The following is a 101,905-nucleotide window of genomic DNA, read 5'->3' on the forward strand; positions in this document are numbered from 1 at the left end:
TACCTCACAGCACATGACTACCGGGACCGGCCCTCCGCAGGCAGGTGAACGCTACTGCTTCACCCATCCGAGCGACATCACGAGTTCAACTTCAGTACTTGTACCAGTAGCGGACGCCGTGGTGGCCGGAGCAGGTGCCGGAGAAGTGCTTACTGTAGGAGTAGGTGCCGTCCTAGTGTCCTGCGCCGGGAATTCGATCAAGATATGAGGCGAGGCGTTCGAGGATCTCGTCGGCGGTCTTCGTCCAGGCGAAGGGGCGGGGGTTCTCGTTCCAGGTCTTGATCCAGTTGCGGAAGTACGGGTGCGGACCGGTCGAGTGCCTGGATCCGGGACTTCCCGTCCACGCACAGCACCAGGGCCCGTTCCGGTGGGTCCAGGTACAGGGCCACCACGTCGCGCACCCAAGCACGATCCGGCACCGCTGGGCCAGCGCCTGCGAGGACTTCGCCCGCCGCGACCAACGCACCAGCGTCGCCCGCTCATCCTCGGACAACACCAACTGGGCCATCGGCCGCCCCATCGTCGCCATAGGGCCGGTCTAGTTATTCAACGAACTCCTGGCGCAAGACACTAGATGACCTGCTCCAAGGGGCTGGTCCGAGTTTGACGCCTGTCGTGGTTGGGCCGGGTGGATGCGTCAGGTGATGAGGGGGCGTAGGCCGGCCTGGGCGCGTTCGACGAGCTTCCTGGCGGTGTGGTCGGAGACTCCGAGGTGGCGGCCGATCTGGCGGAATGACCGTTCCGGTCGGTCGTCCAGGCCGTAGCGCAGGATCAGTGCCTCGGCCTCGCGCGGTTCGATGCGGGCCAGGCCGGTACGGACGGCTCTGGTGAAGTCCTGCGCGACAGCGGCAGGTTCGGGATCGGTCAGAACATAGCCGGGTGCTGGTAGTTCTTCGTACTCCTCGGGGCCGGTGATGCCAAGTTGTCGGTGGAGCGCAGCGACGATCGTCGGTGAGATGCCCAGCGCGGCCGCCGCCAGGTTCAGGCTGTCGGAGTTCTCGTCCAGGGCGCGGCGCAGGGCGACGGTGCGTCCGACGAGGCCGGCGGGCACGACGGCGGGGAACTCCTGTTGGGAGATGGCGCGCTGGATCTCCTTGCGTACCCAGGTGTGCGCGTATGCGCCGAAGGGCACGGCGCGCTCGGGCTCGAAGCGGCTGGCGGCGATCAGCAGCCCGAGGATGCCGGCCTGGCGCAGATCTGCCCGGTCGATGTGCCAGGTGCGGTAGCGGGCGGCCTCGCGCTCGACGAGATGTCCGTGCGTGGTCACGAGGCGCTCCCGCTCGCAGGCGTCGGGTCCGGCCTGCTGGCTGCTCACGGTGGTGGTCTCCTCGGGTTGGTCCCTGTGTTTGCCGCCTCTACGGATACCGGGCAGAGCGCGGAACGCGAGGTTCGCACTGCCGTCGGCTGCCGGTATCCCTTCTGGCGACCGAGCAACACCGTCCTGGAAAGGCCACCTCGTGCCTGATGTCAGCAATGCCGCCTGGCAAGCATTCAAGATCATCCCTTATGGGGCGGTCCTGCACGTGCCCGCGAGCTGGGAGGCGCTGCCCCCCGTCCCGGCGAACGGCCCGGAAATTCTGCGTGCCACCGGAGGACCGGGCCGGCACTTGATCGTGTTCAAGATGCCCGCCGGGGGACGCAGTGCCGTGCAGGTGGCCGCCGCCGCACAGGAGCGACTCGCTGCGCACGGCTTCGAGGACTTCACGCGCACCGAGGTCCGGTTTGCCGGTCTGCCGGGGGCGATGTTGGAGTTCGCCACCCGTAACAACGAGGGAACGGTCACCCGCCGGACGCGGGAGTACTTCGCCGTGCGCGGGAGCGCCGCCTTCGCGCTCGGGATGGGAAGCACAGCGTGGGAGGAGCACCTGCCGCTCATCGAGGAGATCGCCGGCCGGTTCGAACTCGCCGAATGACCTGACCCTGCTCCTCCTGCCCCCGGGGCTTCGCCCTGATGGTCCGTGCCCTGCAGGGAACTCGGGCGCTGACCGCCGCGATCTGGCACAACGAACGCACCGGCCAACCCGTCTGCGCTCACTTACCGCGTACGACTGGAATAGATCATCGAGGGTCTGTCCGAGGCGGCAGCGGTGGCAACCCGGGCGCCGCAGGGTCGAGCGCCGCAAGGCCGGGCGCTGGGAGATCAGCGGTGGATCAGGCGGTAGGGGGCTGCAGGGCGGGCGTGCCCAGCGCCACGGCGGTGGCCAGGCCGGCCATCACCAGGAGTGCTATCAGGAGCCCGCCGCACACGGCTTTCGCCGACCGTGGCTCGCGGTCCGGCGGGGAGATGTTGCTCCGGTGGCGCGCCGCCTCGGCGACGAACGCGAACGGAACGGACTGTGCTCCGTGGGCCATGCGGCTGCTCCTTCGGTCTGTGTGTCTGCCCGGCCCGGTTGGCCCGGTCGGGCCCGATGCGGGCCGCCCGGTTCGGATGGCCGGGTTCGACGCGGTGAGCTTGTCCGATTGGGTGAGTTTAAACCCGAAAAACTACTGAATGTCCGTCAGTGGGGCTCCACCCGCCTTCGTCACCCCTCCGCTTCGCCTCGGCGCCCCGCCGTACGGCAGGATGGCGGAGACAACATCAGGAGCTACCGCCAGGAGCGTCCATGGGCCAGACCGACCGGTCGGTCAACCGCTACCGCATCGGGGAGGCGGCGGCGATGCTCGGCGTGAGTGCCGACACCATGCGGCGCTGGGTCGACGCGGGCCGGCTCGAAGCCGAGCGGGACGAGCACGGGCACCGGATCATCGCCGGCGCGCGGTTGGCCGCGTTCGCCCGCGAGCTCGCCAGGCCCGAGAACGCCGAGGCCGAGGGCCGGCCCTCGTCCGCCCGCAACCGCTTCCCCGGCATCGTCACCAACGTGATCCTCGGGGACGTGGCCGCGCAGGTGGAGATCCAGGCCGGTCCCTTCCGGGTGGTCTCGCTGATCAGCCGGGACTCGGCGGAGGAACTGGGCCTGGTGCCCGGCGCTCCGGCCACCGCCGTCATCAAGTCGACCAACGTGGTGATCGAGCGGAGCTGAGGGCGCCTCCCTGCCCTCCGCCCCCTGCCCCCGCCCCTGCCTCTGTCCCTACCCCTGCACCGTCCGACACGCGGACGAGCGACGAGTGAGGATGCCAGTGCCCACGTCCGCCCTGCCCCGGCCGGTGTTCGATGCCCGGCCCGTGCTCGCGGTCGCCCACCGGGGTGACCCGTACCGCTTCCGGGAGAACACCCTCGCCTCGGTGGAGTCCGCCCTCGCGGCCGGTGCCGATGCCGTCGAGGTGGACGTCCAGCTGACCCGGGACGGCGTGCCCGTCCTGCTGCACGACCTGACGTTGGAACGCCTCTGGGGCGACCCCCGGGCGGTCGGCGCGGTCACCCTGGACCAGCTCGGCTCGCTGGGGAGCCCGGGCATCCGGGTGCCGACCCTGGCCGAGGGGCTCAAGGCGGTCGCCGCCACGCCCGCCGCCCGGCTGCTGATCGACCTGGACACCGCCGGCCCGGCCGCCGCCACCTGGCAGGCCGTCAGCGGTCTCGGGGCCGAGGACCGGGTGGCCTTCTGCGGCCCCGTCGGCGCGCTGCTCGCCGTCCGGGAGCTCGCGCCGGACGCTGAGCTGGCGCTCACCTGGAAGCTGCCCCAGCTGCCCGGCCGGGCGCTGCTGGCCGACCTCCGGCCGCGCTACCTGAACCCGCCGTTCGGCCTGGTGGACGAGGACTTCACCGCTGCCGCCCACGAGGCCGGACTCGCCGTCAGCACCTGGACGGTGGACCGCCGCCGCACCATGACCCGGCTGCTCCGGGCCGGTGTCGACTCGCTGACCAGCAACCGGGTCGCGCTGCTGCGCTCGGTCCTGGACGCCCACACCCGGGGAGCGAGGCGCTGACCGCCGCGCTGACCCGCCGCGCGCTCGGACGGGCCCTGCTGGCCCGCCAGCACCTGCTCGCCCGGACCACGGACACTGCGGAGGCGATGGTCGGGCACCTGGTCGGCCTCCAGGCCCAGGCCGTGCCGGAGCCGCCCTACTTCGGGCTCTGGTCGCGGCTCGACGGCTTCCGTCCCGAGGCGCTGACCGAGCTGATCGAGCGCCGCCGGGTGGTCCGGGTCGCACTTCAGCGCGGCACCATCCACCTGGTGACGGCGGCTGACTGCCGCACCCTGCGCCCGCTCGTCCAGCCGGTGCTGGACCGCGCGCTGCGCGGTGCGTACGGCAAGCGGCTGGCAGGCCTGGACCCGGCGGAGGTGGCGGCGCGCGGCCGGGGGCTGGTCGAGGCCGAGCCGCGTACCTTCCAGCAGCTCGGGCAGTTGCTGGGGCCGGCCTACCCGGACCGCGACCCGGCGGCGCTGGCGCAGGCCGTCCGGGCCGGCCTGGCGCTGGTGCAGGTCCCGCCGCGCGGTCTGTGGGGGCGCAGCGGGCCGGCCGCGCACACCACCGCCGAGCACTGGCTCGGGCAGCCACTGGACCCGGCGCCGTCGCTCGCGGCGATGGTGCGGCGCTATCTGACGGCGTTCGGCCCGGCCACCGCCGCCGACGTGCAGAAGTGGTGCGGCCTGACCGGGCTCGGCCCGGTCCTCGCGGGGCTGGCGCCCGAGCTGGTGCTGCTCCGGGACGAGCAGGGCCGGACGCTGTACGACCTCACGGACGCGCCGCGCCCCGGCGAGGACGTGCCGGCGCCCGTCCGGCTGCTCGCGCCGTTCGACAACCTGCTGCTCTCGCACGCCGACCGGAGCAGAGTCCTGCCCGAGGAGTACCGGACGCGGGTGATGACGCAGAACGGGATCGTGCTGGGCACTCTGCTGGTGGACGGGCTGGTGGCCGGGGTCTGGCGGATCGAGGCCGGGACCCTGCGGGTGCGGCCGTTCGCGCCGCTGCGCTCCTCGGAGCTGGCGGCGACCGAGGAGGAGGGCGCACTGCTGCTCGACTTCACGGGGGGCGAGCGGGTCGTGGTGGAGCCGGCCGACGGCTGAGCGGCGCCGAAGGCTCCGCCGTACCCGGGCCCGGGGGGCTCGGCTCCGCCGTGTGCGGCGGTGTCGCCTCCGGCTTCGCGCGGTCCGGCGTGCCTCTGGGGGTTTCCGAGGGACCTGCGGCCCGGGTGCGGCGGGCCCGTACCGGAGTCTGCGGGGAGCGGCGCCGGGTCGTGGTCCCCGTCCGTACGCCCCCGAATGGACCCGCGCGGGTCGCGGTCGCATCGTGGCATGGGGACTGTGGGGAGAGACGGCTCGGGAGTGGTCCCGGCCCTGGACCCCGGGTGGTCTCCTGTGAGCGGATGGTTTGTCGGGTCGGGCGCGGCGTCCGGCGGGCGGCGTGGGGCGCTGGTGCTGCTGGCGGTGGTGGCCGGGCTGTCGGCGTGCAGCAGTTCCTCCGGCGGATCCTCGCCCACGCCGTCCCCCGGGAGCACCAGCCCGTTCTCGCCGGCCACCTCCTCCTTCTCGGGTTCGCCGCCCTCCGCGCTCGCCTCGCTCGCCTCCTCGGCGCAGGCGGCCGTCTCCTCCGCCGCCGCGTCGGCCTCGGCCGCCGCCGCGTCCTTCGAGGCCTCGGTCTCCGCCGGGCGCGCGCAGGCCCAGGCCTCCGCCTCGGCCGCGCTGGCGGCGGTCGCCGGCGGAGGGAACGCGCTGGGCGAGGTGACGATCACCGGCGTGCCGATCGCGACCACCGGCGGACTGAACGCGGTGGTGGTGACGATCGCCAACTCGACGTTGAAGACCGCCTCCTACGCCGTGCAGGTCGACTTCACGGACACGACCGGCCACACCGTGGACAGCGCCGTGGTGGGAGCCGAGAACGTCGCGCCGGGCGAGAAGGCGATGCCGGTCGCCTTCAGCGCCAAGTCCCGGGGCGTCGCGCTGGTCCCCGTGGTGACCCGCGCGGTCCGCTACTGAGAGACGCCGTCCGGCCGTCGGCTCCCGTCCGGGTGGAGCGGACGGCCGCCGGTCCGTGCACCTCCCGGCCGTGGACTCCCCGCCGTGAATTCCTCGCTGCGGACTCCTGGCCATCGACTTCCAGAACAGGACGAAGGGAAACACATGTCCGAGCTCATCGTTATCGGGTACGAGGACCTGGCGGTCGCGAAGAACGCGTACGCCGAGGTCCAGGGCCTGCAGAAGGACCTCGTCGTCAATCTCACCGGGCTGGCCGTGGTCTCGGTGGACAAGGACGGCAAGAACCACGTCGAGACCCCCAGCGCGATCGTCGGGGCGTCGGCCGCCTCGGGCGCCCTGTGGGGCATGATCTTCGGGCTGCTGTTCCTGGTGCCCGGTATCGGGTTCCTGCTGGGCGGCGCCATCGGCGGGTTGCTGGGCAAGCTCGGCAAGTCGGGGATCAACGAGCAGTTCCGGGACCAGGTGCAGGCGCTGCTCAAGCCGGGTTCCGCCGCCGTCGTGATCATGGCTTCGAAGATCACCGAGGACAAGTTCGCCACGGCGATGCAGCCCTACGGCGGGACCGTGCTCAAGACCTCCCTCACCGACGAGGACGAGAAGGAGCTCGCCGAGCACCTGGCGGGATCCCAGTGAGCTAGACCCCGCCCGCGGGTGTGGTGCGGGCCGGCGTGAAGCGGAAGGCGCGGCCCGTGCCTTCCGCTTCACGCTGCCGGGGCGGGCGACGGCAGCCGGCAGTTGGCCTTCGACGGTTGGCCGTCGGAGCGAGCCCGGCAGACGGGGATCGATCGGATATCCGGTCAGGCGGTGTGCCGCGAGGTGTGCGGCCGGCCTGGTGGCAGGGCGGAGGCGGGCATGGCGCAGGAGTCCACCCACGGGGGCACGCCGGATGCGCGGTCGGGCGGGGGATCGGGCGGGGGGCCGGGCGGCAGCCGCAGGCCGTACCAGTCGTTGCCGCCCGGGGTGCGGGCTGCCGCCGCGTGGTCCGTCGCGGTGATCATCTTCATCTCGGTCGCCGCCCTGGTGGTCTACGCCTTCGTCGCCCTGCGCGCGGCCACCGTCCCGCTGATCCTGGCCCTGCTCGGCACGGCGTTGCTGTACCCCGTGATGCCGTGGCTGGTCGGGCACGGCCTGCGGCGCAGTCTGGCGGCCGCACTGACCTGTGTCGTCCTGGTCGCGGTGGTGTGCGGGGTGCTGGGCGTGCTCACCAACTCGCTGGTGCACAGCGCCCCGCAGATCGCCGAGTCGCTGAAACAGGCGGGCCATCAGCTGGCCGGCTGGCTGGGCCCGACCGGCGTCAAGCTCCAGCAGGGGCTCGCGGACGCGGCCGGCTCCGGCAGTTCGGCGGGAGGTTCGCTGGTCGGCTCGCTGGCCAGCGGCGTGCTCTCCGGCCTCGGCATCGCCACCGAGTTCCTCACCGGCGGCATCCTGGCCCTCGCGCTGGTCTTCTTCTTCCTGCGCGACGGCCACCGCAGCGGCGACCTCGTCCACTCGCTGCTGCCCGCCGAGCGGGCCGACCTGGTCGTCGCCTGCGGGCAGCGGGCGTTCGCCGCGATGGCCGGCTTCATGCGGGGCACCACCCTGATCGCCCTGATCGACGCCACCTTCATCACCGTCGGCCTGGTGATCCTCGGCGTACCGGGCGCGGCCGGACTGGGCGCGCTGGTGTTCCTCGGCGCCTTCATCCCCTTCATCGGGGCGTTCCTCTCCGGCACGGTCGCCGTGCTGGTGGCGCTCGCCGACGGCGGACTCGGCACCGCGCTGTGGACCCTCGGCGTGGTGCTCGCCGTACAGATGGTCGAGGGCAACATCCTGCAGCCCGTGATCCAGAGCCGCACCGTCGAACTCCACCCGGCCACCATCATGTTCGCGGTGGTCGCGGGCGCCGGCGTCGCCGGAATCCTCGGCGCCCTGCTGGCGGTCCCGCTCTGCGCGGCGGCGGTCGGCGTCGTCTCGGTGCTGCGCGGTACGAGCACCACGGCGGCCGAGCGGTAGAGCACCGGGCGGGCCCCGCAGCCGCCGGTGCCCGCGGGCTCAGGCGGTCGGCGCCGGGACGTACGTGCCGATCCAGCGGTCCAGTTCGGCGAAGACCCGGGTACGGGCCTGCTCGCCGGAGAGGACCAGGTCGTGCATGCCGCCGTCGATCCGGACGGTGGTGACGTGCCGGCCGAGCCGGGGGGCGAGCGCGGCGATGTCGTCGGCGCGCAGCACCGCGTCCGTGTGCAGCAGCGCCGGGTCCCACTTGCCGGTGACGGTGGAGGCGGTGGAGGCCATCAGCAGGACCGGGCAGTCGATGCCCAGGCCGCGCCGCACCTGGCGGTGCCCGCGCTGGATGGCGGCGAGCCAGCCGGCGTACAGCGGGAAGCCCTCGGCGGGCTTGAGGGCGAGGTCGAAGTCCCAGCTGCCCCGGTGGTCGCGGTGCAGGCTGTGCACGTAGTGCGGGTTCAGCGGTGCGGGCAGCTTGCTGGTGGCGGCGAACCGGCCGAGCGCCTGGACGGCGGGTGCGCCCAGGGTGCGCACGGCCGGGCTGGTGGGCATGGCGAGGAACGGGCTGTTGAGGAAGAGCGCGTCGACCGTGCCGCCGCCAGCCCGCCGCGCGGCCCACAGCGAGGCCACCAGGCCGCCGGTGGAGTGGCCGTTCACCAGCAGCTGGGTGTGGCCGTCCTGCTCGCGGATGACCCGGACCGCCTCGTCCAGCTCCTCGTCGTAGGCGGCCAGGTCGCGGACGAAGTTCGGCGACTGGTGCGGACGCAGGGAGCGGCCGTACTTGCGCAGGTCCAGGGCGTAGAAGGAGAAGCCTGCGGCGACGAAGTGCTCGGCGAGGTTGGTCTGGAAGAAGTAGTCGGTGTAGCCGTGCAGGTAGAGCACCGCCCGCCGGGAGCCCGGGGCCAGCCACCTGACCAGCGTCGCGCTGGCGGCGCCCTCCTCGTCGGGCGCCAGCGGCAGCTCCGCGGCCTCGTACGGGGCACCCAGGATGTCTTCTCGGAACTCCACGTCTGCCGCACCCGATCTCTGCTCTGGACCTGCCGCTTCGGCCTTCGCCGCTTACCGGAACACCGACCATACCGGCCGGTAGCCCGGCGCGTGCCGTCGGCTCCGCCGCAGGGGCCTATGCTGCCGTCATGCCGACAGACACCGCCGCCGTGAGGCACCCGGACCGCCCGTCCGCCGCGTACGCACAGGTGCCGGCGTGACCGGTGGGACCGGGGCGACCGGGGTGACCGCCGGGGCCGAGCAGGACGACCGGCTGCCGGTACTGCGCCCGGTCGCCCTCGGTACCGCGAAGCTGATGCCCGACATCGACCACGAGCAGGGCTGGCTGCTCACCCTGGACGGCACCCCGCAGTCGTACGTCGACCTCGCGGACCCGACGCACCTGGAGTTCGAGTACACCCGGCGGATCGCCCACCTGCTCGACGTGCTCGCCCCCGCCGGAGCACCGCTGGCCGCGCTGCACCTGGGCGGCGGCGCGCTCACCCTGCCGCGCTACCTCGCCGCCACCAGGCCCGGCTCCCGGCAGCACGTGGTGGAGGTCGACGGCCCGCTGGTGCGCCTGGTCGCCGACCACCTGCCCTGGCCGTCCGGCATCGACGTCACCGTCGGCGACGCCCGCGAAGCCCTCGGGACGACTGCGGCGGCCTCGGTGGACGTACTCGTCGCGGACGTGTTCCACGGCTCGCGCACCCCCGCCCACCTCACCTCCGTCGAGTTCCTGCGGGAGGCGGCGGCCGTGCTGCGCCCCGGCGGCTGCTACGCCGCGAACCTCGCGGACGGCCCGCCGCTGGCCTTCGCCAAGGCCCAGGCCGCCACGCTGCGCGAGGTGTTCCCGCAGGTCTGCCTGGCCGCCGAGCCCTCGGTGCTGCGCGGGCGCCGTTACGGCAACGTGCTGCTGGTCGGCTCCGACCGGCCGCTGCCGGTGGCCGAACTGGGCCGCCGCCTGGCCGGCGACGCCTTCCCAGCCCGGCTCTGCGACGCGGCCGAGCTGTCCGCACTGGTCCGGGGCACGGCGCCGGTGCCGGACGCGGCCGCCGAGGACTCACCGCCACCGCCGGACGGCGCGTTCAGCGTCGGCTGAACGCGGGGTCGACAGCGGGGGTCGCCGGGCGGGCGCCGGGCGGGTGCCGGGCCGGTGGCGGGCTGATCGGGCGTCAGCGCGGCGGCGGTGCCAGAATGCCAGCAACGGGCCACACGAGAGGGCCACACGAAGGGGAGCAGCCGGATGACGTCGCAGCAGCCCGAGCAGGTCAAGGCGGAGCTGGGGGTGATCCCGGAGACCGCGCTCTGGACGCTCTACCAGCGCGCCGCCGAAGCCCGTCGGCCCGACGCGATGCTGCACGATCCCAAGGCCGTCGAGCTGGTGGACCGGCTCGACCACCCGTTCGCGGAGCGGTTCGGCACCAGCCCCCTCCAGGCCCGGCTGCAGGCCATGCGGGTGGCCTGCTTCGACCGGGAGGTGGCCGACTTCCTGGAGCGGGAGCCGCGCGGCACGGTGGTCTGCCTGGGGGAGGGGCTGGAGACCCAGTTCTGGCGGATCGACAACGGGCGGGCCCACTGGCTCACCGTGGACCTGCCCGAATCGGTGGAGCTGCGTGAGCGGCTGCTGCCGCCCGGTCCGCGCCAGCGGTACCTGGCCGCCGACGCCACCGACCTCGGCTGGGCCGAGGAGGTGGACCGCAGTCACGGGGTGCTGCTCACCGCGCAGGGGTTGTTGATGTACCTGCGGCCGGCCCAGGTACGTGCCCTGATCGCGGGCTGCGCCGAGCTGTTCCCGGGCGGTTCGCTGGTGCTGGACGCGGTGCCGCACTGGTTCGCCCGGCTGACCCGCAGCGGCAGGATGCGCACCCACGGCTACCAGGTGCCGCCGATGCCCTGGTCGATGGACGCGGGGGAACGGGCCAAGCTCCGCAGCGCCGACCCGGCGGTGGCCGCCGTGCGGGACGTCCGGCCGAGCGGGCGTGGGCTCGCCGGTGCGTTGCTGCCGCTCGCCCTGACCGTCCCGCCGCTGTCCACCCGGCGCCCCTCGGTCACCGTCCTGGACTTCGCCGAGCGGCCCGGGCGGCCGTAGTACGAGCTGCCCGCGCCGGGGAGGCCGACGTCCTCGGGAGCGAGGCCGCCCCGGGAGTGCGGCCGCCCCGGCGCAGGTGGAAGGGTTACGGCGCGCCCAGCGACCACAGCCCGGTCTTGGCCCAGGCGCCGACGATGGCCACGTCGGGGTTCTGGTGGCGCAGCGCGGCCCAGTGGCCGGCCAGCAGTTGGAGCCGGACGGTCAGGGGCAGTTGGGCCAGTGCCGGGGGCAGCCCGGCGGCCGCGCCGGTGGCGGTCAGGGTGCCGACGGTGACACCCTCCTCCTCGGCGGCCTCACCCAGAGCGGCGACCAGGCCGTCCGGGTCGGCGTCGGGCTCCAGGAGCAGCAGGCCGTCCGCGGCGCCGAACGGCACCGCGGAGCCGTGCAGGTACAGCTCTGCCTCGAAGCCCTCGGCCAGGATCCGCGCCGCCTCGCGAACCTTCAGCGCGCCCTCGCGCGCGGTGACGCCCCAGGGCCCGGCGCCGATCACGGCCAGCGCCCGGGCGGGGAGCGCGACCTCGTCCAGGCCGGGGTCCTGGCAGACCTCGCGGATCGCCCCGGCGGCGCGGTGCAGCTGCTCGGGGCCGTAGTTCTCGGCGCCCAGCCGGTGTGCCAGCCCGGCCAGCACGGTGAGGGCGGCGGTGTAGCTGACGGTGTAGGTCTCGGACTGCTCCTTCGCCACCGTCCGGATCGCCTCGGGCCACTCGGTGCCGACGCCGGTGATCGTCACCGTGCGGGCGCCTGCGGCCAGAGCCTGCTCGCGGCAGCGGAGGGCGAAGGCCGTCTCGGCCGTGTGGGTGATCACCACCACGGCGTCGTCCGTGCGCAGCGGCGCCCCCCAGCGGGCGAACTGCGCCGCCGTGGACCAGCGGGCGTCCAGCCCGGCGTGGGTGAGCATCATGGCGCCGAGCTCGGCGGCGTGCTGGCTCGTCCCGGTGCCGAGCAGCAGCACCCGGCCGGCTCCGGCGAGGCGCTCGGCGGCCGCCGACAGGTCGGCCTCGGCCAGCCGGTCGACGGCCTCCGCCTGGGCGTGGATCATGCGGTGGAGGGCGGTCTCCTGGAAGGTGCGGGGCATGGGGGTCACTTCCTTGGGGCGGTGGCGCGGGTGGCCGTGCAGATGAGGTGCGGCGAGTGGATGTGGAACGGGGCGAGGTCGTAGTCGCCGTACAGCCCGGCCGTGGTGAAGCCCGCACGGGTGAGCAGGGCGGTGAGTTCGTGGGCGCTGTAGACGCGGTAGTCGGCGGTCACGCTCCGTCCGACCGTACCTGAGGTGGTGTCAAAAGCATCGATGTTCCACCTGATCCGGCTGGTGAGCGGGGTGAACCGCTCCTCGTACAGGTAGGTCGTGCCGGTGCCGGCGTCGAAGTTGCGGATGGCGAACTCGTCCGGGGCGGTGCCGAAGGACTCGCCGCTCCGGGTGAGGAACCGGTCCCGGTCCATCACGTCGATCAGCAGTCGGCCGCCCGGCGCCAAGGCGTCGTGCGCCTCGCGCAGGACGGCCAGGTTCTCCTCGTCCGTGTCGAAGAAGCCGAAGCTGGTGTGCAGGCTCACCACGGCGTCGAACGAGCCCTGCGGGAGGCGCTCAGGTCGCGCATGTCGGCCTGCACGAAGGAGGCCTGGTGCCCGGCCGCCGGTCCGCAGCGGCTGAACCTCCGGAACACGACCGGCACCGTCGACCTATGATCTGACGCTGCGTCAAACATCCGGCACGGGACCCACCGAGCACCTCGGGGCCCCGGCCGGCCCACACTCGGCGGTGTCCAAGAGCCGCCGAACCCTGCGACAACAGGAGAGGAACGCCAGACGAAGACCCCGGTTCCGGAAAAATTCTACGCGCATCTACTTGCTCACTGTCCGTTTCGCGGCAACCATACGGACCGTAGTCATCTGACCATGCACGATCATGTGTGGAGGGGTGTCGATGAGAAAGTGGAAGAAAAGATCGGCGGGCGCGGCCCTGCTCGCCGTCGTCACGTTGACGGGGGCCTCGCTGGCCACGGCCGAGGGAGCGGGTAAGCATCCCGCGACCGGCGTCGGCTCGTGCACGCTCAAGGGGTGGAACCCGGCCACCAGCCCGGCGAACGCCAAGAACCTCCCGGTGGGTCAGCGCCCGCAGACCTACAAGCCGGACGACTTCGACTGCACCGGCGCGGTGTTCGCCGCACCCGGCGTGGAGTTCGCGAAGTTCCCGCAGTCGAAGGACTTCAAGATCACCGACAAGAGCGTCGTACGGACGGCCGACGGCAAGCAGTCGGTCGTGGGGCAGCCCACCACGGCGGTGAACCCGCTCGCACCGTACTTCCCGGGGTTCCAGCACTTCGTGGTCATCTACCGGGAGAACCACACCTTCGACGACTATCTCGGCGACTGCGCCACCACGGTCGGCGCAGGCTGCAACGGCCAGGTGCAGAGCACCAACCACATCAGCTCCGTGCCCGCCCTGCACACGCTGGCCAAGAACTACGCGCTGTCCGACGCGTACAGCACCGGCACCCAGCCGCCGTCCGGACCCAACCACTGGTGGATGTTCTCGGCGCAGTCCTCGTCCAGCAGCCAGCAGCAGTCCTACCCGGCAGGCGGCACGCAGTTCGACCGCTTCCTGCAAGGCGGCTCGGGCCCCACGGACGAGGGCACCAACGCGTGCACGACTCCGACCGGCACCAGTAGCGGCACCAGCCCGTACACGTTCGTCATGAACGGCGACTTCTACTGGATGCTCAGCAGCGGCAGCGGCTACTGGAAGAACCCGGCCGACGGCAAGCTCGAAGTGCTGCCGCCCAACCGCCCGGGCACGAACATCCCCGAAGAGCTGCACTACAACGAGTACACCTGCCAGAACCAGAGCATCCCGGACAGCACGGTCGCCAACGACTACATCAACTTCATCAACACCAACGGGATGCCGGCCTACAACTACGTCGAGCTGTTCAACGACCACCCGGGCACCTACCAGGACGTCCCCGGCAACGACACCGCGACGAACAACATCGTCAACTCCATCGAGAGCAACCCGACGTACAAGGACAACACGCTGATCGTCGTCACCGAGGACGACACCCAGAACGGCAGCAACGGCGGGGACCACGTCAGCAACACCTACCGCGTGCCGCTGGTCGTCATCGGGCCGTCGGCCTACGTGAAGCAGCACTACATCTCGCACGTGGCGTACACGACGAGCAACGTGCTCGCGGCCATGGAGCGCACGATGGAGAACGTGCACTCCGGCGTCATCGACCCGAACGACAACCTGGGCCCGTCCACCTTCCCGATGACGACCGCGGACCAGGCCGCACTCGGCGACCCGCTCGAAGACTTCTGGGTCCAGGGCTCCACCCCGCTGTCCGCGAGCGCCAAGGGGTCCCCGACCACCGGCAACGCGCCGCTGACGGAGAACTTCACCGGCTCGGCCACCGGCGGCACGGCCCCGTACACGTACAGCTGGAACTTCGGTGACGGTACGACCGGTACGACGCAGAACCCGAGCCACACCTACAGCAGCGCCGGTACCTACACGGCGACGCTGACCGTCACCGACAGCGCCTCGCCGGCCAACACCGCGACCTCGCAGGTGACGACCACGGTCAACGCCGTCGGCAACCCGCTGGCGGCGACCGCCTCGGGCACCCCGACCTCCGGCCAGGTGCCGCTGACCGTCGCCTTCACCGGCACCGGCACCGGTGGCACCCCGGCGTACAGCTACAGCTGGAACTTCGGTGACGGGACCACCGGTACGACGCAGAACCCGAGCCACACCTACAGCACGCCGGGCACCTACACCGCGACGCTGACCGTCACCGACAGCGCCTCCCCGCCCAACACCGCGACCTCGACGGTGACCCTCACGGCCTCACCGATCGCCGCGACGGTCCCGGGCGCACCCACCGGCCTGACGGCGACGGCCGGCACCGGGCAGGCCGCGCTGAGCTGGACGCCGCCGTCCAACACCGGCGGCGAGAACATCACCTCGTACAAGGTGTACCGAGGCACCGCCAGCGGCGGCGAGACGCTGCTGACCGGCGGCGGCTGCAGCGGCCTGGGCGCGGTGACCTCGTGCACCGACACGGGGCTGACCGCCGGCCAGACCTACTACTACAAGGTCAGCGCGGTGAACGGCGTGGGCGAGGGGGCGCAGAGCAACGAGGCGTCCGCCACCCCCACCGGCTCCGGCTGCCAGGCACAACAGCTGCTCGGCAACCCGGGCTTCGAGAACGGCAGCACCAACCCTGCGCCGTGGACGGTGACTTCGACGCACAGCCCGGTCTCGGTGATCAACAAGAGCAGCACCGAACCGCCGCACGGCGGCACCTGGGACGCCTGGCTCGACGGCTGGGGCAAGGCCACCACCGACACCCTCGCCCAGACCGTCACGCTGCCCACCGGCTGCACCACCTACAACCTCAGCTTCTGGCTGCACGTCAACACGGCCGAGACCTCGACGACCAGCGCCTACGACACCCTCAAGGTCCAGGTGCTGAACAGCTCCGGCACCGTCCTGGGCACCCTGGCCACCTACTCCAACCTCAACCACAACACCGGGTACGCGCAGCACAGCTTCAACCTCGGCGCCTACGCCGGCCAGCAGGTGACGCTGAAGTTCACCGGTGCCGAGGACTTCGAGTACCAGACGTCGTTCGTGCTCGACGACACCGCGGTGAACGTCGGCTGAGCCCGACGATCAGCTGATCGCGGCTGATCCGGACACGAGAGGGGCGCCGGGTGGTGCACTGCGGTGCACCACCCGGCGCTGAACGCCGGCTGAGGGATGGATGACTGGATGGACACACCCGTCGCGGTGCGAGGCCGCGGCATCACCAAGGTCTTCGGTGATGTCGTCGCCCTCGACCACATCGATGTGAGCATGACGCAGGGTCAGATCCACGGCCTGGTCGGCCCGAACGGCGCCGGCAAGACCACGCTCCTCGGCCTGCTGCTGGGCCTGGCCGTCGCCGACGAAGGGAGTCTGGAGATCCTCGGCACTCCGGTGGGCCGCGCACCGGCCGCGCCCGACGGTGTCTCCGGGTTCGTCGACGGGCCCGGCCTCTACCCCACCCTCACCGCGAAGCAGAACCTCGCAGCGCTCCTCGTGCTGCGCCCTGACGACGCGCCCGCCACCGGTGTCGGCGAGGCGCTGGAGCAGGTCGGGCTCGCCCATGCCGCCGACGCCAAGGTCCGCGGCTTCTCGCTGGGCATGCGCCAGCGGCTGGGGCTGGCCGCGGCGCTGCTGACCAGGCCACGGCTGCTGGTGCTCGACGAGCCGTCCAACGGCCTGGACCCGGTCGGCAAGAAGCACGTGCACGGTGTGCTCAGCCGGCTGGCCGCCGAAGGCGTCACGGTCGTGATGTCCAGCCACCGGATGGACGACCTGGAGGCGCTGTGCTCCGAGGTCACCATCCTGGCCGCCGGGCGCGTGGTCTTCTCCGGACCGGTGTCGAAGCTCTCCGACGACAGCCGCGAACTCGACTACCGGCTGCGCGCCTCGGACCCGTCCGCCGCTCGCGCGGTCGCGGCCGCGATACCCGGGATGCGCATCATCGACGGCCACGACGCCCCCGTGCGACCGGACACCGACGTGATCGTCGTCCGCGCACGGGTGGCTGCCGTGGACGAACTCGTGGTCCGCATGGTCCGTGACGGCATCGCCGTACGTGAGTTGGCGCCCGTCGTCTCACCACTGGAAGCCGCGTTCCTCGCCCTGACCGACCAGGAGGCCGACCTGTGACCGCGACCGTCGCCGACGCCCCGGCCCCCGTCGGGGCCACGGCCGGGACGGCGGGCGTGCGCCCCGTCCCGGTGGCCCGCGTCCTGCGCTTCGAGCTGGTCAAGCAGTTCTCCGCCTGGCGGGTGCGCCTGCTGATCGGGCTGTGCTGGCTCGGTCCGGGCCTGCTGGTCTTCGCGATCGACCAGCAGAGCACGCTGCCGTCGGACACCCTGTTCGGCCGGTGGATGCACGCCACCGGCTGGGCCGGGTCGCTGGTGGTGCTCGGCGTCGCCGGCAGTTGGGCGCTGCCGCTGGTCACGTCCATGGTCGCCGGCGACGTGTTCGCCGCCGAGGACCGGCTGGGCACCTGGCGCCATCTGATCGTCGCGGTCCGCTCGCACCGGCGGATCTTCGCGGCCAAGGCGATCGCCAGCATCACCGTCATCGGGCTGCTGGTGGCAGGCCTGGCCGTCTCCAGCGTGTTCGGCGGACTGCTCGCGGAGGGGAACCAGCCGCTGGTCGGCCTGGACGGCCACCTGCTCTCCGGCCCGGCCGCTGCCGGAGACGTCCTGCTGGCCTGGGTCTGCGTGCTGGCGCCGACGCTCGCCCTGGCGGCCATCGGGCTGCTCGGGTCCGTCGCCCTGGGACGGTCCCCGATGGGCCTGCTGCTGCCCATGCTCGCCGCCCTCGGGATGCAGGTGGCGCAGTTGCTGCCGCTGCCGGTCCCGGTGCGCCTGGCCCTGCCCGGTTACGCCTTCATCTCCTGGAACGGCCTGTTCGCCGATCCCCGGCAACTCGGGCCCCTGCTGATCGGTGTCGTGGTCGGTCTGGTGTGGGCGGTCGTCGCGACGGCACTGGCCTACCTGCTCTTCCTGCGCCGGGACTTCACCGGTCTCCACACCGACGGCGCCGGCCGCAGGGCGGTGACCCTGGGAGTCCTCCCGCTGGCCGGCGTGCTGGCCGTGACGGCCGGTGCTCTCGCGGTGACGACCGGGGCGGGCGGTTCCGGCATCGGCCAGGCCAAGGTGCAGCGGTCGGTGGCCACGGCGTTCGCCCACCTCTACCGGTTCCAGCAGGCGCAGATGCGCCGGCCGGCGGTCTCCGAAGCGCAGTTGCAGACCTCGGCGGCCTGCGACAAGAGCGCAGGACTCGGCGCACAGGAGGGGCCGGGGAACGACTGGCGCTGCACGGTCACCTGGACCGTCCCCGGTTACAACTCCACCGCCCAGGCCATCTACCAGCTCGATGTCGGCGCGAACGGGCGGTACACCGCCGACGGGGACGGCCCGGTCGAGGTGAACGGCTACTTCCTGATCGTCAGTGGGGGACAGGCGGTGCCGAACCCGCTCTGGCAGTTCGACGGCAACGTCGATCTGCTCGCCGGGTGAACCCGGAGGAACCCGGATGAACATCGCGCGCGGCTGACGCGCAGGCGCAGCCCGGGACCGGAGCTCCGGTGCTCCGGCCGGCCGGGCGCGGCAGCCCGTCCGGGGCGCCTCCGGCCCGCCGCGCCGGTGTCCGGGGGCGATCTACCATGAGAGGCAAGGTCTTCTCGACCCCGCACCTGCCCGCAGTAGAACGGTAGGGAGGCCGGCATGGAGTTCGGCAACGGATCCGGGCACGTGGACGGCTCGCGCTATCTGCCGATCGCCGAGCACGGCCTGATCGGTGACCTCCGCACCGCCGCGCTGGTCGGGACCGACGGCACCATCGACTGGTACTGCTGCCCGCGCTTCGACGCACCGAGCGTGTTCGGGGCCATCCTGGACGCCGACCGTGGCGGGTCGTTCGAGCTGGCCGCCGACGTGCCCGCGCGCACCCGCCAGTTCTACTTCCCCGACACCAACGTGCTGATCACGCGGTTCTACGCCGCCGACGGGGTGGCCGAGATCCAGGACTTCATGCCGGTCGTCGACGAGTCACGCGAGGCGGCCCGGCACCGGCTGATCCGGCGGGTGCTGTGCGTGCGGGGGACTCTGCCGTTCGCCGCCCGGATAGCCCCGCGGTTCGGTTACGGCGCCGAACCGCACACCGTACGCGGCCAGGCCCACGAGGCCGTCTTCGAGTCCCCGTCGCTCTCGCTGGCGCTGACCTCCACCGCGCCGCTGGAGAGCGACGGCAGGGACGTGTGGTCGCACTTCAAACTCCTCGAAGGCGAGTCCGTGGTGTTCGCCCTCGACCAGATCGGCGACGACGTCCGCCCGCGGGCCTGCCCGCACGCCGAGGCGCAGGCGCAGGCCGAGGCGACGGTCCGGTTCTGGCGGCACTGGCTGGGCCAGTCGCGCTACCGGGGCCGGTGGCGGGAGGTGGTGCACCGCTCCGCGCTGGTGCTGAAACTGCTCACCTACGCGCCGACCGGCGCGATCGTGGCCGCGCCGACGACCAGCCTGCCCGAGTTGGTCGGCGGCGAGCGCAACTGGGACTACCGGTACGTGTGGGTCCGCGACGCCGCCTTCTGCGTCTACGCCATGCTCCGCCTGGGCTTCACCGCGGAGGCCGAGGCGTTCATGGGCTTCCTGTCCGACCGGGGCATCGCACCGGGCACCGGCGCGGCCGGCCCGTTGCAGATCATGTACGGCATCGACGGCCGCAGAGAGCTGCCCGAGACCGAACTGTCCCACCTGGAGGGGCACTTGGGATCCGCTCCGGTGCGGGTGGGGAACGCCGCGACCCAGCAGCTCCAACTGGACATCTACGGAGCGCTGATCGATTCGATCTACCTGTACGACAAGTGGGGTCAGCCGATCAGCAGTGACCGTTGGGACGAGGTCGGCGCCGTGGTCGACTGGCTCTGCGACCACTGGGACCAGCCCGACGAGGGCGTCTGGGAGACCCGGGGCGGCCGGCGGAACTTCGTCTACTCGCGGCTGATGTGCTGGGTGGCCCTCGAACGGGCCATCCGGATGGCCAACCGGCGCGGCCTGCCGGCCGATCTTCCGCGCTGGCGGCAGAACCGGGACGTGATCTACCGGCAGATCATGCGCCAGGGCTGGTCGCCCGAGCGCGGGGCGTTCACCCAGGGGCTCGGCGACGACGTCCTCGACGCCTCCGTGCTGATGATGCCGATGGCGAAGTTCATCTCGCCCACCGACCCCAAATGGCTCTCGACCCTGGACGCGCTCACCCAGGACCTGGTCTCCGACTCGCTGGTCTACCGCTACGACCCGGAGGCCAGCCCGGACGGCCTGCGCGGATCCGAGGGCACCTTCTCCATCTGCTCCTTCTGGTACGTCGAGGCGCTCACCCGCGCCGGGCGCCTGGAGGAGGCCCGGCTGGCCTTCGAGAAGATGCTCACCTACGCCAACCACCTCGGTCTCTACGCCGAGGAGATCGGCCGGACCGGTGAACAACTCGGCAACTTCCCGCAGGCGTTCACCCACCTCTCGCTGATCAGCGCCGCCTTCAACCTGGACCGCGCCCTCGGCTGAGCCCCACGGCGGGCCGCACCGAGAGCCCCGGCCGGCCCCGGCCGTACGGCTGCGGCGGACCGGCGACGGCGAGCCGCCGCGCGCGGCGACGAGCAGACTGGGAGGGGCCGTCCCCTCCGGCCCCGCGACGACCCCGGGTGGTGAACCATGGCAGAGACCTCCGATGCGCTGCGGACCGTGATCCTGACCGTGGACGACGATCCCGCCGTGTCCCGGGCGGTGGCCCGGGACCTCCGCCGCCGCTACGGGGACCGGTACCGGGTGGTCCGCGCCGAGTCCGGCGCGTCGGCGCTGGAGGCGCTGCGCGAGCTGAAGCTGCGGGGGGCGCCGGTCGCGGCGATCCTGGCCGACTACCGGATGCCGCAGATGAACGGCATCGAGTTCCTGGAGGAGGCGCTCGACCTGTACCCCGCGGCCCGGCGGGTGCTGCTCACCGCCTACGCCGACACCGACGCCGCCATCGACGCCATCAACGTCGTCGACCTCGACCACTACCTGCTCAAGCCGTGGGAGCCACCGGAGGAGAAGCTCTACCCGGTGGTGGACGACCTGCTGGAGTCGTGGTCGGCCACCGACGGCCGGGCGGTGGACACCACCAAGGTCGTCGGCCACCGCTGGTCGGCCCGGTCCTCGCAGATCCGCGAGTTCCTGGCCCGCAACCAGGTGCCGTACCGGTGGTACTCCAGCGACGAGCCGGAGGGCGGACGCCTGCTGGCCGCCGCCGGGCAGGACGGGCGCCGGCTGCCGCTCGTGGTGCCCCCGGACGGCGCCGTGCTCGTCGAGCCGACCGAACGGGACCTGGCCGCCCACGTGGGGCTGTCGACCACGCCCGCGGCGGACTTCTACGACCTGGTCGTCGTCGGCGGGGGCCCCGCCGGCCTCGGCGCGGCCGTCTACGGGGCCTCGGAGGGGCTGCGCACCGTCCTGGTGGAACGCGAGGCGACCGGCGGCCAGGCCGGCCAGAGCTCCCGCATCGAGAACTACCTCGGCTTCCCCGACGGGGTCTCCGGCGCTCAGCTCACCGAGCGGGCCCGCCGCCAGGCCGACAAGTTCGGGGCGGAGCTGCTCACGGCCTGCAAGGTCACCGGCCTGGAGGTGAACGGCGCCGCCCGCACGCTGCGCTTCGCCGACGGCGCCGCCGTGTCCGCGCAGGCCGTGATCCTCGCCACCGGCGTGTCGTACCGGCAGCTGGACGTGCCGGGAGCGGCCGGGCTGACCGGGCGCGGGGTCTACTACGGCTCGGTGCTGACCGAGGCGGCCGCCTGCCTGGGGCAGGACGTGTACATCGTCGGCGGGGCGAACTCCGCCGGCCAGGCCGCGATGTACCTCGCCCGCACGGCCCGGCGGGTCACGCTGCTGGTACGGGCGCCGCAGCTGGCCGCCTCCATGTCGTACTACCTGCTGCAACGGGTCGAGGAGGCCGCCGCCGTCACAGTGCGCACGGACACGGTCGTGGAGGCCGTCCACGGCACGGACCACCTGGAGGCGCTGACCCTGCGGGACCGGGCGACCGGGCGGGCCGAGACCGTCGACGCCCAGTGGCTGTACGTCTTCATCGGCGCCGCCCCGCTGACCGACTGGCTGGACGGCACGGTGCTCAGGGACGCGCACGGCTTCGTGCTGACCGGGCCCGACCTGAGCGCCGACGGGGGCCCGCCCGCCGGATGGGCGCTGGACCGGCCGCCCTACCACCTGGAGACCAGCGTGCCGGGCGTGTTCGCGGCCGGAGACGTACGCGCGGAGTCCGCCAAGCGGGTCGCCTCGGCCGTCGGCGAGGGCGCGATGGCCGTCATGCTCGCGCACCGCTACCTGGAGCAGTCGTGACCACCCGCCCGGACGGGTGCGAGGAGCAGGAACTCCGGACGCTGTTCCTGTTCGAGAAGCTGACCTCCGACCAGCTCGCCCAGCTGTGCCGGGACGGCCGCGCCCAGTGGTTCGACCCGGGCCCGGTGTACCGCGAGGGCGATCCGGCCGAGAGCTTCTACGTGCTCTTCCAGGGCGCCGTGGTGCTCTCGCGCCGCGTGGGCGGCCAGGAGGTGGACGTCACCCGCACGTCCGCGCCCGGGGTGTACGCCGGGGCCTTCCAGGCCTACCTCGGCGACCAGGTGCCGCAGGTGTACAACAACTCGCTGCGGGCGGCCGAACGGTCGAGGTTCTTCGTGCTGCCCGCCGAAGCCTTCGCGCGGATGATGCACGAGTGGTTCCCGATGGCCGTCCACCTGCTGGAGGGCCTGTTCTTCGGGTTCAAGAGCACCCAGGAGGCGATCGGCCAGCGGGAACGGCTGCTCGCCCTCGGCTCGGTGACCGCCGGACTCACGCACGAGCTCAACAACCCCGCCGCCGCCGCCATGCGCGCCACCTCCGCACTGCGCGAGCGCATCGCCCGGATGCGCCGCGAGTACGGCGCCCTCGCGGCCGCGCCGCACCGGGACGAGGACCTGGCCCGCCTGAGCGAGCTCCAGGACACGACCGTCGGCCGGATCGGGCAGGCCCCGCCGCCCGGCCCGTTGCAGGCCGCGGACCTGGAGGACGAGGCCGACGACTGGCTGGCGGAGCACGAGGCCGCCGACGGCCGGCAACTGGCACCGGTCCTGGTCCAGGCGGGCCTGGGCACCGACTGGCTGGACGACATCGCGGCCGCCGTCCCCGGACACCTGCTGGGCAGCGCACTGAACTGGCTCGGCTGCACCGTCGAGGCCGAACTGCTGCTGGGCGAGATCGAGGACGCCACCCACCGCATCGCCGCGCTGGTCGGCGCGGCGAAACAGTACTCGCAGCTGGACCGGGCCCCGTACCGGAACGCGGACGTCCACGAGCTGCTGGACAGCACCCTGCTGCTGCTCGCCGCGAAGCTCGGCCCGGGCATCACCGTCGTACGCGACTACGACCGCACCCTGCCCGCCGTCCCCGGCTACCCCGCCGAGCTGAACCAGGTGTGGACCAACCTGATCGACAACGCCGCCTGGGCCATGCACCGCAGCGCGGCCGGGGGCGGCACGCTCACGGTGCGCACCGCACGGGACGGGGACCGGGTGCTGGTCGAGTTCCGCGACACCGGACCCGGCGTGCCCGCCGACGTCCGGAGCCGGGTCTTCGACCCGTTCTTCACCACCAAACCCGTCGGCGAAGGCACCGGACTGGGCCTGGACATCTCCTGGCGCATCATCGTCAACCGGCACGGCGGCGACCTGCGCCTCACGTCCGCTCCCGGCGACACCCGCTTCCAGGTCCGACTTCCGATCGACCCCGCACCCCCCGACACCCCGCAGGAGTCGCCATGAGCACCGAGCCCCCGATCAACCCCACCGTGCCGCCGAGCGGCCCCGGCTGCGTCGAGTGCGACGCCGCGGGCGGCTGGTGGTTCCACCTGCGGCGCTGCGCGCGCTGCGGCCACATCGGCTGCTGCGACGACTCGGTGGCCAAGCACGCCACCGCGCACGCCAGGGCGACCGGCCACCCGGTGATCCGCAGCTTCGAACCGGGCGAGAGCTGGTTCTGGGACTACGACACCTCGGAGCTCTACGAATCGGGGCCCGAGCTGGCCGCGCCGGACAGCCACCCCGTGGACCAGCCCGTCCCCGGCCCGGCGGGCCGGGTGCCGGCCGACTGGACCGAGCGGATCGGCAACGGCCGGTAGGAACCCCAGGCGGCCGCTGCCCGTTACCGGTCCGGGCGGCCCGGCGGGTTAGGCTGCCCTTCCGGGGGAGGCCAAGCCCTGCCCGAGTCACCGCGCGTCCTGCCCCACGGAGGTATTCGGCCTTGCACATCGACCAGTGGATCGAGAGCGTCCCACCGATCGCGGTGTACGCGCTGGTGGGGCTGATCATCGGGGTGGAGAGCATCGGCATCCCGCTGCCGGGCGAGATCGCGCTGGTCACCGCCGCGCTGATGGCCGTCAAGGGCACGGTCGACCCCTGGGGCGTGGCGCTCTGCGCGATCGCGGGCGCGGTGATCGGCGACTCGATCGGCTACGCCATCGGCCGCAAGGGCGGAAAGCCGCTGTTCGAGAAGCTCGGCCGGAAGTTCCCGCAGCACTTCGGGCCGGACCATCTGGCGACCGCCGAGCGGTCGTTCCACAAGTGGGGGATGTGGGCGGTCTTCTTCGGCCGGTTCATCGCCCTGCTGCGGATCTTCGCCGGCCCGCTCGCGGGCGCGCTGCGGATGCCGTACTGGAAGTTCCTGACCGCCAACGTGCTCGGCGGCGTCTGCTGGGCCGGCGGTACGACCCTGCTGGTCTACAAGGTCGGCAAGGTGGCCGAGAAGTGGCTCGGCAGCTTCTCCTGGATCGGGCTCGTGCTCGCCGTGGTCGGCGGCATCGGGTCGGCGTTGGTGCTGAAGCGCCGGGCCGCCGCCAAGCACGAGGCGGAGCCCGAGCCGTCGGTCGCGGAGCCGGTCGCCGACTGAGGCCGACCCCCGGCTCCCCGGGGGTTCGGGCACTTCGGGCCTACGGGCGGAGTGGCTGGGTACGATCGGGAACGATCACCAGACACTCTCGGGAGGCCGGAATGAGCCAGCAGCAGTGGACGGCAGTGGACACCTACTTCAGCGACGTCCTGATCGGTGAGGACCCGGTGCTGGCGGCGGCGCTCGCCGCCGCCGACGCGGCCGGGCTGCCGCAGATCGCCGTCGCACCCAACCAGGGCAAGATGCTGCACCTGCTGGCCCTCACCCAGGGCGCCCGGCGGGTGCTGGAGGTGGGCACCCTCGGCGGCTACAGCGCGATCTGGCTGGCCCGCGCGCTGCCCGCCGACGGCCGGCTGATCACCCTGGAGATCGACCCCACCCACGCCGAGGTGGCCACCGCCAACCTCAAGCACGCCGGCTTCGCCGAGATCGCCGAAGTCCGGCTCGGCCGCGCGGCCGACACCCTGGCGCAGCTGGCGGCGGAGGGGGCCGAGCCGTTCGACTTCGTCTTCATCGACGCGGACAAGCCCGGCAACCCGGTGTACTTCGAGTGGGCGCTCAAGCTCTCCCGTCCCGGCACGGTGATCGTGGTCGACAACGTGGTCCGCAGCGGGGCCGTCGCCGACCCCGACTCCACCGACCCGAGCGTGCTCGGCGTCCGGCGGCTGCACGAGCTGCTCGCCGCCGAGCCGCGGGTCTCGGCGACCTCGGTGCAGACGGTCGGGGTCAAGGGGTACGACGGGTTCACCCTGATCCGGGTCGGGAGCTGACGGGTGCGGATCGGGCTGCTGGGCACCGGTCCGTGGGCCCGGCGGGTGCACGCACCGGCGCTGGCGGCGCACCCCGGGTTCGAGTTCGCGGGGCTCTGTGGGCGTAACGCCGAGGCGGCGTCCGCGCTGGCCGAGGCGCACGGCGTGCCCTCGTACCCGGACCCGGAGAAGCTGTTCGCCGACGTCGACGCCGTGTCGGTCGCGCTGCCGCCCTCGGTCCAGGCCGGGTTCGCCGTCCGGGCCGCCGAGGCGGGGTGCCACCTGCTGCTGGACAAACCCGTCGCGCTGACGGTGCCGGACGCCCGGGCGGTGCACGCCGCGGTGGAGCGGGCCGGTACCGCCTCGGTGGTGTTCTTCACCCTGCGGTTCGGCGCCGGCCAGGCGTCCTGGCTGGCCGAGCAGACGGCCCGGGGCGGCTGGTTCACGGCGCACTGCCAGTGGCTGGGCGCGGTCTTCACCGCCGCCGACAGCCCGTACGCGGCCTCGGCCTGGCGCCTGGAGAAGGGCGCGCTGTGGGACGTCGGCCCGCACGCGCTCTCGGTGCTGCTGCCCGTACTCGGCGCCGCCGTCCGGGTGACGGCCGTGGCGGGCCCGGGGGACACCGTGCACCTGGTGCTCGGCCACGCCTCGGGCGCCTCCAGCACGCTCACGCTGAGCCTCACGGCGCCGCCGGCCGCGGCGGCCGGCGGGGTCGGCCTGGAACTGCGCGGCGAGGCCGGGGCCGCCCGGCTGCCGGAGCGCAGCGAGAGCCCCGCGGCCGCCTTCGGCCGGGCACTGGACGCGTTGGCGCTCGCGGCGGGCGGCGGTGCGGCGCACCCGTGCGGGTCCGCCTTCGGCCTGGAGGTGGTGGAGGTGCTGGCGGCTGCGGAGGAGGCCCTGCGGACGGGGGCGGCCGTGCTGCTCTGAGGGTTGCACCCGTCCCGCCCCGGGTGGGCCCGTCGTGATCGCGGCGGGCCCCCGGGGCGGGACGGGTGCCGTCTCAGCGGCCGCCGGGGCGGCGGTCGGCCGGGCGGCGCGGGGGGATGGGGGTGGCGGGGAAGTCGCGGGGGCCGGTCCAGAGGGCGGGGACGGCGTCGCTGCGGCGGGCCAGTTCGTAGGCCAGGGCCTCGTAGTTGACCCGCCAGCCCTGGAACTGCGGCCAGGCCTCGGCGACCGGGCGCTCCTTGACCATGCCGCTGGCGGTGACCATCGCGACGGCCGCGTCGAACTCCTCGAAGGTGAGCCGGATCGGGCTGTCCGGCTCGGGGTCGGGGTCGAAGTCCACCCGCAGGGTCCGGGCGATGTCCCGCAGCGCGGTGAAGCCGGCCCGCAGTACGAGCCGGGCCTCGGGCGGGGCCGAGCGCGGGCAGATCGCGAGCTGGATGGCGGCGGCGTCCATCACCGCGAGCAGGCCGACCACCCAGCTGCGGTGCGGCCGGGGTGAGCGGAAGGAGAGCAGGACGGGGTAGTTGGAGTGCCCCTCGCCGATGTCGGCGGCTAGCCGCTCCCAGTCGCGGTACAGCTGCGGCAGCGCCGTCTCGGTGTCCACCAGGGACTGCCGGGCCAGCAGCTCCGGCCCCCAGGCCGGCTCGCCGGCCCGGGTCTGCAGGAGTGTCACCTCGACCTCGCGGCGGTTGTACGCGCCGTACAGGGTGGGCAGGTAGGCGATCAGCAGGGCGGTGATCAGCGGCCCGGTGGCGGCGGCCAGGAAGTCCAGTGCGGAGAGCCGCAGCCGGTCCCCGCTGGCGAAGCCGAGGGTGAACAGGCTGGAGCCGGCCTCCCGGAAGGAGACTCCGAAGGAGAGCCCGGCCGTGCCGAACAGCAGCAGGGTGTAGGCGGCCAGCATGCTGGCGAGCCAGGTCGCGAGCATGCAGAGCAGGATCAGCGGCGCGAGCCAGGTCAGCACCCGGTCCTGGGCGAGGTAGCCGCCGGAGGCCGGGGCGAGCCGGCGCAGGATGCCCCGCAGGACGACCCAGATCCGGAAGACCAGCGCGGAGTACAGTCCGCGCGGCACCACCAGGGTGCGCAGGATGCTGGCGATGGTGAAGACCAGCAGGAGCAGTCCGGCCAGCACGGAGATCAACTTCATGGCGCCATTGTGGCCCGGCGGCCCGCCCGTCCGGTCCGGCGGGCCACCAGGTGGTACGCGTGTCAGCCGTGCGCGAGCGCCTGGACGCGGTCGAGCGCGCCGTTGAAGAGGTTCTGGTCGCCGGGCAGCGTCCCGGAGCTGGCGTACTGCCAGATCGTCTGGTAGCCCCAGCCGGCCGGGAGGGCCCCGACGCTGCTCGCGTAGTGGGCGATCCAGAGCGGGTCGGTGCTGCCGAAGCCGCCGTTGTTGCCGGTGCAGGTGCTCCACCAGTCGGTGGTGGTATAGATGACGGGGTAGCGTCCCGTCCGGCTCAGCACGGTGTTGGCGAAGTCGTGGATCCAGCCGACCATCGCGCTCTGGCTGAGCCCGTAGCAGGTCGCGCCGTACGGGTTGTACTCGATGTCGAGGGCGGGCGGCAGGGTCTTGCCGTCGGCGGACCAGCCGCCGCCGTTGCCGACCAGGAAGTTGGCCTGGGTGGCTCCGCTGGAGCGGTCCGGCAGGGCGAAGTGGTAGGCGCCCCGGATCAGGCCCGCGTTGTAGCTGCCGTTGTACTGCTGGGCGAAGTACGGGTTGGTGTAGCCGGTGCCTTCGGTGGCCTTGACGTACGCGAACCGGGCGCCGTTGGCGTACGCCGTGCTCCAGGCGACGTTGCCCTGCCAGCTGGAGACGTCCGTGCCGGGGGTCTGGGAGGCCAGAGGGCTGAGGGTGCTGCTGGTGGATCTTCCCTCGTGCGCGGCGACGGTGGACCCGGCGAAGTCGCGCTCGGGGTGGTAGCCGGCGGGGGCGGCGGACCCGGCCGCGTCGGCGGGTACGGCGGCGCTCGCGGGTACGGCGCCGCCGCCGAGCAGGACGGCGCCCGCCGCCAGCGCGACGGCGGCGCGGCGGAGCAGTCTGCGGGTGGGACGGGTGGGGGAGGAGTGGAACGAAGGTGCGGTGCCTGGCATGAGCGCTCCTTGGTTCGGATGCGGCCGGCGCCGACCGGCGTGACCGCGCAGCAAGGAGGCTAGTCATGAACCCGACACCCCCGCCACGGTCCTGACCCCCCATCAATCGGCACCGCGAGGTGTGAGCTTCCGACATACTCGGGGCCCCTCGGACGGGTGATCGGGGTGTGGCACGATGCAGGACGGACGGGGACGAAATCCGCAGAGAACTGGAGTGGGCCAGATGGTGTCCGAGAGCTCGGAGCTGACCTTCCGCACGGCGGAGGCGGCCGACGTACCCGCGCTGGTGGCGCTGATCGAGTCCGCGTACCGGGGCGACGCCAGCCGGGCCGGCTGGACCACGGAAGCCGACCTGCTGGACGGCCGTCGTACGGACGAGGAGTCCGTCGGCGAGACGATCGCCCGGCCCGGCAGCGTGCTGCTGATGGCCGAGCGCGCGGGGGAGCTGCTCGGCTGCTGCCTGCTGGAGCGGCGCGAGACGGCGGCGTACTTCGGGATGTTCTCGGTCCGGCCGGAGCAGCAGGGCGGCGGCCTTGGGCGGGCGGTGCTGGCCCGGGCGGAGCAGCTCGCGCGCGAGGAGTGGGGCGTGCCGGAGGTGGAGATGACGGTGATCGTCCAGCGCGAGGACCTGATCGCCTGGTACGAGCGCCGGGGCTACCGGCGGACGGGCGAACTCTCCCCCTTCCCCTACGGCGACGAGCGCTTCGGCGTCCCGCGCCGTCCGGACCTGCGCTTCGAGAGGCTGACCAAGGCGCTCTGACCGCCCCGGCCCCCGGCATTTCCTCGGCTCCGGCCCCGATGTGGCCCCGGCTCAGCCGCCGTACAGGCCGTGGCAGATCTTCGCCTGCTCGGAGCCCGGGGCCCACTCGCCGAGCCGCTCGGCCTCGGCGCACACCTTGACCGAGGGGATCAGCTCCGTCGGCCCGCCGCCGGTCTGCGCCTGCGGGGCGGCGGGCGCCGTCCCCGGGGCCGGGCGGTGCGTCCGGGCGGGCCGGGGCCGGGCGCTCTGACGGGGCGTCGAGGCCCGGTCCGGTTCGCCGCCCTCCTCCGGGCCGGCGCCGGTGCCGCTGCCCGCGGGGGTCGAAGGCATGACCGGGACCGCAGGCGGGGCCGGCAGCGGCGCGGTGCTGTGCACAGTGGGGGAGGGCGAGGGCCCGGCGGAGACCGGGCTCGCGGACGGGTCGGGCGCCGGAGCACCGGCCTCCTCGCCGGAAGGGCCGCAGGTGGCCAGCAGCCCGCCCAGGACCAGGGCGCCGCCGAGCGCGGTCGCCGCCCAGGCCGCCCGGCGGGCCCGGGTGCGCCTCGGGCGCAGCGGCGTGACCGGCGGCTCCCACGGGGTCGGCGGTGGCGGCGGCTGCTCCCACCCGTACTGCCACGGTGCCTGCCACTGCTCGTTCACGGTCGTCCTCCCGCACACTCCGGGCCCGCGCGGGCGGCGGGCCGCCGTGCTCAACGAGTCACGGCACCGGAGCGGAACGCCTCCGCACGGCCGTCATGGCGTGCGCGCGCCCCGCTCGCGCCACATGCTGAGGGACATGCACACCAACAGAGACAGCAATGCGCCGGCCGGCCCGCTGGTCGAGGTCGCCGAGTTCCGTACCGACAGCCGCTACCGCCTGGCGCACTTCCACGGCGCGGGCTGGGAGCCGGTCGACCCGCAGGAGTTCGAGGCCCGGCTGAAGCAGTTCTTCCCCGACCTCGACCCGCACGACCCGGAACAGGTGCGCTGGGCCGACCGCCCGTGGGAGTGGCCCGCCTGGCACCCGGGCGAGGCCTGACGGAGCGTAAGACCGACCGGCACATGGTGGGCGGCGTCGCGACGCCCGGGCTGTCTCCCCCAGCCTTCGGCCGGGGGGACCCCCACGAACGGCTTCTCCTCAGTCGCCGCAGCTCCGCTGCTACTCCCTCGTCGGCACCGCCCAGACTCGGCCCGGACGCCGCTCCTTCCTCCACCCACCATGTGCCGGTCGGTCTTACGCCGCCGCGTCCGCCCGCGTCCGCCCGCGTTTCACCCACGTGCCGCCTGGCGGAACGTCAGACCGGCCGGGTCCAGATGTCGGTGGAGCGGACCCGGGCCGATGCGGCGGTGGCGGTCGCGGCCAGCAGGAGGCCCGCGATCAGCAGGGGCAGGGTGCGGGAGGCGTGCAGCGCGATCAGGCCGCCGGCCAGGGCTCCGGCGAACATGCCGGCGACGGCCAGCGCGCGGCGGACGAACCTGCCGTCGGCTTCGCCCGCCAGGGGGCTGTCGGAGGCCAGGCCGGTGAGGGTCTGGGTCAGCACGGTGGTGGTGAAGTCCGGGACGGCCAGCCGGCGGGCGGCCGCGTTCTGCGCCCCCATCGCCAGGGCCAGCAGCACGATGAGCAGATCGCGGCCGGTCCCGGTGAACGGATCCGCCAGTGTCTCGCTGCAGACGTACGCGACCAGGACGAGCGCGGTCTCCAGTACCGTCGCGCCCAGCAGCAGCCGGGCCCGGTGGTCCGGGAACCGGTTGCCGATCCGGCCGCCGAGCACGGCTCCCGCCGCGAACGCCAGCAGCGAGACCAGCGAGGAGCGGAGCGAGAAGGCGGTGGCCCCGGCGAGCGAGAAGGCCGTGAAGACCACGTTGCCGGTCATGTTGGCGACGAAGACGTTGCCCAGCACGAGGTAGCTGAAGGCGTCGACCACACCGGTGACGACGGTGAGGACCAGCAGCATCGGCTGCAACGGGCCGTGGCGGTGCTCCGGTCCGGGGGCCAGGACCGCCCGGAGGTCGCGCAGCGGTGTGATCACGGTGGTGCTCCGATCGGCGGGCGGCCGGGTGGGGTCCGGGGGCAGGGCCCCGGGCACAGGCCGAGGGTCAGGGCCAGAGCAGGCCGCGGTGCCAGCCGCCGTCCTCCCGGCGGCGGTACACCAGGCGGACGTGTCGGCGGTGCTGGTCACCCTGCCAGAACTCGACCTCCTCGGCGAGCACCGAGTACCGGGTGTGGCCCGGCGCGGCGGTGGCCGGGTCCCGCTCCCGCAGCGCCGCCGCCGCGTCCCAGGCCCGCTCGAACTCGGCCGGCCCGGAGAGCGGCAGGCTCTGCCGCCCGACCAGCGCCGCGACGTGCGCGGCCGGGCTCAGCCCGCGTACCTCCGGCACCGCGCGTTCCAGGCCCACCGCCTCCACCGGCCCGCGCAGCCGGATCTGCCGCCCGAGGGCCGGCCAGTACGAGGTGAGCGCCGCCCACGGGGCGGCGGCGAGCTGACGGCCCTTCGGGCTGCGGGCGTCGGCCTGGAAGGACCACGCGCCGTGCGCCACGTCGATGTCGCGCAGCACCAGCATGCGGGCGTCCGGGTGGTGGTCCTCGCCGACGGTGGAGACCGCCACCACCTGGGCGTCCGGCACCTCGGCCGCCATCGCCCCGAGCAGCCACTCCACGTGCAGGGAGGCGGGGTCGGGCGGTGCCGCCGCCGGATCGAAGACCGGCAGCTCACGGGCCATCGGCGGCCGCTCCCGGAGCAGCCGGCGGAGCTGCTCCACCGGGGGTCCGTCCGGCCCGGCACCTACTTCTGCACGCTGCGACACGCCTGCCTCCCACGGTTGGGGCCGAGGCTACCGGGTGGCGTCCGCGCGTCGCGTCCTCAGCCCTCCGGAGCCGCCCCCGAGCCGCCCCCGAGGCCACCGCGCACGCGCTGCCGTTCGGGGGCACGCGAGCGGGGCGGCCGGTGGGGTGCCCGGCGCGGGGCCGGGCCGGGCAGGTGGGGTCAGGCGGGGAGCAGCGCCTCGATGGCCGCGACGACCTCGTCGGCCTCGGGCTCGGTGCGCGGCCGGAAGCGGCCGGCCACCGTGCCGTCCGCGGCGATCAGGAACTTCTCGAAGTTCCACGTCACGTCGCCCGCCGCGCCCTCGGCGTCCGCCGTCTCGGTCAGCCGTGCGTAGAGCGGGTGCCGGTCGTCGCCGTTGACGTCGAGCTTCTCGAACAGCGGGAAGGAGACCCCGTACGTGGTCGAGCAGAAGGTCTGGATCTCCTCGGCGTTCCCGGGCTCCTGGCCCATGAACTGGTTGCACGGGAAGCCGAGGACGGTGAAGCCGCGCTCGGCGTAGCGCTGCTGCAGCCGCTCCAGCCCGGCGTACTGCGGGGTCAGGCCGCACTTCGAGGCGACGTTGACGATGAGCAGCGCCTTGCCCTTGTGGTCGGCCAGCGACGCGGGCTCGCCGGTCAGGGTGTGCAGGGGGATGTCGTACAGGCTCACGGGGAGTCCCTTCGGGGGAGAGGGCGGGCGGCAGGTTCCCGCCGGACCGGACAACGGTAGCCGGAGCCCAGGTGTTCCCGGGCGGCGCCCGCATCCCCGCCCCACTGCACGCCCGAGCGTTCGCCGGAGCGCGGCCGCACCGGCCGGGCGGATCTGGCGCTTCCTCACCAACCGCCCGCCCGCGCTGTTCCACCGGGCGTCGACACGGGCCGGTCGGTAGCCTGGGAGACTGCCGGACGAACGGCAGGAACCGGGCCCGCTCCTCCAGGAGCGGGCCCACCCCACAGGTGGTCCGGCGGCAGCCCACGCCCGGACGCACCCCGGAGGGAAGAGCGGACCGTGAGCACTGCTCCCAGCGGATCCTCGCGCTACCTGGTGCTGGCGGCGATGATCTTCGCTGTCGCGATGACGTTCATCGACCAGACCATCGTGTCGATCGCCGTACCGAACATCCAGCACGAGCTGAAACTGACCAGTACGGGAGTGCAGTGGGTGGTCAACGCCTACCTGCTCACCCTGGCGGCGTTCTTCGCCTACGGCGGCCGGCTCGCCGACACCGTCGGCCACCGCAGGGCGGTGGTGCTCGGGGTGCTGGTCTTCGCCGGCGCCTCGGCCTGTTGCGGCTTCACCCCCACCGGGAGCCCGGCCGAGGCGTGGCTGATCACCTTCCGTGCCGTCCAGGGCTTCGGCGGCGCCGTCATGTTCCCGGCGGCGCTGGCGATCGTGGTGCAGAACTTCGCCCTGCGCGAGCGGGGGCGGGCGCTGGCCCTGTTCTTCGGCATCGCGGGCGGCCTGACCGCGATCGGACCGGTCCTCGGCGGCTACCTGACCGCATGGACGTGGCGGGCCATCTTCTGGGTGAACCTGCCGGTGGCGGCGATCGCGCTGGTGCTGATCGCGATCTCCAAGCCGGTGACGGAGAGCCGGCCCGCGCCGATGGACTACCGGGGCCTGGCCCTGATCGCCGGCGGTGTCGCGTTGAGCGTCTTCGGCTTCCAGCAGTCGCAGGTCTGGGGCTGGTCGAACCCGGCGATCGGGCTCTGCATCGCGGCCGGTGTCCTGCTGCTGGTCGTCTTCGCGATCGTCGAGAAGCGCACCGCCTCGCCGCTGATCCAGGTGGACATCTTCCGCATCCGGGCGTTCTCCGTGCAGAACCTGGTGCTCGGCATCTCGATGCTGGTCTTCGTCCCGGTGTTCTTCTTCTCCAGCGAGTACGCCCAGATCGCGCTGGGCGACTCCTCCTCGAAAGCCGGCATCTTCCTGCTCTACTTCTTCATCGGGTTCGTGATCGCCTCGCAGATCGGCGGCCGGATGCTCGACCGGGACGGCGCGAAGCGGCCGGTGGTGACCGGGTGCGTCCTGGCCGCGGTCGGGTTCTACCTGTGGGCGGGCGACGCGACCACGCTGAGCTTCAGCGGCCAGCAGTGGGACGTCGTACTGGCCGGCGCGGGCATGGGCTTCATGCTCACGCCCTCCAGCACGGACGCGGTCAACCGTGCCTCCCGGCTGTCCTACGGCGAGGCGACCGGCATCACCCAGACGGTCCGCAACTACGCCGCGAGCCTCGGGCTGGCCGTGCTGGGCACCGTCCTGGTCACCGACCTGCGCTCCCGGCTGACCGACTCCCTGGTCGCCCGGGGCCTGTCACACGAGCAGGCGGTCACCGAGGCCGCCCACCTCTCCCAGGTCCAGGCGCAGAGCGGCGGGAGCGGGAGCACTGCGGACATCCCCCAGTTCTTCCGGGCCGACTTCGCCCATGCCACCCAGATGGTCCTCTACTGGATGGCGGCCGTCATGGCGGCGGCCGCCGTGGTGGCGATGGTCGGCCTGCGGCCGGGCAGGCAGGCCGAGACCGCCGCCGGGCACCAGGAGGCGCCGCCGACCGGACGCGAGCCGGGCCAGGCCTGAAGCCCCCGACCGCCCGTGAGCCGGGCCCCGTCCTCCGATCGGGGGACACCGTCGGCGAGCCGCCGGTCCCGCGGCCGTCCGACGACCCGTGGGGCGCACGGTGGACCCACGCACTACCCAACCAGAGGTGAGGGCAGATGACGACGAACCAGACGGGGCTGCGCATGCGGATGCTGGCAGCGGGGGCCGCCGCCGCTCTTGCGATGGGCATCGCCGCCGTGCCGGCCGCAGCCGCCGACCAACCCACCACCCAGCAGCTCATGGCGGACTGCGCCAGCGGCGTCGGGAAGTGCACCTTCAACGACCCGGTCGTCCGGAAGGCCTACCTCGGCAACTACCGCCAGGTGTCGCACACGCTCTTCAACTGCAGCACCTCGCCCGCCGTCCAGGGAATGGACTGGTCCGACTCGGTGGGCTCCTCCGACACCCTGGAGGTCTCCGTCACCGTCGGCGGCAAGATCGCGGGCATCGTCGATGCGAGCGTCACCGCCACCTACGGGCACACGTGGGAGGCCTCGCACAGCGAGGGCGGGTCGCTGAGCATGACCGTCCAGCCCGGCGAGGTGGGCTGGATCAGCCGTGCCCAGGTCATGCACCAGGTCTCGGGTACCTGGCAGACCCACTACGACAACCCGCACTGGGGCCACTACTACTGGTACTGGAAGGACACCGTCACCAGCCCCGCCCCCAGCGGGACGGACGGGGTCGGCAACTCCGTGGTCGTCAAGAGCCGGCCGATGACCGCCGCGGAGAAGGAGTCCTGCACCGCGACTGCCCGCGGCCCGCGCCCCGGGCCCGGCCTGCACCGGGACCAGCCCTCGGCCGCCCGTGACGCAGTGCCGAGCTGACTGCCGCGGACGGGCACGTCGTAGCCCCGGTACTCCCGGTCACGCCGTGCCCGTCCGCCGTCGACGCGCCGCGGATCACGCCCAGGACATGTCCGGGAGGAGCTCGCGTACCTGGGGCAGGTAGGAGGGATCGGCGTCTGCGAAGATCCGGAGGTCCTCCTTCGCGTCTTCGGTCCGCCCCAGTGCGATGAGGCTCCTGGCGCGTTGCAGCCGGGCGTCGAGGTCGTCCGTCTCGGCCAGGACGGAGTCGAGAAGCGTCACGGCCGGCTCGTGCCGGGCGTCGTCGTGGTAGGCGACCGCGAGGTTGAAGCGGACTCCGGGCGTGTCGGACAGCGTACGGGCCTGTTCGAGGTCGGCGATGGCCGAGGCCAGGTCGCCGCTCTGGTGAGCCAGCGCGCCGCGCAGGGCCCACGCCTCCGCGTACTCGGGGGACGCGGTCAGTGTCGCCGAGTACGCGGCGGCCGCTTCCTCGAACTCCGCTTCAAGCTCGTGCAGTTGGCCCTTGAGGCAGAGCAGTTCCGGGCTGTCGGCGGTGACCCCGAGCCCGGATTCGACGCTCGACCGGGCGAGTGGGACGGCGTCGGCGTCGTCCTGTGCCAGCTCGATCAGCAGCGCGCTGCGGTTGATGTGAGCGTCCGTCATGCGGGGGTCGAGCTCCAGGACGTACGCGTAGTCGGCCAGCGCGCCTTCGACGTCGCCGGTTTCGTTCCGCGCCTCGGCGCGGTTGTAGTAGGCCTCGGGGAAGGGCGGGGAGAGCTGGATGGCCTGGTCGTAGTCGGCCAGCGCCTCGCCCAGCCGCCCCTGCCGGTGCAGCAGGATTCCCCGGTCGAGGTGGTACTCGGCGTAGTTGGGGTCGCAGGCGATCACCGCGGTGAACTCGTCGAAGGCCTCGTCGGGGCGGCGAAGGGCCGAGAGGAGCTGGGCCCTGTTGTGCCGCAGCACCGACCGGTGCAGGGCCTGCTCGTCGGGATCCAGGGCGGCGTCGAGGCGGGCCAGGCAGGCGTCCACCAGGTCCAGGGCGGTCTCCGGGTTCCCGCGGTGCATCTCGATGAGGGCCAGGCCGTTGCGGTAGAACGCGGTGCGCATCTCCCGGTCCTTCGGATCCGGCAACTGGCCGGCGAAGGCGATTCCCTGGTTGATCCAGCGGCGGGCCTCTCCGTGGTCCCGGTCCTCGTCGGGGAGATGGCGGGTGTGGATCATCGCGGTGGCGTAGGCGGCTTGCATGTGCACCGACGGTGAGGTGCTGAGTTCCCGGGCCTCGTCGTACAACGGCAGTGCCTCCTCGGCGAGCGAGAGGGCGGCCAGCGAGGTGGTCATCTTGGTGGTGAAGGCCCACCAGTGTTCGGGGTTGCTCTCGTAGGTCACCAGGGCGCGTCCCCGCGTGCCGTAGTCCAGGACCGCGTGGTAGAAGCCGAGGTCCATGCAGTGGTCCAGCGCGTGCCGCAGGGCGTCCGCACCGGCTCCCGCCCGGTCGCCGCCGTTCTCCGCGTGCCAGGCGATCGCCCCGAGGCGCAGCGAGGGCTCGTCGGCCGCTTCCAGCGTCTTGCGGCGCAGGTCGTGCAGGGCCTCGCGGTCGGCGGACGGCAGTCGCAGGTAGGCCGCCAGCTCCGCCGGATCGTCGCCGGTGCCGTCGTTGTCGATGTAGCGGGAGGCGAGCGCGGGCTCGTCCGACCGGGTGGCCGCGGCGGACACGGGTGCGTCCGGGCGCGTGCAGTGCGCGGCCAGAGCGGCGCCGAGGGTCTCCGTCGCAGGACCCGCCGGATCGTCGAGGGGCTCCTTGGCGGTGGTCACCACCACGGTGAGGCGTTCGGGGGCGGTTCTGCGCAGGAGTACGGCCAGGAACTCGGCGTCGGTGGGGTCGGCCCGGTGGGCGTCGTCGACGATCAGCGACCGGGGCTGCCCGCCGAGCGCCCGCAGGTACGCGTTGAGGAAGTCGACGAGACCGTTGGCCACGCGGAGCGTGCGGACCCGGGAGTAGAAGCGGGTGCGCTCCCTGGGCACCGCCAGGGAGGTCAGCGTCTCCCTGGACGCCGGGACGAGGGACCGGAGTTCGGGCGTGGTGGAGAGGATCTCGACGTTGTGCCGGGCGACGGCCTCCGGGCAGCGCTCCAGCGCGTCCGGGACGATGGCGCGCAGCAGCGTGCCCACGGCGGTGTAGGGCCCGCGCAGCCGACGGTGGGCGCTGACCGCGGCGAGCTGCGGGGGCAGCTCCAGCCGTTCCAGGGCTGCGGTCCGGTCCGCCCGTGAGGAAGCGCTGATCCAGAGGTGGCGTGGAGCGGTCATGGCGGAGTCGCCTTTCTTGCGCGGGCGCGGGCTGGTACGGGCGCGGGTACGGGTACGGGCGCGAGGTTGCTGCGGGAGCTGGGAGGTCAGGCCGTGGCGGGGCTCTCGGGCCTGCTGTCGCGGACCTGCTGTCCCGCGCCGGACCGCCGCGCGCGGCGGTCCCTGAGGGCCATGTAGGCGACTGCGAGGAACTGGGCGAGCAGAAGGGCCAGCAGGATCGCCGAGTCGGCGATTCCGCTCAAGGGCGTGCCGGCCCTCAGGCGTCCGAACAGGCCGGTCAGCAGCCGGTAGGCCGACGGCACGACCACGGTGGCGAAGGAGCCGAGGGTGAGTGCGTAGCCCACGGGCAGGAGCCATGCGTACCAGCGGGCCGCCCGGAGGTCGGCCGGACCGTATGCGGACAGCTCCTGAGCGGCTCTTCCGGTCCATCGGCGTACGGCGTTGCGCAGGACGGCCGTGGCCGCGCCGTGCAGGTCCGTGCACCCCAGGACGGTGGTGAGCAGGATGTACACGTCGGTGCGCAGGTAGAAGAAGAGCTGCCAGAGCAGGCGCATCACGACCGCGAAGGCGAGGGCGAGGCAGACCCGGCCAGCCGGTGAGAGTGCGCCGCCCGGCTCGCGCACCACGGCCGCCACCAGGGTGAGTACGTCCACCGCGAGCACGTCGGCCACCATGCCGGCGAGGATCGGCAGATAGCGCTGCCGGCGCGGAACGGCGACCAGACCCGGCAGTGATGTCTCGAACACCACGTAGATCAGCCGCCGGCCCACCGAGAACGTGGAGTTCAGGCCCATCCGCCGCCCGGCCAGTGCGTGGAACGCCTCGTGCAGGGCGAGGAAGGGGATCTGGCCCAGGAAGAGCACCAGGCTGATCACGGTGTACGAGGAGCTGAAGAACAGGGCACCGCGGTGGGGTGCGAGCTCGGGGGCCCGGGCCATCGCCACGAGCGAGAGCGCGGTCAGCGTCGCGTAGCACACCCAGGCCGGCCGGCTGAACAGGGCGCGGCCCAGCCGCTGCCAGCGCACCGGTGCCGGTGCGGCAGTGCCGGTGCCGTCGTGGACGAAGCCGAGATCCTCCAGCACGGAGAGCAGATCGGGCATGTCGACGCTCTCGCCGTGCGCCTCCTCGTGGCGCTCGGCGGCCTCCCTGGGGGTGACGCCGTCGGCCAGCATGCGGACCAGTTCGGCGCCGTCGGCGGGGAAGACCGCATAGGAGTCCACGTCCGGGCTGCCGATGGTGACCTCGTCGCCCTCCTGCAGGTAGACCAGCGGACGCAGCACCAGCGGCCGGTCGAGGTCGGGGCGGGGGCCGGCCGGGGCGCTGTCGACGGGGGCGGACACGTGGACTCCTCGGGGAGGCAGGTTTCGCGGACCTGGTGGAGGCCCGGCCGGGATGCCCCGGCCGGGCTCACCTCAACTGCAGTACCGGTATTACCGGTTGTTCAGCCAACCGCAGAACGGGTCGCTGTAGAGAGCCGTGGCGGTGCTGGTCAGACGCACCGGGCCGGCCTTGCGGACGACGATCTTCTTCATGTGTGGTCACCTCCGTTCGTTCTGGATTTCGGTGCCTGCCCGATCTGTGTGGCAGGCACCGGCCACCGGTCCCGCCGAGCCGTATCGACAGGGCGGCGGGGGTGCAGTGCATGACCCCCGGCGGACCGGCATCCCGGCCTGTGCGGCCAGGACTCGTGTTGCTGCACCACAATCTGGTCGGTGCCGGTCCGAGATCGGTTTGGCAGCGGTAAAGGAATGGTCCGAGTGACCAGTGGTGCGGGTGTTCCCCCTGGGAACTTCGGGGCGGAGGCCACCCGGTGCCGGGGGCTCCGACGGCGCCGGCCGGGCAGCGCGGTCGTCACCCGCGGTGGCGGCCGTTGCCGGTCGTCGCGTCCGGGACGTCGTCGAGGAGGGGCTCCCACCGGCGATTGAGGACAAGAACTGACCTATACGGGCTCTAACGTGGTGACTGCCCGATGGAGCACGGCAAGGACACATGAGGAGCGGAACACCATGACCGACCACGCGCTGACGACCGGCCGGCAGATCGACGCCTCGGCCTCGGCGACCGCAGGAGAGCGTGACGACCTGTTGGCGATGCTGGCCAAGAACCGGCACTTCCTGCGCTTCACCACCCGTGACCTCACCGACGAGCAGGCGGGCCGGCGGACCACCGCCAGCGAGCTGTGCCTGGGCGGCCTGATCAAGCACGTCGCCTCGGTCGAGCGCGGCTGGGCGGACTTCATCGTGCAGGGCCCGTCGGCGATGTCCGACTTCAGCGCCATGACCGAGGCCGACTTCGCGCAGCGGGCCGACGAGTTCCGGCTGCTGCCCGGCGAGACGCTGGCCGGCGTGCTGGCCGACTACGCCGAGGTGGCCCGCCGCACCGACGAACTGGTGGCCACCCTGCCCGACCTGGGCCTTGCCCAGCCGCTGCCGAAGGCCCCGTGGTTCGAGCCCGACGCGCGGTGGTCGGCCCGCCGGGTGCTGATGCACATCATCGCCGAGACCGCTCAGCACGCCGGCCACGCCGACATCATCCGCGAGTGCCTGGACGGCGCCAAGAGCATGGGCTGACGGGCGGCAGGACCTGGCGGGCGCCCCAGGTCTCCACCCCACACGCAGGTTACCGGCGAGCGAACCTGTACATCCGTGATCGCGACCTACGGCGGAAGTACTAGGACTCTTGTCGGGAGTCGCGGGGAGTGGAAGCATATTGTACAGGGAATTTCATAGAGTCCTCGGCGCCCACGGGTGTGCACATCGCACGGCCGGGTGGCTGGGCAGGTGAGTCATGCCTTTGAATGACACCGAGTGGAGCACGGTGACCCGGTGGGTGGAACGTCACCTCCTGTATGGGAGCGAGCCCCGACAGGACCTGGTAGGGCACGGAATCGACGAGAAATTCGTATCACCCCTCCCTTTCACGAACATTCCCATGAGCAACGCGCGCACCCTGGTTTCGGCGGCGAGGCGGAGCTTCGAGCTGCAGATCGCCGTGATCACTGCCCTGCAGGGCACGGTGATCGGCTCTCAGGACCCTGAGGCGCACCAGCTTGCTGAATTCCGCGGAAAATTGCAGCGAGAACTCCATGTCCGTGATTCCGAGGACCACTTCCGATCGTGCGCCCTGAACGGCGGCCATACGGCCTTCATCGACCGTCAGGATCTCCGGAGGACACTCCAGCAGTTTGTCGACTCTACCGACAAGATCGTGCTGATCGTCGACGGCGAGCAGGACACCGGCCGATCGTATACCTATGAGCTGATTCGCTATCTCGGGCAATTCAAGGGGTTCAGGCCGGTCGTTGTCCCGCTGGGGGTGGCCACGACGGCCGAGAATGTGCTCCAACTTCTCTCCAGGCTTCTAAGGGCCGATCTGAACGGTATTCCCGGGCGGCACTCCGACTCGTTTCTGCTTGCTGGCGCGGTGGATGTCTTCAATCGCGCCGTCGCCTGCTCCGAGCGCCCGTGGCTGGTGTTCGACGACTGCGACAAGCTCGACCAGAACTCCGATGTCTGGGATTTCATCGGAAATCTCGCGGAAGTCATCTATCAGAACGTCAGCCCGTATTACGTGATCCCTCGTCTCGTTCTCCTCGGCTATCAGGGAGACGGTCGCTCGATGCCGTACCCACTCCGGCACAGCGTGCTCCACGACAAGGCGAGAGAGGCCGAGCGGGCGGATGTGAGGGCATTCTTCAATCAGCATTTCACGGTGGCAGTGCCCCGCCGGGAGAGTGGCGAACCGTATGCCGAAGCGGATATTCCGGGACTTGTCGACGTGACTGTCGAGGAGGTGATGAGGGCGGTCCGGCGGAAAGCCGGAAACGGTGAGAGCTATATGCGGAGGCTCTGCACGGCAGTGGAGGCGGTCATTCATGTCGACCAGTGAACCGTCGGACAAGGTCCGCGCCGAATTCGCCGACCGGTTGCGCCGGGAGCTGTCCCGGAAGGCGGCTCCGGCTGCCGAGGTCGGCGACGCCCGTCGGGAGTACCGCAAGGCGGCCTGCCTGCTCACCCAGTTCGATCCGGTGTGTCTACGGCGTCCCGGCGAGACCGAGCCGTCAGGCGGGGCGATGCTCGCACTGGTCGACGACTGCACGTCCGCGGGCCGCCTCGGGGACCGGGACCTCTGGACGCTGAAGGCAGAGGTCCGGGAGACGGCGCTGCGGGAGCTCGGGGGACCGGAGGAGGCCAGGGCGGCCCTGGAGCGCAACCTCGGCGAAGACCTCGTCACCGGACCGGAGAGGGCTGCGCTGCTCTACCTGAGCGGCCGCCCGCCGGACCTGGACGCACAGGACGTGCCGGAGCTGGCCGAGATCCTCCAGGCGCTCCTCTGGCTGAACGAAGTCCCCGGTATGACCCGGCTTCCGCGCGTCGAGGACCTGTGGAAGGTCCTTGAATGGGCCAGGCTGATGCGGCCGCTCGAAAGCCTGCTGAAGGACCCGTTCGTGGGGCGGGAGCGCGAACTGGCCCGTCTGTACGGTTTCGTCGGAGTCCCGCCGGCCTCGGCCCAGACCTGGTTGAGGTACGCGGCCGAGCGGGTCAGAACGTACGGGCACGTGCCGCAGGAGCCGCCCCTGGTGGTCCACGGACCGGGCGGCATCGGCAAGAGCACCCTGATCGCCAGGTTTCTCCTGGATGTGGTGCAGCACCGGCGTGTCAGGCTCCCCTTCGCCTATGTCGACTTCGCGCGTCCCACCATCTCGATCCACGAGCCGGTCACCCTCCTCGCCGAGGCCGCTCGCCAGCTCGGCATCGAATACCCCGCGTTGCGTGGCGAGTTGGACGAGGTCGCGCGTGACTGCGAACTGACGGCGCACCTCCAGCGAGCGGCGGAGGACCGGGCGATCGAACTGGGCGGGTTGTCGAGCACCCGGGGGACCCTGGGCCGCTCGTCCTCGCGGGAGTTCCAGCTGCGGGCCGCGAGCGACGAATCCACCCTGGTCCGCAGACTCGCAAGGCTGGTGCTGCGGGCGGTCGACACCCCGGAGGGAGAGGCGGCCCCGACGCTGCTGATCGTCGTGGACTCCTTCGAAGCGGCCCAGTACCGGGGATCGCCGGTGCTGGGCCGCCTCTGGACGATCTTCGACACGCTCCAGGCGGAGTACCCGCGGGTGCGGGTCGTCGCCTCGGGCAGGGCCCCGATCGACCATCCCGCCGCGAGCGCCCCGCCCCGGGCGATAGAGCTCACCGGCCTCGAACCCCGCGCCGCGACCGCGTTGCTGATGCTGAACGGCGTCCGCGACCCGGCCACCGCCCGGATGTTGGTCCGCAGGGTCGGCGGCCATCCACTCAGCCTCAAGCTGGCGGCGAGAGCGGTCGTGCTGGCGGAACAGGAGGGGGAACCGCCGCGCCGGACGCTCCGGAGCCTGCCCGGCCGCCGCTGGCAGCTCCTCAACGGCCGAGTGGACCAGATGCTCGTCCAGGGAGTGCTCTACGACCGGATTCTCGCGTACATCCCCGACCCGGACACACGAAAGCTCGCCCACCCGGGCCTCGTACTCCGCCGGATCACCCCGGACATCATCAAGAACGTGCTGGCCGAGCCGTGCGGTGTCGAGGTGGCCACCATCGACCGGGCCAGAGCCCTCTTCGACGAACTGGCCCGGCTCGACCTGGTCGAGCGGGCCGGACCGGAGGCCGTGTGCATCCGGCCGGACATCCGGGCGATCATGCTCCGGCTGGTCGAGAACGACCGGTCCGCCCTGGTACGGGACATAGAAGAGCGCGCGGTCTCGTACTACGCGGCGCGGGAGGGGCTGGAAGCCCGTGCCGAGGAGATCTACCACCGGCTCCGCCTGCAGCAGAGCCTGAGACTGGTCGAGGAGCGCTGGCTGCCCGGCGTCGAACGCTTCCTGGAAGGGGCGGAGGGCGACCTGGCACCCAAGGCAGTGGCGTTCCTGACCGTACGTCAGGGCGGCCAGCCCTCGGACGACGTCCTCGCCGACGCCGAGCAGGAGGACTGGGAGCGGCTCACCGCGCGCGAGGTCGAGGACCTGCTGTCCCAGGGCTTCACCGAGGAGGCCGCAGCCCGCCTGGAGCAGCGCAGGCCCTGGGCGCCCTGCAGTCCGCTCCACCCGTTGCTGGTCGAGACGCTGGCCGGGCAGGGCCTGCGGGAAGAGGCGCGAGCGACGGTCACGGAGGCCATAGACCGGGCGACGGAGGCCCGGTGCAGGGGCGAGCGTCTCCTGGAGTTGCTGCGTCAGTCCGCCGAACTGGCCATGGCGGACGGAGACCTGGCCGGCGCCGATGAGGATCTCCGGCAGGCGCAGCTGCTCGCCACCAGCCTCGGACTCGAACTCGAAGCCCTGGGAGTGCTGCTGGCCCGCGCCGGAATCGCCGACCGCCCCGGGGCCCGGCAGCCCGGGATCGAGGGCGAGCTGGTTGCCCGGCTCCGGGGCCTCTCCGACCCGGAGCTGCGGAACCAGCCGACCCTGGCCCGGGCGGCGGCCGCCGAGGTGGCCGAACGGGACCCGCAGGCACTCGACCGCGTCCTGAGGGCGGTCGGGCTCCCGGGCGACACGGATCAGGTGCTGCGCCCCATCGAGACCGCCATCGGCCGTGCGGCCACCCGCCGCCCGGAGCTGCTGGGCAGCCTCGCGACGCTCGCGGCGTCGCTCGGCGGCTTCGCGACGCCGGGTGCCGACGCGACGCTCGCCACCGTCATGGATCTGCTGCGATCCGCCCGCCGGCCCGTGCTCGACCAGTTCGCCCGGCGGCTCCTGGAGTTCGGGGACGAGAGCGGCGAGCTCGTCTCGGGCGTGGCGGAGGCGATCGGCACCGACAGCCCGGCGAAGCCCGCCGAAGGGAACAGGCCCGACAGGCCTGATGAGCCATGAACCAGTACTTCACGGCCGACGAGATACACGCGCTCCACCAAGCGGGCATCGAGGCCGGATACGCGGACAACAACCGGCGGACGCTCCTCCTGGACGGAATCCTCCCCCAGTACCAGGCGATGCTGCGCACCTGGCCGGAACCCTCGCTCCAGCTCAGGTCGGACCTTGTCGAGATGAACAAGGTCGAGCGCCTCATCGACGGCTCCGTCCCGCTCGAAGTCTGGCTGCGCAACGCCGTGGGCTTAACGACCGTCGCCGCCCCGGCGGCCGTCTTCCGGCAGGCCCTGGACGAGGTGACCAGGATCGCCGCCGGTGAGCCCGACGTCCTGGCCGGCGCCCCTCCCGACGAATTCAAGGAGGCGGTCATCCACCGCGACGACATGGTGCCCTTCGACTTCCTGAGGAGTGGCGACCGGGCCGGCCTGGCGGTGGCATGCGTCAAGGTCCGTCCCTACCAGAACGGTTCGCCCTACACCGGCCTGCAGGCATCCGACCGGTTCGCGGGCACGGGCTGGCTCATCGCGCCGCAACTGCTCATCACCAACCACCATGTGGTGACCGCGCGCAAGCTCGTCGAAGGGCGGCAACCAGAGGTCGGGCCGGACGACTTCGCACAGCAGGCGGCGTCGGTCCGCGCCCGGTTCGACTTCGAGGCCGAGGAGATCGAGACCGAGGTGGCTCAGGCCACCGGGCTCGTCGCGAACGATCCGACGCTCGACTACGCCATTCTGCGCCTCGCGGAGAAGTCGCTCAGGCCGGTGCTGCGGGTCGGCACCGAAGCGCTGACCGTCACCAGCGGCCGGCCGGTGGCCGTCAACATCATCCAGCACCCGGGCGGGCTGCCGAAGCAGGTGGCGCTGCGGAACAACCTGGTGTACGAGGCAGACGGACGCGATGTGCGCTACTTCACCGACACCCGGACGGGCTCCTCCGGTTCGCCGGTCTGCACCGACGACTGGACGGTGGTCGCGCTGCACCGAGGCGCGAGGCAGGTGACCAACGTGAATTTCCAGGGCAAAGGGACGGCTTTCATCAACGTCGGAACCCAGATGAGCTCCATCATGCGGCATCTGAAAGAGCACCAGCCGGAGATCCACGACGAGATCGCGGCGCAGCAGGGCTGAGGCGATGCGACCGTACCGGGGCACCGGGTCACCGAGGGACAGGAGAAAGCCATGCCGTACAGATCGCCGGTGGCGACCGGCCCGGAACAGATCTTCGGTGACCTGCGCGCGGTCGCCGAACGCGTACGGACACGCCTCGACGTCGAGTATCCCGAGTCGGTGGAGGAGATACCGGAGGTCAGCACCCCGGCCGACCAGATCGCCGCATTCGCCGCTCAGGAACGCTCCCGGGTGCTGATGGCGGGCGTCAGCGGACTCGAAAAGCTCGCCGTCGGCCGGACGGACGAGCTCGACGAGGACGAGTTGTTCGGGGTGGAGGCCATCGTCCTGCTGGAGGGGAGGCCCGCCCTCCGCATCCGGAACGGCGACTTCGACGGGCAGGACGGCGACTGGTCGGTCCTCGACGGTCAGCGGCCGCGCATCCGTGAGTCGATCTCGCGGGTCGGCCGGATCAACGTGTCGGGACACCTGCGGTTGAACTGGGTGGGAACGGCCTTCATGGTCGCTCCGGACGCCGTGCTGACCAACCGGCACGTGGCTGTCGAGTTCGCCCGTGCGGACGGTCCGGCCTGGACCTTCCAGCCGGGCATGGGTGCCGGGTTCGAACCGACCGACGAGCCGCAGGAGGGGCCGGCCCCGGCGAAGGGCGTCCAGGCGGTGACCGGGATCGTCGGCATTCATCCGGACGTCGACCTGGCAGTCCTCCGGGTGACGCCGACTGCGGACGCGGGGCCAACCGCCCGCACCCCGGTGGAGGTCGCGGCGGACCCGCCGGACGACGTCGTCGGGCGGCAGGTGTACGTGATCGGCTACCCGGCCTGGGACGGCCGTCGCAACGAGCCGGAGTCCATGCGAAGGATCTTCATGGACGTCTACAACGTCAAACGCCTGCAGCCCGGTCGGACCACGGACCTCATCCCCGACGACTTCACCGTGAAGCACGACTGCTCGACGCTGGGGGGCAACAGCGGCTCTCCGGTGTTCGACCTCGACGGCCACCGGGTCCTAGGGCTCCACTACGGCGGGCGCTACGGCATCGGGAACTACGCCGTGCCGCTGTGGCAGCTCGTGGACGATCCGCTGCTGCGTCGCGCCGGGGTGCGATTCGTCTGAGCCGTCCGTGATGCTGTCGGGTGCCGGGTGCCGGGGTCGCCGCGATTGCCCTCGCACCGTCCCGTGGTGCAGCGCCCCCTGGCCAGGGTGACCATGGGACCGGAGGCCGACCGCAGGTCCTGCCGAGAGAGGACGACCGATGAGCATCGCCGGAGACTGGTACAACGAGTTCGGATCACACATGCGGCTCACGGTGGATTCCGCCGGTGCCGTCGGTGGCGCCTACACCTCCGCCGCCGGCCACGCGACCGGTGCCCATGCGTTGGCCGGGCGCTACCACCCGCCCGGTGCGCCGGGGCGGGGAGCCGCGCTCGGTTGGACGGTCGCCTGGGACAACCAGCAGACCGACGAGGGATCCGTGACCAGCTGGAGCGGCCAGTACTTCGAACAGGAGGAGCGGATCTACGCCGGCTGGCTGCTCACCAGGGCGGCGAGCGCCGCGGACGCGTGGGAATCCACCGTCGTGGGTCAGGACGTGTTCACGAGGGAGCAGCCCGCTGCCGGGCCCGGCGAGGAGCGGCGCGCCGGCGTGTGAGGGCTGCCGGCCGGGCACGTCGTGGTGCCCGGCCTCCCTGTGGGCGGAGCGTTCCGGCCGGACGCCGGATCATGGCATCCGGTGGTCAGGCGCAGGGCACGGTGAACCAGACGGTCTTTCCGGAGTTGGTCGGCCGGGCGCCCCAGCTGTGGGCCAGGGCCTCGACGAGGAAGAGGCCGCGGCCGTCCTCGCTCGCGCTGTCGACCAGGCGCGGCGCCGGGAGCTGGGTGCTTCCGTCGGAGATCTCGACGGTGAGTTCACGGCGGGTGCGGTGCATCCGGAGCCCGATCGGGCCCTGGGCGTGCCGCACCGCGTTGGTGACGATCTCGGAGGCGAGCAGGCAGACGCTGTCGCAGAGGTCCGCACAGTCCCAGTCCCGCAGCGTCGTGCGCAGGAAACGGCGGGCCGCCGAGGGGGCCACGGGCTCGGCCCGGAACTCGGCCGCGGCGCTCGCGAGGGGTGTGGCGGGGAGATGGGCGAGCAGCAGGGTGACGTCGTCCGGACAGCCCTCCGAGCGGGGGAGCATCGCCTCCAGGACCTGGTCCGCGCACTGCTCCAGGACCGGGGTCCGGGTGAAAGCGGCGCGCAGCTCGACGGTCAGCTTGGCGATCTGCACGTCCAGGTCGCTCGCCGGGGTCTCCACCAGGCCGTCGGTGTACAGGACCAGGGTCGAACCGGGCGGTACGGGGAGCGTGGTCTGCCGGTGCGGGATCCCGCCGACACCCAGCGGGACGCTGACCGGGGCCGGGAGCCGGCGCACGTCGTTGTCCGGCGTGACGAGCAGCGCGGGCAGGTGCCCGGCGGAGCAGATCGTCACCTCGCCGGCGTCGGGGTCGACCACCAGGTAGCAGCAGGTCACCAGTTGGTCGGGCAGGTCGGCGACGACCGCGTCCAGGGCGTGCATGAGCCGGCTGGGCTGCATCCCGGTCTTGGCCAGCGCGTGTGCGGCCGAGCGGAGTTGTCCCATCACGGCCGCCGCCTCCAGCCCGCGGCCCATCACGTCGCCGACGATGACGCCGATCCGTCGGGCGCCGAGCGGGATCAGGTCGAACCAGTCGCCGCCGACACCCGCGCCCTGGGTCGAGGCGAGGTAGCGGCTGGCCGTCGGCATGCCCGGGACGTCGGGCGGTGAGCCCATCAGGCTGCGTTGCAGGGTGAGGGCGATGTGCCGTTGCTGCCTGTAGAGCCGGGTGAGTTCGAGTTCGGCGCGCTTGCGGTCGGCGACGTCGCGCACGATGGCGGAGGCCCCGGTGATCTCGTAGTCGTGGCCGCGGGTGGGCCAGAGCGTCGCGTCGACGTGCAGCAGGCGCCCGAGATCGGTCACCCGGAGGATCTCGCAGTGCTCGATCCGCTCGCCGCCGACCAGACGGTCGAGCAGGGCCGCCACGTCGTCCTTGTGCTCGGGGGGAGCCAGGGCAGAGAGGTGCAGGCCGATCGCCTCCGCCGCGCTGTGGCCGTAGAGGAGCTGGGCCGCGGTGTTCCAGTAGGTGATCCGGCCGTCCCTGGTCGTGGTGATGATGGCGTCCTGCGAGGACTCGACCAGAGCGGCCAGTTCGCTGATCCGCGCCTCGGCCGCCTTGCGGTCGCTGACGTCCCGGATGGCCGCCGAGACCAGCAGCCCTTCGGCCGTCTCCAGGGGGCTGAGGCTGATCTCGACCGGGAACTCCGTACCGTCCCTGCGCAGCCCGTACAGCTCCAGTCCGGAACCCATCGGGCGGGTGAGGCGGTTGGTGGTGTAGCCGGCGCGGTAGCGGGGGTGCCGGGCGCGGAACCGCTCGGGCAGCAGCACCTCCACCGGGCGGCCGAGCAGCTCGTCGCGGTCGTAGCCGAACAGGGCCTTGGTCTGGGCGTTGACCAGCTTGATGATCCCGGAGTCGTCCACGATCACCATGGCGTCGGGAGCGGACTCCAGCAGACCCCTGAAGCGCTGTTCGGCGGCGCGCAGCTCGCTCAGGTCCTGGACCGCGGGCCGCAGGGGCGGGGTGACCGGCTTCTCCCTGGACTCCGGTACGGACGCCGCGTCAGTCGAACCGCCTTGGGTGGCAACCATGCGGCGACGCTAGTGGGTGGCGGGCCGATGCGCAGTGGGTGCAACAAAACGCTCGGTTTCGTCCGTAATGGATCCAGTCGGGGAGGTTTCCGACCGTCGGGATCCGCCCGCGTGATCGCGCCGGCCGGACGGGTCGCTCCGTCGCCGCCGCAGGTGCGCGATCTTGGCGTTCGTCATCCTTATGCGGCAATCCGGGTGATTGTGCGTCACCGCCTTGCCTCTCCATGTCGTCGTCGGGTGTTTAATTCGTGCACGAATTCAAGATCGTGAGCGACGAAGCACGAGTACGAGGTGGCAGTGGATGACAGACACCGGCGCGGCCCTCGGCCGGACCCTGCTCGATCTGGCGGCGACGGCCGCTCAGCCGCCGGGCGCCCCGCCGGGTGAGCTCGCCGGGCCGGTCGCCGAGCAGTACTTCACCACCCTGGAGGCCTGCCGGGAGGAGGCCTACGACGCGGTCGTGGTCGGCGGGGGAGCGGTCGGCGGCACCATGGTCCGACGGCTCCTCGAACGCGGCTTCCGGGTCCTGCTGCTGGAGAAGGGTCCGTTCCTGCTCCCGGAGCACGTGCAGAACCTCGACCCGGTGTACCAGCCGTTGATGACCAACGCGGTGGCCACCCCCTGGGAGATCGTCCCGCCCGACGGCTACGGGCTGGCGCCGCAGATCCCCTACATCGGCGGCCGGGCGCTGTTCTGGAGCACCTGGATCCCGCAGCCCCGGCGCGAGCAGATGGCCGGCTGGCCGGAGCACCTCATCGACGGGCTGCGGCCCTACTGGCGGCCTGCCCGTGACGTCCTCGGCGCCGTTCAGCCGTCCGAGATGGGGCCGGAGTTCGACACCTTCCACCCCCGCCTGATGCGGGAGCTGTTCGACGGGCTGCCCGATCTCCCCGACTTCCAGGACTACTCCCGCGAGCGCGACCTGGAGACCCCGCTCGCCTCCCGTGCCACCAGCTCGACCCTCGGCTACCGCAAGTTCAGCCCGGTCCCGCTGATCCTCTCCGACGCCCGCCGCTACTCCCGGCCCTCCCACAACGGTGCCGCCCGCCTCTCGGTCGTCCCCGAGTGCCTGGTCCAGCGCATCGAGCACGCGGCCGGAGCCGGCGGCCGGCGGGTCGCGACGGCCCTGGTCACCTCCCAGGGCACGTACGACCTCAAGGGCGTCCCGCTGGTCCTGGCGAACGGTGTGATCGAGCCGACCGGCCTGCTGATGCACTCCTTCGGCGACGCGCTCAGCGAGCTGGCCGGAAAGAACCTCGGCGGCCACGTCGCCGACTGGTTCACGATGCGGGTCCCGCGCGACGCCTACCGGGGGCTGCCGCCGGACCTGCAGATCTCCTGCACCTACCTGGAGGGCACCCACCGCCCCAACGGCTCCTCCGCCGAGGCCCGCGACTTCCACGTCCACCTCATGGGCGCCTCCAACCCGCACCCCCACGACGCCGTCGCCGACCTCTACCGCCTGATCCCCGACTCCTTCGACCAGGACTTCCTGACCCAGCTCAGCGGGCCGGACCACATCGGCTTCCTGGTGCACTGCCTGGGCGAATGGCGCGGCGAGCGGTCGGTGCAGGCCGGCTCGTACGTCAGCGTCGGCCCGGACGGCGTACCCCAGGTCCGGATCAACCCCGGCAAGGCCGACAAGGCGCTGGCCGCCGGCATGGACCAGGCCGCCCAGGCACTGGCCGGCCTGCTCGCGAAGGGGCACACCCCGCAGTACTGGGACGCCGACCGGCAGGTCTGGACGGGGCAGCTCCCGCCCGGCCGCGAGAAGAAGCTGCTGGTCCACGAGTCCGGCACGCTCTGGACGGGCGACGGCCCCGAGGACTCCGTCACCGACGAGCTCGGCTGCCCGCACGGCGTCGACGGGGTGTACGTCGCGGGTGCGGCGACCTTCCCCAGCAGCGGCTCGTGGAACCCGACGCTCACCGCCGTCGCCCTCGGGCTGCGGCTGGCCGACCGGCTGCCGAAGGGAGCCTCCCGATGACGACCGGAGTACCGCTGACCGCCTCCGTGCTCGCGGACGCCGCCACCCCCGATCTCCCGCCGCCCGCCCCGCCCGCCGAGGACGTCGACCGGTTCGTGGCCCTGTCCGTCCCGCTGACCGGATTCGACACCTTCGAGCTGTACGGCACCGGCATGGCCGAGTGCTACCTGCGGGCCACCGTCGAGCAGCTCGGCGAGCAGGCCTACCGGCAGTTCCAGGGCGCCCTCGCGGCGGTGGGCCTCGACCCGGCGCAGCTGACGGACCCGGTCGACCGCGACATCGCCCGGGCCGTCACCCACCTGTGGTACCTGGGCATCTGGCCCCCGCTCTCGGCGGACGTCCATGCCGAGCTGCGCCGCCAGATGGCCAACACCGCGTTCACGGTGGCGCCCGAGGCGTACGTCCAGGGCCTGGTGTGGCAGACCTTCCACGGCCACCCGCAGGGCGCCAAGGCGCCCGGCTTCGGCACCTGGGCCGTGCCGCCGCCCGGTGAACCCGAACTTCCGCCGTCCGCCGCTCCCTCGGGCGGTCCGGGCCACCAGCCGGGAGGCGCCGCATGAGCCCCGCACGCGAAGTCGACGGCCACCGCTACGACGTGATCGTGGTGGGCGCGGGGCCGGCCGGCACCCTGGTCGCCAAGCGGCTCGGGGACCAGGGCTGGCGGGTGCTCGTCCTGGAGGCCGGCACCCGGACGCTGGACACCTGGCCCGGGCATCTCGACGCGATGAACACCTTCTACTCCTCGCTGATCAAGGTGCCCAACTCGCCCTACCGGGCCAACACCGCCGCGCCGTCGCCGAACGTCCTGGACACCGTCCCCGGCAAGGACGGCGGCTACCGGGCCGTCGGCTACCTGGTCCAGAACGGCGCGCTGCCCTACGGCACCGACTACGTGCGGGCCGACGGCGGCACCTTCCTACACTGGCTCGGCCTCACCCCGCGGATGCTCCCCGAGGACTTCAAGGTCCGGACGGACTACGGCTACGGCCGCGACTGGCCGCTGGGCTACGACGACCTCCAGCCGTACTACTGCGAGGCCGAACGCGAGATCGGGGTGGCGGGCGACGCCGCCGAACAGGCCGAGGCCATCGGGCTGCCCTTCCCCGAGGGCTACGTCTTCCCGATGCACGAGATCCCCAGCAGCTACGTCGACCGGGTGATGGCCCGTGAACTGAACGGGAAGAGCGTCACCGACCCCGTCGCCGGGCGGCAGGTGCCGCTGCGGGTGGTCAACACCCCGCACGGCCGCAACTCCACCCCCAACCCGGACTACGACCACGGCCGGGGCTACCGCCCGGTCGGCGCCGCCGGGCTGCCCAACTACGGGGAACGCTGTGTCGGCAACGCCTCCTGCACGCCGATCTGCCCCGTCCAGGCCAAGTACAACCCGCTGAAGACCCAGGCCCGGTGGAGCCCGAAGGTCACCCTGGTCGACCGGGCCGTGGTCAGCCGGGTGCTGGTCGGCGAGAACGGCCGGGTCACCGGCGTCGAGTACCAGGCGTACGACGACCCGGCCGCGCCGGTCGCCACCACCCACACCGTCGAGGCCAGGATCGTGGTGCTGGCCGCCCACGCCATCGAGAACGCCAGACTGCTGCTCGCCTCCGAGGCCGCCAACAGCAGCGACCAGGTCGGCCGCAACCTGATGGACCACCCGGTGATGCTCACCTGGGGCCTGATGCCCGGTCAGGTCGGTCCCTTCCGCGGGCCCGGCTCCACCTCGGCCTTCGAGAACTTCCGCAAGGGCGACAGCCGGAAGAAGCACGCCCCGTGGCGGCTGGTGATCGCCAACTGGGGCTGGACCTGGACCGCCGGCTCGCCGGGCAGCGACGTCGCCGCCAAGCTCGGCATCCCCGCGTCCGCCACCGATCCGCGCGGCGACGCGGTGTACGGCCAGCGGCTGCGCGAGGAGCTGGGCCACGACATCGGCCGCCAGATCGCCTTCCAGTTCGAGCTGGAGCAGGACGCCGAATCCCGCAACCAAGTCACCCTCGACCCCAAGTACCGCGACGGCCTCGGCAACTGCCGGCCCGTCCTCACCTACGACCTGTCCGACCACGTGAAGGAGGGCATGCGGGCGGCCACCGACGTGTCCCACCAGATCTTCGGCCTGCTCGGCGCCGACGAGCGCACCGCCTACTCGCCCGACACGCCCAGCTACTTCAGGTACCGCGACGAGCCGTTCACCTTCTTCGGCGCCGGACACGGCGCCGGGACGCACGTGATGGGTGACAACGCCCGGACCTCGGTGGTCGACCAGTGGCAGCGCTCCTGGGACCACGCCAACCTCTACCTGGTCGGCTGCGGGAGCATGCCCTCGATGGGCACCGCCAACCCCTCGCTCACCATGGCCGCGCTCGCCCTGCGCAGCGTGGACCAGATCCACCGCGACCTGATGGACCTGCACCGGCCGCTCGTCGTACGCCCCGTCCCGCTCGGCGGCGACACCCACCCGACGGAGGTACGCCCGTGACCGTCCGCGACCCGCTCACCGGGCTCACCGGCTTCACCGACATCATCGGCCCGCTCGGCACACTGGCCGAACCCCCGTTCAAGATCCCCGAGACGGTCGAGGAGCTGCGGTACTTCCTCCAGGCCGCGCTCGCCCTGGAGCACCTCACCATCCCGCCCTACCTGACCGCGATGTACACCCTCAAGCCCGGCGCCAACCAGGAGGCCCGGTACGCGATCCGCGCGGTCGTGCTGGAGGAGATGCTCCACATGACCCTGGTCGCCAACCTCCTCAACGCGGTCGGCGGCCAACCGGTCGTCGCCGATCCGGACTTCATGACCGACTACCCGGCCCGGCTCCCGTACGCCAAGGACCCGGTGCCGATCGCGCTGCGCCACTTCAGCAGGGAGGCGCTGAGGACCTTCCTGTGGATCGAACGGCCCGAGTACCTGGCGGACCTGCCCGGGCGCGGCGGGCCCGACCCGCGCGGCTGGTCGTCCATCGGCCAGTTCTACGCGACCGTCCGGCAGGGGGTGATCGACCTGGCAGGGCGTCATCCGGACCTGTTCAGCGGTGAGGCGAGCCGGCAGATCGGGCCGGAGGACTTCTACAACTCCGGCGGAATGGTCTTTCCCGTCACCGATCTGGATTCGGCGCTGAAGGCGATCGAGGTCATCGCCGAGCAGGGCGAGGGCGTCGCGGAGACGATCTACAACCCCGACGACCGGCTCTTCGGCCAGACCCGCGAGATCGCGCACTACTTCCGGTTCACGGAGATCTACGAGCAGCGCCGGTACGGCCCGCACGACACGCCGTTCTCCGGGCCGACGGGCCCCGCCATGCCGGTGTGCTGGGCGGACGCCTACCCGATCGACCCCACGGCCACCGCCGAGCAGTACCCGCCGGGCAGCCAGGTGCGGGTGGCGGCCGACCGGTTCAACACGGTCTACGCACGCCTGCTGTGGCTGCTGGAGCTGGCCTACAACGGTGAACCCAAGCGGCTCCAGGCGGCCGTCCCGGTGATGCTCGAACTCCGCGACCTGGCAGAGCAGCTGTACCGCAATCCGCATCCCGACCCGGAGAAGGCCGCCCGCGGCATCCACGCCAGTGCCACCTACGAGATCACCGGGGTCGAACTCACCCGGGCCAAGGCGGAGCTCGACGCCGGCATCGGATCCGCCGCCCTGCTGGCAGTCCTGTCCTGACCACCCACCCGAGGAGACCACGCCCATGAACGACCTCGCGCCGCCGCTGCCCCCGATCCCCGAGGGTTTCCGCCTGCCGTTCCACTACGGCGCACTGCACAACGTCGGCATCGACTACCTCGTCCCGCTGGAGCGGGTCAACGGCCACCTCGCCGGTACCGGCCTGTCCCCGGCCGTGCTGGACGGGAAGGCCTGCGTCTCGTTCAACTACCAGCTGTACTTCGCCCAGTTCGACTTCGGGCCGAGCGTGACCCAGGAGATCGAACTCAACATCATCGCCTTCCCCACCGCCTCCTCCAGCCTGCTGCCCGACCTGACCTACGAGCAGTTCGCCCACGGCGTGGACCAGACCAAACTCCGCGGCAACTGGCGCATCCAGGTGGCCTGCGACGCCCCCATCGCCATCAGGGCGGGCAAGATGCTCTTCAACGAGCCCAAGTTCCCCGCCTGGTTCAAGACCGTCATGCCCTCCCCGAACGCCGACCCCGGCGCCGTCTGGAAGGTCGAGTGCCTCGCCGCCGACCTCACCCCGGACGGCAACGACATCATCAGGCACGACAAACCGCTGTTCTCCTTCGAGGCCGACCTGCTGGGCCTGCTCCCCGCGCCGGTCAGCATCGCGCCCTTCACCGAGTACGGCACGGACCCGGCGCAGCGCACTCTCGCCGCCCCGCTGAACGTCTACCAGCCCTACCAGCACTACACGTTGGACGGCCGGGGGCGCGAGCGGGTCGGGCTCACCGTCGAGGACCCGTCCTCTCCCGTCGGCCGGGACCTCCTGGCGTTGACCGAGGGCGCGCACGCGGTGGGCGTCTGGTCCTACCAGTCGCCGACGGTCGCCGCCCAGAACCGGCCATACTACACGGCGACCAAACCCTGATCACGCCCACCGGGGGCCGGGCCCGAGCGGAAGCCTCCGCTCGGGCCCGGCCCACTGATCCGGGTGCCCGCCCGCCAGGCAGGTGTCGGCGGACCAGGTTCAGGACACCGCGTGCAGCTGTGGTGCCTCCGGCAGGCCCGCCCGGTGGGCGATCGCGGCCGCCTCGCCGCGCGAGCTGACGCCCAACTTGCCCAGGATGTTGGCCACGTGGAACTTCACCGTGGACTCGCTGATGTGCAACGCCGTGGCGATGTCCCGGTTGCGGCGGCCCCGGGCCAGCTGGTCGAGGACCTCCCGCTCGCGCGGCTGGAGGCCGTCCAGGGGGTCGGCGGTGAGGGCGGGTTCGGCCAGTGCGAGCGGCAGGTCGACGGTGACGGTGGTGCCCCAGCCGGGGACGGCCTCGACGGCGCCGCGGCCGCCGAGAGCGGCGATCCGGTCGGCGGTGCGGTGCACGGACAGGGCGTCGGCGGCGAGCAGCCCGAGGCCGTCGCCGCGCACCACGGCGCGCAGTGAGCCGTCGCCGGTGAACTCCCAACTCACGTGCAGCCGGGTCGGCTTGTCCTGTTCCAGCATCAGCAGGACGGCTACCCGGACGGCGTCCCTGGCGGTGTGCGCGGTGTCCGCGGGGACGGACCTGGCGGCCTGGGCCGACGGTGAGAGGTCCAGCCGGACTTTGGTGTGCCGCAGCAGCGGGCGCAGCTCGCGGGCCAGCCGGGCGAAGGCCGCGTCGGCGGGCTCCTCGCTGAGCGTCCGGTCCAGGTCGGCGCCCCGGCGCAGGTCCAGCAGGGCGGTGACGGCCAGTTCGGTGGCGGCGCGGCGGGCGACCGCGTCGTCCAGGTCGGCCGAGCGCAGCGGCGCGAGGATCGCGCCGAGGGCGGCACTGTGCGTACCGGTGAACTCGGCGATCGCGCGGGCGCGGGCGTTGGCGGCGGCCCGCGCCACCGCCGCCAGGCTCGGCGCGGCGTCGGTGGCGCGGTGGTCGGAGTGGGCGATCACCAGGTCGCACAGTTGCTGGAGGACGGCGAGCGCGCCCGGGGCCACCGGCTCGGCGGCCGCCCGGACGAGCACCAGGACCGCGCCCTTGCCGTTGCCCGGTGCGGCCCCGACCACCACCACCGGCCGGGTCCGGCCCGCGAGTTCGGCCTCGCCCTGCCAGGGCCGGCCGGCCGCGGTCGTCCCGGCCGCCCGGTCCGCCAGCCGGGCCAGCTCCAGGCCGCTGATGCCCTCGGTCAGCTCCGGCGGACCGTAGCTCTGGGTGGGGGAGTAGGTGCAGATGCCACTGAGGTGCGCGATCGCCGCGTGCGGGACGAGAGTCGCGACCGCCTCCGACAGGCGCACCAGCACGTCGGGCCGGGGCGCGCGCAGCACCTCGACGGCCCGCGCGAGCGCGTCCTCGGGGCGACTCCAGTGTTCCTGCCACGTCTCGTCCATACCGTCCACCCTAGTCCGGGGCCGAGGCCCCCCACCCATCCCTTCGGCCAGGTCGAACTGTCCGAACGGCCGGCCCGGTGCCCGCCGATCCCGTCGCAGGATGGAGCCGTCGCAAGAACCAACTCCCCGAAACCCCGAGGACATTCCATGACCAAGGCCATCGCCTTCTCGCAGTACGGCGGCGCGGACGTGCTGCACCCGATCGACATCGAGCTGCCCGCCCCCGGCCCCGGCCAGGTGCTGGTCGCCGTCCGCGCGGTGGGCGTCAACCCGCTGGACCACAAGCTGCGCAGCGGCGCGATGGACGGGATCTTCCCCGTCACCTTCCCGGCCGTGCCCGGCTACGAGCTGTCCGGCGTGGTGGAGGCGGTCGGCGCGGAGGTCACCGGCTTCGAGCCCGGCGACGAGGTGTTCGGTGCCGTGATGGGCGGCGGCTACGCCGAGCGGGCGCTGGTGCCCGCGGACCGGCTGGCGCCCAAGCCCGCCACGCTGAGCTGGGAGCAGGCCGCCTCCGTCCCGGTGGCGGCCGAGACCGCCGAGCGCGCCCTCGACCTCCTCGGTGTCCGGGCCGGCCACACCCTGCTGGTGCACGGCGCGGCCGGCGGGGTCGGCACCCTGCTGCTCCAGTTCGCCCGGGCGCGCGGGATCACCGTGGTCGGCACCGCGAGCGAGGCCAACCACGACCACCTGCGCGAACTCGGCGCGATCCCGGTGACGTACGGGGAGGGCCTGGCCGACCGGGTGAAGGCGGCCGCCCCGGGCGGGGTGGACCGGGTGCTGGACGCGGCCGGGCAGGGCGGGGTGCTGCCGCTGTCGGTCGAGTTGGCGGGCGGCGCCGACCGGGTGTTGACGATCGCCGACGTCCCGGGCGCGCAGGAGCACGGTGTCCGCTTCTCCGGCGGGGCCGAGGGCGTCGAGCCGTACCACGCACGCGCTTACGCGGCCGCGCTCGCACTGGAGGAGGCGGGCACCCTCCGGCTGCCGCTGCACCGGGTGCTCCCGTTGGCGGAGGCGGCCGAGGCGCAGCGGATCAGTGAGCACGGGCACCTGCGGGGCAAGATCGTCCTCACCGTCTGAACGGGCCGGAGCATCCGAACGGTCCGCCGGCCGGCCCCGGTGAAGGCCGGCACGTGCTCCCGCTACGCTCGGGGCTCTTCGACCAACCGATCAGGAGTCCTGCCGATGAGGATGGCCCGACTTCGTGGGCAGCGTGCTGCGGGGACGTTCCGGAGCAGAGCGTTCCGGCGAGGCGCGTTCCGGCGAGGCGCGTTCCGGCGAGGCGCGGGCCTCCTCGCGGTGACGGCCGTCATCGCGGGGAGTGCGGCCGGGTGCGGGCCGAACACGGACGCCTACGTCGACCTGCAGAACGCGATGAAGTCCCACCTGAGCACTGTGGACCACCGGCCGGTCGCCTCGGTGTCCTGCACCCCGCACGTGCACGGCACCGTGCGCGGTGACACCGCCCGGCTGCGCTGCTCGGTGGTCTTCCAGGACGGGACGTCCTACACGGCCGCCGCGCAGATCCAGAACCAGAACTCCGGCGGCAGGCACAACATGCCCGACCTCTACAGCTGGGACAGCCCGCCCTCGAAGTGAGCGGCTCCCGTCGCGGGAGGGCGTTCGTGCCGCCGCACCCGGGCCCGGGTCACGGCGGGGGCCGATCGCGTCCCGTCCGCCGCGCGACGACCGGGGCACGGAAAACCGGCCGACACCACCGGCCGGTGTCAGTAGCATGCGACGGCACCGCGCCGCACCGGCCCGGGCAGGATCCCGCGAGGAGCAGAGCGTGAGCACCCACCTGATCGGCGGCGGCTGGGACGAGGCAGCGGCCGGGCTGGTCTACGGCCCCTTTCTCAAGGCCGCCGGAGACGCCCCGACCGTTGCCGTTCTGCTCATGGACGAGGGCGACGGAGCCGAGTACTTCGCGCGTTTCGAACGGGTCCTGCGCAGGACCGCGCGGTGCACCCCGGTGCCCGTCCTGGTGCCCCTGGGCGGCGTGCCGGACCTCGGCGCGCTGGACGGTGCCGACGCCCTCCTGATCGGTGGCGGTCTGACGCCCGCCTACCAGGACGCGCTGGGCGGCCTCCGCACCGAGCTGCCCGCTCTGCTCGCCGCCCGCGGACTGCCGTACGCCGGCTTCTCGGCCGGTGCCGCGGTCGCTGCCGGTACCGCCGTGGTCGGCGGCTGGCGCTCCGCGGGCGTGCCGATCTGTCCGGAGGAGACGGGCGAGGACCTGGAGGAGATCGAACTGCGCCCGGGCCTCGGGCTGGTGCCGTTCACCGTGGACGTGCACGCCGCGCAGTGGGGGACCCTGCCGCGCCTGATCGAGGCCGTCGCCCGCGGCGGCGTCCGGCAGGGCGTCGCCATCGACGAGAACACCGTGCTGACGGTGGACGCGGGCACGGCCCGGGTCTCCGGTACGGGCCGGGTGCACCTGGTGCAGGCGGACGGATCCGGGGTGGGCCTGCGTGCGTACCGGGCCGGTGAGAGCTTCGCCTTCGACTAGGGATGCCGTTGCCGGCCGCGCGCGCGAAGTGGCCTTCAGCGGAGCGGCCTTCAGCCGGCGAGGGCGCCCCGGAGGAAGTCGATGATCTCCGCCCGCGCGGCCTCGGCCTGCGGCACCAGGCCCGGCATGCTGAGGAAGGCGTGCGGGGCCCCGGGATATTCGGTCAGCCGTGCGGGTGTGCCGGCCGCCCGCAGCCGTTCGGCGTAGCGACGGCCGTGATCGGCCAGCGGGTCGTCGGTCGGCACCACCGCCAGTGCAGGGGCGAGCCCGCCGAGATCGGCGGCGTGCAGCGGCGACAGCGCACGGGGGTCGGCTCCCGGAGGAACGGCGAGCCGGTGGAACAGTCGCAGTTGCGGCACGGTGAGGGTCGGGCTGGCGGGGTGCTCGGCGACCGAGGCGTGGTCGAGCATCGTCTCGGTCAGGTCCACGGCGGGGTTGACCAGGACCTGCGCCCGCAGGCGCGGGCCGGCCGCTCTGGCCCGGATGGCGGCCAGCGCGGTGATCAAGGCGCCGCAGCTCTCGCCGAAGACGGCGATGCGCGCCGGGTCGAAGCCCCAGTCGGCGGCGTTCCGCACCAGGTGGTGGAGCGCGTCCCAGCCGTCGTCGGCAGCGGCCGACAGCGGAGTGCCCGGGGCGAGGAGGCGGTGCTCGACCGATACGACGAGTGCAGGGAGCTCAGCAGCGAGGTGGCTGTTGACCCAGTCGCTCTGCACCGCCGTACCGACGAACCCTCCTCCGTGGACGTGGAGCACGAGCGGCAGGGCGGCCGGGTCGGCACCGCCGCCGTTGTGCTCGAACGCCGGCCGGTAGACCCGGACGGGGAGGATGCGCCCCGGCAGTCCCAGCTCCTGCCAGGCGATCGTGGCCCCGGGATGCGGTGTCCCGGTGACGGCCCGCGCGGCCGGCGATGCCCGCCTGCGGTTCTCCGCCTCGCTGAAGGCGGCCAGTTCCTCGGCGGTCATCGCCGACCAGTCCGGCTCTCCCTCTGCTGCCCGCTGTCGCAACCGGGCGTCCGCCGACTCCGGCTGCTCGACGCTCTCCTCGTTCATGTCTTCTCCTCGCACGACTGCTCCTCGGCTCGGTAGTTACGCTACCTCAGGTATCGATACCTAGGGTAGCGAAACTAGGTATCGTAGGGGAATGAGCCGAGCAACTCCTTCTCCCCGGTCACCCGGTCGTCCGCGCACCGGTGTCGACACCGAGGTCTTCGCCGCCGCCCTGCGTACGGTCCAGGAGCTCGGCTACGCGCGCGCCACGGTCGACCGCATCGCCGCCGCGGTCGGCGTCGCGAAGACGACGGTCTACCGTCGTTGGCCGTCCAAGGGCGAGCTGATCGTGGACTGCCTCCTCGACGCGTTCGGCCCGGTGCCGCTGGCGGAGGGCGCAAGCAGGGCCGAACTGATGTCCTCGGCCATCCGCTGGGTCGCGGCGAAGATCGGGGAGCCCGGGGTGGGCGACGCGTTCGCCGGCGTGTTCAGTGACGCGGTCAGCGACCCGGCCCTGCGCGAAATCCTGTCCGCACGTCTGCAGGACCCCTACCGGCTCGCCCTCCAGGGCGCGCTCGACGAGCCGGAGAACAGGGTGCTGTTCTTCATCGACGTCGTCGTCGGAACATTGCTGCACCGGATGGGCATGACCGGCGAACCGATGGCGGACGCCGACGTCGACGCCCTGGTCGAGATGGTGCTGCCGCACTTCACCGAGGGCGCCGGTACGGCCTGACGGTCGTGCGCCGCCCGGACGGCGTCGCACAGCCGCCGGGGCCGGGTAGGTTGGCCGCATGACTTTGTCGATACGCAGAGCGGTCGCCGCCGACCGCGCCGGAGTGCTCGCCCTGATCGACGGCGCCCGGGGTGACGGGTTGTCCGCTGCCGAGCGTGCGGAACGGGGTTTCGTGCAGGGCCACTTCGACGAGGCCAAGCTCGCCGCGATGGAAGCCACCACCGGCATCTACGTCGCCGAGGAGGACGGACGGATCGCCGGCGCCGCCCTCACCGGCGCCGCCTCGTCCGTGCAGGACGGAGGGCCGCCCCGGCTGACCGTGGACGCGGCCCAGCGGGCCGGCCTCGCGCCGGACCGCTGCTACCTCTACGGGCCGGTGGTCGTGGATCCGTCGTTCCGCGGACGCGGCGTCGTACGCAACCTGCTGCGGGCGGTGGACGCGCATCTCGGCGAACGCTTCGACCACGGTGTCCTGTTCGTCGAGCAGTCCAACCTGAAGTCGCTCGCGGTCCACCGGCACCTGGGAATGCACGAAGCGGCGGAGTTCGCCGTGGCGGACCGCAGGTACACGGTGTTCAGCTTCGCGTCCGGCACCTTCCGGGATCAACCTGCGGGTTCGTCCTCTCCCGCGTGATGCCGCCGGTGCGCCGGCCGTGAATTCGCCTCACGGCCACCGCGCTTCGGCGTCGGCGGGGGCGGCGTGCCGGCGCTGCCAGAACGGGCGGTCGGACCAGCGGCGTTCCGTCGCGTAGGCGGTGTGCAGGTTGCGGCGGTACGCCGCGAGCAGCGCCCGGAGGTTGGCGCGGTAGGCGTCGAGGGCGGTGCTGTCGCCGTCGAGGTCGGCGTGCAGGGCGCGGGCTCCGGCCATTCCGGTGTACAGGGCCGTGAGGATGCCCTGGGAGGAGATCGGGTCGAAGGCGGCCGCGGCGTCGCCGACCGCGATCCAGCCCGGTCCGGTCGGTGTGTCCAGGCAGGCGGAGTGGGCGGGTGCCCGCCGGGGGACCGCCTCGGCCGTCAGCGGGTGGTCGTCGGCGCGGGCGGCGACGTGCCGGGTCCGGTGCAGCAGCCGGGCGAAGGCCGCGGCGTCGGGCGGGCGGGGCGGGTCGAGGTCGGCGTCGGTGAAGTAGGCGACCAGGCGGCGGCCGCCGGGCAGCAGCGCGGTGTACCACCAGCCGTCCGGCGCCGACTCCACCAGCGACGAGCTCTCCGCCGCGCGGCCGTCCGGCGTGGCCGCCAGTTCGAGGCAGGTGGCGAGCAGCCGGTCGGTGCGCCGCCGGGCCGCGCCGCAGTGGGCGGCGACGGCCCGGCTGCGGCCGGTCGCGTCGACCAGCCGGCGGCAGTGCACCAGGCGGGTGGCCTCCCCGGTGCGCAGGGCGACCGTCCAGCCGCCGTCCGCTGTGCGGTGCCGCGGGCGGACGGTGGTGTGTTCGGCCAGATCGGCCCCGGCGGCGTGGGCGGCCGCGCGCAGGCAGTGGTCGAACCGGGCGCGGTCGAGGTGCCAGCCGGGCCCGTTCGGATCGTGGATGAAGTCGGTACGGCCGAGCGCGGCCGACCCCCAGGAGGAGAGGTTGGCGTAGCAGGTGAGGTGGCCCGCGGCGAGGGGCTGTTCGCCGGCTCCGAGATCGTGCAGCAGGAGGCGGGCGGCGGACGGCAGGGCCTCGCCGATCTTGGGCGGCCCGCTGCCGGAGTCCGCGAGCAGGACGGTCCGGCCCGCACGGGCGAGGGTGAGGGCGGCGGCGGTGCCGGCCGGTCCGCCGCCCGCGACGACGACGTCGTAGCGGGCGGCCGGCCTGCGCGGGTGGTGACGGGTCATCAGGCGTTGTCGCGGAACCGGGCGACCTTGTCGATGAAGCCGGCCGTCACCTCGTCGGCGGAGTAGCCGCTGACCGCGACGGCCTGGTCGACCGCCATGGCGGCGACGGCCGGGTCGGCGGCCTGCGGCACGTGGAGGGTCACCAGGTTGTGAGTGGGGGAGACTCCCGTCAGGTCGATGGAGGGTGTGGACTCCACCTGCATCACGTCGGGGAAGTCCCGGGCGCCGGAGCGGACTTCGACGATGCCGAGCCGGTACCAGTCGTCGATCATCTGCTTGAGCTGGTCGATGTTCTGCCCCTGGAGCCCGCGCAGCCACACCGCCCGCCGCTCGAAGGCCTCCTGGCGCTCCGCCGGCGGCCGGCTCTCGTCCGCCACGACCTGGTAGTCGTCCTCGGTGAGCACGTGGTTGGGGACGCGGGCCGGCCAGAACGTCGGCAGGTACGGGTCGTAACGGGGGCTCAGGGCCAGCTCGTAGCCGGACCGGCAGCTCGCCGTGTCGGTCTGCCACGGCACGGCCATCCACCGGGTGAGGTCGCCGGGGCCCTGCGCGTACAGCGGCCCGTCCACCGACAGTGCCGTCTCGGGGGTGAGGACCGTGCCGTAGGCGGGTTCGGGCCGGCCGGCCGGGCGGTGGCGGATCCGGAACGGCGCCATGAACATCGACGGGTGCCGGATCGGCCAGGTCACCTCGCAACCGGGGTGGAAGGCGTCGGCGAGGCAGAAGTCCAGCGCCGCCCGGTCCAGCAGCGCGGGCCGGTCGGCGAGGGGCGCCTCGTCCAGGCCGTGCACCGGCGGGACCTTGCCCCAGTCGTCCTCGAAGTCGCCGTCCGCCCAGTTCAGGAACATCTGGTACTGGGTCGGCGACAGTGCCAGATGCTGCAGCGGCGTGCGCGGCGGGACGGACATCCCGTCCCCGTACAGCCAGGGCCACGGCACGGGGGACCCGCCGTCCCGTCCGTAGTCGCGCAGGGCGTCGAACACCTGGCGGCGCAGGGCCCGGCGGCCGCGGGAGTTGCTGCTGAGCCGCGCCATGCCCTCCGGGGTGACGAAGGGGGCGAGTCCCTGGAACCCGTAGAACCCGGCGAAGCCGTGGTTGACCCACTGGTGGTCGCGCAGGCGCTCCAGCAGCGGCGCGATGTGCCGGCTGAAGGAGACCTTCTCCGGGAACGGCAGCGCGCCGGTGGTGACGAACACGTCGTACAACAGGTCGTGGATCGTGCGGATGCCCTTGACGGCCGGCGCGTAGTTCGGCGGCGCGACCACCACCCAGGCGGGGTCCACCGGCAGCTCGCGCCCGCCGACCGTGACGGTCGCGGTGACCGGTCCGTCGGCCGTGTCGTCGTGCCAGCCCTCGTTGTTGGCGAAGGTGGTGACCGGCTGCCCGTTGTACGAGGCGGACTGCCCGAAACCGCCGAACACCAGCAGCCGTCCGGCCTCGTCCGTGCGCAGCTCGCCGAGGTAGACCTCCTTCCCCATGAACGTGCCGCTCTGGAAGTGGAACTCCGGGCCGGAGACGTCCTTGCCCGAGATGCCGACCGGGCCGGCGTCGATCGCCAGGTCCTTGCGCCGCTCCCCGGTGACGTCCTTGTTGCGCAGTTCGGAGGGCTTGGCCATGGCGGCGTCCGGGATGTCCAGCGCCAGCTGGAACTGGTACCAGGCGGCCTTCTTGTTGGCCAGGTGCGCCGTCCACCGGATGTCGGCGTTGTCGGGTGTCAGCTCGACGACGGCCTCGCCCAGCGCGTTGTAGCCGTAGACCCGGAACCGCGCGGCCTCCCGCTTGATCGCGCCGGCGGCGTCCTTGTAGAAGCCCGGTTCGGCGGGCAGCGGGTCGGGTACCTCGGGCCCGATGTAGTAGCCCTCCGGTGAATTCCCCACCCGGGCGACTCCGATGGCGGGGTGAATAGCGGCGCGTACGACCTGGTCGAGCATGGAACGGTGCCTCCAACATCTGGGACGGGCGGACCGGGCAGGTGACTGTCCGTTCGTTGACGGATCGTAGGCGAAGGCCGGGTGGGGCGGTGCCGGGCCGATCGGATCGACACGGCCGGGCCACGCGAACGGGTGAACGTGTGACGGATGGCCGGTCGGCAGGTGGCAGGTGGGCCCGTGGGTCGGCTGCCGGCGGTACCCGCGCCGGCGGCGGGGCCGGAATTCAATGTCGCGGAAATACAAAATGCTGAAGCGATGACCAATGGTCGGACAGTCGGGGAAAGATAATTCCGGCCGCATGTGCCATGGCATATATGCCGTGAAATCAGAGGTACGCTGAATGACGGACGTTGACGAACTTTGCCGATCTCCGTCCGGTGAATCCGGCGTGCCCGGCCGTAGTCGAAGGCGAGCGAGCGCATTGACGAGCGCACTGAACTGCCCGGAGGCGGACCCCGCGCAGGCTGCTGCCACCGCCGCGGCCGCCCTCCGGGCGGCGTTCGCCCCCGGCGGCGCGGACCCCTACCCCGCGCTCGTGGCGCTGCGCGCCGCCGCGCCCGTTCATTACGACGAGGGTGTCGGCACCCGCTTCCTGACCCGCTTCGAAGACTGCCAGGCCGTGCTGGCCGACCCCGGGTTCGTGGTCCCGGACCGCAGCTGGCTCGTCCGGGAGCGGCCCGAGTGGCTGGGGTACCCGGCGGCGGACTTCTTCTACTCCTCACTGCTCGGCACGAACGCCGATGCCCATGCGCGGCTGCGGCGGCCGCTGGCGGGGGCGTTCGGCGTCCGCCGGGTGGCGGCCCTGACGGCCGGCGTGGAGAAGCTCGGCGAGGAACTGCTCGACCGGTTCGCCGACGCCACGTCGGACGGCGGCGCGGCCGACTTCCAGGAACTGGTCGGGTATCCGCTGCCCGTCGCCGTGGTCGGCGAGCTGATCGGCGTCCCCAGGGAGGAGCAGGGGCAGTTCCAGCGGCTCGGCCGGGGGGCCGCGCGCCTGCTGGAGCCGGTCCGCACCGAGGACGACTGGGCGCGCGCCGACGCAGCGGTGGCCGAGCTGCGCGAGTACTTCGCCGGCCTGCTGCGCGAGCGCCGGGCCCGGCCGGCCGAGGACCTCGCCTCGGCCCTGGCCGCCCGTCCCGGCGCCGCCGGACCGGCACTCACCGAGCGCGAGTCGGCCGACCTGCTGCTGCTGGTCCTGGTCGCCGGCTTCGAGACGACCGCCGGGCTGCTCGGCCTGTCGGTGTTCGCGCTGCTGACGCATCCGGAGCAGCTGGCACTGCTGCGGGCCGACCCGGCGCTGCTGCCCGGCGCGGTCGAGGAGTCGCTGCGCTGGGACGGGCCGGTGCTGATGACGGAGCGGTTGGCCGCCGAGCCGGTGCGGGTGGGCGGTGTGCCGGTGCCGGCGGGCGGCAGTGTCACCACCGTGCTCGGCGCCGGGAACCGCGATCCGCAGCGGTATCCGGACCCGGACGCGTTCCTGGTGCGGCGTCCGGACGTCCGGGTGCTGAGCTTCGGCGCGGGGCCCCACTACTGCCTCGGCGCGGCGCTGGCCCGGCTGGAGGGGGTGGTGCTGCTCGAACGGCTGCTCGCCCGGTTCCCGGCCCTCGGCCTGGCCGGGCCACCGGTGCGCCGCGACTCCGCCAGTCTGCGCTCCTTCGACCACCTCCCGCTGGTCACCACCGGCTAGGTCCGCCCCCGTTCGTCTCGCACAGCCACTCCTCGAAGGACTTGCCGTGAACTTCCTGCATCGCGAACGCGCCGCACTCGAAGCGTTCATGCCCGGGCTGGACCAGGCGCTCGCCCGTCACCCGCTGGCGGAGCTGGAGCAGTCGCCCAGTCCGGCGATCCGGGCGTTCCGGGACGCCGGCGGGCCCGGGCTGCTGGTGCCGACGGCCAATGCGGGCTCGGGGGCGAGTGCGCTGCAGGCCGTCCGGGTGCAGCGGGCGGTCGGGGCCCGGTGCCCCTCGCTCGCGGTGGCCACCACGATGCACCACTTCTCGATCGCCGGTCTGGTCGAGGCCGGGAAGTACAGCAGCGGCCTGGAGGGGCTGCTGCTGGAGGCGATCGCGAAGGACCGGATGCTGGTGGCCTCCGGGTTCGCCGAGGGGCGGTCCGGCCAGAACATCCTCAGCCCGCACATCACCGCCGAGCGGCGCGGCGACCGGATCGTGCTCAACGGCAGCAAGATGCCGTGCAGCCTGTCCCGCTCGATGGACCTGCTGACCGCCTCCGTCGCGCTGACCGGTGAGGACGGTGTGGAGCGCCTCGCCGTCGCCCTGATCCCCGCCAAGAGCCCCGGGATCGAGATCCGACCGTTCTGGGGGACGCCGATCCTGGCCGGCGCCGAGAGCGACGAAGTCGTACTCAAGGACGTCGAGTTGGACCCGCAGATGGTGGTGCCGACCGAGGTCACCTCGGATGCCGTGCCGGACGCGCTGAACGTCGCCGGCTTCCTCTGGTTCGAAGTGCTGCTGACCGCCGGCTACCTGGGGATGGCCAGTGCGCTGGTGGAGCGGACGCTGGCGCGCAAAGGCGGCGGCGAGGACGATCCGACGCCGTACCTGATCGCGGTCGAGGCGGCGATGCTCGCCGTCGAGGCGGTCGCCCGCGCGATGGCGGACGAGGAGTGGAACGACACCCTGCTCGTCCAGGCCCTGACCGCCCGGTACGCCGCGCAGGAGGCGATCGCCCGCACCACGAGGGCCTGCCTGGCGGCGCTCGGCGGCATGGCCTTCATCGGGTCCCCGGACGGCTCGTACCTGGCCTCGGCCGCCGTCGGCCTGACCTTCCATCCGCCGGCCCGAAGCCGGATGGCCCGCCCGCTGCGGGACTTCCTGGACGGCCGTCCGCTGCGGATCGGCTGAGCCGGTGAGTCCGACAAGCCCGACGGACCCGCCCGGTCCGCCGACTCCGCCCGGCCCGGCCGCCGACCGCGCGCAGCGCCCGTACGTCGAGGTGCTGCGCAGCATCGACGAGCTGCCGAGCGAGGCGTGGGACCGGCTCGCGCCCGCGGACGACCCGATGTGGTCCCGTGGTGTCTTCGCCGCGCTGGAGCGCAGCCGGGTCGGGCCGGACGGCTACGCCTATCTGACGATCCGTCAGGATCGGCGGGTGACAGCCGTGCTGCCGCTCTGCCTGTTCCGTGACCTGCGGCTGGACAGGATCGTCGGCCCACGCGAACGGCGCCTGCTCGCGCCCTTGCGCAGGCTCGCCCCCCGGCTGCTGCGGGTGCCGATGCTCTTCTGCGGCAACCTGCTGGGGCAGGGGCACGTGCTCGCGGCGGGCGCACTGACCGAGGAGACCGGACGGCTGCTGGTCGCGGCGGTGCTCGACTTCGCCCGTCGTGAGCGGCTGGGGACGGTCGTGTTCAAGGACTTCGCTCCGGCCGGGCTGGACCCGCTGCGCGCGGCGCTGGAGGCCGGCGGGTTCTTCTTCACGCCGAGTCTGCCCGACACCGAACTCGCGCTGAGGGAAGGGTCGTTCGAGGAGTACCTGGCCGCGCTCCCGGCCCGGCCGCGGCGCAACGCGCGCAGTAAGATCCGCAAGTTCGAGGCCCGGCCCGAACTGCGGATCGAGGTGCTCGACGAGTTCGGCCACCTGCTGCCCGAACTCCTCGCGCTCTACCGGCAGGTGATGGCCCGGGCCGACCAGACGCTCGACGTGCTGGACGCGCCGTTCCTGGCCGCCGTGCACGGCGGGGCCGGCCTGAGCCGACGACTGGTCGTCTGCTTCGAGGGCGAGCGGCCGGTCGCCTTCCTGCTCTGCCTCTTCGCCGGCTCGGGGGCGACCGGGGCCCGGATCGGCCTGGACTACCGTCTCGCGCACGAGGCCCGGCTCTACCACAACGTGCACTACGCGGCGATCCGGCTCGCGATGGCCGCCGGCTGCGGCCACATCCGGTTCGCGCAGACCGCGTACCGGCCGAAGCTCGAACTGGGCTGCGCACTGGTCGAGCAGTGGTACGCGATGACGCACGTCCGGCCGCTGCCGCGCGCCGTGCTGCGCCGGCTACTGCCGCGCGCGCTGGCCGCCGCGCTCGCCGAGGCGCTGGGCCCGCACGCTCCACGACCCGCTCCGGCCGGGCCTGCGCCCAACTCGCCCGCCGGACCCGCTGTTGCCACCGAACGCTGCGAGGAGAGGAACCGTCATGCCACGAGTTGAGGTGGATCTGCGCATCGCCGTGCCGCCCGACGACGCCTGGGCGGCGGTGGTCGACGTGCTCGGCTACCCGGACTGCATGGAGAGCGTCGACTCGGTCGAGATCGTCCGGCAGGACGACGACCGCCACCGGACCACCGCCTGGTCGGTCCGCCTCAAGGGATCGGTCCTGCAGTGGACCGAGACCGAACTGATCGACCACGCGGCGCGCCGCTTCGACTTCGAGCAGATCAGCGGCGACCTGGGCGAGTTCGTCGGCCACTGGGCCGTGCGGCCCGCACCGGAGGGCGGCAGCACGGTCTCGCTGCACGTGGACTTCGACATCGGCATCCCACTGCTCGCCGAGATGCTCAACCCGGTCGCGGCGGACGCGCTCCGGGAGAGCGCCGCGCAGATGCTCATGTCCCTCGAACGCCGGCTCCTCACGCAGGGGGCCGCCCGGTGAGCACACCGTCGACGGTGACCGGTGCCTCTGCGGCGCCCGCCGAGGTCTTCGAGCGGCTGCGCCGCCACTTCTCCCCGAAGCTCGCCCTGACCGGCGGCTTCGCCGGGCGTGGCGCGGTCGAGCAGCGCGCCGAGGGGTGCCGGGTGACGCTCTCGGACGGCCGTACCGTGCTCGACTTCGGCTCGTACGCGGTCACCCTGCTCGGGCACCGCCACCCGGCCGCGGTCGCGGCGGTCAGGCGGCAGCTCGACGCGATGCCGGCCTCGACCCGCAGCCTGGCCAACCCGGTCGCGGCCGAGGCCGCCGCCTGCCTCTCCGGCTACCTGGGCGACGTGCTGCCGAAGGTCTACTTCGGGCTGAACGGAGCCGACGTGGTCGAAGTCGCGGTCAAGCTGGCCCGGCTGGCGACCGGCCGCGGGCGGGTGGTCGCCGTGCGCGGCGGCTTCCACGGCAAGTCGCTCGGCGCGCTGGCGCTGACCCACAGTCCGCTCTACCGGGCCGGCCTGCTCGGCTGCGTGCCGGACGTCGTCCACGTCGCCCCCGACGACCCGGACGCGGTGCTGCGCGAGGTCGTGGGCGGTGAGGTGGCCGCCGTCGTCCTCGAACCGGTGCAGGGCGAGAACGGCGCCGTCCCGCTGCCGACCGCCGTGCTGCGGCAGTGGTGCGCGGACGCCGCCCGGCACGGCAGCCTGGTGATCGCCGACGAGATCCAGTGCGGGCTGCGCCGGTGCGGCGAGCGCTCGGTCGCGCTCGCCGACGGCCTGCCGGTGGACGCCGTGCTGTTCGGCAAGCCGCTCGGCGGCGGCGTGGTCCCGCTGTCGGCGCTGCTCTGCTCGGAGCGGCTGTACGCGCCGCTGGCCGCCGACCCGTTCCTGCACTCGGCCACCTTCGGCGGCCACCCGCTGAGCTGCGCGGTGCTGCCCGCGGTGCTGCCGGTGATCGAGGACCTCGCCGAGCACGGGAAGGCGCTCGCCGTCCTGCTGGACGAGGCGCTGGACCGGCTCCGGGAGCGCCATCCGGGTGTGGTGACCGAGGTGCGCGGTCGCGGCCTGCTGCGCGGGATCGACTTCAGCTCGCCGCAGGCCGCCGGTTCGGTCGTGGTCGAGCTGGCCGCCGCCGGGCTGCTGGTCTCGCCGTGCCTGAGCAGCCCCACCACCGTGCGGCTGCTGCCGCCGCTGGTCAGTACGGCAGCCGATGTGGCGGAGGCGGCCGAGATCCTGGACGCCGCGATCGCGGTCGCCGAGCGGACCGTGCCGACCGGAAGAGCCGGTTGACCGTACCCGGCAGCCACCGGACACACCCTCCACCGTTACCCCCACCCCCACCCCCACCCACTCGGCCAGTCGACTCGCCTCAACCGGCCGATGCCACCGGCCGGTCGAGGCGACCGAGCCGACTGACGCCGCCCGGCGCAGCCGTCGCCGAGCGCAGCGGAAGGAACGACGACATGCCCACTCGCGAGGAAATCGCCGTGATGGTCCGAACGGTCATCTCGGATGTGCTCGGCACGGAGCCGGGCGAGGTGCACGAGAGGACCAGCCTGGCAGTGGACTACGGCATCGACAGTCTCGAACTCATGGAGATCGGAGCACGGTTGGAGAGAACACTGCAGCTGCGGATCGAACTCCGGGATCTGACGGAGGCCCAGGACGTCGGCCACGCGATCGACCTGCTGGAGACCCGCCTGGCCGGTGTGCGGTGACCGGCGGTCACGGCCCGGCGGTGGGCCCCCGGCCCGCCGACCGGCACCCGTCGGGTGGCCGGCGGGTCGCCGTCACCGGGATCGGCGTGAAGTCCCCGGCGGGCAACGGGCTCGAAACGGCGTTCGCGGCGCTGCTGGCGGCCGGCTCCACCGCGACCCGGGTCGACCGGCTCGTCGAGGTCGACCTGCCGGTCCACTTCGCCTGTCTGGTACCGCCGTTCGACCTCGACGCCTACCTGACCCGGCGCGAGTCGCGGCAGATCGACCGCACCACCCAACTGCTGCTCTGCGCGGCCGCGGACGCCGTGGCCGACGCGCAACTGCCCGCCGACCAGCGGCCGGACCGGGTAGGGGTGCAGATCGGCACCGGGATCGGCGGGCTGCCGAGCATGGAGGCCGTGACGCTGAGCCACGGCGACCGGCCCAGAGACATGCCCGTGCACACCGTGCCGCGGACCATGGCCAACTCGCCCGCCTGCCGACTGGCCATGCGCTACGGCTTCCAGGGGTCCTGCACGACGTATTCCAGCGCTTGCGCGAGCGGCACCACCGCCCTCGGCGAGGCCGCGCGGAAGATCCGCTACGGCGAACTCGACGTGGCCGTGGCGGGCGGCTGCGACTCGGCGGTCAGCACGGTGGTGATGGGCGCGTTCGCCCGGATGCGGGCGATGTCCACCAGGAACGGCGAACCCGCCCTGGCCAGCCGCCCGTTCGACGCGGACCGCGACGGCTTCGTGATGGGGGAGGGGGCCGCCGTACTGGTCCTCGAACGCTGGGACACGGCCCGCGCCCGTGGTGCCGTGATCCACGGCGAGATCGCCGGATACGCCGACAACTGCGACGCGTTCCACATCGTCGCCCCGCACGAGGACGGCGAGGTGGCCGGCCGCTGCATGCAACTCGCGATCGCCGACGCCGGGTTGTCCACCGCGGACATCGGCCACGTCAACGCGCACGGGACGTCCACGCTGCTCAACGACCGCGCGGAGGCGCGGGCGATCGCCCGTTGTTTCGGGCGTCGGCCGCCGCCGGTCACCGCCGTCAAGGGCGTCACCGGTCATCTGATCGGCGGATCGGGCGCACTGGAGGCCGCGTTCGCGCTGCTCTGCGCCACGCGCGGCGTGGTACCGCCGGTCGCCAACCTCGGCAGCAGCCCGGAGGCCGACCTGGTGGACCTGGTCAGTGGCACACCGCGTGCCGTGGCGCCGGCCCACGTGCTCTCCAACTCCTTCGGATTCGGCGGCCAGAACGCCTGTCTGGTGCTCGCCCCCGCGTCGTGAACCCGGAGCACTTCGCAGCACGTTCCGGCGCCTTCCGCCACCTTTCAGCAGTTTCCACCAGCGACAGAGACGAACAGACGAAGCCATGCGAGTCCTTCTCACCGGCGCGACCGGAGTGGTCGGCACCGAGCTCGGCGACCGGTTGCGCACCGCCGCGCCTGACGGCGGCCACGATCTCACCCTCGTCCGGGTCGCCCGGCGTCCCGAGGGCGACGCACTGGTGAGCTGGCGGATCGGCGCCGAACCGCCGCCCGCCGCGCTGGACGGCCACTGGGACGTGATCGTGCACGCGGCGGCCAGTACCCGCTGGACGCTCCGGCGGGACGAGGCGGTCGCCGCGAACCTCGAACCGCTGCGGGCCGTCCTGCGCCTCGCCGACCGCGACACGCATCTGGTGCACGTCTCCACCGCCTATGTCGGTGGCGTCCGCAACCCCGAGGACCTGCGCGGCGCCGAGTTCGAGGGCTACCGCAACGGCTACGAGTGGTCCAAGGCGAGGTGCGAGGAACTCGCGCGTGAGCACCCGGGACCGCTGACGCTCGTCCGCCCGCCGCTGGTGGTCGGCCGGCGCGGCAGCGGCGAGATCGCCCGCTTCTCCGGCCCCTACACGATGGTCCAGGCGCTGGTCTCCGGTCTGGCCGCCGTGGTGGTCGGCGACCCGGCGGGCTATGCCGAGATCAGCCCGGTGGACGAGGTCGCGGCCGTGATCGCCGCCGCCGTGCTCGCCGCGCCGCCGCCGCGCCCGCGTACCGAGGTGCTGGCCGCCGGCCGCAACTGCCTGACCCTCGGCGCGCTGCTCGACGTCGTGGTCGGGACGCTCAACGAGTGCCGGGCCGAGCACGGCGTGGCACCCGTCGAGCGGCCCCCGCTGGTCTCCGGCGACAGCTGGGACCGGTTCTTCCGCCCGCTCGCCGACCAGCACCTCTCGCCGTTCCAGGGCGAGGCCGTGAAGCTGCTCGCGATGTTCCAGAGCTACACCAGCATGGGCGAGCCCTTCGAACCCACCTGGACGGTCGAGGACCCGGCGGCCGTGATGGCTGCCTCGGTGCGCTACTGGGCCGGGCGCAAGCCCCGCCTCGCGCTGGCCCGTCCCGAGCCGTGGACCCTGCTCGCCAAGGCCGTCTGACCGTTGGAGGCCCTATGCGGGCCGCCGACCCGGCCCGCCGCGCCGGTGGCGGGCCGTGGGAGGTGCCGCCGACCGGCGCTCCTCCCACGGCCCGCGCTCACCGGCTACGTCAGCAGGTCACCGGCACGTCGACGGTGACCGGGGTGTTGAACCGCCCGAACGAGGCGACCGAGAGCGAGCCGTGCACGGTCGCGCCGCACGGCACGCTCCCGCCCACGCCGCCGACCTGCAGCGTCTGGCTCTGGAAGTGCAGCGACCGCTGAACCGTCCCGAGGGTGTCCCCGCCGACCACGTTGCCGGTCAGGGTCACCTGGATGTCCTCCTGCAGCGGGGCCGGCCCGGCCAGGCCGATCTGGCCCGTGAGCTGGACGGTGCCGTCGGTGACGGTGGCGCACAGCTTGGTGCCCAGACCCGCCTGGAGGCCGTAGGCGCCGCAGGTCGTGGTGGCGGCGGTGGACGCCGTCGCCGCACCGGCCGGAACCGCGAAGACCAGGGAGATGCACACGGCGCCCAGCGCGCCGGCCGCCTTGAGGATCGAGCGAGTCATGAGGGTTCTCCTTGTTTCGCAAAGGGCCGCTGGACCGTCCAGAAGCAGTTGCAATGTGATATTTCACTGAGACCCTGAATCTGAGGCGTCGTCAACTTGAACGATCCCTGGCCAGTTGGAGTGGATCTCGCTACGACGTGGGGTTGCCCGGCGTCGGTCCCGGGCGGGCGGCCCGGAGCGATGGCACGGCTTCGCCGGGGGGCACCCTTGCCCGGCCGGGCCGCACCCTGGTCAGTGGTCCAGACCTATTGACGGGCCCGGGTGCCCCTCCTACGATCCGGAGCGGCACAGCCCCCACATGTCCCCACCTCACCCGTAGCCGGGCGTCACGCCCCCACGCGCTGGTCCTTGCCAGGGCGCTCGGCGGGAAGGGAGTTCAGCATGTTCCGTCGGAGGTCGCGTACCCCACGCCCGTCGGGCGACTTGCGCCCCTGTCCGGAACCCGGCCGCCTCGAAGGCGGTCAGGCCGGGAGCGAGCCGATCCGGGCTCCGCGCCCGCAGCGGCCGACCGTGGAACGCGCGGCGCAGCCGCACCGGACCGGCCGCGCCGAGCACGGACCGGCCGTCCTGAGGCGGTCCCTCGCCGGGGTGAGCGCCGCCGCCGTCATCGCCGCCGGAATCGCCGTGGCCGGCTCCGTCTCGGCCGGGGCCGCGACCACCAACCTGGTGGCCGACCCCGGATTCGAGAGCGGGCTCTCCGGCTGGACCTGCTCCGGCGGCTCCGGTGTGGTGGTCGGCAGCCCGGTCCACTCCGGCGCCTCCGCGCTCCAGGCCACGCCGGCCGGCCAGGACGACGCCCAGTGCACCCAGACCATCAGCGTGCAGCCCAACTCCCAGTACACGCTGAGTGCCTACGTCCAGGGCAGCTACGTCTACCTCGGCGCCACCGGCACCGGCCTCACCGGCACCACCTCCACCTGGACACCGAACAGCCCCTCGTACAGCCAACTCGGCGTCGCCTTCGGCACCGGGCCGAACACCGCCTCGGTGACCGTCTACCTGCACGGTTGGTACGGGCAGCCCGCGTACTACGCGGACGACGTGTCGCTCACCGGCCCCGGCGGCAGCAGCAGCCCCACGCCGACGACCGCCCCGCCGAGCAGCGCGCCCCCGACGACCGCTCCGCCGAGCAGCGCGCCGCCGAGCACCGCTCCGCCCACCACGACCCCGCCCAGCACCACCCCGCCGGGTGACAGCTGCCCCACGAAGCCCAGGCCGTCGGGCAAGGTCCTGCAGGGGTACTGGGAGAACTGGGACGGCGCGGCGAACGGCGTCCACCCCGGCATGGGGTGGATACCCGTCACGGACAGCCGGATCGCCGCGCACGGCTACAACGTCATCAACGCCGCCTTCCCGGTGATCCTCTCGGACGGCACCGTCGAGTGGCAGGACGGCATGGACTCGGGCGTCAAGGTCGCGACCCCTGCCGAGATGTGCCAGGCCAAGGCGGCCGGGGCGACGATCCTGATGTCGATCGGCGGTGCCGCCGCGGGCATCGACCTCAGCTCCAGCACCGTCGCCGACCGGTTCGTGGCGACCGTCGTCCCGATCCTCAAGAAGTACAACTTCGACGGAATCGACATCGACATCGAGACCGGCCTCACCGGAAGCGGCAGCATCGGCACCCTGTCCGTCTCCCAGGCCAACCTGGAGCGCATCATCGACGGAGTGCTGTCGCAGATGCCCGCCGGCTTCGGCCTGACGATGGCCCCCGAAACCGCGTACGTCACCGGCGGAAGCGTCACCTACGGGTCGATCTGGGGCGCCTACCTGCCGATCGTCAAGAAGTACGCCGACAACGGGCAGCTGTGGTGGCTGAACATGCAGTACTACAACGGCAGCATGTACGGCTGCTCCGGTGACTCCTACCAGGCCGGTACCGTCCAGGGCTTCACCGCACAGACCACCTGCCTGAACAACGGCCTGACCATCCAGGGCACCACCGTGAAGGTGCCCTACGACAAGCAGGTGCCCGGCCTGCCGGCCCAGTCCGGTGCGGGTGGCGGCTACCTGGATCCGAGCCTGGTCGGCCAGTCGTGGAACGCCTTCGGCGGCTCGCTGAAGGGGCTGATGACGTGGTCGGTCAACTGGGACGGCTCGAAGGGCTGGAGCTTCGGCGACAACGTCAAGTCCCTCCAGGGTCGTTGACGGCCCGCCGGCTTCCGCGTCCTGCCCGGTGCACTGTGCCGGGCAGGCTCACGATGGCCGGTCGGCCGACGTCTGGTTGACTACGCCGCATGGACCTCACGCGAGCGTTCCCGCCCTGCACGGCCGGTCCGGCCGGCCGGTGTTCCGCCGCCGCCCGACCGGACCGCCCGTCGTGAGTGCCGGCGACACGGCGTCGCGACCCGGCCCCGTCCCGGCGGTCCGGGCCGAGCCTCCCTTCGATCCGGAGCTGAGTGCGGCGCTGGCGGCTTCGGTGAACCGGGCCGGGGGACCGCTCACCCCGGAGAACCTTGCGGCCGTGCAGGAGCGGGACGCCACGGCCCGGCCGAGGCCCACGGCCCGGGAGCTCCGGGCCGACGGGCGGTTCGAGGTGGCCGAGCTGCGCGTGCCGGGGGCGCCGGGCGGGCCGGACGTCACGCTGGTGAGCGCACGGCCCGCCGGGACGGCCGGGCCGCTGCCGCTGCTGTACTACATGCACGGCGGCGGAATGGTCATGGGCAACGCGTGGTCCGTACTCCCGAAGCTGCTGCGGGAATGGGCCCTCCCCCTGGAGCTGGCCGTCATCTCCGTCGAGTACCGGCTGGCACCGCAGACCCGCTACCCCGGACCGCTGGAGGACTGCTACGCCGGATTCGTCCGGGCCGCCTCGCACGCGGCCGCACTGGGCATCGACGCCGACCGCATCATCCTCGGCGGCAGGAGCGCCGGGGGCGGACTCGCCGCCGCACTCGCCCTGCTCGCCCGCGACCGTGGCGGGCCCGTCCCGATCGGGCAGCTGCTGCTCTGCCCGATGCTCGACGACCGCGACGGCACCTTCTCCGGCCGCCAGATGGCCGGTGTCGACACCTGGGACCGGACGTCCAACACCACCGCCTGGCAGGCGCTGCTGGGTGACCGGTACGGCGCCGCGGACCTGCCGCCCTACGCGGCTCCGGCCCGTGCCACGGACCTGTCCGGGCTGCCCCCGGCCTACCTGGAGGTCGGGTCGGCCGAGACCCTCCGGGACGAGACCGTCGCCTACGCCGACGCGATCTGGCAGGCCGGCGGCCGAGCCGAACTGCACGTCTGGCCCGGCGCGTTCCACGGCTTCGACAGTCTGGCGCCGGAGGCGGCCCTCAGCCGGGACGCCCGCCACGCCCGTACCCGCTGGCTCCGGCGCATCCTCGCCCAAGGCGGTGCGGGCGGCTGACCCGCCTGCTGAGCAGGCCGGTACGCATCCGGACGCCCTTCGGCCCGCAGTCCCCGCTCGTTCGGGTGACCCGGCCGCGGCCGCGGCCGCGCCGCCGGAGGGGCTGCCCGTTGGTCCGGCCGGGTGGGGTGCGCCGCCGTCCGGCGTAGCGGTGGTTGGATCCCCGGCCCGGGACTGCTAGCTTCTGCCGTCTGCAAGTGACAGAGAGTCATAGTCCGACCCCTGGAGAGCAGATGCGGATCGTTTGCGTCGGAGGCGGCCCGGCCGGCCTCTACTTCTCGATTCTGATGAAGCTGCGGAATCCGCACCATGACATCACGGTCCTGGAGCGCGACGCCCGGGGCGCCACCTACGGATGGGGGGTGACGTACTGGGCCGGCCTGCTCGACCACCTGGACCGCAACGACGCCCGGACCGCGGACGCGATCCGCGCGCACTCGGTGCGCTGGGACGAGGGCGTCGCCCACCTCAGGGGCACCACGACGAGGCAGCAGTCCGAGGAGGCCTTCGGCATCGGCCGCCGCCAACTGCTGGAGGTCCTGGCGGAGCGCGCCACCGGCCTCGGGGTCCGGATCGAGTTCGAGCACGGCGTCGAGAGCCTGCGCCAGCTCCCGGAGGCCGACCTCGTGGTCGTCGGTGACGGGGTGAACAGCCGGGTCCGCCAGCTGTACGCGCAGCACTTCGAACCCACCGTCACGGAGGGGCGCAACAGGTACCTCTGGCTGGGTACCGACAAGGTGTTCGACAGCTTCACCTTCTCCTTCGTCGACACCCCGCACGGCTGGATCTGGTTCTACGGCTACCGCTTCAGCGGCGGGCTGAGCACCTGCGTCGTCGAGTGCCCGCCCGAGACCTGGACCGGTCTCGGCCTCGACAAGCTCGGGCGGGAGGCCGGCACCGCCCTGTTGGAGCGGCTCTTCGCCGAGCAGCTGGACGGCCACCGGCTGATCACCCAGGCCCAGGGCGCCGACCTGCCCTGGCTGACCTTCCGCACGCTGACCAACAGGACCTGGCACCACGAGAACGTGGTGCTGATCGGGGACGCGGCCCACACCACGCACTACTCCATCGGCGCCGGCACCACCCTGGCACTGGAGGACGCCATCGGCCTGGCCGACGCCCTGCAAGGCCACGGGGAACTGCACCCCGCCCTCACCGCCTACGAGCGCGAGCGCCGCTCCGCCATCCTCTCCACCCAGAGCGCGGCCCGCTACAGCGCCCGCTGGTACGAGAACATCGACCGCTACGCCCAGCTGCCGGCCGAGCAGTTGTTCGCGCTGCTCGGCCAGCGCCACTCCCCGCTCCAGCCTTACGTGCCACCGCAGTTGTACTACTGGGTCAACCGGGCGGTGGAGGACTCCACCGCCCTGCGGCGGTGCCGCGGCTGGGTCGGGCACCGGGTCGCCCGGGTCCTGCACGCCCGCCACCGCCCCGAGCCGGCGCAGGAGGCAGCCCGCTAGGCCCCGGGGCCTACTCCAGGACGAGCTGCCCGAGGAACCACTCCTCCAGCACGCGCAGGCGGCTCTCGCACTGGGCCCGGTCCCGGCCGGAGACCAGGGCGGTGAGCAGGAAGTCGGAGGAGTAGGCGGCGGCGCCCATGGTCTGCCCGGGGGTGACGAACAGCTGGTACTTCTCGACCCAGGGGAAGGCCGGCGGCTCCTGCGGCGCCGACACCACCCGGCCGGGCCGCTTCATCAGCACCAGCTGACCCGACATCTGACGGGGCGTCACTTTCTCGGACCCGATCCACTCGGGCAGCGGCAGCCCCAGCTGGGCCCGGACCCAGGACTCGCTGGGGTCGACGCCGAACATCGTCCGCACGATGTCGCGGATGGCCGCGCCGCCCGTGCGGCAGGCGATCTCGCACAGCACCAACCCGTCCTCGGGGGTGTGGAAGGCCTCCAGGTGGAACGCGAAGTTCTCCGGCCCGCGCAGCGCCTGGAGGGTGCGGTCGGTGAACTCCAGCAGGCGGTGGGCGAGCGGGTCGTCGGTGTCCAGGGTGAGGTCGAGCCGGGGGCCGGTGTCGGTGGCGAACGAGGAGAGCGTGTACTGGTACTGCGAGGGCCAGGCCAGTGCCACCCGGCCGTCCACCACCAGCCCGTCCACGTGGCACATCGAGCCGTGCACGAACGCCTCGGCGATCAGGTTCGGCTGGTACGGCCCGTAGAGGTCGAAGCCGTCGGCGAGGTAGCCGTCCAGGTCCTCGGGCGAGTCGAGGATCCGCAGGCCCACCGAGCCCGCGCTGTCCCGGGGCTTGAGCACCAGCGGGAAGCCGAACTCCTCGGCGGACGCGATCACGTCCGCCGCGCACTCGACCTCCCGGTAAGGGGCGACGGCCAGCCCGGCCGCCGACGCCCGGCGCTTCATCACCACCTTGTCGCGGAACGGCAGGACGGTGTCCATCCGCTGGCCCGGAAGGCCGAGGACGTCGCGCAGCTCGGCCGCCCGCTCCAAGTCCCGCTCCTGGCAGGCGACGATGTGCCGGACCCCGTGCTCGGCTGCCAACTCCAGTGCCAGCTGCTCCAGTTCACCGCTGGTCTCGTAGCCGTCCACGGCCGCCGTGCGGCGGTAGTGGACGCCCTCGGCGGGCAACTCCTCGGCCACCAGGGCCAGGTGCTCGCGGGAGGCGATCAGCAGGACGTCGCCGTCGTAGTCGGCGAGCCACTCGTGGTAGGGGGCGCCGGCCAGCGAACCACGGTGGTGCAGGACAAGTACGGTCATCTCAGGCCACCTCGGTGCTGTCCGGGTCGGTCGGTTCGGGGGCCAGGCCCGCCTGGGCCCGCACCAGGGCGCGGGCCGGCCGGGCGTCGGGCCGGTAGCCGACGCCGAGGACCAGCCATCGGCCGTCCGCCTCCCGGACGGCCTCCACCGCGCGTGGATGCCCCGGGTGGCGGGGCAGGGCCGCCAGGGCGGCGTCGGTGACCGGAAGGCCGGGCCCGTGGTGGCGTTCACCGTCCGTGCGCGGCTCGACTGTCAGGCTGGGCACCACCGACGGGTCGGCCGGCATCCGGTCGCGGACGAAGGCCCGCAGGCCGGCCTCGTCCGCGAGTTCGGCCGGCGCCTGCCCGGCGTGGCCGCGGCGCGGGCGCACCACGAGCGGGTAACCCCACTGGTGCGCCCACCAGTACAGGTCGGCCACCCGCCGGACCTCCTCGCGGCGCACCACCCCGACGCCCGCGCGGGCGAGCACGGCCCGCGCCTCGACCGAGTCGGCCAGGGCCAGCGCCGCGTCGCGGCCCTGGCCGGGCAGGCCGAGGAAGTCCCGCAGGCCGCCGGCCCGGATCTGGTCGGCCGGGTCGAGCGCGACGACCGCCGACACCCCGCCGCCGCGGGCCAGGGCGAGCACGCCGGTCTCGACGGCCGCCGACAGTGCGTACCGCGGCACGACGCGGACCTCGGCGAAGCCGGCGTACTCACCGGCGCGTCCGGTCAGCAGCCGCAGCTCGCGGCCCGAGTCCGCCAGCCAGCCCGGGTAGTCGGGGGCGTGCCGGCCGTCCGGGTCGAGGATGACGATGCTCACCGCTCCTCGCCCTCCATCCGCACGGTCAGCACGGTGGCGAGCAGTTCCTCGCAGAGCCGGACGGCCGCGTCGGTGTCCGGCGCGGTGACGGCGAGCAGGCCGAGCCGGTCCCAGTTGTCCTGCACCGGCCGGATCACCGAGCCGGCCGAGGCCGCCAGGTCCAGGGCCAGCACGGACGGGTGGGCGCGCAGCTCCTCCACTCCGCCGATCTCCGCCACCTGGCCGGGCCGGCCGATCACGCCCCGGACACAGCCGGCCGCGACCGGCTTCGGACGTTCCAGGAGCGGCTCGACCAGACGGAACGGCCAGGCGAGGGAGTAGCGGGTCAGGTCGATGCCGTACGCCGCCTGGACGAGTTCGGGGATCCGGCCGCCGCCGAGGCGGTTGTGGCCCTCGATGACCAGCGGCCCCCGGGCGCCGACGCGCAGTTCGGTGTGGCCGGGCCCGTCCTTGATGCCGATCGCGTCCAGGAAGGCGGACACCGCGGCGACGATCCGCTCCTCGCCGTCCGGGTCCAGCCGGGCGGGCTGCGCGTGGCCGAGCTCCGCGAAGTGCGCCTCGTCGACCAGCTTCTCGGTGATGGCGACGACGACGTGGCGCCCCGCGAAACTGAAGGACTCGACGCTGTACTCGGGCCCGTCGATGTACTCCTCCATGAGGAAGCCGGCGACGGTGTACAGGGTGCTGCCCCGGTTCATGCCGTGGCGGCGGACGGTGACGATCCGCTGCCAGACGGCGTCGACCTCCTCGGGACCGGAGACCTTGAAGATCCCGAAGCCCGCGGTGAGGTCGGTCGGCTTGACCACGATCGGGTAGCCGTGCGCCGCGCCGAAGGCCGTCATGCTCTCCCGGCCGGTCAGCGGCTCGGCGGCCACCGTGGGTGAGCCGACCGCGGCGAGGTGGCGCCGCATGGCGAGCTTGTCGCGCAGCAGCCGGGCCGGCTCGTAGCCGGTGCCGTCCAGGCCGAACAGGTCGTTGACCCGGCCGGAGATCTCCAGCCCGGGCTCGGTCAGGGAGAGTGCGGCGGAGAAGTTCCAGATGCTGTGCGCGGCCCGCACGAGGGGTTCCATCACCGACCAGTCGGTGTAGTCGGCGATCAGCGTGACGTCGGCGAGCTCGGCCTGCTCGGGCTGGAACTTCTCCTTGTGCTGCACCAGGATCACGTTCAGCCCGAGCTGCTTGGCGATCCGCACCGGCTCGGTGAGATGGCCGATCAGCAGCAGCGTCCGCTCGGGCACCATCGGCTGCGGCGGGGCCGCGGTGACGGCGTTCAGCAGCTCGGCCCCGGTCTCCACCCGCACCAGCGCCTTCGCCTCGGCGGCCAGCCGGTCCGCCGCCGCCGCGGATTCCGCCTCGACCATCACCCAGCCGTGCCGGCTGGCCGAGTCCCGGATCGGCGCCAGCACGTCCCCCACGGCGTGCGGGAAGAGCACGCCGTGCACGCCGGGCAGCGCCGCGGCCCGCTCCAGGCCCTCGGCCCGGGTGATCGCGCCGGGCCGGAAGTCGAAGAAGGAGATGGCGGCGACCCGGGTCGCCGCCGGGGGCGTCACCGTCCGCCCGGCGAGCAGCTCGAAGACCGCGCCCTCGATGTCGAAGCCGGTGGCGATCCGGATCAGTGCCGGGATCCGGTCGCCGCCGAACCGGGCCTGCGACTCCACGATCCGGGGGCCCGCCCCCGTCAGGACGACCTCGGTGTGCGCGGGGCCGAAGCGGTAGCCGGCCGCGTCCAGCACTGCGGTGACCAGCTCGCCGACGGCCGCCGCGTCCCCTCCGGGCAGCTGCGCGGGGAAGAGCTGGCCGGTCTCCACGAAGGCCGGCGCGGGCGTCTTGCGCTTCTCGGTGATGCCGACGACCTGGTGGCGCCCGTCGAAGCTGAGCGTCTCGACGCTGAACTCGGGGCCCTCCAGGTACTCCTCCACCAGCACCGGGCCGTTGTAACCCAGCCGTTCGACCTCCGCCCGCCAGTCCGCCAGCCGCTGCGGGTCCTGGACCAGGCGCACCGCGCTGCTGCCCGCCAGCCGGGTCGGCTTCACCACGGCCGGGTAGCCGAACCCCGCCAGGACGTCCGCGACCTGCCGCGGCCCGGCCGCCACCGCCGAGCGCACCGGGGAGAGTCCGTGCCCGGCCAGCAGCTCGCGCAGCGCCGCCTTGTCGTTGAGCCGGTGGACCGCCTCGGGCGGATTGACGGCCACGCCGAGCGCCTGGGCCTCCTCGGCGACCGGCACCATGGTGGCCTCCTCGCCCAGGTGCAGCACGTACCCGACGTCGTGGGCGACGGCCGTCTCGCGGACGAGGCGCCGCAGCGCCCGCTCGTCGGAGAAGTCGACCAGCAGCATCTCCTCCACGTGCTTGGCCACCTGGTCCAGGTACGAGGCGGGCTGCAGCGTCGGATCCCAGATCGACCAGACCCGGAAGCCCAGGGCCGCGGCCCGCTCCACGAACTGGCTGTACGGCTGGACCATCAGGATCCGGTTGTTGTCCGGCACGTGGGTGCCGGTCACGTTGTCGCGAGTCACTGCACGCCATCCCTTTCCAAGGTGGGCATCGGGTCGTTGACGAGGGCTTGCGGCGCCAGCGCCCGTGCGCCCTTGGGCACGTCGGTCATGACCAGGGCGGTCGCACCGATCAGGGCGTCGTCGCCGATGGTGATCGGTCCGAGCAGGGTGGCGGCGGCTCCCACCGTGACGCCGTTGCCGAGCCGGGGGTGGCGGCGCTCGCCCGCCTCCGTCCGGTCCCGGTCCTTCCACCAGCCGAGCGAGCCCAGGGTGACCTGGTGGAACAGCGAGACGTCGTCGCCGATCACCGCCGTCTCGCCGATCACCGTCCCGCTGCCGTGGTCGATGAAGAAGCGCCGGCCGATCCGGGCGCCCGGGTGGATCTCGATCCCCCCGGTGAGGAGTTTGGCCAGGGTGGACACCGCGCGGGCGCAGCGGTGGTGCCCGGCGCGGTACAGGGCGTTGCCCACCCGGTGGCCCGCCACCGCCAGCGCGGTCGGGTGCAGCAGGGCCTCGCTGCGCCGGTGCACCGACGGGTCGCGGGCGACGATGACGTCCAGCGTCTCCAGCGCGCCGCGCCGTGCGTCCCGTAGGCCGTCCCGCAGGCCGGTGCGCCGGCGGGCCGGCGGCCGTCGAGCCGTCATACCGGGACCTCGGTCCGGCGGGCGGCGACGGCCCGGGCCTCCCGCATCCGGAACAGGTACCGGTACAGGTGGATCGCCATGGCCCCGAAGAGCACGTACAGCAGGCCCATCACCCAGGTGGGCGCGACCGAGCCGAGGATGACGGACAGCGACCCGACCATCTGCCCGGTCCGGACGTGCAGCCCGTACGCGGCCAGGTACTTGGTGCGCGCGTCGGTGGGCACCAGGTCGGCGAGCAGCGCCTGCTTGACGGGGAGGGACATGATCTCGCCGAGGGTGACCACGAAGGTCGCGAGGATCAGTACCCAGGCGTTGCTGCCGACCGCCCACACCACGTAGCCGAGAGTGAAGAGCGCGACACCGAGGATCAGCCGGGCCTGCTCGGAGTACTTGCCGAGCAGCTTGCCGACCCACAGCGCGAAGCAGACCACGAGCAGGGTGTCGACGGCGCGCAGGATGCCCAGCAGGTTCACCCCGTCGACGGTCAGGCTCCAGGAGCCGAAGGACAGCAGCCGCTGCGGGGCGAAGCCCGTGCCGAAGCGCACCGCGAGGTAGGAGGAGATCTGGACCCCGATGGACCAGACCAGCAGGGCCGCCAGCACCAGCCGCAGGAAGACCCGGTCGCGGCTCACCGACAGGTAGCCGACCAGGGCCGACTTCACGCCGCGCGGGTTCTGCGCGGCCTCGGCCGGGCGGGTCTCGGAGAGGGCGAAGAAGGTGACCAGGGAGATGCCGAGGGTGGCGGCCGAGGCCGCCGCCAGCAGCTGGAAGAAGTAGCCGCCGTAGAGGAAGCCGCCGACCAGCGAGCCGAGCATGAAGGCCAGGTTCACCACCCAGTAGTTGATCGTGTAGACGGCCGCCCGCGACTCCGGGGTGGAGACGTCCACGATCATCGCCTCGTTGGCGGGGATGGCCAGCCCGCCCATGGCGGCGGCGCACAGGTACAGCAGGTACGTCGCCGGACCGGAGTGCAGCAGCGGCGAGTTGGCGAGGGCCAGGCCGGCGAAGGACAGGCAGCTGCCGATCTCGCCGAGCAGCAGCACCCGGCGGCGGCCGTACACGTCGGAGAGGTGCCCGCCGACCAGGTTGCAGGTGACGGCGACGAACGCCACCACGAGCGTCATCAGGCCCGCGGTCGCCGCGCCGTACAGGTGGGAGAAGTGGATGACCATCAGCGGGACGAGCATGATGTCGAAGAACCGCTGGAAGAAGCCGACGCCGATGCGCAGCTTGAGGTTGTGGTGCAGATCGCGGAAGTTCACGCGCCCTCCTCCTCGGCCGGCCACCAGCTGAGGTAGCGCTCGCCGCTGTCCGGGAAGACGGTCGCGACGGTGAGGCCGGTCAGGTCCCGGCGCCTGGCCAGCTCGATGCACCCGTACGCGGCGGCGCCGGCGGAGATCCCGACCAGCAGGCCCGTCCGGGCGGCCAGGGCGCGGGTGGTCGCGGCGGCGTCCGCGTCGGACACCGCGATCACCTCGTCGATGCAGTCGAGGTCGGTGACCGGGCTGATGAAGCCGCCGTTCAGCCCGGGGATCCGGTGCGGTCCGGGAGCGCCGCCGGACAGCAGCGCCGAACCCTCGGGCTCGACCGCGACGACGTGCAGCGCCGGGTTGCGCTCGCGCAGGTAGTGGGCGGTGCCGGTGAGGGTGCCGCCGGTGCCTACGCCGCAGACCAGCACGTCCACCCGGCCCCCGGTGTCCCGCCAGATCTCCGGGCCGGTGGACTCGTAGTGCGCCCGGACGTTGGCCGGGTTCTCGTGCTGGCGTGCCCACCACGAGCCCGGCAGCTCGGCGTGCAGCTTCCCGGCCCGCTCGACGCAGCCGGCGAAGCAGAGCGCGGGGTCGGTGAACTCCAGCTCGGCGCCGAGCATGCGCAGCGTCAGGATCCGCTCCCGGGAGGCGTTCTCGGGCAGCACGATCAGGCACGGGTAGCCGCGTGCGGCCGCCAGCGCCGCGAGGGCGATGCCGGTGTTGCCGGAGGTGGCCTCGATGACGGTGGCCCCCGGCGTCAGCTCGCCGGACTCCTCGGCCGCCCGGAGCATGCTGAGGGCGACCCGGTCCTTGATGCTGGAGAGCGGGTTGGCGGCCTCCAGCTTCGCCAGGACCGTGGCGGCCGGTGGCAGGCCGTCGAGCTGCAGGCGGAGCAGCGGGGTGTTGCCGACCAGATCCTCGAACGAGGTGGCCACGGCCAATTGGTTAGTCATCGCTCTTCCCTTGGGGCTGAGTTCTGCTCGACGGTGGTGCAGCGCGGCGCTGGTCCGTTTCGATCCGGCAGAGCTGCCATATCCGCGATCCGGGCACGCGTCCGACAATGGGCGGCGCTTTTCCGGGCACGCATTCCAATCCCCTTCGGAAAGCGCTGGAAAGCTCCGGGAATCTGCGGCAATCGGGGCCCTGCTCGTGTCAGTACCTTGCCGCCAGTGCGCGCAGAATTCCATCGGCGCGATGGTTCGGGTCAGCGCAGTGCGCAGAATTCGGGGGTTCATACTCGGTCAAAAGGTGCATTAGGCGGCGGTTCGAGCCCGCCGGCCGACGTTCCGGCTCCGCAGACGAACGGTTGTGGCCACGCCCCGAGTGGCCGGATACAGTCCTTTCGGGTGCCCCGCCGGCCCGGTGCTGTCCTTTTTGCGGAGGAAGCGGGCGACTTGCCGACGGAGGAATCGAGCCATGCATCGGAAATCTCTTGCCAAAACCCCGGCCGAAACCCATAGTTTCCACCGAAGTGGCCAATGGGGCTCCATTTGAAGGGGGGGCGCAGTGGAAAGCTGGGTCGCCGGGAAATCGGGCGCTGCGGGGCAGGGGACACCCGGGGGAACACGCCTCACGGATCTGCTGGCGGACCAGGTGCGCAGCCGCCCGGACGACGTCGCGGTGGAGTCCGGGAAGGAGATCCTGACCTTCCGCGAACTCATGGACGGGGCCGCCGGACTCGCCGCCGGGCTGCGCGGCCTCGGAGTGCGGCCCGACGACTGCGTGGGCGTCTTCCTGCACCCCTCACTCGCCCTGCCGGTCGGCACCTGGGGGGTCCTGCTCTCCGGCGGCGCCTACCTCCCGCTGGCACCGGACTACCCCGACGAACGCCTGCGCTACATGGTCGAGGACTCCCGCACCACGGTGATCCTGACCGAGGAACCGCTCCGCGCCCGGCTGGCCGGGCTCGTTCCGGCGGGCACCCGGATCCTCACCCCGGCGGACGCCGCCGGATACGCCGCCCCGGAGGACCACGGCGACGGGCCGGGCGGCCCCGGCGACCTCGCGTACGTCATCTACACCTCGGGCAGTACCGGCCGGCCCAAGGGCGTGATGATCGAGCAGCGCAGCATCGTCCACCAGATGCGCTGGTTCGGCCGCACCTACGGCCTCGGGCCGGGCTCCGCCGTGCTGCAGAAGACGCCGATGAGCTTCGACGCGGCGCAGTGGGAGATCCTCGCGCCCTGTCTCGGCGCCCGGACCGTGATGGGCGAACCCGGCGTCCACCGGGATCCGGACGGCCTGGTCGACGCGGTCGTCCGGCACGGTGTGACCACCCTGCAGTGCGTCCCGACGCTGCTCCAGGCCGTGCTGGACACCGACCGGCTGCCCGAGTGCACCTCGCTCACCCAGGTGTTCTGCGGCGGCGAGGCCCTCCCCAGGCAGCTGGCGGCACGGTTCCTGGAGACCCTGCCGGGGTGCGGGCTCGTCAACCTCTACGGGCCGACCGAGACCACCATCAACGCCTCGGCCTTCACCGTCGCCCCCGGGGCCCCGGCCGACGGGCCGCAGGCCGTCCCCATCGGCACGCCCGTGGACGGCCTCGCCTTCCACATCCTGGACGCCGGGTCGAACCCGGTGGGCCCCGGCGAGACCGGCGAGCTCCACATCAGCGGCATCCAGGTCTCCCGCGGCTACCTGCACCGGCTGGACCTCACCGCCGAGCGGTTCACCACCAACCCGTTCACCGCCGACCCGGAGCACGCCGGCCTCTACCGGACGGGGGACCTGGCCTTCCGGGACCCGGAGGGCCGGGTGCACTTCGCCGGCCGGGTGGACCGGCAGGTGAAACTGCGCGGGTACCGGGTCGAGCTGGACGAGATCAGACTGGCGATCGAGAGCCACGACTGGGTCAGGAACGCTGCCGTTCTCGTCAAGGACGACCCGGCCACCGGCCACCAGAACCTCATCGCCTGCCTCGAACTGAGCCCGCGCGAAGCCGCGTTGATGGACCAGGGCGCGCACGGCGCGCACCACGTGTCGAAGGCGAGCCGGCTGCAGGTGCGGGCCCAGCTGGCCGGCGGCGGCTGCCGGGAGCCGGCCGACCTGCTCGGCCGCCGGGCGGTCAACCTGCCCGGCCTGGTGCCGGCCGCCGGGCAGCGGCGCCGGGTCTTCGCCCGCAAGACCTACCGGTTCTACGAGGGCGGCGAGGTGCGGCGGGCCGACCTCCTGGACCTGCTCGGCCGCCGGACCATGGGGGAGGGCTCCCGCAACCCGGACAGCCTGGGCCTCGGCGACCTGGGGCGGATCCTGCGGTGGTTCGGCCAGTACCCGAGCGAGGAGCGGCTGCTGCCCAAGTACGGCTACGCATCGCCGGGTTCGCTGTACGCGACGCAGCTCTACCTGGAGACGGACGGGCTCGACGGCCTGGCCCCCGGCTACTACTACTACAACCCGGTCTGCCACCGGCTCATCCTGATGACGGCGAAGGACGGCCCCGGGCGGGCCGGCACCCGCTTCCACTTCGTGGGCAAGCGGCGGGCGATCGAGCCGGTCTACCGCAACAACATCCGGGAGGTGCTGGAGATCGAGGCCGGCCACATGGTCGGCCTGCTGGAGGAGGTGCTCCCCGCCCACGGGCTGGACGTCGCCGCGAGCCGGTACGAGCCGGACCGGAAGGACCACCTGGACTGCGCCGACGAGGACCACTACCTCGGCGCCTTCGATCTCGTCCCGTACCGGGAGGACCGGCCCGACGTCCCGGTCGACGTGTACGTGCAGGTCCACCCCGGCGGGGTGACCGGCCTCGCCGCCGGCCAGTACCGGTACACGGACGGCGCGTTGGAGCGGATCTCGGACGAGCTGGTGCTCAAACGGCATGTCATCGCCATCAACCAGCAGGTGTACGAGCGCGCGCCGCTCGGCATCACGGTGGTCAGCCGGGCAGCCGAGGACTGGCGGGCCTACCTGGACCTCGGGCGGGAGCTCCAGCGCCTCCAGATGAACGACACCCGCTTCGGGTTCATGGCCGCGGGCTACAGCTCCAAGACCGGCAACGACCTGCCCGCCGCCAAGCGGATGGCGGACGTGCTGCGGGCCGGCGGGCACCGGACCGGCCCCTCGTACTTCTTCGTCGGCGGCCGGGTCAGCAAGGAGCAGCTCGTCCACGAGGGCATGTACGAGGACACCGTCCACATGCAGGGCCCGGCGGAGCTGGTCAAGGCCGACCTGGTCGGCCTGCTGCCCGACTACATGGTGCCCAACCGCATCGTGGTGATGGAACGGCTGCCGCTCACCGCCAACGGGAAGATCGACCTCAAGGCGCTGGAGGCGTCCCCCGAGACGGACGTGCTGCCCCCCGACCGGCCGTTCACCGCCCCCAGGACGACCACCGAGCGCCGGATCCGCGCACTGTGGAAGGCCGCGATGAAGCAGCAGAGCGCCGTCTCGGTGCGGGACGACTTCTTCGAGTCCGGCGGCAACTCGCTGATCGCGGTCGGGCTGGTCAACCGGCTGAACCGGGAGTTCGGCTGGTCCCTGCCGCTCCAGGTCCTGTTCGAGTCCCCGACCATCGAGGAACTGGCCCGCCGGATCGACGGCGACCGGGCCGGCACCCCTTCGTCCCGGCTGGTACCGCTCGGCGCCGCGACGGCCGGAAGGCCGGTCCACTGCTGGCCCGGCCTCGGCGGCTACTCGATGAACCTGCGGCCGCTGGCCCGGCGGCTGGACGACGGCCGGCCCTTCTACGGCGTGCAGGCACACGGGATCAACGAGGGGGAGAAGCCCTACGCCACCATCGCGGAGATGGCCGAGGCGGACGTACGGGCCATCAGGGAGGTGCAGCCCGAGGGCCCCTACACGCTCTGGGGCTACTCGTTCGGCGCCCGGGTGGCCTTCGCGGCGGCCGGTCTGCTGGAGCGGGCGGGCGAGACGGTGGACCAGCTGGTCCTGATCGCCCCCGGTTCGCCGAAGCTGCGCGGGGCGGCCGCCGCGAAGGCCACCGGCCGGGCCTCCTTCGCCGACCCGGCGTACGTGACGATCCTGTTCTCGGTCTTCGCGGGGACGGTGACCGGCCCCGCGCTGTACGAGTGCCTGCGGGTGGCCAGGGACGAGGAGAGCTTCGTCGGCTACATCACCGAGAGCTTCGACGGCCTCGACGCCGACCTGGTCGCCAGGATCATCGAGGTGGTCCGGCGGACGTACGAGTTCACCTACAGCTTCACCGAGTTGAGAGCCGGGCGGGTCCGGGCGCCGGTCACGGTGCTCAAGGCCGCCGGGGACGACTACTCGTTCATCGAGAACAGCAGCGGCTACTCCGTCGAGGAGCCGCGGATCGTCGACCTCGACACCGACCACTACAGCCTGCTGCGGGAGCCGGACGTCGGCCTGACGGTGGACACCATCCGCCGGCGCCTCGACCCCGGACGCCGCGCGGCCGAGGCCCCCGGACCCGGCGCCCTGGTACCCCCGGCAACCCCGGCAACCCCGGCAACCCCAGCACCCCGAGTACCCCGCACCCGAGAAGCAGGAGAGCAGGTCACCGCGATGCCCCACGTGAACATCAAGTACTTCCCGACCCCGATCAGCGACGAGCAGGAGGCCCGGCTGGTGGCGGCGCTCACCGAGGCGCTGCGGGAGAACCTCGGCTGCGACGAGGGCGCGGTCTCCATCGCGCTGGAGCCGATCGAGCCCGCCGACTGGCACGAGAAGGTCTACGCCCCGGAGATCCTGGACCGCCGCGAGTTGCTGCGCAAACTGCCGAGCTACTGACCGCCCGTGCGGCGGCGTGTCCGCGCCCGCCGCGTTGCCGCCACCTCGTGCGGCGCGTACCCGACGATCGTCCGATTTTATCGACATGGAAGGAACGGTGATCCTGATGGCGGTTGCCAGCTGGTTGGTCATGGGGGCCGACGACCCCGAGCACGGCTTCCCCGAAGCGGCCGGTCAGGCCGGGCTGGTGAGCCAGCTGCGTCCGCTGATCGTCGAGCTGAGCAAGCCCGGTGACCTGGTGTTCGACCCGTTCGCCGGGTGGGGCACGACGCTCGTGGCGGCCTCGGTCGAGGGCCGGCGCGGATTCGGGATCGAGGTGAACCCGGACCGTGCGGACGAGGCCCGGCGGTGGCTGAAGGCGTACCCCGGCCAGGAGATCTTCACCGGCGACGCCCGGAAGCCGCCGCTGGAGCCCGGCTCGGTGGACCTGGTCATGTGCGACCTGCCGTACTTCGGCACCAACCTGGACACCGACGCGACCGACGAGGGCCAGTTCTACGCCCTGCGGGAGTACGACGACTACCTGGCAGCACTGGACGAGGCGTTCGCCGCCGTCGCGAACGTGATGCGGCCGGGCGCCCACGCGGTGATCGCCGTCCAGAACCGTCGCATCGCCGACCGGTTCGTCCCGCTCGCCTGGGACGCCGCGCGCGTACTCGGCCGTCATCTCACGCTGGGTGACGAGCGCGTCCACCTCTACAACCGCCGGACGAGCGACGGCGACCCGATGCGGACCAACCGCTCGCACGAGTACCTGCTGATGGCGAGCAAGTAGCGCCCGCTCCACCGGCCGCCGCCCTGTGCGGCGGCGGCCGGTGCCGTCCGGGCTCTTTCGGGCAGGGCCGCATCCTCCGCGCATGGCCGCCGGCAACCGGGGCAGGCGAACCCCGAACCGCGTGGAGAGGAGCGCACACCGATGAGTGACATATCCCGCCTTCCCGGAGCCTTCGAGCAGTACTGGGCCTGGCAGTTGAAAGGTGCCTGCCGGGGAGTGGACAGCAGCCTGTTCTTCCACCCGCCGGGCGAACGCGGACCGGTCCACGACGAGCGCGAGGACGTCGCCAAGGAGATCTGCTTCCACTGCCCGGTGCGGCGCGAGTGCGCGCAGTACGCGTTGGCCGCCCGGGAGCGCTACGGCGTCTGGGGCGGCCTGACGGAGGACGAGCGCCAGGACCTGGTCAGGCGGTCCCGGACGGCGGCCCGCGAGCGGGCCCGGCGCTGACCGCCGTCGGCGCCCGGGACACGCGCCGCCGCGCTGCGGCCGGTGGCCGGGGATCCACGCTCACCCGTCCGGATCCGCCGTCGCGCGGGGCCGGACCATCGGTGATCGGGTGAAGCAGGCGGGGGACCCGACTCCCGCCCGCGCTCCGATCCGAGCGCCCGATCCCGGAGGACCGTATGGCCGACTTCCTGACCGACGTCCAGGCGCTGCGGGCGAAGGCCCGCACCCAGATCATGAAGGGACCGGTCACCGAGGCCTACCGGGCGGACCTGCCCCGGGTGGTCGAACTGCTCAACACCGCCCTGGCCACCGAGATCGTCTGCACGCTCCGCTACCGGCAGCACCACTTCATGGCGAAGGGGCTCAACTCCGAGCCGATCGCCCAGGAGTTCCTGGTGCACTCCAACGAGGAGCAGGGGCACGCCGACCTGCTCGCGGCCCGGATCGCCCAGCTCGGCGGCACACCGGACCTGGACCCGGGCCGGGCGGTCGGGCGGTCGCACTCGGAGTACGTGCCCGCCGTGGACCTCCAGCAGATGATCCGGGAGAACCTGGTCGCGGAGCGGATCGCCATCGCCTCCTACACCGAGATGATCGGCTGGCTCGGGGACGGCGACCCCACCACCAGGCGGATCCTGGAGGAGATCCTCGCGCGCGAGGAGGAGCACGCGGACGACATGCTGACCTTCCTCGAAGCCGACGTCTGAGCCTCGCGGGCCGGGCCCTCAGGCATCACGTCACAACGGCGTCCGGCGTCGCTCCGTCCGGAGCGACGCCGGACGCCGTTGTGACGGCCTGTGGGGGCGCCGTGGGATCCCGCGTACCACGGGTGCCCGGTGGTGGGGGGCCGTTTCCCGGTGGGACCCCTCGCATGAGCGAAATCGGCCCGGGAAGCCGGTAGGACGGGCCCGGACGGGGCAAGCCTGGTGCCAGCTCCACCCTCGGCGGACGAAGCGAGGGAGCCCCCGTCGGATGCCTCCCACTGGTGTTCGAAATGGTCGGTCCATTAGGCGGAAAACCTCCAAATCAGTTGGCAGGTAATGTTTTTGAGGGTTCGTCGGAAATTTTCTGAAACCGGCTATGCTGCTTCCGGTCCAGCCCACCGCACCCCCCGTCGCGCCAGGTCGCGACGGCCGGCGCGGCGCGGCGGGCCGCCTGCCGGACGCAGCCGCCACGCAGCCGAAGCCGGTACCACCCGTCCGTTCCCGTGCTCTTTCGACCGTTTGAGGATGCTGATGCTTCGTGCCGGAACGTCACCCGGGAGGCCGGGCCCCGCGCCCGTCCTGGTGTGGCTCCTTCCCGCGCTCGTGACGGCCGCCGCGGCCGTCGTCGCCGCGTCGGCCGTCACCGGCGCCCGCGCGGGCGTCGTCCGGGGCTGCGGGGTGGTGGCGGTCGTGGCGGTGGCCGTGGTCGCCGTCGAGGCGGCGCGCCGCGGGCAGGCGCTGGCGGCCCTGCGCGAGCAGTCCGCCCGGCAGGAGGCCGAGCTGTGCGGCCGGCTGGCCCGGCAGGAGGCCGAGATGGTCCACCTGGCGAAGGCCGCGCTGCCCGAGGCGGTCGCCCGGCTCCAGCGCGGAGAGTTCGCCGAGGACGTGGTGAAGACGTACGAGTCCCACGACGCCGTCGTGGGGCAGGAGTTCCGGGCCGCCCGGCAGGCCGTGCTGCGTACCGTCCTGGAGGCCGTCGACAACGAGGAGGGCCTGCGCGAGTCCGCGCAGCGCGCCTTCGTCAACATCGCGCGCCGGGTGCAGGCGATCGTCCACCGGCAGGCGCAGGACCTGCGCGAGATGGAGGACCGGCACGGCAACGACCCGGCGGTCTTCGACGACCTGCTCTGCCTGGACCACGGGAACGCGCTGGTCGGCCGCCTCGCGGACAGCATCGCCGTCCTCGGCGGCGCGCGCCCCGGCCGCCAGTGGAGCCGGGCGGTCCCGCTGTACAGCGTGCTGCGCGGCGGCATCTCGCGGATCCTCGACTACCAGCGGGTCGAGCTCCACCCGGTCTCCGAGGTGGCCGTGGTCGGACCCGCCGCCGAGCCGCTGATCCACGTGCTGGCCGAACTGCTCGACAACGCCACCCGCTACTCGCCGCCGCAGACCCGGGTGCACCTGACCGCGGTGGAGGTGCAGACCGGCATCGCGATCGAGATCGAGGACGGCGGTCTGAGCCTGAGCGAGGAGGGCCGGGCCCGTGCCGAGCGGATGCTCAAGGAGGCGCAGGCCGGGATCGACCTGAACGACCTCGGCGAGACCCCCCGGCTCGGCCTGGCCGTGGTCGGCCGGCTGGCGCAGGCGTACGGGTTCCAGGTCTCACTGCGGCCCTCCGCCTACGGCGGCGTGCGCGCGGTGCTGATCGTGCCGCAGGAGCTGATCACCACGGTGCCGGCCGGCCGGACCCACGGCATCGGCGTGACCCCCGGCCCCCGGCCGTCGGTCGCGGCCCGGTCGCAGGCGACCGTGCTGTCCTCCGCCTACGCCGCCGACTCCTCCTTCGACTTCTCCTTCGAGTCCTCCTTCGGCTCCTCCTTCGAGGCGTCCACGGAGGCCCTCCCGGGCTCCGGCCCCGAGGACGCCGAGAGCCTGCTGGTGAGCGAACGGGCTCCGAACGGCCTGCCGCAGCGCCGCCGTTACGCCGCGGCGGCCCGCAAGGGCGCGCACGACGGATCCAGGCCCCCGGAGCCGAGAGCGGCCGAGCCGGCCCGGACACCGGTGCAGCCCGGCATGTGGCTGGCCGCGTTCCACGAGGGAGTGAACGGCGAGGCGCCGTCCGGCGGTGCGGCCGGCCACAACAGCGAAGAGTCGGCCGGGAAGGGCGAGCAGTGATTCAGCAGCGGACCAACATGGACTGGATGCTCAAGGAACTGGCGGACGGCGTCCCGCACGCCCGGCACGTCATCGTGCTCTCCGCCGACGGCCTGCGGATGGCCCAGTACGGCACCGACACCGACAGCGCCGACCGCCTCGCGGCCGCCTGCGCCGGTCTGCAGAGCCTGGCCGCCGCGGTGGGCCACGAGTTCCCGCACGGCGACGGCCGGATGCGGCTGGTCGTGATCGAGGTGGGCGGCGGCTTCTTCTACCTGATGGCGGCCGGGTCCCGGGCCTACCTCGCGGTGCTGGCCGACGAGGGCGTCGACGCCGGGCTGGTGGGCCAGCGGATGCGGGACCTGGTCGCACGGATCGGCGAGCACCTCAGCACCCCCGCGCGCACCAGCGGGCATGTCGCGTGAGCGCTGCCGGCCAGGACTGGGACGAGGGCAGCCCCGAACGCCTGTACGTGATCACCCGCGGCCGCAGCGGCACGGCCGGGCAGAGCACGTTCGACCTGGTCACCCTGATCGTCTCCCGGTCCGAGCCCACCCCCACGATGCAGCCCGAGCACGCGGCGATCCTGCGCATCTGCGGCTCCCCGCTGTCGGTGGCCGAGATCTCCGCCTACCTGCGGCTGCCGGTGAGCGTGGTCACCGTCCTGCTGGCGGACCTCCGCGCGGAGGGCCGGATCGAGGCCCGCGCCTGCGTGCCGCCGGCGATCCTTCCCGACCGTGCCCTGTTGGAGGCGGTGATCCGTGGACTTCAGAAGCTCTGAGACCGTGCTCGGCCCGCAGGCCGTGGACCTGCTCCCGGCCTCCGCCGCGATGGCGGTGAAGGTGGTGATCGTCGGTGGTTTCGGCGTCGGCAAGACCACCCTGGTCGGCGCCGTGAGCGAGATCCGCCCGCTCACCACCGAGGAGACGATGACCCAGGCCGGTGCGGGAGTCGACGACACCGCCGGGGTCGAACGCAAGACCTGCACCACCGTCGCGATGGACTTCGGCCGGATCAGCATCAGCGAGGAACTGGTGCTCTACGTGTTCGGCACACCCGGGCAGGAGCGGTTCTGGTTCCTCTGGAACGGCCTGTTCGAGGGCGCGCTCGGCGCCGTCGTGCTGGTCGACACCCGGCGGCTGGAAGTCAGCTTCGACGTGATCGGGCGGCTGGAGGACCGCGGTGTCCCCTTCGTCGTCGCCGCCAACACCTTCCCCGAGTCCCCGACCTACCGGATCGAGGAACTGCGGACCGCCCTGGACCTGCCCCCGGAGGTGCCGATCGTCACCTGCGACGCCCGGACCCGCGAGTCCGGCCGGGACGTCCTGCTGGCCCTGATGCGCTACCTGTACCACCACGCGGCCCCGCCCGCGGGGTGACCGCGCCACCCGCCGGCGCCCCTGACCACCACCGTTCCGCGGCGGTTCCCCCTGTACCGCCGCCCCGCTGACCCCGACCCCCGACGACCACCGCTCACGACGGCTTCCCCCACGATGACCGCCTCGCGCCGACCCCGGAGAAACCGTGACCACCCACTTCCCTGACGACCTCTCCCACACCCCGCCCCCCGGCTGCCCCGCCCACGGGCTCGCCGCCCCCGGCCTGCGGCGGCTCTACGGCCCGGAGGCCGAGGCCGACCCCGCGGGCCTGTACGAGAAGCTGCGCGCCGAGCACGGCGAGGTGGCGCCGGTGCTGCTGCACGGCGACATCCCGGCCTGGCTGATCCTCGGCCACTCCGCGAACCTCAGCGCCATGCGCACGCCCTCGCGGTTCTCGCGGGACTCCCGCCGCTGGACGGCGTTCCAGGAGGGCCGGGTCACCGCCGACTCCCCGCTGATGCCGGTGATCGCCTGGCAGCCGCTGTGCGTGTTCGCGGACGGCGAGGAGCACAAGCGCCTGCGCGGAGCGGTCACCGACAGCCTGAACCGCTTCGACGGCCGCGGGATCCGCCGCTACGTCACCCGCTACGCCGACCAGCTGATCCAGGAGTTCGGGCCCACCGGCCGGGCCGAACTGGTGGCTCAGTTCGCCGAGCACCTGCCGATGCTCGTGCTGACGCAACTGCTCGGGATGCCCGAGGAGTACGGTCCGCGACTGGTCGACGCGGCCCGCGACCTGATGAAGGGCACCGAGACGGCCATCGCGAGCAACGACTACGTCGTCGCGACACTGCGCCGGATGATGGACCGCAAGCGGGTGACGCCCGGCCCCGACCTGGTGTCCTGGCTGATGCAGCACGACGCCGGGCTGAGCGACGACGAGGTGCTGGAGCACCTGCGGGTGGTGCTGCTCGCCGCGAACGAGACGACCGTCAACCTGATCGCGGACACGCTGAAGCTCACCTTCACCGACCGGCGGTTCCGCGCCCACCTGTCCGGCGGCCACATGACGCTGCCGGACGCCCTGGACCAGGTCCTCTGGGACTCCCCGCCGATGTCGCTGGTCGCCGGCCGCTGGGCCACCGGCGACACCGAACTCGGCGGCCGGCAGATCAAGGCCGGCGACATGCTGCTGCTCGGCCTCGCGGCCGGCAACGTCGACCCGGCCGTCCGCCCCGACCTGACGAAGCCGCTGCACGGCAACCGCTCCCACCTGTCCTTCGGCGGCGGCCCGCACGAGTGCCCCGGCCAGGACATCGGCCGGGCCATCGCGGAGACCGGCATCGACATCCTGCTGACCCGGCTGCCGGACCTCCAGCTCACCATCGAGGAGGACGAGTTGACCTGGACGGCCGCCTGGCTGTCCCGGCACCTGGTCGAGCTGCCGGTGCGGTTCACCGCGCGGCCGGCCACCGGGGCCGCTCCGGGAGCGGCGGCGCGGACGCCTGCGGGGGAGACGGCGGGTGGGACGACGGCAGCCGGACCGGCCGTGCCCGCGACGCCGCCTGTGCCGATGCCTGCGCCGATGCCCGTGGCGACCGCCGGCCCGCCGGTCGCGCCGCCCGCCGGCCCGCCCGCCGCCGTTCCCCGGCAGCGACGCCGGCGCGGCTGGTGGAGCGCGCTGACCGGGAGGCTGTGGCGCTGACGGCGGCAGCCGGCCGGGCGGCCCGTTCCGCCCGGCCGGTGTCGGCTGTCCCGGCCCGTTGCCGATCCGCCCCCGGGCACAGGGCTCGGCAGATGCCGGGACCTGTGGAACCCTGGTGGTGGACGGTTCTCCGCGGCGTTCGCGCACTCCCGCGGCCCGGAGGAGTCCGGGCAGGCGGTACGGGCCGGTCGGAGACCGTCGCTCGTACGTACGTACGTGTGCGTGCCGGACGGAGGCTGCCGATGTCGTGCTACCACGAACCCGGTGCGCACAGGACCGTCCTGTCCGTCTACGACGAGGTCGTGGGGGAGCTCGACCGGCTCGTCGCCCTGGTGTCCGTCGCGGGCTGGGGCGCCCCCACGCCCTGCGCCGACTGGAGCATCCGTGACCTGGTGAACCACGCCACCGCGCAGCTGCTCTGGGTGTCGCCCCTGGTCAACGGCGGCACCATCGCCTCCACGGGTCGCCGGTTCGACGGCGACGTGCTGGGCGTCAACCCGGTCGGGATGTGGAGCATGGGCCGCACCAACGCCTCCGGCGCCTTCCACACCCCGGACGCGCTCGACCGGCAGGTCCGGCTCTCCTACGGGCCGCGCGACGGCCTCGGCTACTGCGTCGAACTCACCACGGAGCTCACCCTGCACACCTGGGACCTGGCGAAGGCGCTCGGCGGATCCGGACGGCTGTCCGAGACGATCGTCCGGTTCGCCTGGGAGGAGTTCCGCACCTACCAGGACCTCCCCGCCACCGGCCAGTTCGCCCCGGCGCTCCCGGTCGGGCCGGACAGCGGCCCGCTGACCGTCCTGCTGGCCAGGGCGGGACGGGACGCGAACTGGACACCGTCCTCCCCGCGCCGGGACCACGGGACCTGACCCCGGACGTCCGCCGGGGCCTCGGAGTGCGCGGTGGATTCAGAGTGCGAGGTACATGATGTGCAGCCCGACGTAGCCCTCCGTGGGGTGCCGGAAACCCTCCGGGAGGGTGCCCAGCACCTCGAAGCCGAGGGACCGGTAGAGCTTCACCGCGTGCACGTTCGTCTCGACGACCGCGTTGAACTGCATCGCCCGGTAGCCCGCCGCACGGGCCCACGCCACGCTGTACTCGCACAGCGCCCGGCCCACGCCGCGTCCGGAGTGCGCCGGATCGACCATGTAGCTGGCACCCGCGATGTGCGAGCCGTTGCCCAGGTGGTTGGTGTTCATCTTCGCCGTGCCCAGGACGGTGCCGCTCTCGTCCACCGCGACGACCGTACGGTTCGGGGCCGCCAGGAGCCACCAGTCGCGGGCCTGGTCCGCGGTGAGGTCGAGCGGGTAGGTGAAGGTCTCGCCCGCGGCGACGATCCGGTGGAAGAAGGGCCAGATGGCGGGCCAGTCCTCGGGTGTGGCTTCCCTGATCAGCATGCGGACAGGATGGCGGTCCGGGCGCCGCCTCCGCCACCGCTTTACCCCCTCCGGGGTGCGCCCGGCGGGCTCGGCGGCCGTCCGCTCAGATCCGGCGCGCGAGCGTGACGATCTCCTGGCTCGCGCCGGTGACGGGACCCCGGTGCCAGTCGCCGTACTGGGCCTCGACCGCGAAGCCGGCTCCTGCCAGGAACCCCGCCAGCGCCGGCACGTCCAGGAAGCGCAGGCTCGCGCGGTCGACGCGCAGGACGGTGCCGTCCGGGTCACCGGTCGTCTCGGTGAGCGTCACGACATCGCCGACGACCGACTCGACGTGGTGCGACACCCGCAGCCTGCGGCCGGCCGGGTCCGTGATCTCGGAGGCGTTCGACGGGTTCCAGTCCTCCCACGCGCGGGCCTGCGGGTGGCGGGTCTCGAACGCGAACCGGCCCCCGTAGCCGAGTGCGGTGCGGATCGCCGCCAGCGACGCGCGCAGCTCGTCGTCGCCGATGAGGCTCTGGAACGCGTGGCCGGTCATCGTCGCGAGCTCGAACTCGCCGTCCCAGGCGGCTTCGGCCGCCACCCCGGCCACCCACTCGACATCGGCGCTCCGGCGGGCCCGGTCGAGCGCCGCGAGGTCGGGGTCGAGCCCGACCAGCCGGCCGCGGTGTCCGGCCGCGCGGGCCTGGCGCAGCATGCCGCCCGTCCCGCAGCCCACGTCCAGGACGGTGTCGGCGGCCAGCACCAGGCCGCTGTAGAACGCGTCACAGGGGGAGCGGGCCGGGTCCCACGGGTTCAGGACGTCGTACAGGGCGGCGTTGTCGGCATCCGAGAGCATCGCACAACAGTATGCGGTCGGTCTGCGGGCCTCAACAGAGTTCGAGGCGAGAGAAGTTGGCACCGGTGAAGGAATTCGGACGTGTTACTGTCGCGCCATGTCCAAGATCGAGCTTGATGAGCTGACGGCCGAGTTCTTCGGCGCCTTCGACAACCGGGGCGGCAAGACCGCCGATGTGGCCCGGATCCGCCGGCTGGTACTCCCGGGCGGTGTGATCACCATGACCGGCCCGCAGTTCACGGCCTACACCGTGGAGGGGTTCATCGAGCCCCGCGAGCGGCTGCTGGCGGACGGCCGGCTGGTCGAGTTCTCCGAGTGGGAGACCTCCGAGCGGACCGAGATCGTGGGCGACATCGCGTCGCGGTTCGGCGAGTACCGCAAGTCCGGGGTGCTGGACGGCGAGCCGTTCGAGGGTGGCGGGACCAAGGCGTTCCAGTTCGTCCGCACCCCGGACGGCTGGCGGATCGCGGCGTTCGCCTGGATCGACCAGCCCTGACCGCGACTGCGGGCGCCCGTGGTCCGGGAGGCCGCAGGCTGAAGGGCGTTCGGCCGCGCGGTCCGCAGGCCGGTGGCGCGCGGAGGCGGTAGGAACCGGGGCGTCGCCGATCCTGGTGGACGGCGACGCGCACGACCCGTCGGGAGGAGTGCTGCTCTCCTCCTCCTGACGAGTCGGTAGGAGGAGGAGAGCAGCCGCAGGATGCGGCAGGCGGGGCGGATCGCCCAACTCCGTTGGACAGCAGGGGCTTTGCAGCTTGCGCAGACCGGTGGAGCGGCCCGGTCCGGCGTGGAACTCGCCGCGGGCCGGGCCGTCGTCGTGCGCCCGACGGACCGACAGCGGTCCCCGCCGGGAGGCGCTTTCCGCAGGGACACCAGTGCCGTGGGGGGAATCCGTGGCCTGGCGAAGTCCGGCGTTCGCCGGTTGTTCATAACGCTGCTGCCCAATCCGCCACCTGAGGTGAAACAGGTTGGGGAAGATCGTTGCTGCGGTCGCTTTCCTGCTTCGTGCGGTCGCGGGGGCCGGTACCCGCTCCCGGTGCCGCGCGCACGGGAACGGCGGCCAGGAGGGCACGACCGGCAAGCGTGCTGAACCAGAGCGGAAGGCGCTGACCCGATGGCTGTCGAACTCCCCGAGCCTCTGCAGTGGGTCCTATTGCTTCTCGCCGGTACCCGTTGGCCGGAGGCCGACGAGGGCCAGTTGCGGGAGATGGCCGACCACTGGCGGAAGGTGGGCGCGGGCCTTCAGGATGCCGCGCACGCCTCGGACGCCGCGATGAAGCAGGCCCTGGAGGGTCAGCAGGGCGCTGCGGCCGATGCGTTGGCCAAGCACTGGGCCGACTACACGG

90 protein-coding genes and 3 pseudogenes are annotated in these 101,905 nt (G+C 72.7%); 63 read left to right on the plus strand and 30 right to left on the minus strand.

Annotation, left to right across the window (positions count from 1 at the left end):
- Positions 1-91: 91 nt before the first annotated feature.
- The 3 genes and pseudogenes from ABD330_RS20430 to ABD330_RS20440 all read right to left on the minus strand — a co-directional run.
- Positions 92-163, minus strand: a pseudogene (locus tag ABD330_RS20430) (DUF3761 domain-containing protein); the annotation flags it as partial.
- 127 nt (positions 164-290) lie between these two features.
- Positions 291-401, minus strand: a pseudogene (locus tag ABD330_RS20435) (IS630 family transposase); the annotation flags it as partial.
- 236 nt (positions 402-637) lie between these two features.
- Positions 638-1,315, minus strand: coding sequence for a sigma-70 family RNA polymerase sigma factor (locus tag ABD330_RS20440; RefSeq protein ID WP_344467169.1), 678 nt, complete (start codon positions 1,313-1,315; stop codon positions 638-640).
- 142 nt (positions 1,316-1,457) lie between these two features.
- Between ABD330_RS20440 and ABD330_RS20445 the strand changes: the two genes are divergently transcribed.
- Complete coding sequence (locus ABD330_RS20445) at positions 1,458-1,913, plus strand: hypothetical protein (RefSeq protein ID WP_344467171.1); 456 nt, start codon at positions 1,458-1,460, stop codon at positions 1,911-1,913.
- Positions 1,914-1,954: 41 nt separating this feature from the next.
- Positions 1,955-2,049: pseudogene (locus ABD330_RS32510) on the plus strand (IS982 family transposase); the annotation flags it as partial.
- A 102-nt stretch (positions 2,050-2,151) separates the two neighbouring features.
- On the opposite strand, the gene ABD330_RS20450 reads toward ABD330_RS32510, so the two are convergent.
- Positions 2,152-2,352, minus strand: a complete 201-nt coding sequence (locus ABD330_RS20450; protein ID WP_344467173.1) for a hypothetical protein — start codon at positions 2,350-2,352, stop codon at positions 2,152-2,154.
- A 251-nt stretch (positions 2,353-2,603) separates the two neighbouring features.
- Between ABD330_RS20450 and ABD330_RS20455 the strand changes: the two genes are divergently transcribed.
- From ABD330_RS20455 to ABD330_RS20475, 5 genes are all read left to right on the plus strand, one after another.
- Positions 2,604-3,020: a TOBE domain-containing protein gene (locus ABD330_RS20455; protein ID WP_344467174.1), complete on the plus strand. Its 417-nt coding sequence runs from the start codon at positions 2,604-2,606 to the stop codon at positions 3,018-3,020.
- A gap of 91 nt (positions 3,021-3,111) precedes the next feature.
- A complete protein-coding gene (locus ABD330_RS20460) occupies positions 3,112-3,864 on the plus strand; it encodes a glycerophosphodiester phosphodiesterase (RefSeq protein ID WP_425555593.1) in 753 nt (250 codons plus the stop codon).
- Positions 3,865-3,950: 86 nt separating this feature from the next.
- Complete coding sequence (locus tag ABD330_RS20465; protein WP_344467178.1) at positions 3,951-4,946, plus strand: winged helix DNA-binding domain-containing protein; 996 nt, start codon at positions 3,951-3,953, stop codon at positions 4,944-4,946.
- Between the two features lie 291 nt (positions 4,947-5,237).
- Positions 5,238-5,858, plus strand: a complete 621-nt coding sequence (locus ABD330_RS20470) for a hypothetical protein (RefSeq protein WP_344467180.1) — start codon at positions 5,238-5,240, stop codon at positions 5,856-5,858.
- Between the two features lie 144 nt (positions 5,859-6,002).
- Positions 6,003-6,491 carry a DUF1269 domain-containing protein gene (locus ABD330_RS20475; RefSeq protein ID WP_344467182.1) on the plus strand — a complete coding sequence of 163 codons (489 nt, stop codon included), beginning with the start codon at positions 6,003-6,005 and terminating at the stop codon, positions 6,489-6,491.
- Between the two features lie 164 nt (positions 6,492-6,655).
- On the opposite strand, the gene ABD330_RS20480 is transcribed toward ABD330_RS20475, so the two are convergent.
- The gene (locus ABD330_RS20480) at positions 6,656-6,856 is read right to left on the minus strand and encodes a hypothetical protein (protein WP_344467184.1); all 201 of its coding nucleotides are present in this window, start codon (positions 6,854-6,856) and stop codon (positions 6,656-6,658) included.
- Here ABD330_RS20480 and ABD330_RS20485 point away from each other — a divergent pair.
- Positions 6,849-7,850: an AI-2E family transporter gene (locus ABD330_RS20485; protein WP_344467186.1), complete on the plus strand. Its 1,002-nt coding sequence runs from the start codon at positions 6,849-6,851 to the stop codon at positions 7,848-7,850. The two genes, ABD330_RS20480 and ABD330_RS20485, sit on opposite strands and share 8 nt — an antisense overlap.
- Before the next feature lie 39 nt (positions 7,851-7,889).
- Here the strand turns inward: ABD330_RS20485 and ABD330_RS20490 are convergent, their stop codons facing one another.
- Entirely contained in the window at positions 7,890-8,849 is a 960-nt protein-coding gene (locus ABD330_RS20490; RefSeq protein WP_344467188.1) for an alpha/beta hydrolase, read from the minus strand.
- A gap of 295 nt (positions 8,850-9,144) precedes the next feature.
- Here ABD330_RS20490 and ABD330_RS20495 point away from each other — a divergent pair, with 295 nt between their 5' ends.
- On the plus strand, positions 9,145-9,930 hold the full coding sequence (locus tag ABD330_RS20495) for a spermidine synthase (protein WP_344467335.1): 786 nt from the start codon (positions 9,145-9,147) through the stop codon (positions 9,928-9,930).
- Positions 9,931-10,074: 144 nt separating this feature from the next.
- A complete protein-coding gene (locus tag ABD330_RS20500) occupies positions 10,075-10,920 on the plus strand; it encodes a class I SAM-dependent methyltransferase (RefSeq protein ID WP_344467190.1) in 846 nt (281 codons plus the stop codon).
- Positions 10,921-11,005: 85 nt separating this feature from the next.
- Here the strand turns inward: ABD330_RS20500 and ABD330_RS20505 are convergent, their stop codons facing one another.
- Entirely contained in the window at positions 11,006-11,995 is a 990-nt protein-coding gene (locus ABD330_RS20505) for an SIS domain-containing protein (protein WP_344467192.1), read from the minus strand.
- Between the two features lie 5 nt (positions 11,996-12,000).
- A complete protein-coding gene (locus ABD330_RS20510; RefSeq protein ID WP_344467337.1) occupies positions 12,001-12,561 on the minus strand; it encodes a methyltransferase domain-containing protein in 561 nt (186 codons plus the stop codon).
- A gap of 280 nt (positions 12,562-12,841) precedes the next feature.
- Here ABD330_RS20510 and ABD330_RS20515 point away from each other — a divergent pair, with 280 nt between their 5' ends.
- From ABD330_RS20515 to ABD330_RS20560, 10 genes are all read left to right on the plus strand, one after another.
- Positions 12,842-15,586: a PKD domain-containing protein gene (locus ABD330_RS20515; protein WP_344467194.1), complete on the plus strand. Its 2,745-nt coding sequence runs from the start codon at positions 12,842-12,844 to the stop codon at positions 15,584-15,586.
- 108 nt (positions 15,587-15,694) lie between these two features.
- The gene (locus tag ABD330_RS20520) at positions 15,695-16,639 is read left to right on the plus strand and encodes an ABC transporter ATP-binding protein (RefSeq protein WP_344467196.1); all 945 of its coding nucleotides are present in this window, start codon (positions 15,695-15,697) and stop codon (positions 16,637-16,639) included.
- Positions 16,636-18,006: an ABC transporter permease gene (locus ABD330_RS20525; RefSeq protein ID WP_425555594.1), complete on the plus strand. Its 1,371-nt coding sequence runs from the start codon at positions 16,636-16,638 to the stop codon at positions 18,004-18,006. The genes ABD330_RS20520 and ABD330_RS20525 overlap by 4 nt, the downstream gene beginning before the upstream one ends.
- 207 nt (positions 18,007-18,213) lie before the next feature.
- Complete coding sequence (locus tag ABD330_RS20530) at positions 18,214-20,046, plus strand: glycoside hydrolase family 15 protein (RefSeq protein WP_344467198.1); 1,833 nt, start codon at positions 18,214-18,216, stop codon at positions 20,044-20,046.
- A gap of 147 nt (positions 20,047-20,193) precedes the next feature.
- Positions 20,194-21,870, plus strand: coding sequence for an NAD(P)/FAD-dependent oxidoreductase (locus ABD330_RS20535; protein WP_344467200.1), 1,677 nt, complete (start codon positions 20,194-20,196; stop codon positions 21,868-21,870).
- Positions 21,867-23,327, plus strand: a complete 1,461-nt coding sequence (locus tag ABD330_RS20540; RefSeq protein ID WP_344467202.1) for an ATP-binding protein — start codon at positions 21,867-21,869, stop codon at positions 23,325-23,327. Before ABD330_RS20535 ends, ABD330_RS20540 begins: the two co-directional genes overlap by 4 nt.
- Positions 23,324-23,683 carry a UBP-type zinc finger domain-containing protein gene (locus ABD330_RS20545; protein ID WP_344467204.1) on the plus strand — a complete coding sequence of 120 codons (360 nt, stop codon included), beginning with the start codon at positions 23,324-23,326 and terminating at the stop codon, positions 23,681-23,683. The genes ABD330_RS20540 and ABD330_RS20545 overlap by 4 nt, the downstream gene beginning before the upstream one ends.
- Positions 23,684-23,805: 122 nt before the next feature.
- Positions 23,806-24,450: a DedA family protein gene (locus ABD330_RS20550; RefSeq protein WP_344467206.1), complete on the plus strand. Its 645-nt coding sequence runs from the start codon at positions 23,806-23,808 to the stop codon at positions 24,448-24,450.
- Between the two features lie 101 nt (positions 24,451-24,551).
- On the plus strand, positions 24,552-25,220 hold the full coding sequence (locus ABD330_RS20555; protein ID WP_344467208.1) for an O-methyltransferase: 669 nt from the start codon (positions 24,552-24,554) through the stop codon (positions 25,218-25,220).
- Between the two features lie 3 nt (positions 25,221-25,223).
- Positions 25,224-26,126 (plus strand): Gfo/Idh/MocA family protein, encoded by a 903-nt coding sequence (locus ABD330_RS20560; protein ID WP_344467210.1) that lies wholly within the window; start codon positions 25,224-25,226, stop codon positions 26,124-26,126.
- A 73-nt stretch (positions 26,127-26,199) separates the two neighbouring features.
- Here ABD330_RS20560 and ABD330_RS20565 read toward each other — a convergent pair whose 3' ends face one another.
- Together ABD330_RS20565 and ABD330_RS20570 are read right to left on the minus strand one after the other, a co-directional pair.
- Positions 26,200-27,288: a hypothetical protein gene (locus tag ABD330_RS20565; protein ID WP_344467212.1), complete on the minus strand. Its 1,089-nt coding sequence runs from the start codon at positions 27,286-27,288 to the stop codon at positions 26,200-26,202.
- 62 nt (positions 27,289-27,350) lie between these two features.
- Positions 27,351-28,232, minus strand: a complete 882-nt coding sequence (locus ABD330_RS20570; protein WP_344467214.1) for a lysozyme — start codon at positions 28,230-28,232, stop codon at positions 27,351-27,353.
- Between the two features lie 223 nt (positions 28,233-28,455).
- Here ABD330_RS20570 and ABD330_RS20575 point away from each other — a divergent pair, with 223 nt between their 5' ends.
- Complete coding sequence (locus ABD330_RS20575) at positions 28,456-28,992, plus strand: GNAT family N-acetyltransferase (RefSeq protein WP_344467216.1); 537 nt, start codon at positions 28,456-28,458, stop codon at positions 28,990-28,992.
- A 51-nt stretch (positions 28,993-29,043) separates the two neighbouring features.
- Here the strand turns inward: ABD330_RS20575 and ABD330_RS20580 are convergent, their stop codons facing one another.
- Positions 29,044-29,631: a hypothetical protein gene (locus tag ABD330_RS20580; protein WP_344467218.1), complete on the minus strand. Its 588-nt coding sequence runs from the start codon at positions 29,629-29,631 to the stop codon at positions 29,044-29,046.
- A gap of 136 nt (positions 29,632-29,767) precedes the next feature.
- Here ABD330_RS20580 and ABD330_RS20585 point away from each other — a divergent pair, with 136 nt between their 5' ends.
- Positions 29,768-30,010, plus strand: a complete 243-nt coding sequence (locus tag ABD330_RS20585; RefSeq protein WP_344467220.1) for a hypothetical protein — start codon at positions 29,768-29,770, stop codon at positions 30,008-30,010.
- Between the two features lie 256 nt (positions 30,011-30,266).
- Here the strand turns inward: ABD330_RS20585 and ABD330_RS20590 are convergent, their stop codons facing one another.
- From ABD330_RS20590 to ABD330_RS20600, 3 genes are all read right to left on the minus strand, one after another.
- Positions 30,267-31,001, minus strand: coding sequence for a YoaK family protein (locus ABD330_RS20590; RefSeq protein ID WP_344467222.1), 735 nt, complete (start codon positions 30,999-31,001; stop codon positions 30,267-30,269).
- A 67-nt stretch (positions 31,002-31,068) separates the two neighbouring features.
- The gene (locus ABD330_RS20595; protein ID WP_344467224.1) at positions 31,069-31,776 is read right to left on the minus strand and encodes a pyridoxine/pyridoxamine 5'-phosphate oxidase; all 708 of its coding nucleotides are present in this window, start codon (positions 31,774-31,776) and stop codon (positions 31,069-31,071) included.
- A 179-nt stretch (positions 31,777-31,955) separates the two neighbouring features.
- Positions 31,956-32,444 (minus strand): glutathione peroxidase, encoded by a 489-nt coding sequence (locus ABD330_RS20600; RefSeq protein WP_344467226.1) that lies wholly within the window; start codon positions 32,442-32,444, stop codon positions 31,956-31,958.
- Between the two features lie 387 nt (positions 32,445-32,831).
- On the opposite strand from ABD330_RS20600, the gene ABD330_RS20605 reads away from it, so the two are divergent.
- Together ABD330_RS20605 and ABD330_RS20610 are read left to right on the plus strand one after the other, a co-directional pair.
- A complete protein-coding gene (locus ABD330_RS20605; protein WP_425555596.1) occupies positions 32,832-34,352 on the plus strand; it encodes an MFS transporter in 1,521 nt (506 codons plus the stop codon).
- A gap of 137 nt (positions 34,353-34,489) precedes the next feature.
- Positions 34,490-35,200, plus strand: a complete 711-nt coding sequence (locus ABD330_RS20610; RefSeq protein ID WP_344467230.1) for a hypothetical protein — start codon at positions 34,490-34,492, stop codon at positions 35,198-35,200.
- A gap of 75 nt (positions 35,201-35,275) precedes the next feature.
- Here the strand turns inward: ABD330_RS20610 and ABD330_RS20615 are convergent, their stop codons facing one another.
- Together ABD330_RS20615 and ABD330_RS20620 are read right to left on the minus strand one after the other, a co-directional pair.
- Positions 35,276-37,483, minus strand: a complete 2,208-nt coding sequence (locus ABD330_RS20615; protein ID WP_344467232.1) for a tetratricopeptide repeat protein — start codon at positions 37,481-37,483, stop codon at positions 35,276-35,278.
- A gap of 86 nt (positions 37,484-37,569) precedes the next feature.
- Positions 37,570-38,823: a hypothetical protein gene (locus ABD330_RS20620; protein WP_344467234.1), complete on the minus strand. Its 1,254-nt coding sequence runs from the start codon at positions 38,821-38,823 to the stop codon at positions 37,570-37,572.
- A 666-nt stretch (positions 38,824-39,489) separates the two neighbouring features.
- Between ABD330_RS20620 and ABD330_RS20625 the strand changes: the two genes are divergently transcribed.
- The 6 genes from ABD330_RS20625 to ABD330_RS20650 all read left to right on the plus strand — a co-directional run bounded on the left by ABD330_RS20625 (position 39,490) and on the right by ABD330_RS20650 (position 47,093).
- Positions 39,490-40,053 carry a DinB family protein gene (locus ABD330_RS20625; RefSeq protein ID WP_344467236.1) on the plus strand — a complete coding sequence of 188 codons (564 nt, stop codon included), beginning with the start codon at positions 39,490-39,492 and terminating at the stop codon, positions 40,051-40,053.
- 361 nt (positions 40,054-40,414) lie between these two features.
- Positions 40,415-41,371 (plus strand): hypothetical protein, encoded by a 957-nt coding sequence (locus ABD330_RS20630; protein ID WP_344467238.1) that lies wholly within the window; start codon positions 40,415-40,417, stop codon positions 41,369-41,371.
- Positions 41,358-44,321, plus strand: coding sequence for a P-loop NTPase family protein (locus tag ABD330_RS20635; protein ID WP_344467240.1), 2,964 nt, complete (start codon positions 41,358-41,360; stop codon positions 44,319-44,321). The genes ABD330_RS20630 and ABD330_RS20635 overlap by 14 nt, the downstream gene beginning before the upstream one ends.
- Positions 44,318-45,445 (plus strand): trypsin-like peptidase domain-containing protein, encoded by a 1,128-nt coding sequence (locus ABD330_RS20640; RefSeq protein ID WP_344467242.1) that lies wholly within the window; start codon positions 44,318-44,320, stop codon positions 45,443-45,445. The genes ABD330_RS20635 and ABD330_RS20640 overlap by 4 nt, the downstream gene beginning before the upstream one ends.
- A 51-nt stretch (positions 45,446-45,496) precedes the next feature.
- On the plus strand, positions 45,497-46,558 hold the full coding sequence (locus tag ABD330_RS20645) for a trypsin-like serine peptidase (RefSeq protein ID WP_344467244.1): 1,062 nt from the start codon (positions 45,497-45,499) through the stop codon (positions 46,556-46,558).
- 139 nt (positions 46,559-46,697) lie between these two features.
- Complete coding sequence (locus tag ABD330_RS20650; RefSeq protein ID WP_344467246.1) at positions 46,698-47,093, plus strand: avidin/streptavidin family protein; 396 nt, start codon at positions 46,698-46,700, stop codon at positions 47,091-47,093.
- A gap of 85 nt (positions 47,094-47,178) precedes the next feature.
- Here the strand turns inward: ABD330_RS20650 and ABD330_RS20655 are convergent, their stop codons facing one another.
- Positions 47,179-49,143, minus strand: a complete 1,965-nt coding sequence (locus ABD330_RS20655; RefSeq protein ID WP_344467248.1) for a PAS domain S-box protein — start codon at positions 49,141-49,143, stop codon at positions 47,179-47,181.
- Positions 49,144-49,444: 301 nt separating this feature from the next.
- Between ABD330_RS20655 and ABD330_RS20660 the strand changes: the two genes are divergently transcribed.
- Genes ABD330_RS20660 through ABD330_RS20680 form a run of 5 tightly spaced genes read left to right on the plus strand, consistent with a single transcriptional unit; the run spans position 49,445 to position 55,667 of the window.
- Entirely contained in the window at positions 49,445-51,130 is a 1,686-nt protein-coding gene (locus ABD330_RS20660) for a GMC oxidoreductase (protein WP_344467250.1), read from the plus strand.
- Positions 51,127-51,690: a hypothetical protein gene (locus ABD330_RS20665; protein ID WP_344467252.1), complete on the plus strand. Its 564-nt coding sequence runs from the start codon at positions 51,127-51,129 to the stop codon at positions 51,688-51,690. The genes ABD330_RS20660 and ABD330_RS20665 overlap by 4 nt, the downstream gene beginning before the upstream one ends.
- Positions 51,687-53,603, plus strand: coding sequence for a GMC family oxidoreductase (locus ABD330_RS20670; protein WP_344467254.1), 1,917 nt, complete (start codon positions 51,687-51,689; stop codon positions 53,601-53,603). The genes ABD330_RS20665 and ABD330_RS20670 overlap by 4 nt, the downstream gene beginning before the upstream one ends.
- The gene (locus ABD330_RS20675; RefSeq protein ID WP_344467256.1) at positions 53,600-54,787 is read left to right on the plus strand and encodes a ferritin-like domain-containing protein; all 1,188 of its coding nucleotides are present in this window, start codon (positions 53,600-53,602) and stop codon (positions 54,785-54,787) included. Before ABD330_RS20670 ends, ABD330_RS20675 begins: the two co-directional genes overlap by 4 nt.
- A 25-nt stretch (positions 54,788-54,812) precedes the next feature.
- The gene (locus tag ABD330_RS20680; RefSeq protein ID WP_344467258.1) at positions 54,813-55,667 is read left to right on the plus strand and encodes a hypothetical protein; all 855 of its coding nucleotides are present in this window, start codon (positions 54,813-54,815) and stop codon (positions 55,665-55,667) included.
- 99 nt (positions 55,668-55,766) lie between these two features.
- Here the strand turns inward: ABD330_RS20680 and ABD330_RS20685 are convergent, their stop codons facing one another.
- Positions 55,767-57,098, minus strand: coding sequence for a helix-turn-helix transcriptional regulator (locus ABD330_RS20685; protein WP_344467260.1), 1,332 nt, complete (start codon positions 57,096-57,098; stop codon positions 55,767-55,769).
- Positions 57,099-57,245: 147 nt separating this feature from the next.
- Here ABD330_RS20685 and ABD330_RS20690 point away from each other — a divergent pair, with 147 nt between their 5' ends.
- The 3 genes from ABD330_RS20690 to ABD330_RS20700 all read left to right on the plus strand — a co-directional run bounded on the left by ABD330_RS20690 (position 57,246) and on the right by ABD330_RS20700 (position 59,604).
- A complete protein-coding gene (locus ABD330_RS20690; protein WP_344467262.1) occupies positions 57,246-58,175 on the plus strand; it encodes an NADP-dependent oxidoreductase in 930 nt (309 codons plus the stop codon).
- Positions 58,176-58,394: 219 nt separating this feature from the next.
- Positions 58,395-58,694 carry a hypothetical protein gene (locus ABD330_RS20695; protein WP_344467264.1) on the plus strand — a complete coding sequence of 100 codons (300 nt, stop codon included), beginning with the start codon at positions 58,395-58,397 and terminating at the stop codon, positions 58,692-58,694.
- A 190-nt stretch (positions 58,695-58,884) separates the two neighbouring features.
- The gene (locus ABD330_RS20700; RefSeq protein ID WP_344467266.1) at positions 58,885-59,604 is read left to right on the plus strand and encodes a Type 1 glutamine amidotransferase-like domain-containing protein; all 720 of its coding nucleotides are present in this window, start codon (positions 58,885-58,887) and stop codon (positions 59,602-59,604) included.
- Between the two features lie 50 nt (positions 59,605-59,654).
- Here the strand turns inward: ABD330_RS20700 and ABD330_RS20705 are convergent, their stop codons facing one another.
- Positions 59,655-60,566 carry an alpha/beta hydrolase gene (locus ABD330_RS20705; protein WP_344467341.1) on the minus strand — a complete coding sequence of 304 codons (912 nt, stop codon included), beginning with the start codon at positions 60,564-60,566 and terminating at the stop codon, positions 59,655-59,657.
- A 178-nt stretch (positions 60,567-60,744) separates the two neighbouring features.
- On the opposite strand from ABD330_RS20705, the gene ABD330_RS20710 reads away from it, so the two are divergent.
- Both ABD330_RS20710 and ABD330_RS20715 read left to right on the plus strand, forming a co-directional pair.
- Positions 60,745-61,326 carry a TetR/AcrR family transcriptional regulator gene (locus ABD330_RS20710; protein WP_344467268.1) on the plus strand — a complete coding sequence of 194 codons (582 nt, stop codon included), beginning with the start codon at positions 60,745-60,747 and terminating at the stop codon, positions 61,324-61,326.
- 58 nt (positions 61,327-61,384) lie between these two features.
- On the plus strand, positions 61,385-61,960 hold the full coding sequence (locus ABD330_RS20715; RefSeq protein ID WP_344467270.1) for a GNAT family N-acetyltransferase: 576 nt from the start codon (positions 61,385-61,387) through the stop codon (positions 61,958-61,960).
- A 30-nt stretch (positions 61,961-61,990) separates the two neighbouring features.
- Here the strand turns inward: ABD330_RS20715 and ABD330_RS20720 are convergent, their stop codons facing one another.
- Together ABD330_RS20720 and ABD330_RS20725 are read right to left on the minus strand one after the other, a co-directional pair.
- Positions 61,991-63,139 (minus strand): NAD(P)/FAD-dependent oxidoreductase, encoded by a 1,149-nt coding sequence (locus ABD330_RS20720; RefSeq protein ID WP_344467272.1) that lies wholly within the window; start codon positions 63,137-63,139, stop codon positions 61,991-61,993.
- Entirely contained in the window at positions 63,139-65,070 is a 1,932-nt protein-coding gene (locus tag ABD330_RS20725) for a LodA/GoxA family CTQ-dependent oxidase (protein WP_344467274.1), read from the minus strand. The genes ABD330_RS20720 and ABD330_RS20725 overlap by 1 nt, the downstream gene beginning before the upstream one ends.
- A gap of 421 nt (positions 65,071-65,491) precedes the next feature.
- Here ABD330_RS20725 and ABD330_RS20730 point away from each other — a divergent pair, with 421 nt between their 5' ends.
- The 8 genes from ABD330_RS20730 (at position 65,492) to ABD330_RS20765 (ending at position 73,781) form a co-directional block, all read left to right on the plus strand.
- The gene (locus ABD330_RS20730; RefSeq protein ID WP_344467276.1) at positions 65,492-66,757 is read left to right on the plus strand and encodes a cytochrome P450; all 1,266 of its coding nucleotides are present in this window, start codon (positions 65,492-65,494) and stop codon (positions 66,755-66,757) included.
- Positions 66,758-66,803: 46 nt separating this feature from the next.
- Positions 66,804-67,934 (plus strand): acyl-CoA dehydrogenase family protein, encoded by a 1,131-nt coding sequence (locus ABD330_RS20735; RefSeq protein WP_344467278.1) that lies wholly within the window; start codon positions 66,804-66,806, stop codon positions 67,932-67,934.
- 4 nt (positions 67,935-67,938) lie between these two features.
- Positions 67,939-69,231 (plus strand): GNAT family N-acetyltransferase, encoded by a 1,293-nt coding sequence (locus tag ABD330_RS20740; protein ID WP_344467280.1) that lies wholly within the window; start codon positions 67,939-67,941, stop codon positions 69,229-69,231.
- The gene (locus ABD330_RS20745) at positions 69,218-69,673 is read left to right on the plus strand and encodes a type II toxin-antitoxin system RatA family toxin (RefSeq protein WP_344467282.1); all 456 of its coding nucleotides are present in this window, start codon (positions 69,218-69,220) and stop codon (positions 69,671-69,673) included. Before ABD330_RS20740 ends, ABD330_RS20745 begins: the two co-directional genes overlap by 14 nt.
- Positions 69,670-70,947 (plus strand): aspartate aminotransferase family protein, encoded by a 1,278-nt coding sequence (locus tag ABD330_RS20750; RefSeq protein WP_344467284.1) that lies wholly within the window; start codon positions 69,670-69,672, stop codon positions 70,945-70,947. The genes ABD330_RS20745 and ABD330_RS20750 overlap by 4 nt, the downstream gene beginning before the upstream one ends.
- Positions 70,948-71,120: 173 nt before the next feature.
- Complete coding sequence (locus ABD330_RS20755) at positions 71,121-71,375, plus strand: acyl carrier protein (RefSeq protein ID WP_344467286.1); 255 nt, start codon at positions 71,121-71,123, stop codon at positions 71,373-71,375.
- On the plus strand, positions 71,372-72,655 hold the full coding sequence (locus ABD330_RS20760) for a beta-ketoacyl-[acyl-carrier-protein] synthase family protein (RefSeq protein ID WP_344467288.1): 1,284 nt from the start codon (positions 71,372-71,374) through the stop codon (positions 72,653-72,655). Before ABD330_RS20755 ends, ABD330_RS20760 begins: the two co-directional genes overlap by 4 nt.
- Positions 72,656-72,740: 85 nt before the next feature.
- Positions 72,741-73,781 (plus strand): SDR family oxidoreductase, encoded by a 1,041-nt coding sequence (locus ABD330_RS20765; protein ID WP_344467290.1) that lies wholly within the window; start codon positions 72,741-72,743, stop codon positions 73,779-73,781.
- A gap of 109 nt (positions 73,782-73,890) precedes the next feature.
- Here ABD330_RS20765 and ABD330_RS20770 read toward each other — a convergent pair whose 3' ends face one another.
- Positions 73,891-74,328, minus strand: a complete 438-nt coding sequence (locus ABD330_RS20770; RefSeq protein ID WP_344467292.1) for a hypothetical protein — start codon at positions 74,326-74,328, stop codon at positions 73,891-73,893.
- Between the two features lie 510 nt (positions 74,329-74,838).
- On the opposite strand from ABD330_RS20770, the gene ABD330_RS20775 reads away from it, so the two are divergent.
- The 3 genes from ABD330_RS20775 (at position 74,839) to ABD330_RS20785 (ending at position 79,143) form a co-directional block, all read left to right on the plus strand.
- Positions 74,839-76,476 carry a carbohydrate binding domain-containing protein gene (locus ABD330_RS20775; protein WP_344467294.1) on the plus strand — a complete coding sequence of 546 codons (1,638 nt, stop codon included), beginning with the start codon at positions 74,839-74,841 and terminating at the stop codon, positions 76,474-76,476.
- 172 nt (positions 76,477-76,648) lie between these two features.
- Positions 76,649-77,683 (plus strand): alpha/beta hydrolase, encoded by a 1,035-nt coding sequence (locus ABD330_RS20780; protein WP_344467295.1) that lies wholly within the window; start codon positions 76,649-76,651, stop codon positions 77,681-77,683.
- 233 nt (positions 77,684-77,916) lie between these two features.
- Complete coding sequence (locus ABD330_RS20785) at positions 77,917-79,143, plus strand: FAD-dependent monooxygenase (RefSeq protein ID WP_344467297.1); 1,227 nt, start codon at positions 77,917-77,919, stop codon at positions 79,141-79,143.
- A gap of 10 nt (positions 79,144-79,153) precedes the next feature.
- Here the strand turns inward: ABD330_RS20785 and ABD330_RS20790 are convergent, their stop codons facing one another.
- The 6 genes from ABD330_RS20790 to ABD330_RS20815 are packed head-to-tail and all read right to left on the minus strand — an operon-like array spanning position 79,154 to position 86,545.
- Positions 79,154-80,404, minus strand: a complete 1,251-nt coding sequence (locus ABD330_RS20790) for an ATP-grasp domain-containing protein (protein WP_344467299.1) — start codon at positions 80,402-80,404, stop codon at positions 79,154-79,156.
- Between the two features lies 1 nt (position 80,405).
- A complete protein-coding gene (locus ABD330_RS20795; protein WP_344467301.1) occupies positions 80,406-81,203 on the minus strand; it encodes an ATP-grasp domain-containing protein in 798 nt (265 codons plus the stop codon).
- Entirely contained in the window at positions 81,200-83,719 is a 2,520-nt protein-coding gene (locus tag ABD330_RS20800; protein ID WP_344467303.1) for an ATP-grasp domain-containing protein, read from the minus strand. The genes ABD330_RS20795 and ABD330_RS20800 overlap by 4 nt, the downstream gene beginning before the upstream one ends.
- Positions 83,716-84,342, minus strand: coding sequence for a serine O-acetyltransferase (locus ABD330_RS20805; protein ID WP_344467305.1), 627 nt, complete (start codon positions 84,340-84,342; stop codon positions 83,716-83,718). The genes ABD330_RS20800 and ABD330_RS20805 overlap by 4 nt, the downstream gene beginning before the upstream one ends.
- Entirely contained in the window at positions 84,339-85,604 is a 1,266-nt protein-coding gene (locus tag ABD330_RS20810) for an MFS transporter (RefSeq protein WP_344467308.1), read from the minus strand. Before ABD330_RS20810 ends, ABD330_RS20805 begins: the two co-directional genes overlap by 4 nt.
- Complete coding sequence (locus ABD330_RS20815; protein ID WP_344467310.1) at positions 85,601-86,545, minus strand: PLP-dependent cysteine synthase family protein; 945 nt, start codon at positions 86,543-86,545, stop codon at positions 85,601-85,603. The genes ABD330_RS20810 and ABD330_RS20815 overlap by 4 nt, the downstream gene beginning before the upstream one ends.
- A 553-nt stretch (positions 86,546-87,098) precedes the next feature.
- On the opposite strand from ABD330_RS20815, the gene ABD330_RS20820 reads away from it, so the two are divergent.
- From ABD330_RS20820 to ABD330_RS20865, 10 genes are all read left to right on the plus strand, one after another.
- The gene (locus ABD330_RS20820; protein ID WP_425555595.1) at positions 87,099-91,301 is read left to right on the plus strand and encodes an amino acid adenylation domain-containing protein; all 4,203 of its coding nucleotides are present in this window, start codon (positions 87,099-87,101) and stop codon (positions 91,299-91,301) included.
- 106 nt (positions 91,302-91,407) lie between these two features.
- The gene (locus ABD330_RS20825) at positions 91,408-92,076 is read left to right on the plus strand and encodes a TRM11 family SAM-dependent methyltransferase (RefSeq protein WP_344467312.1); all 669 of its coding nucleotides are present in this window, start codon (positions 91,408-91,410) and stop codon (positions 92,074-92,076) included.
- 141 nt (positions 92,077-92,217) lie between these two features.
- Complete coding sequence (locus ABD330_RS20830; RefSeq protein ID WP_344467314.1) at positions 92,218-92,523, plus strand: WhiB family transcriptional regulator; 306 nt, start codon at positions 92,218-92,220, stop codon at positions 92,521-92,523.
- A 176-nt stretch (positions 92,524-92,699) separates the two neighbouring features.
- Entirely contained in the window at positions 92,700-93,230 is a 531-nt protein-coding gene (locus tag ABD330_RS20835; protein ID WP_344467317.1) for a ferritin-like domain-containing protein, read from the plus strand.
- Between the two features lie 528 nt (positions 93,231-93,758).
- The gene (locus ABD330_RS20840; protein WP_344467345.1) at positions 93,759-95,342 is read left to right on the plus strand and encodes a sensor histidine kinase; all 1,584 of its coding nucleotides are present in this window, start codon (positions 93,759-93,761) and stop codon (positions 95,340-95,342) included.
- A complete protein-coding gene (locus ABD330_RS20845) occupies positions 95,339-95,746 on the plus strand; it encodes a roadblock/LC7 domain-containing protein (RefSeq protein ID WP_344467319.1) in 408 nt (135 codons plus the stop codon). Before ABD330_RS20840 ends, ABD330_RS20845 begins: the two co-directional genes overlap by 4 nt.
- Positions 95,743-96,102 (plus strand): DUF742 domain-containing protein, encoded by a 360-nt coding sequence (locus ABD330_RS20850; protein ID WP_344467321.1) that lies wholly within the window; start codon positions 95,743-95,745, stop codon positions 96,100-96,102. Before ABD330_RS20845 ends, ABD330_RS20850 begins: the two co-directional genes overlap by 4 nt.
- A complete protein-coding gene (locus ABD330_RS20855) occupies positions 96,083-96,700 on the plus strand; it encodes a GTP-binding protein (protein ID WP_344467323.1) in 618 nt (205 codons plus the stop codon). Before ABD330_RS20850 ends, ABD330_RS20855 begins: the two co-directional genes overlap by 20 nt.
- Before the next feature lie 145 nt (positions 96,701-96,845).
- A complete protein-coding gene (locus ABD330_RS20860) occupies positions 96,846-98,345 on the plus strand; it encodes a cytochrome P450 (RefSeq protein WP_344467325.1) in 1,500 nt (499 codons plus the stop codon).
- 242 nt (positions 98,346-98,587) lie between these two features.
- Entirely contained in the window at positions 98,588-99,217 is a 630-nt protein-coding gene (locus tag ABD330_RS20865; protein ID WP_344467327.1) for a TIGR03086 family metal-binding protein, read from the plus strand.
- Between the two features lie 39 nt (positions 99,218-99,256).
- On the opposite strand, the gene ABD330_RS20870 is transcribed toward ABD330_RS20865, so the two are convergent.
- Together ABD330_RS20870 and ABD330_RS20875 are read right to left on the minus strand one after the other, a co-directional pair.
- Positions 99,257-99,745, minus strand: coding sequence for a GNAT family N-acetyltransferase (locus ABD330_RS20870; RefSeq protein ID WP_344467329.1), 489 nt, complete (start codon positions 99,743-99,745; stop codon positions 99,257-99,259).
- 85 nt (positions 99,746-99,830) lie between these two features.
- Entirely contained in the window at positions 99,831-100,562 is a 732-nt protein-coding gene (locus ABD330_RS20875) for a class I SAM-dependent methyltransferase (RefSeq protein ID WP_344467331.1), read from the minus strand.
- 97 nt (positions 100,563-100,659) lie between these two features.
- On the opposite strand from ABD330_RS20875, the gene ABD330_RS20880 reads away from it, so the two are divergent.
- Together ABD330_RS20880 and ABD330_RS20885 are read left to right on the plus strand one after the other, a co-directional pair.
- Entirely contained in the window at positions 100,660-101,058 is a 399-nt protein-coding gene (locus tag ABD330_RS20880; RefSeq protein ID WP_344467333.1) for a DUF4440 domain-containing protein, read from the plus strand.
- Between the two features lie 615 nt (positions 101,059-101,673).
- On the plus strand, positions 101,674-101,905 hold a 232-nt coding region (locus ABD330_RS20885; protein WP_486327079.1), incomplete at its 3' end, for a WXG100-like domain-containing protein.

The sequence above is a fragment of the Kitasatospora kazusensis genome, assembly GCF_039529945.1.
Lineage (GTDB): Bacteria > Actinomycetota > Actinomycetes > Streptomycetales > Streptomycetaceae > Kitasatospora > Kitasatospora kazusensis.

Excerpts from the sequence above, each read along its gene's own strand:
- ABD330_RS20570 (WP_344467214.1), bottom strand. The coding sequence starts at position 28,232 with ATGCCAGGCACCGCACCTTCGTTCCACTCCTCCCCCACCCGTCCCACC.
- ABD330_RS20880 (WP_344467333.1), top strand. The coding sequence starts at position 100,660 with ATGTCCAAGATCGAGCTTGATGAGCTGACGGCCGAGTTCTTCGGCGCC.
- ABD330_RS20745 (WP_344467282.1), top strand. The coding sequence starts at position 69,218 with ATGCCACGAGTTGAGGTGGATCTGCGCATCGCCGTGCCGCCCGACGAC.
- ABD330_RS20520 (WP_344467196.1), top strand. The coding sequence starts at position 15,695 with ATGGACACACCCGTCGCGGTGCGAGGCCGCGGCATCACCAAGGTCTTC.
- ABD330_RS20555 (WP_344467208.1), top strand. The coding sequence starts at position 24,552 with ATGAGCCAGCAGCAGTGGACGGCAGTGGACACCTACTTCAGCGACGTC.
- ABD330_RS20475 (WP_344467182.1), top strand. The coding sequence starts at position 6,003 with ATGTCCGAGCTCATCGTTATCGGGTACGAGGACCTGGCGGTCGCGAAG.
- ABD330_RS20460 (WP_425555593.1), top strand. The coding sequence starts at position 3,112 with ATGCCAGTGCCCACGTCCGCCCTGCCCCGGCCGGTGTTCGATGCCCGG.
- ABD330_RS20710 (WP_344467268.1), top strand. The coding sequence starts at position 60,745 with ATGAGCCGAGCAACTCCTTCTCCCCGGTCACCCGGTCGTCCGCGCACC.
- ABD330_RS20545 (WP_344467204.1), top strand. The coding sequence starts at position 23,324 with ATGAGCACCGAGCCCCCGATCAACCCCACCGTGCCGCCGAGCGGCCCC.
- ABD330_RS20840 (WP_344467345.1), top strand. The coding sequence starts at position 93,759 with ATGCTTCGTGCCGGAACGTCACCCGGGAGGCCGGGCCCCGCGCCCGTC.
- ABD330_RS20830 (WP_344467314.1), top strand. The coding sequence starts at position 92,218 with ATGAGTGACATATCCCGCCTTCCCGGAGCCTTCGAGCAGTACTGGGCC.
- ABD330_RS20650 (WP_344467246.1), top strand. The coding sequence starts at position 46,698 with ATGAGCATCGCCGGAGACTGGTACAACGAGTTCGGATCACACATGCGG.
- ABD330_RS20680 (WP_344467258.1), top strand. The coding sequence starts at position 54,813 with ATGAACGACCTCGCGCCGCCGCTGCCCCCGATCCCCGAGGGTTTCCGC.
- ABD330_RS20645 (WP_344467244.1), top strand. The coding sequence starts at position 45,497 with ATGCCGTACAGATCGCCGGTGGCGACCGGCCCGGAACAGATCTTCGGT.
- ABD330_RS20530 (WP_344467198.1), top strand. The coding sequence starts at position 18,214 with ATGGAGTTCGGCAACGGATCCGGGCACGTGGACGGCTCGCGCTATCTG.
- ABD330_RS20465 (WP_344467178.1), top strand. The coding sequence starts at position 3,951 with ATGGTCGGGCACCTGGTCGGCCTCCAGGCCCAGGCCGTGCCGGAGCCG.
- ABD330_RS20665 (WP_344467252.1), top strand. The coding sequence starts at position 51,127 with ATGACGACCGGAGTACCGCTGACCGCCTCCGTGCTCGCGGACGCCGCC.
- ABD330_RS20615 (WP_344467232.1), bottom strand. The coding sequence starts at position 37,483 with ATGACCGCTCCACGCCACCTCTGGATCAGCGCTTCCTCACGGGCGGAC.
- ABD330_RS20765 (WP_344467290.1), top strand. The coding sequence starts at position 72,741 with ATGCGAGTCCTTCTCACCGGCGCGACCGGAGTGGTCGGCACCGAGCTC.
- ABD330_RS20625 (WP_344467236.1), top strand. The coding sequence starts at position 39,490 with ATGACCGACCACGCGCTGACGACCGGCCGGCAGATCGACGCCTCGGCC.
- ABD330_RS20515 (WP_344467194.1), top strand. The coding sequence starts at position 12,842 with ATGAGAAAGTGGAAGAAAAGATCGGCGGGCGCGGCCCTGCTCGCCGTC.
- ABD330_RS20720 (WP_344467272.1), bottom strand. The coding sequence starts at position 63,139 with ATGACCCGTCACCACCCGCGCAGGCCGGCCGCCCGCTACGACGTCGTC.
- ABD330_RS20660 (WP_344467250.1), top strand. The coding sequence starts at position 49,445 with ATGACAGACACCGGCGCGGCCCTCGGCCGGACCCTGCTCGATCTGGCG.
- ABD330_RS20785 (WP_344467297.1), top strand. The coding sequence starts at position 77,917 with ATGCGGATCGTTTGCGTCGGAGGCGGCCCGGCCGGCCTCTACTTCTCG.
- ABD330_RS20835 (WP_344467317.1), top strand. The coding sequence starts at position 92,700 with ATGGCCGACTTCCTGACCGACGTCCAGGCGCTGCGGGCGAAGGCCCGC.
- ABD330_RS20755 (WP_344467286.1), top strand. The coding sequence starts at position 71,121 with ATGCCCACTCGCGAGGAAATCGCCGTGATGGTCCGAACGGTCATCTCG.
- ABD330_RS20500 (WP_344467190.1), top strand. The coding sequence starts at position 10,075 with ATGACGTCGCAGCAGCCCGAGCAGGTCAAGGCGGAGCTGGGGGTGATC.
- ABD330_RS20640 (WP_344467242.1), top strand. The coding sequence starts at position 44,318 with ATGAACCAGTACTTCACGGCCGACGAGATACACGCGCTCCACCAAGCG.
- ABD330_RS20690 (WP_344467262.1), top strand. The coding sequence starts at position 57,246 with ATGACCAAGGCCATCGCCTTCTCGCAGTACGGCGGCGCGGACGTGCTG.
- ABD330_RS20685 (WP_344467260.1), bottom strand. The coding sequence starts at position 57,098 with ATGGACGAGACGTGGCAGGAACACTGGAGTCGCCCCGAGGACGCGCTC.
- ABD330_RS20450 (WP_344467173.1), bottom strand. The coding sequence starts at position 2,352 with ATGGCCCACGGAGCACAGTCCGTTCCGTTCGCGTTCGTCGCCGAGGCG.
- ABD330_RS20635 (WP_344467240.1), top strand. The coding sequence starts at position 41,358 with ATGTCGACCAGTGAACCGTCGGACAAGGTCCGCGCCGAATTCGCCGAC.
- ABD330_RS20610 (WP_344467230.1), top strand. The coding sequence starts at position 34,490 with ATGACGACGAACCAGACGGGGCTGCGCATGCGGATGCTGGCAGCGGGG.
- ABD330_RS20670 (WP_344467254.1), top strand. The coding sequence starts at position 51,687 with ATGAGCCCCGCACGCGAAGTCGACGGCCACCGCTACGACGTGATCGTG.
- ABD330_RS20875 (WP_344467331.1), bottom strand. The coding sequence starts at position 100,562 with ATGCTCTCGGATGCCGACAACGCCGCCCTGTACGACGTCCTGAACCCG.
- ABD330_RS20455 (WP_344467174.1), top strand. The coding sequence starts at position 2,604 with ATGGGCCAGACCGACCGGTCGGTCAACCGCTACCGCATCGGGGAGGCG.
- ABD330_RS20815 (WP_344467310.1), bottom strand. The coding sequence starts at position 86,545 with ATGACTAACCAATTGGCCGTGGCCACCTCGTTCGAGGATCTGGTCGGC.
- ABD330_RS20585 (WP_344467220.1), top strand. The coding sequence starts at position 29,768 with ATGCACACCAACAGAGACAGCAATGCGCCGGCCGGCCCGCTGGTCGAG.
- ABD330_RS20790 (WP_344467299.1), bottom strand. The coding sequence starts at position 80,404 with ATGACCGTACTTGTCCTGCACCACCGTGGTTCGCTGGCCGGCGCCCCC.
- ABD330_RS20575 (WP_344467216.1), top strand. The coding sequence starts at position 28,456 with ATGGTGTCCGAGAGCTCGGAGCTGACCTTCCGCACGGCGGAGGCGGCC.
- ABD330_RS20725 (WP_344467274.1), bottom strand. The coding sequence starts at position 65,070 with ATGCTCGACCAGGTCGTACGCGCCGCTATTCACCCCGCCATCGGAGTC.
- ABD330_RS20630 (WP_344467238.1), top strand. The coding sequence starts at position 40,415 with ATGAGCAACGCGCGCACCCTGGTTTCGGCGGCGAGGCGGAGCTTCGAG.
- ABD330_RS20655 (WP_344467248.1), bottom strand. The coding sequence starts at position 49,143 with ATGGTTGCCACCCAAGGCGGTTCGACTGACGCGGCGTCCGTACCGGAG.
- ABD330_RS20495 (WP_344467335.1), top strand. The coding sequence starts at position 9,145 with ATGCCCGACATCGACCACGAGCAGGGCTGGCTGCTCACCCTGGACGGC.
- ABD330_RS20825 (WP_344467312.1), top strand. The coding sequence starts at position 91,408 with ATGGCGGTTGCCAGCTGGTTGGTCATGGGGGCCGACGACCCCGAGCAC.
- ABD330_RS20480 (WP_344467184.1), bottom strand. The coding sequence starts at position 6,856 with ATGATCACCGCGACGGACCACGCGGCGGCAGCCCGCACCCCGGGCGGC.
- ABD330_RS20770 (WP_344467292.1), bottom strand. The coding sequence starts at position 74,328 with ATGACTCGCTCGATCCTCAAGGCGGCCGGCGCGCTGGGCGCCGTGTGC.
- ABD330_RS20705 (WP_344467341.1), bottom strand. The coding sequence starts at position 60,566 with ATGACCGCCGAGGAACTGGCCGCCTTCAGCGAGGCGGAGAACCGCAGG.
- ABD330_RS20505 (WP_344467192.1), bottom strand. The coding sequence starts at position 11,995 with ATGCCCCGCACCTTCCAGGAGACCGCCCTCCACCGCATGATCCACGCC.
- ABD330_RS20870 (WP_344467329.1), bottom strand. The coding sequence starts at position 99,745 with ATGCTGATCAGGGAAGCCACACCCGAGGACTGGCCCGCCATCTGGCCC.
- ABD330_RS20715 (WP_344467270.1), top strand. The coding sequence starts at position 61,385 with ATGACTTTGTCGATACGCAGAGCGGTCGCCGCCGACCGCGCCGGAGTG.
- ABD330_RS20605 (WP_425555596.1), top strand. The coding sequence starts at position 32,832 with ATGATCTTCGCTGTCGCGATGACGTTCATCGACCAGACCATCGTGTCG.
- ABD330_RS20535 (WP_344467200.1), top strand. The coding sequence starts at position 20,194 with ATGGCAGAGACCTCCGATGCGCTGCGGACCGTGATCCTGACCGTGGAC.
- ABD330_RS20805 (WP_344467305.1), bottom strand. The coding sequence starts at position 84,342 with ATGACGGCTCGACGGCCGCCGGCCCGCCGGCGCACCGGCCTGCGGGAC.
- ABD330_RS20565 (WP_344467212.1), bottom strand. The coding sequence starts at position 27,288 with ATGAAGTTGATCTCCGTGCTGGCCGGACTGCTCCTGCTGGTCTTCACC.
- ABD330_RS20865 (WP_344467327.1), top strand. The coding sequence starts at position 98,588 with ATGTCGTGCTACCACGAACCCGGTGCGCACAGGACCGTCCTGTCCGTC.